The following is a 115,343-nucleotide window of genomic DNA, read 5'->3' on the forward strand; positions in this document are numbered from 1 at the left end:
CACGGCCTACAGCGAAAAAGACGAACCGGTGCCATTGGGCCTGCGCGGTCAGGCGTTGTGGCGAATCGAGCAAAGCGTTCGCGCGACCTGCCCGCAACACGTGCTGTTGCGTTTCGGCTGGCTGCTGGACGACAGTCCGGATGGCACCCTTGGCCGCTTCCTCGCCCGTGCCGAACAACCTGAAGAGTTGCTGATGGCCGACGACCGGCGCGGCAATCCGACGCCGGTCGACGATGCTGCCCGCGTGATCATTTCAGTGCTCAAGCAACTCGATTGTGCCGCGCCGCTGTGGGGCACCTACCACTACGCAGGGCATGAGGCGACCACGCCGCTGGCGCTGGGACAGGCTATTCTGACCGAAGCCCGCAGCCTGCATCCGCTGGCCATCGAATCCCCGACCGCTCAGGCTCACGCCGCGCGTCCGGATGCTGCCGAAGAACCGCAGCACGCGGTATTGGCTTGCAAAAAAATTCTGCACACCTTCGGGATCAAACCGCGCGCCTGGCGTGCGGCGCTTCCCGGTCTACTGGACAGGTTCTATCGCCATGGTTGACGGTCCCGTTTTGATCACCGGCGGTGCCGGTTTCATTGGTTCGCACCTGACAGACGCCCTGCTTGCCAAGGGCCATGCAGTGCGGATTCTCGATGACCTGTCCACCGGCAAGCGCAGCAATCTGCCGCTGGACAATCCCAAGGTCGAACTGATCGTCGGCGACGTGGCCGATGCGGCCTTGGTTGCCCAGGCGATGGCCGGATGCAGCGCCGTGGCGCACCTGGCCGCCGTGGCTTCGGTGCAGGCCTCGGTGGACGATCCCGTGCGCACGCACCAAAGCAACTTCATCGGCACGCTGAACGTCTGCGAAGCCATGCGCCAGACCGGGGTCAAACGCGTGCTGTTCGCCTCCAGCGCGGCAGTGTATGGCAACAATGGCGAAGGTGAGTCGATCGACGAAGACACGCCCAAGGCGCCGCTGACGCCGTATGCAGTGGACAAACTGGCCGGTGAGCACTACTTCGATTTCTACCGCCGCCAGCATGGGCTGGAGCCGGTGATTTTCCGCTTCTTCAACATCTTCGGTCCGCGCCAGGATCCGTCCTCGCCGTACTCCGGAGTGATCAGCATTTTCAGCGAGCGCGCACTGAAGGGCTTACCGATCACCGTGTTCGGCGATGGCGAACAGACCCGGGATTTTGTCTACGTCGAAGACCTGGTCGACCTGCTGGTGCAGGCCATCGAGAAGCCTCGGGTCGAAGTCGGTGCGGTCAACGTTGGCTGGAACCAGGCGACGACCCTCAAGCAAATGCTCGAAGCGCTGGAAGCCGTGGTCGGCAAGCTGCCACCGGTGAGCTATGGCCCGGCGCGCTCCGGTGACATTCGTCACTCCCGGGCGAACAACCGGCGTCTGTTGGAACGCTTCACCACCACAGAGCAGACACCGATGCGTGTGGGGTTGGCGCGGTTGCTGGGGCGCTGAGGTTCTCGCGGCCACAAAAAAGGCGCCCATGAAGGGCGCCTTTTTTGTGGCCGGAATTTGCATTAAAAGTCTGTGCAATTCCTGTAGCGAGGGAGTTTGTCGGAAATCCGCACCCTCCCGTTCGACTGCGTAACAGCCGCCGTCAGATTTTGAATCTGCTCACCACAAAAGCCAGGTTCACCACCACGTGAACATTCTGTCAGCGATGTCGCTTAGAACTTGTAACCCAGACCCACCATGTAGATGAACGGGTCTACATCGACGTCCACACGTGCCCGGGTACCTGGGGCAATCGAGTTGTTCTCGACAGTGGCGCGGGTATCGATGTCGATGTAGCGCACCTGGGCGTTGATCATGATGTTGTCGGTCAGCATGTAGTCAGCACCGACCTGCCACGCCAGGCCCCAGGAGTTTTCCGCCTTGAAGTTACTGAAACCGGCGGATTGCGCTTGGCTGCCAACGTGTTCGTCATAGATATAGGTGTAGTTGATGCCGCCGCCGACGTACGGCTGGAAGGCTGACTTCGGATCCAGCGGGTAGTACACCAGGCTCAAGGTCGGCGGCAGCTGCTTGAGGGTGCCGAGTTTGCCGTTGGCCGCGCTCAGAGCCGTGCCCTTGAGTTTCACGTCATGCTCGAACGGTGTGGCTGCCAGCAGCTCGATACCCAGGTGGTTGGTGAGCATGTAGGCGAAGTTCAGGCCCAATTGTGTGTCGCTGCTCATGGTCGCCTTGCCACCCAAGTCGGCGCCTGCGAGCGGGCCTTGATCAACCTTGACGCTGGAGCTGTCAGCCTCGGGGTTGACGGTGATTGCACCCGCGCGAATGAGAATATCGCCGGCCTCGAAGGCGTGGGCGAGCGGGGCTGCGAGCGCGAGGGCAACCAGCGAAGCGCTGAGCATGGACTTGTTCATGGGGGCTCCAGAGGACGTTAAAAATGTTCGATGTCCAATGGTAAGGTGCCTAACGAGTCGGTCTTTTGATGCAGCTCAAGGAAAGTGGCAAGGAAGGGATTTTGTAGCGATTTCGATAGCCCCTTCGCGAGCAGGTTCTGTGCCTGTCAGGCGATTGGGCCACGCGGGTAGCGCTTGAGCTTTTCGATCAGCTCATTGCCCGGGATCGGACGATCGAACAGGTAGCCCTGGCCGACGTCGCAGCGGTGACGGCGCAGGAACGACAACTGCTCGGCGGTTTCGATGCCTTCAGCCACGACCTTGAGTTTCAGGTTGTGCGCCATGGCGATCACCGCGGAGGTGATTTCCATGTCGTCCTGGTTGTCCGGGATTTCGTGGATGAAGCTTCGGTCGATCTTGATGATGTCGATGGGGAATTTTTTCAAGTAACTGAGCGACGAGTAACCGGTGCCGAAGTCGTCCATGGCCAGGGTCAGGCCCAGGCGCTTGAGTTGGTCGAGTTGCAAGTGGGTGTCTTCGGTGGCTTCCAGCAGCAGGCCTTCGGTCAGCTCCAGCTCCAGCAAATGAGCTGGAAGGGCTTCTTCCTTGAGGATGTTGGCAATGGAGGCCACCAGGTCCGGATCGGAAAACTGCTTGGGCGACAGGTTGATCGCCACTTGCAGGTTGCCCAGGCCGGCGGCGGTCAGCGCTTTGCTCATGCGGCAGGCCTGGCGGGCGATCCATTTGCCGATCGGAATGATCAGCCCGGTTTCTTCGGCGACGCTGATGAACTGATCCGGGCGGATCATGCCCTTTTCCGGATGGTCCCAGCGCAGCAGTGCTTCCATGCCCAGCAGGCGACCGCTGCGCAGGCACAGCTTGGGCTGATAGAACACGTCGAGCTCGTTCTGGGTCAGGGCGCGGCGCAGGTTGTTCTCGACGAACAGCTTGTAGCTGGCCTCGGCGTTCAGCGCTTCGGTGAACACTTGCACCTGGTGTTTGCCATTGGCCTTGGCCTTGTGCAGCGCCAACCCGGCGTTGCGCATCAGGGTTTGCGGATCGCGCCCGTGCAGCGGCGCGCAGGCCAGGCCCACGGAACCGGTGACACTGATCAATTGGTTGTCGACGAACATCGGTTTGTCGAGGGTCGCCAGCAACTGGTTGGCCACTTGCTGGCCTACGGTGAGGTCGCTGTTGTCCAGCAATACGGCGAACTCGTTACTGGCGAATCGCGCCAGGCTGCCGCTCGGAACCAGGCTGTTGCGCAGGCGCCGGGCGAGGCTGATCAGCAGCTTGTCGCCAGTCTGGTGGCCAAGGCTGTCATTGATCCGCTTGAAGTTATCGATGTCCACCAGCAACAGGCTGATTGGCGCATCGCTGTCCCGGGCGAAGCGTTCATCAAGGTTGCGAATGAAGGCCGGGCGGTTGCCGAGATTGGTCAGGTTATCGGTGTAGGCCAGGCGCTCGATACGTTGCTGAGCGAGCTTGGTCTGGGTGATGTCTTCGTAGATGCCGATGTAGTGGGTCAGCTCGCGGTTGTCGCCGTATACCTTGGAGATCGACAACTGACCCCAATAGGGTTCGAGGTTTTTCCGACGGCTTTTGAATTCGCCCTGCCAACTGTTGTTCTTGGCCAGCGCCGAAGGCGCGTCGAACAGCAGTTCGCTGAGGTTCTCCAGGGCTGGTAGTTCTGACAGGCGCTGACCATGCACCTCTTCGGTGGAATATTGGGTGATCGCGGTGAAGCTCGGGTTGACGTATTCCACCACGCCGTCGCAGTTGACCAGCAGAAAGGCGTTGGCACTTTGTTCGACCGCACGCTGGAACAGGTGCAGGGCGCTGGTGGCGGTCCGCCGGTTGTGGTTGCTGATGACCTGGGCAAACTGGTCCGCCAGTTCTCCGGCGAAGGCGATTTCATCCGACTGCCAGGCGCGGGTCGCACCGGTCTGCTCCAGGCACAAAACGCCGACCACCTGGCCATCGACGCGGATACTGGCGTCGAGCATTGCGTTAACGTCGCGCGGGCGCAGGCTTTCGGCCATCTCCCGGGTACGCGGGTCATGCATGGCGTTATGGGCGTCAATGGCGCGGCCGGTGTGCAAGGCGTCGAGGTAATCGGGGAAAACGCTGACGTCGATCGGCTGCGGCAGCAGGTATTGCTGATTCGCGCGGTGATAGGCCGAGATCGGCACCAGCCTTGAACCTTCGAGGTGCCACAGGCTGGCGCAGTCGATTTCGTAAATGTTGCAGGCGCTGCGGGTGATCAGCTCGGCGGCTTCCTGCAAGGAATTGTTGCTGCTGTAGCGTTGACGGGTGAGCAGCAGGATCAGGTCCTGCTGGGCACGCGCCCGGTCCAGATGCAGCAGTTGCTCCTGCTGGGCACGTTGATTGAGTTCCAGGGCGATTTGCAGACGCGAGTTCTGGGTTTCCAGATCCAGCGCCGATTGCAGCGGGTCGTCCTCGAACAGGCCGTCAATGACCAACAGGTAGCCGCGCAACAAGTGGCGATTATGTTGTTTATAGGCTTCGCCCAGTTCCAGCAGATTCAGGGAGCCCGAGGCGGTGTGCAGGGTGTAGCGGATCAGGTAATGCGGGCTTGCAGTCAGCTGCTGCTGGACTGCGTCGTGCAGTTGATAGCGCGCTTGCGGCTCCATCAGGCTGGCGTAGGGCGAGCCCACCAGAGCACACAACTCGACGGCTGGCAGACCGAACTGGCGTTCGCAATTGGGATCGAGAAACAGCAGCGCCCAGCTGGGTTCATTAAGCCGTTCGAAACGCAGCATGCCGAGCCGCGAGGGCACAGGCAACTGCGTCACTACCTCGGCCACCATACGGCTGGCGGCATCGGGTTGGCTTTTCATGGAGGGAAACTCGCTTTGAATATGCTGAACGCGCTGGGCTCTCGCCCTCTTTACTGTTGCCTGCGGCAAGGTTGCATCATTGCGACACCGACTGACAAGAGAGATGAAGGCCAAGTGCTATAAGAATATGTCGGCAGGCGACGGGATTTCTTCAGTCGCGGGCAAAAAGTAATGCTGGTCGCTGAAAAGTCGCAGTTTTGCAAGTGTTGCCAATGGCTGCGATCGGTTTCCAGGTCAGCGAATCGGGATGCCAATAGACTGCAAAAGCTTGCCCTCCCGGTCGTGGAAATTCACCTGAAGCTGCCTCGCCTCGACGACCAGGTGTGCAAAGTTATCCTGGCTGATCACGTTGCTGGTCAGTTCATGCCGATAGTCGCCGGAGGCGGTGCGGAGCAGGGGCTGATCGAGAACGAACGTGGCGGCCGTGGCATAGGGCAGCATTTTGCTGTTGCACAACGGTGACGACACAATGGTGTGTACCTCGAAGTCTGCGTCCTCGCTGTGGGTCAGCCGACTGGTGAGCGAGCCGTGGATATCGCCGGAAATGAAGAAGACATTCTTGATGCAGTGTGTGCGAATGGTTTCCAGCAACCGTAGCCGTTGTTCCGGGAAGGCCTGCCAGGCGTCATCATCCGAGCGTTTTTGGTCAGGGTAGAACATGACGCTGGTGACCACGAATTTGACCCGCGCCGGGCTGTGGATCAGCCAGTCGCACAAAACCTGTTCCTGGGCTGTGTCGAGAATGCGTCGGTCAGTGGCCGACAGATTGCGTTGGGTTCGACTGTCGGTCACAAACCATTCGATATCGCCCTCAGTAAATTGATACCAGTATTTGTCCAGTTGTTTATTTATAAGTCCATCGTAGGTGAGTGCATGAGCTGGACTATGGCTGGCCTGATACAACTCATAGGCCCTGATCGCGTTGGCATATAAGTAGTCATCTGATTTGCTCTTGTTGGCGGGCCAGTTGTCCTCTATTTCGTGGTCGTCAAGAATCATGTAAGTGGGCAGGCTGGACATTAATCTGGCGATATTTATCTGCGAAAACGCCACGCGATATTTTTTCAGGATTTCCTTGAGTTCCCGATCAGGGGCAATGATGTTCAAATCATCGACATAAATTTGGTCTCCCGTCATCACTAGCGCACTGACGGGAGGACTGGCTTGCTCCACCAAGCGTGAAATCGAAGCGAAGACTCTGTCGCCCGAGTGAGGGGCCCATGCAATGCCTGCGGTCATGCGCAAGTATCGGCAGGAGCCGACAATGTAGGCCCTTTGCAGGTCGCCCTGGCTGGAGCGGGTACGCAAGTGATAAACCTGCAGTGGCCATTGCAGCGGCAGTTCTTTCACCATGTCGACGGTGTGCGCCGGACTCATCGGGCTGAACCACCCGGCCTGATATTCATAGTCGGAGTCGGCTGACAGGTTATTCAGTACAAAGACTTCGCACATGTCGTACTCGGGGTCCAGTCTCGCAAAGTTGCCTTTTGACCAGTGATCTTCGCCTTGTCGTCTATAGCGAATGCCGGCAAATACCAAGGTGTTTTCATCGTGTTCGCCGCGCAAAAAAATACGGGCGTGATTAGTTGTGGTGTGGCCAATAATCGGGCCGACAGTTGGTTTAAGCATGTTTGATTCCATTCGGCTGCTTGTGAGTTAGTTAGACGGTTGTTTCGGATGTAATAAGTAGTCTTTCAATCAAGGCTAGTTATTTGGCCCGAAAAAATATCCGGCAGAAATGGATTCGAGTTGTGGGCGATATCAGCCACAAATGTAGGAAGACGTTTTAAGCAAGAATTTCAGGCAAAAAAAGCCCCGCCAAATTGGCGGGGTTGAGGTACGAGCGTGGCGCTCGGAAACGTGGAACGCAACTGGCCCTCCGGTGAAGGAGGGCCGGTCGGTGTTACAGGAGCATGGTGCGGATGTCGCCCAGCAGGTCGCTCAGACGCTTGGTGAAGCGTGCAGCAGCGGCGCCGTTGATCACACGGTGATCGTAGGACAGCGACAGTGGCAGCATCAGTTTCGGCTGGAAGGCTTTGCCGTCCCAGACTGGCTGGATGGTTGCCTTGGAAACACCGAGGATCGCCACTTCCGGCGCGTTGACGATCGGCGTGAAGCCGGTGCCGCCAATGTGGCCGAGGCTGGAAATGGTGAAGCAGGCGCCTTGCATCTCGTCTGACGAAAGCTTCTTGGTCCGGGCTTTTTCAGCCAGGGAAGCAGCCTCGGCGGCCAATTGCAGCAGGCTCTTCTGGTCGACGTTCTTGATGACCGGTACCAGCAGGCCATCCGGGGTATCGACGGCGAAGCCGATGTTCACGTATTTCTTGCGGATGATCGCTTTGCCGCTTGGCGCCAGCGAGCTGTTGAAGTCCGGCAGTTCCTTGAGCAGGTGCGCGCAGGTCTTGAGCAGCAACGGCAGGATAGTCAGCTTGACGCCGGCCTTCTCTGCAACGGCTTTCTGCGCAACGCGGAACGCTTCGAGTTCGGTGATATCCGCCGAATCGAATTGCGTCACGTGCGGCACGTTCAGCCAGCTGCGGTGCAGGTTGGCGGCGCCGACCTGCATCAGGCGGGTCATCGGCACTTCTTCGATTTCACCGAAGCGGCTGAAGTCCACGACCGGAATCGGCGGGATGCCCGCGCCACCGGTTGCGCCAGCAGCGGCTGGTGCTTCCTTGGCCTTCTGCATCATGGCCTTGACGTAAACCTGCACGTCTTCTTTCAGGATGCGACCGTGCGGACCGCTGGCGCCAACGGCGCTCAACTCGACGCCGAATTCGCGGGCCAGTTGACGCACGGCAGGGCCGGCGTGAACTTTCGCGCCAGGCTTGGCTGGAGCAGCGGCCGGCGCAGCAGCAGGTGCAGTGGCGGCAGGAGCAGCAGCTGGAGCCGGTGCGCTCGGGGCTGCAGCGGCAGGTGCCGGTGCAGCGGCCGGAGCGGCGCCTTTTACTTTCAGTTTCAGGATCAGGTCGCCAGTACCGACTTCGTCATCGAGCTTGATGGAAACGCTTTCCACCACGCCAGCGGCAGGCGACGGGATTTCCATGCTCGCCTTGTCCGATTCCAGGGTGATCAGCGACTGGTCGGCGGCAACGGTGTCGCCGGCCTTGACCAGGACTTCGATGATCTTGGCCTTGCCCGAAGAACCGATGTCCGGAACGTGGATGTCCTGAACGCTGTCGGCCACTGGAGCAGCCGGTGCAGCAGCGGCAGGCGCTGGAGCCGCGGCGGCAGGTGCGGCCGCTTGGGCTGGAGCAGCAGCCGGTGCAGCAGCACCCGCCACTTCCAGGTCCAGGATCAGGTCGCCGGTGCCGACTTCGTCGTTGAGCTTGACGCTGATGGCCTTGACCACGCCAGCGGCAGGCGACGGGATTTCCATGCTCGCCTTGTCGGATTCCAGGGTGATCAGCGATTGATCAGCCGCGACGGTGTCGCCAACCTTGACCTGGATCTCGATGATCTGGGCCTTGCCCGACGAACCGATGTCAGGCACGTGCACTTGCTGAACGCTGGCGGCAGCCGGCGCAGCAGCAGGGGCGGCGGCAGGTGCAGCAGCCGGTTTGGCTTCAGCCTTGGCCGCCGGCGCAGCCGCAGGGGCCGCAGCAGCGGCACCTTCGACTTCCAGTTCCAGCAGTTCGTCGCCTTCTTTCAGGCGATCGCCCAGCTTCACTTTCAGGCTCTTGATGATACCGGCCTTCGGCGCGGGCACTTCCATGCTCGCCTTGTCCGATTCCAGCGTCAGGATGCTCTGGTCGGCTTCGATACGGTCGCCGACCTTCACAAACAGTTCAATTACTTCACCTTCACCGCTGCCGATGTCAGGTACGCGAATGAGTTCGCTCACAAAATCTCTCCTCAGCAGTCCAGTGGGTTGCGTTTTTCCGGGTTGATACCGAACTTGGCGATGGCCTCGGCCACCACTTTAGGTTCGATGTCGCCACGGTCAGCCAGTGCTTCCAGGGCTGCCAACACCACGAAATGACGGTCGACTTCGAAGAAATGACGCAGTTTCTTGCGGCTGTCGCTGCGGCCGAAACCGTCGGTGCCCAGGACTTTGAATTCCTTGGACGGTACCCACTGACGGATCTGCTCGGCGAACAGTTTCATGTAGTCGGTAGACGCAATGACCGGGCCTTTACGGCCGTTCAGGCACTCTTCGACGTAGCTCAGCTTGGGCTTCTGGCCCGGGTGCAGACGGTTGGTGCGTTCAACGGCCAGGCCGTCGCGACGCAGTTCGTTGAAGCTGGTGACGCTCCACACGTCGGCGCCGACGTTGAACTCTTCACGCAGGATCTTCGCTGCTTCACGGACTTCACGCAGGATGGTGCCGGAGCCCATCAGCTGAACGTGGTGCGCCGCTTCGCGGGTGTCTTCCTCAAGCAGGTACATGCCTTTCTTGATGCCTTCTTCGGCACCGGCCGGCATGGCTGGCTGCTGGTAGGACTCGTTCATTACGGTGATGTAGTAGAAGACGTCCTGTTGCTCTTCGGTCATCTTCTTCATGCCGTCCTGAATGATCACCGCCAGCTCGTAGCCGTAGGTTGGATCGTAGGTGCGGCAGTTCGGGATGGTGGCAGCCAGCAGGTGGCTGTGACCGTCTTCGTGCTGCAGGCCTTCACCGTTCAGGGTGGTGCGGCCGGCGGTGCCGCCGATCAGGAAGCCACGGGTGCGGCTGTCGCCAGCGGCCCAGGCCAGGTCGCCGATACGCTGGAAGCCGAACATCGAGTAGAAGATGTAGAACGGCAGCATCGGCTGGTTGTGGCTGGAGTACGAAGTACCGGCAGCGATGAAGGAGCTCATGGCGCCCGCTTCGTTGATGCCTTCCTCGAGGATCTGGCCCTTCTGGTCTTCCTTGTAGAACATCACCTGGTCTTTATCGACTGGCTCGTAGAGCTGGCCGACGGAGGAGTAGATGCCCAACTGACGGAACATGCCTTCCATACCGAAGGTACGGGCTTCGTCCGGGATGATCGGCACGATGCGCGGACCGATTTCCTTGTCCTTGACCAGCTGCGCGAGGATCCGCACGAAGGCCATGGTGGTGGAGATTTCACGGTCGCCCGAGCCGTCCAGGATCGCCTTGAGGGTGTCCAGTGGCGGCGTCGGAATGTTGAAGCTCTTGGCGCGACGCTGAGGTACGAAGCCACCCAGTGCGGTACGACGCTCGCTCAGGTAACGGGCTTCGGCGCTGCCTACTTCCGGTTTGAAGAATGGCAGGTTTTCCAGTTCATCGTCCTTGACCGGGATGTCGAAGCGATCGCGGAACAACTTCAGGCTTTCGACATCGACCTTCTTGGTGTTGTGCGCAGTGTTTTTCGCTTCGCCGGCACCGGTGCCATAACCTTTGATGGTCTTGGCCAGGATGACGGTCGGTTGCTCCTTGTGGTTGACCGCTTCGTGGTACGCCGCGTAGACCTTGTACGGGTCGTGGCCGCCACGGTTGAGCTTCCAGATCTCGTCGTCGGACAGGTCTTCGACCATTGCCTTGAGTTCAGGCGTGTTGAAGAAGTGTTCGCGCACGAACGCGCCGTCTTTGGCTTTGTAGTTCTGGTACTCGCCGTCGATGACTTCGTCCATGCGGCGTTGCAGGATGCCGTCGACGTCTTTGGCCAGCAGTGGGTCCCAGAAACGGCCCCAGATGACTTTGGTCACGTTCCACTGGGCACCGCGGAACACGCCTTCGAGTTCCTGGATGATCTTGCCGTTGCCGCGAACCGGGCCGTCGAGGCGCTGCAGGTTGCAGTTGATGACGAAGATCAGGTTGTCCAGTTTCTCGCGGCCGGCCAGGGAGATGGCGCCCAGGGATTCCGGCTCGTCGCACTCGCCGTCGCCCAGGAAGCACCAGACTTTCTGTTTGCCTGGCTGGATGAAACCACGGTGTTCCAGGTACTTCATGAAGCGTGCCTGGTAGATCGCCTGGATCGGGCCCAGCCCCATGGATACGGTCGGGAACTGCCAGAAGTCAGGCATCAGCCAAGGGTGCGGGTAGGACGACAGGCCTTGACCATCGACTTCCTGACGGAAGTTGTTCATCTGGTCTTCGGTGATACGGCCTTCCATGAATGCGCGGGCGTAAACGCCTGGCGAGGTGTGGCCCTGGAAGTAGATCAGGTCGCCGCCGTGTTCGTCGCTCGGGGCCTGGAAGAAGTAGTTGAAGCCGATGTCATACAGGGTCGCACTGGAAGCGAAGCTGGAGATGTGACCGCCGAGGTCGGAATCTCTCAGGTTCGTACGCATTACCATGGCCATCGCGTTCCAGCGCACCAGCGAGCGAATGCGGCGTTCCATGAACAGGTCGCCAGGCATGCGTGCTTCGTGGGTAACGGGGATCGTGTTGCGGTAAGGCGTGGTGATGGCGTAAGGCAACTGCGAACCGCTGCGGGTCGCGAGTTCACCCATACGGGTCATCAAATAGTGAGCACGGTCTTCGCCTTCTTTGTCGAGAACCGATTCCAGGGCGTCCAGCCATTCCTGGGTTTCGACGGGATCGAGGTCTTGCATGGCTTGCTCCAGGGCGGAAAGGCTACCAGAATCGGTTGCCTGAGTTAGCGACTGGCCTTGTGGGCAGACGTTATGAATTCTTGGATTGCCGACAGGTTGTTCCGGCGGCGTGTAGTTTTACTACAAATCTTCCGGCATTTCAGCCTGTCTAATGTATATACGAGTAGTAAAACTACAGATGAGCGGCTTGTGGCCCCCGGCTGCGTTGTGAGAATAATCGTTAAGGTTGGTCTTTTTACAACTACAAAAGGTAATAGCTTGATGCTGGCTGCCAAAATTAAAGAAATTTCAGCTATTTCTAACTTTTGTTCGACAGTCCCTCAGGTAGTGGGTTTTCGAAAATCACTACATGCAGTCCGTTGTACGCCGATCAAGGATAGACCATGAGCCTCCCTTCGCTTGCCGAACTGCCCGCCATTCTCCTGCCGTTGGTCACCCGCGCCGAGCAGTCGTTCCGGGCTGCCGTCGCGGCCCTGGACGATGACCACGGGCTGCCCACCTGGACGCCGGAACGCTGGGCGCAATTTGCCCGCGTCACCGCCGCCAGCGATTTCGTGATTGAACAGTGTGTTCGTGACCCTTTGATGTTGCTGGCGTTGGTGCAGTCCGGCGAACTGGACCGCCGCTTCGCTCCCGGTGAGTTGTGCGCGCAGATTGCCGCCGCCGTGAGCGTGGCCGAGACCGATGATCAGCTTGCTCGCGCCTTGCGCCGTCAGCGTGCACGCCATCAGGTGCGGATCATCTGGCGCGACCTGACCCGTCAGGCTGACCTGGTCCAGACCTGCCGCGACCTCTCGGACATGGCCGACGCCAGTATCGATCAGGCCTATCAATGGTTGTACGTGCGGCATTGCCAGCAGTTCGGCGTGCCGACCGGCCGGCGTAGCGGCGAGCCGCAGCAGATGGTTATTCTCGGCATGGGCAAGCTCGGCGCCGTGGAGCTGAACCTGTCCTCGGACATCGATCTGATTTTTGCCTACCCCGAGGGTGGCGAAACCGTCGGTGTGAAACGCGCGCTGGATAACCAGGAGTTCTTCATTCGTCTGGGCCAGCGGCTGATCAAGGCCCTGGACCCGATGACCGTCGACGGCTTTGTATTCCGCGTCGACATGCGCTTGCGACCTTACGGTTCGTCCGGCGCTCTGGTGCTGAGCTTCAATGCGCTGGAACAGTATTACCAGGATCAGGGTCGCGACTGGGAACGCTACGCGATGATCAAGTCGCGGGTGGTGGCCGGCGATCAAGTGGCCGGGGCGCAACTGCAAGACATGCTGCGGCCGTTCGTTTACCGGCGCTACCTGGACTTCTCGGCCATCGAAGCGCTGCGCACCATGAAGCAGCTGATCCAGCAGGAAGTGCGGCGCAAGGGCATGGCCGACAACATCAAGCTCGGTTCCGGCGGCATTCGTGAAGTCGAGTTCATTGCCCAGGCGTTCCAGCTGATTCACGGCGGCCGCGATTTAAGCTTGCAGCAACGTCCGCTATTAAAGGTGCTGAGCACGCTGGAAGGTCAGGGTTACCTGCCGCCGACCGTGATCGGAGAGCTGCGTGAAGGTTATGAATTCCTGCGTTACACCGAGCACGCGATTCAGGCGATTGCTGACCGCCAGACGCAAATGTTGCCCGATGGCGAGCAGGATCAGGCGCGTATTGCCTTTATGCTGGGTTTCGCCAACTGGACGGCCTTCCACGAACAATTGATGTATTGGCGCGGCCGCGTGGCCTGGCACTTCGGGCAGGTGATCGCCGATCCCGACGAAGAGCAGGGCGCCGAAAACGAAGTGGTGGTCGGCGGTGAGTGGTTGCCGCTGTGGGAAGAGGCTCAGGACGATGAGGCCGCTTGCCGCCAACTGGAGGAAGGGGGTTTCAAGGATGCCCAAAAAGCCTTGAAAGCCCTGGCCGGCCTGCGCAGCAGCCCACAATTGAGGGCGATGCAGCGTCTGGGGCGCGAACGCCTTGATGCTTTTATTCCGCGGTTGCTGGCGCAGGCCGTGGAACATGACAATCCGGACCTGGTACTGGAGCGGGTGCTGCCGCTGGTTGAAGCGGTGGCCCGTCGTTCTGCGTACCTGGTGCTGTTGACCGAAAACCCCGGTGCGCTGCGGCGCTTGCTGACGCTGTGCGCGGCGAGCCCGTGGATCGCCGAGCAAATCACCCGTTTTCCGCTGCTGCTCGACGAACTGCTCAACGAAGGCCGCTTGTTCAAGCCGCCACTGGCGCCAGAGCTGGCGGCCGAGTTGCGCGAGCGCCTGACGCGGATTCCCGAGGACGACCTCGAACAGCAAATGGAGGCCCTGCGCCATTTCAAACTGGCGCACCGCTTGCGGGTGGCCGCCTCGGAAATCGCCGGCAGCCTGCCGCTGATGAAGGTCAGCGATTACCTGACCTGGCTCGCCGAAGCGATCCTGGAACAAGTACTGGCACTGGCCTGGCGGCAAACCGTGGCCAAGTACGGCACGCCGCTGCGCACCGATGGCACCTTGTGCGATCCCGGCTTCATCATTGTCGGTTATGGGAAAGTCGGCGGTCTGGAACTCGGGCATGGTTCGGACCTGGATCTGGTGTTCATCCACGATGGCGATCCGCAGGCTGAAACCGACGGACCCAAACCCATCGATGGCGCGCAATTTTTCACCCGTCTGGGGCAGCGGATCATTCACTTGCTGACGGCGCAGACTAACTCCGGGCAGTTGTATGAAGTGGACATGCGTCTGCGGCCGTCCGGCGCGTCGGGGTTGCTGGTGAGTTCCCTGGGGGCGTTTGCCCGTTATCAGGAAAACGAAGCCTGGACCTGGGAACACCAAGCGCTGGTGCGGGCGCGAGTGCTGGTGGGCAGCCAGGATGTCGGCCAGGCCTTCGAGAAAGTCCGCGCTGCGATATTGGGCAAGACGCGTGATTTGCCGACCCTGCGCCAGGAGGTCAGCGAGATGCGTGCAAAGATGCGCGATAACCTCGGCAGCAAGAGCACGGCGGCCGGCACCGGGGCAAATGCCTTCGAAGCCACGGCGCCGTTCGATATCAAGCAGGACGCCGGAGGTATCGTCGATATTGAATTTATGGTGCAATACGCGGCCCTTGCGTGGTCCGAAACACACCCGCCATTGCTGCGCTGGACGGACAACATTCGCATTCTGGAAGAGCTGGAGCATGAAGGGCTGATGCCCGTCGAAGATGCCGGCCTGTTGCGTGAAGTGTATAAAGCGTACCGTTCCGCCGCCCACCGGCAGGCCTTGCAGAAAGACCCCGGGGTGATTCCGGGCGACCAGTTCGCGGACGAGCGGCAGCAGGTGATGCGGATCTGGCGTGAGCTGGGGCTAAGCTGAATCGGGATATTTGATACGCCAATATCCCCTGTAGGAGCGAGCTTGCTCGCGATAGCGGAGGCACAGTCACCATTGATGTTCGGATGTGACGCCCTCATCGCGAGCAAGCTCGCTCCCACAGTAGATCTGCAGTGTCATGCGGATTGAGGTACACCAATACCCAATGTGGGAGCGAGCCTGCTCGCGATAGCGGAGTGACAGTCGACAGCAATGTTGAAGGTGATGACCCATCGCAAGCCGCCGTGCTCCTGCAGAGATTATCGAGGCGGGGAGGCGTAGGCCTCCCCGGTTCGTTTATGGAAACCACATGAAAATTCTGATCGTTGGGCCCAGTTGGGTCGGTGACATGGTGATGGCGCAGACACTGTTCCAGTGTTTGAAACAACGCCACCCGCAATGCGAAATCGACGTGCTGGCCCCCGAGTGGAGCCGGCCGATTCTTGAGCGTATGCCCGAAGTTCGCCAGGCCTTGAGCTTTCCGCTCGGTCACGGTGTCCTGGAACTGGCGACGCGTCGGCGCATCGGCAAATCCCTGGCCGGCCAGTACGACCAGGCGATCCTGTTGCCCAACTCCCTGAAGTCGGCGCTGGTGCCGTTCTTTGCCGGCATCCCGAAACGCACCGGCTGGCGTGGCGAGTTCCGCTATGGCCTGCTCAACGATGTGCGTACGCTGGATAAGGATCGTTACCCGCTGATGATCGAGCGCTTCATGGCCCTGGCTTATGAGCCAGGCGTTGAACTGCCAAAACCCTATCCGCGTCCGACGCTGCAGATCGACCCGGTCACCCGCGAGGAGGCTCTGGCCAAATTCGGCCTGAGCCTCGACCGTCCGGTGTTGGCCCTGTGCCCTGGTGCCGAGTTTGGCGAGTCCAAGCGCTGGCCGTCCGAGCATTACGCCAAGGTTGCCGAAGCGAAGATCCGCGAAGGCTGGCAAGTCTGGCTGTTCGGTTCGAAAAACGATCACGCCGTGGGCGAAGACATCCGCGCACGGCTGATTCCAGGTCTGCGTGAAGAATCGGTCAACCTCAGCGGTGGCACCTCGCTGGCCGAAGCCATCGACCTGATGTCCTGTGCAGATTCTGTGGTGTCCAACGATTCCGGCCTGATGCACGTCGCCGCCGCGCTGAACCGCCCGCTGGTCGCGGTCTACGGTTCGACGTCGCCAGGTTTCACGCCACCGTTGGCCGAGCACGTGGAAATCGTACGCCTGGGCATCGAGTGCAGCCCGTGCTTCGATCGCACCTGCCGTTTCGGTCATTACAACTGCCTGCGCCAGCTCATGCCGCAGGCCGTAAACGAAGCCTTGCAGCGGTTGCAAGGCACTGTGGTCGAGGTCAAATAGCTTGCGGGTTCTGTTGATCAAGACTTCTTCGCTGGGCGACGTCATTCACGCGTTACCGGCGTTGACCGATGCGGCGCGGGCGATTCCCGGCATCAAATTCGACTGGGTGGTGGAAGAAGGCTTTGCCGAGATCCCGACCTGGCATCCGGCGGTGGGCAAGGTGATTCCGGTGGCGATCCGTCGCTGGCGCAAAAACATCTGGCAGACCATCAAGAGCGGCGAGTGGAAGCGCTTCAAGCAAAGCGTGCGCGCCACCCAATATGATTTGGTGATCGATGCCCAGGGCTTGCTGAAAAGTGCCTGGCTGACCCATTACGTCAAGGCACCGGTGGCCGGCCTCGATAAAAGCTCCGCACGCGAGCCCATTGCTGCGCGCTTTTATGATCGACGTCTGGCCGTTGCCCGTGGGCAGCACGCGGTGGAGCGAGTGCGTCAGCTGTTCGCCATTGCGTTGGGTTATGACTTGCCCAAAGGTCTGGGCGACTACGGACTGAATATCGAACGCCTGGTGGAATTGCCACGCAAGAATCCTTACGTGGTGTTTTTGCACGGCACCACCTGGGACACCAAGCACTGGCCCGAAGCCTACTGGCGCGAGCTGACCGAACGGGTCGGCTACCTTGGCGTCGGGGTGAAGCTGCCCTGGGGCAATGCCCTGGAGAAAGCCCGGGCCGAACGTATCGCCGCGGGTTTCAAGCACGCCGAAGTGCTGCCAAAACTGAACCTGGCGGGTGTCGGCAAGGTGCTGGCCGGTGCGCAAGCCTGCGTGGCGGTCGACACCGGTCTTGGTCATCTGGCCGCCGCGCTGGATGTGCCGACGTTGTCGCTGTTCGGCCCGACCAACCCGGGCCTGACCGGCGCTTATGGCAAGGTGCAGATTCACATGGCCAGCGACTTCCCTTGTGCGCCGTGCCTGCAAAAGAAATGCACCTATCAACCGACGGCCGAAGATGCCCGTCAATTTGACCTGAAACGCGAGTGGCCCCTGTGCTTCACGCGTCTGAATCCCGAGCGTGTCGCCAGCCGACTGAGTACGTTGTTAATGGCTGAGGAGCTGCGCTGATGCAATTGGCATTTGTCCTGTACAAATATTTCCCGTTCGGCGGCTTGCAGCGCGATTTCATGCGAATCGCCCTGGAGTGCCAGAAGCGCGGTCATCGGATTCGCGTCTACACGCTGATCTGGGAGGGTGACGTGCCGCCGGGTTTCGAAGTGCTGGTGGCGCCGGTCAAGGCGTTCTTCAACCATCGACGCAATGAGAAGCTCAGCGAGTGGATGGAAGCGGACCTGGCCAAGCGTCCGGTCGACCGCCTGATCGGCTTCAACAAGATGCCGGGTCTGGACGTCTATTACGCGGCCGACGGCTGCTTCGAAGACAAGGCGCAGAACCTGCGCAACTCGCTGTATCGCCGTTGGGGCCGCTATCGCCACTTCGCCGAATACGAGCGGGCGGTGTTCGCCAGGGACGCCAAGACCGAAGTGTTGATGATTTCCGAGGTCCAGCAGCCGCTGTTCATCAAGCATTACGACACGCCGCTCAAACGTTTCCACCTGCTGCCACCGGGCATCGCCCAGGACCGTCGCCGACCGGCCGATGCCGATGAAATTCGTGCAGGGTTCCGCGCTGAATTCAATCTCAAGGATGACGACCTGCTGTTGGTGCAGATCGGCTCCGGGTTCAAGACCAAGGGCGTGGACCGCAGTCTCAAGGCGTTGGCAGCATTGCCTGCCGAGTTGAGGAAACGCACCCGGCTGTTTGTAATTGGCCAGGATGACCCCAAGTTATTCCAGATGCAGAGTGCGACATTGGGACTGGGCGACAACGTCACGTTCCTCAAGGGGCGCAGCGATATCCCGCGTTTCCTGTTGGGTGCCGATCTGTTGATCCATCCGGCGTACAACGAAAATACCGGCACCGTGCTGCTCGAAGCGCTGGTGGCTGGGTTGCCGGTGCTGGTGAGCGCGGTGTGCGGGTACGCCCATTACATTGCCGAGGCCGATGCCGGCCTGGTGCTGGACGAACCGTTCGATCAGGCACAGCTGACGCAGTACCTGACCGGCATGTTGAACGACGCTCAAGCAAGGGCGGCCTGGAGCCGCAATGGTCTGGCCTTCGCCGAAACGGCCGACCTCTACAGCATGCCGCAGCACGCGGCCGATGTGATTCTGGCGGAGCACGCTTAAATGAAGTTGATGCTGGCTGAACCGTTCAAGAGCCTCTGGGCCGGACGCGACCCGTTCGCCGAAGTCGAGGGGCTCGAGGGCGAGGTGTACCGCGAGCTGGAAGCACGCCGGACCTTACGCACGGAAGTCGATGGCAACGGATTTTTCGTGAAAATCCACCGTGGTATCGGCTGGGGCGAAATCTTCAAGAACCTGCTCACTGCCAAGCTTCCAGTATTGGGGGCCGGTCAGGAGTGGCAGGCCATTCAGCGCCTGCAGCAAGTTGGCGTGCCGACCATGACCGCCGTCGCTTATGGCGAAAAGGGCAGCAACCCGGCCGACCAACACTCGTTCATCGTCACCGAGGAGCTGGCGCCGACGGTCAGCCTGGAAGATTTCAGTATCAACTGGATCAAGCAGCCACCGGAGCCAAAGCTCAAGCGTGCGCTGATTGCCGAAGTCGCACGCATGACCGGCATGATGCACCGCGCCGGGGTCAACCACCGCGACTGCTACATCTGCCACTTCCTGCTGCACACCGACAAACCGGTGACCGCGGACGACTTCAAACTCTCGGTGATCGACCTGCACCGCGCCCAGACCCGCCCGGCGATCACTTCGCGCTGGCGCAACAAGGATCTGGCGGCCCTGTATTTTTCCGCGCTGGACATCGGCCTGACCCGCCGCGACAAGCTGCGTTTCCTCAAAGGCTATTTCCAGCAACCGCTACGCCAGATCCTGAGTGAAGAGGCCGCTTTGCTGACATGGCTCGATGGCAAGGCCAACAAGCTCTACGAGCGTAAACAGCGATACGGGGATGCGCTCTGATGTCGGGTTGGAAACTGGAGCCGGCCTACAGCGAACTGGCCGATGACTTTGGCAGCCTCGAGGCTGTGTTTGCGCTGCAAGGCGAGCGTTTGACCAGCGATCTGCTTTCGGAGGTCATCCGGGTCGAGCGCAATGGCGTCAACTATTACGTCAAGCGCTACGTGGGTGCAGGCAAAGGCTTGCGGCGTTACCTGGGCAAGCCTCGGGTGAAGATGGAGTGGCAGAACCTCAAGCGCTTCGCCAAGTGGGGCATCCCTACTGCCGAAGTGGTGGCCTGGGGGCTGGAGCGGCGCGGTGCGGCCTACGCTCGCGGCGCGATGATTACCCGGGAACTGCCGCGTACCGAAGACTTGTCGGCACTGGCCGAGCGACGCGACCCGAAATTGTCGGATCGCGCCTGGGTCGATACCGTCAGTCGTCAGCTGGCCCAATACACCCGGACCATGCACGACCACCGCTTCACCCATAACGATTTGAAGTGGCGCAACCTGCTGATCGACGATGAGGCTCGAGTGTTTTTGATCGACTGCCCCAACGGCGATTTCTGGCGCGGTTTCTGGCTCAAGTACCGCATCACCAAGGATCTGGCGTGCCTGGACAAGGTCGCCAAGTATCAATTGTCGGCGACCCAGCGCCTGCGCTTTTACCTGCAATACCGCAACCGGACCCGGCTCAACGCTGCGGACAAAAAACGAATCCGGCATGTGGTGAGATTTTTCGAGGGGCGCGAATGACTGATTTTCTGGCCGCTGAAGACCGTGCCCTGCTTGAGCGCCACGGTCTCGGTACATTCGAAGCACTCTGGGCCAGGCAACTCGATGCGGTGGACGAACCCAACACCGGTCGCGGCGGCTGGAGCAGCGTGTTTCGGCTGGATCTGGAAGGTCATGGTTTCTATCTCAAGCGCCAAAGCAACTACCTGACCCGCACGTTGCGCGCACCGTTCGGCGAGCCGAGCTTCGCTCGCGAGTTTCGCAACATCTCCCGTTACCGGAAGATGGGCATACCGGCGCTGGAAGCGGTGTTTTACGGTGAGCGCAAGGTCGATGGCGAAGTCCGCGCGATCCTGATGACCCGTGCCCTGGACGGCTGGGACGACCTCGACTCGCTGTTGCAGCGCTGGGCTGAATTGAGCCCTGAGCAGCATTCGGACATCCTCAAGGCCAGTGGTGAACTGGCCAGGCAGTTGCACGCTGCACGCCAGGTGCATGGGTGCTTTTATCCCAAGCACATTTTCATGCGCGCCACCGGCAACGGCTATCAGGCTCAATTGATCGACCTGGAAAAGACTCGACCACTGCTGTACGGGCAGCGTGACCGAATCAAGGATCTGGAACCGCTGACGCGCCGCGCCCCCGAGTGGAGCGAGTCGCACCTGCGGCAATTGCTGGCCGCCTATCTGGATCAACCGCAGGACAGCTCGTTGATCGACAGCTGGCTGCAGCGTTTGACCGCGCGGCGCAGCCAAAAGGGGCCACGCTGATGCTTTTGTCCGAACTGAAGACCACTGGCCGCAATCCGGTCTTGCCGCTGAGTGTATCGCTGGCTGACGCTGTCGGACCTGCCGATCTGCAACTGCTGAGTCTGTTGCGGGTATTGCCGGGGCAGCGTTATGTCGGTGCCGGCGTCTGGCGTGGTCGGCCGGTGTTGGCCAAATTGCTGGTCGGCAGCAAGGCTGCACGGCATTTTCAACGTGAACTGGACGGCGTGCGCCTGCTCTCTGCCCAGGGGCTGACTACGCCGCAGCTGTTGGCCGATGGCCTGAAGGAAGGTGAGGGTGGCTGGCTGCTGTTTGATTTCCTTGAGCATGCCGAAAGCCTGGGCGACACCTGGAAGCAGGTTGAGCAGCAGCCGGTACTGTCCGATGGGCAAGGCGCGGTGCTGGCCGAGGCGTTAGGCGCGATCGGCCAGATGCATCGCAAGGGCCTGTGGCAGGAAGACCTGCACCTGGACAATTTGCTGCGTCAGGGCGGCCGCCTGTACCTGATCGATGGCGCGGGCATTTGCTGCGAGACACCTGGCCAGCCGCTGTCGCGGCAGAAAGTCCTGGAAAACCTCGGGGTATTCTTCGCCCAGTTGCCGAAGTCGATTGAACCCTTCATTGAAGAGTTGCTGGTGTATTACCTGCTCAGCAACGGCGAGCACGCCCTGCCCATGGAAGCGTTGCAGAAGCAGATCGACAAGGTCCGCAGTTGGCGCCTCAAGGACTTCCTGATCAAGGTTGGCCGCGAGTGCACGCTGTTCAGCGTCCAGCGCGGGGCCTTCGGCTTGCGGGCGATTCGCCGCGAGGAAGAGCCGTCGATGGTGCAGGTGCTGGAGCAGGCCGATACCCTGCTCGATGAGGGGCATCTGTACAAGACCGGGGGCGCGGCGAGCGTCGGCAAGGTCGAGGTGGGTGGCCGCACGCTGGTGATCAAGCGCTACAACATCAAGGGCTTCGCCCACTGGCTCAAACGCTTCTGGCGCCCGAGCCGGGCCTGGCATTCATGGCGCGAAGGCAATCGCCTGGCGTTCCTCGGGATTGCCACGCCCAAGCCGCTGGCATTGCTGGAAAAGCGTTTTCTGTGGCTGCGCAGCCGGGCGTACCTGATCACCGAGTATCTGTCGGGGCCGGACATCATTGAGCGTTTTGCGCCGTATGTTGAAAGCGGTGATGCACCGGAAGCCGAGCTGGCGGCGCTGGATCATTTGTTTGCCGAGCTGATCCGCGAACGCATCAGCCATGGCGACTTCAAGGGGCATAACCTGTTCTGGCAGCAGGATCGCTGGGCGCTGATCGATCTCGATTCGATGTGCCAGCACAGCTCCCTTGGCAGTTTCGCCCCGGCGTATGCCAGGGATCGCGCGCGGTTCATGCGCAATTGGCCTGAAGGCAGCGCCCTTTATCAGGTCATCGATCAGCGCTTGCCCAAAGACATCTCCAGCGCGGCCTGAATCCTTTTCGCGAGCAGGCTCGCTCCCACAGGGATCGTTGGTGAACACATAGCCTGTGAATGCCTCGCTCCAAATGTGGGAGCGAGCCTGCTCGCGAAGAGGCCCGAGCTGCCAACCGAGAAAGCAGACAAGTTCTTGTGAACCGTCCTACGCGATCTTGGGAAGTCATGAGCTGTGGCCTGAATCTCCCCGATGCTAGTTTGCCTGACGTTCTCGGAGGGCAGGCTTTGACGATCAAAATGGCAGTTTCAGCGGGTGTTTTATCAGTGTCGCTAATGGGTTGCGGGACCACCGCCACCGTCCTACAGGATGAAGCCCAGGCCGCGCAGGGGCTGCGCCGGCAAAAGACCTATTGCCAATCCATTCCCCGGGTCTACAGCGGCCTCGCCTACGACTTCTGTGTATTGAATGCACCGCCAGACCCTACGGGTATCCTTGTGCCGCTCGTATTGGTGGACCTGGCCGTGTCTGGCGCGCTGGACACCGTTGTCTTGCCGTACACGATTTACCGGCAAAGCGTGGACGGCAATATTTCCATCTATTGGCGACCTGCGCGCGGATAAAAATGCCGCGAGGTCCCTGCTGCAGTCGCTGGCCGTTTGCGGCTAGAGGTTTGCCGCTGCTTTTAAGCTATAATCCCGCCCTTTAGCTGTCTCTCGCCCCTTGCGAGGGCACATTAATTTTTGAGGCGCTTGCGCCTGCATGCAGACTAAAGAGGCTAGACCCCTGTGGCATTGACGATTCTTGGCCTGTCCGGCGCCCTTAGCCATGATCCTTCCGCAGCCCTGTACATCGACGGCAAGCTGGTCGCGGCGGCTGAAGAGGAACGCTTCGTACGCGATAAACATGCAAAGAACCGCATGCCCTACGAATCGGCGAAGTTCTGCCTGGAACAGGCCGGCATCAAGCCGTCCGACGTTGACGTGGTAGCGATTCCATTCGCACCGATCAGCCTGTTCGGCAAGGCCCGCTGGCAGTACGCCAAGCGTTACTGGTACGCCCCGGACCGTGCACTCGACGCGATCCTGATGGGCAACCGTCGCTACAAGCGCTATCGCAACAAGATCGTCTGGTGCCTGGAACAACTGGGGTTTGATCCGAAGAAGATCAAGATCGAGCCGGTCGAACACCACCTGGCCCACGCCTCCAGCGCCTATCACTGCTCCGGTTTCAAAGAGAAAACCGCGATCCTGGGCATCGACGGCAAGGGCGAGTACGCCACGACCTTCTTCGGTTACGGCGAAAACGGCAAGATCCACAAGATCAAGGAATTCTTCGATCCGGACTCCCTCGGCGGCCTGTACGGCGCGATCACCGAGTTCCTCGGTTTCGACATGCTCGACGGTGAGTTCAAGGTCATGGGCATGGCGCCGTATGGCGATGCCAGCAAATACGATTTCTCGCGCCTGGCTTCGTTCGAAAACGGCGAGCTGGTGATCAACACCGACTACGCCAACGTCATCGGCCTGCGTCGTTACAAAGAGAAGGGCAAGGGTTACTACTTCTCGCCGAAGCTGATCGAGTGGTTGGGTCCCAAGCGCGAAGGCGACATCGCCGACGAGCCGTACATCCACTACGCTGCGAGCATTCAAGCGCTGTTCGAAAAAATTGCGCTGCAGATGATCGACTACTACCTGGGCGACGTGCTCAAGGAAACCGGCAAACTGGCCTACGCCGGTGGCTGTGCATTGAACGTCAAGCTCAACCAGAAAATCATCGCTCGCGACGACGTCAAGGAGCTGTTTGTTCAGCCTGCCTCCGGCGACGCCGGTACCGCAGTGGGCGCGGCAGCTTATGTGTCCCACGCCCGTGGCGTACCGGTCGAGAAGATGGAACACGTCTACCTCGGCCCGTCGTACAGCAATGAAGACGTGATCGCCGCGTGTGCCCGTCACGAGAACAAGCCGACGTGGCGCAAGCTCGACAACATGCCGGAGCAGATCGCCAAAATCATGGTCGATGGCAACCCGGTGGCCTGGTTCCAGGGCCGCATGGAGTTCGGTCCGCGTGCACTGGGCGGGCGTTCGATCATCGGTTGCCCGAGCATTGCGGGTGTGGCCGACCGCATCAACCACCAGATCAAGTTCCGCGAGCGCTGGAGGCCTTTCTGCCCGTCGATGCTCGACACTGTGGCCCCACAGATGATCAAGATCGATCACCCGGCTCCGTTCATGACCTTCACCTTCGAAGTGGCTGAAGAGTGGAAAACCCGCGTGCCGGAAGTCGTCCACGAAGACGGGACTTCCCGCGCCCAGGTGCTTAAGCGCGAATACAACCCGCGCTACTACGACATGATGAAAGCGCTGGAAGTGCTCACCGGCAACGGCGTGTCGCTCAACACCTCGCTCAACCGTCGCGGCGAACCGATGATCTGCTCGCCGACCGACGCATTGAACATGTTCTTCGGCTCCGATCTGCAATACCTGATCATGGAAGACATCCTGGTGGTCAAAGAGGGCGCAAACGCTTATGACTCGCTCGGCTGAACGCCATGTGCTGCAGTTCTGCCACGGCTATGACGGGCCGTTCCTGGACTGCGCACGGCAGTATGCCAGCCTGTTCGCGGGGACTGGCTATCGAGTGACCACGGTGTTTCTCACCGGGGTTGCCGATAGCGAGGTGGCCGCTGCGTGTGCTTCCGATGAAGTGTTGTTCATGGAGTACAGCTCCAAGGCCATCCGTGGCCTGAAGCTGGGCGCCATCGGCGATCTGCGCAAGATCGCCGCATCGCGCAACTTCAGTTTCTGCATCGCCCACCGCTTCAAGCCGATCTATATCGCCTTGCTCGGCACGTCGTTGCCGGTGATTGGCGTGCATCACGCTTTTGACGATTACAAGCGTGGTAGCCGCAAACTGTTCGCGCATATTTTCCGCAAGCGTCTGAGTCTGCTCGGTGTGTCCGACGCCGTGCGTGACGACATGCGCCAATGCCTGCCGAAGTGGCCGGCTTCGCGGATCCAGACCTTGTACAACCGTATCGACGTGGACGCCTTGCAGGCGGCCCAGGTGTCGGCTCGCGAGGCCCGGGAAACCCTCGGTTTGGCGGCGGATGCCTGGATCGTCGGCAACGTCGGACGCCTGCATCCGGACAAGGACCAGGCCACGCTGTTGCAGGGATTCGCGGAGTCGTTGCCGGGGTTGCCTGCCAACAGTCAGCTGGTGATTCTCGGTAAGGGGCGTCTGGAGGAAAACCTCAAGGCTCAAGCCCGGGAGCTGGGTATCGGTGACCGGGTGCTGTTTCTCGGTCAGGTGCCGGATGCGCGCAACTACTTCCGGGCCTTCGATGTGTTTGCCCTGAGCTCTGATCACGAACCGTTCGGCATGGTGTTGCTGGAGGCCATGGCCGCTGGTGTACCGTTGCTCGCCACGGCGTGCGGCGGAGCGAAAGAAGTGGTCGAAGGCGTGGGCATCCTGTTCCCGTTGGGCGATGCCGGGCGTCTGGCCCAAGGGCTGCAACATCTGGCTGGCATGGATGATCAGCAACGCCGACAGTGTGCCGAGTTAATGCTCGAGCGCTTGCGCGAACGCTTCTCCGATTGCGCGGTACGCGATGCTTTCTGGCATTTGCCGCACGTTACCGAACTGGCACAGAGGGGCTGATGCTCAACCGATTTCAAGGCTGGCGCGAGCGTGGCTGGGCGGTAGTCGACGCCTCGATTTACGCCGACACCTGGCAGCGTTATGGCGGCAGCGTCGCAACTCATCCGATGGTGGTCGAGCGGCTGGCGAAACTGGCCGAGATTCCGGTGCGTTACCTGGCCTGGGTCCAGGGTGACGAGGTCAAGGCGGCGATCCCGACCTGGGGGCGCGACCTGGCCTTGTCCAAGGACGTGCTCAAGCGTCGCGGCAAAAAAGGTCTGTTCGACCTGGGCAACGCCGAGATCATCCTGCCTGCCGCTGCCGATACCCAGGCGCCTTTGCGCCATCGCGCGCGATATCTGTCGGCGCTGAGCGAAGGTCGTTTCACTGGCATCAAGTTGCAAGCCGAACAGCTGGCCATGGCCCGCACACCCGAAGAACTGTCGAAAAAATTTCGCTATAACCAGCGCCGCGAATTGCGCTTGCTGGAAGAGGCCGGTGGTGTAGTGCGGCCGGTGTCCGAATTTTCCAGCGTCGATCTGGCGGCGATTTATTGCGACCTGTTCCAGCGCCGCTGGGGCTTCCCGGCGACGGGTGCCGAACGCATGGCCGAAGTCATCGAGTTGCTGCGCGAGTTGCTGATCGGTTCGGTGATTTTCCTCAACGATGCGCCGATTGCGATTCAACTGGTGTACCGCGTCGAAACCCCGCAGTGGATAAGCGTCGAGTACATCAACGGCGGAGTCGATCCCGAGACTCGCGAGTTCAGCCCTGGCAGTGTGCTGAGTTTTCTCAATACGCAAAGCGCCTGGGAGCATGCCCGGGCGCAGGACAAACCGTTGCGCTTTTCCTTCGGTCGCGCCGATCGTGAGTACAAGGATCGCTGGTGTAACCCCGTGCCGGTTTTCACTGTATGAGCCAAGCCATGAGCCGCAAACAGCAACTGCTCAAGCGCCACCGGCGCAATAAACGTATCGGCCTGTTGATTGCGCTGGTGCTGTTGATCGTCATGGGGGTGGCGGTGGCCTGGTGGTTGCCGCTGGTGCTGGCGGTTCTGGGCTGGATTGCCCACGAAGCCTGGTTTGCCGACCATCTGTTCTACTCAGCGAAAGACGATTACCAGTACAGCTTTCCTCCGTACACGCCACAGCCCAAGGTGCACCTGAGCGGTGAACACTTGCGGCTGGACGAAGGCGTGATGCTGGTCGACGACGCGACGCTGGTGCTGGCCCTGCGGGTGAAAAGCACCTGGCTGGGGCGTTTTCTCGATCCGGTGGTCGAGTTGGCGGGTGGCGAAAACCCTGACCGACAAACCTTCGAACGGGGCGTAAACGGCCTGCGTTACCTCAATCTCAGTGGTCAGGCTCAGGCGCTGTCCCGTGGTGACCTGCGCTTGCGCGGGCGCTTCTGTCGCGTGTTTGGTGAGCCCGTGCTGTGGGCGTTCGAGCATCCGGATTACCGGCGTCAGCGGGTGATGGTCATCGCCCCCCACGCCGATGACGCCGAGCTGGCGGCCTACGGTTTGTACAGCCAAGCCGACGAAACCTGGATCGTCACGCTGACCGCCGGTGAAATCGAAGCCGAACACTATCGGCAGATGGGCCTGAACAAGGTCGATGCGGCCCGCTTGAAAGGCCGTCTGCGCACCTGGGACAGCATTGCCGTGCCACGTTGGGCCGGTGTGCCCGAGGCTCACTGCGTACAACTGGGTTACTTCTGTCTGCAGTTGCCGAGCATGCAGGCTGCGCCTGCGGTGGCGGCGGGATCGCGGGAAGCGGATATGAGCGACATCCGTCTGTTCCGCCGGCTGAATCCTTTCGCACTGCCCGGCGATGTCGATGGCGCGCCGACCTGGAACAACCTGCTGGCGGATCTGCGCGAGCTGTTGCTGCGGGCCCGGCCTGAGGTCATCGTTCTGCCGCATCCGACCCTGGATCCGCATCCCGATCATATCTGCGCCCAGGCGGCAGTCCTCGAGGCCTTGCAAGGCCTGGACTGGCAACCGACCACGCTATTGGGTTATGCCAATCACCTGCACGACAACGACCGCTGGCCGATGGGCGATACCGGTGATGGCATCGCCTTGCCGCCTGCCTTCGATCCGGCCCGACCAATGCAGCCTTATTGCCTGCCCTTGCCGCTGGAGCAGCAGCGAGACAAGGCCATGGCATTGGGCATGATGCACGACCTGCAACCGGCGATGCCGTTCAAGCGTCGCTTGCGTCGGTTGATCCAACGGTTGTTGGCCGGCCGCTTGCCGCCCACCTATGGCCAGAACGAGTTCTTTCGCAAGGCCGTCCGGCGCCACGAGCTTTTGTGGTCGCTCAAGCACACACCAGGCAATGTTTCTCAGCGGGGAGAGTTATGAGTCAGCGGTCAAAGGTCCTGCAACTGCAGCCTGACTACAACGTCAAAGCCCATGATTTCGCCGACCTCGCGGAGCAAATCGTCAAGGCTCTGCCCAGTGAGCGCTATGAAGTGACTGCCGCGTTTTTGCGCGGCAAACCCGGGCCGGGCGAAGCGGTGAGCCGAGCCGACCGTTCGGTGTACTTCGAGTTTTCCGACAAGTCCCTCAAGGGCATGCGCCTGCGGGCCATGTGGCAGCTGTACAAGTTCTGCCGTCGGGAAAAATTCGATGTGGTGATCTGCAACCGCTTCAAGCCGGTGAACATGATGCTGGCGCTCAACCGCTGGCTGAAAGTGCCTTTGTGCATCGGCATTTCCCACGGCTTTGGCGAGTACGACCGTTTTTACCGGCGCCGCCAGACCCAGCGCCTGATCGATCGTCACTGGCGCTTCGTCGGCGTGTCGCCTGCGGTGAAACAGTATCTGCTGGACTGTGACTGCGGCTTCACCGACCAGAATACCTACGCCATCACCAATGCCATCGACATCGAGCAAGCCGAAGGCCTGCAACACAGTCGTGAAAAGGCCCGTGAAATGTTGGGCATCGATCCGTCGGTGCGGCTGATCGGTGCGTTGGGGCGACTGGTGCCGGTCAAGGGCCATATCTATTTGCTGCAGGCCTTCGCGGCACTCAAGGACAAATACCCGAATACCCAACTGGCGATCATCGGAGCCGGCCGTGAAGAGTCGCGCCTGGCGGCGGAAATCGACCGCCTCGGTCTCAGCGGTCGCGCCCATTTGCTGGGGTTCAAGGAAATTGCCCTGCAGTACATTCGCGCTTTCGATATCTGGACCATGCCTTCGCTGGCCGAAGGCCTCGGGCTGGCGCTGCTCGAAGGCATGAGCGGGCATTTGCCGGTGATTGCCTCGAACGTGCCGGCCATGTTGCCGCTCATCGAGGGGGCTGGTGGCCTGGCGATTACACCGAAGGATGTGCCGACGCTGCAGGCTGCGCTGGACACCTACCTCGGGCTGTCGGATGACGAGCTCAAGGCCAAGGGTGAGCAGGCCTTCCGTTATCTGCAGCAACACCATGACATCGAGGAGTTCCGTCGGGAATACCTCAATCTGATCGACTCCGGCCTGGAACAGGCCCGCAAGGAACAGCCATGAACGACGCGCAACCCATCGTCACGGTCATCATCGCGTCGTATAACCATGCCCCTTACATCGAGGAAAGCATTCTCAGCGTCCTCAACCAGACCTATCGGAACATCGAGTTGCTGGTGGTCGACGATGGCTCGAAAGATGACAGCGTCGAGCGGATCAAGGCACTACAGGCCATCCATGGTTTCGATTTCCGGGTGCAGGAAAACCAGGGGCTGACCAACACCCTCAATGGTGCGATTGCCCGGGCCAAGGGCAGCCTGATCGTGCCGTTCGGTTCGGATGACATCATGTTGCCGGAGCGAATCGCCACCCAGGTCGCCCATATGGACGGCAAGCCCGAGGTCGGCATCTGCGCCGGTAACATCGAGTTGATCGATGCCGACGGCAATCTCTACCCCGAGAAGCGCCAGCGCCGGGATGTACCGTTCCGTCGTCTGGACTTCGAAGACATGTTCCTGGAGCGCAAGCCCTATCCTCCGGCCCCCACCCTGATGATCCGTCGCGAAGCGCTGGAGAAGGTGGGCGGTTTCGACCCGACCATTCGCCTGGAAGACTTGCTGATTGAACTGAAGGTGACCCATGCCGGTTACTTCATCGATGGTCTGAATGTGTTGATGGCGCGTTATCGCAAGCACGCCACCAACTCCTACAAGAACCACCGCTTCATGATCGACAGCATCCTGCGCACCTACGCGCTCTTCAGCGATCACCCGCTGTATGACGAGGTGCGCTACAAATTTCTCAACTCCATGTTCCTCAAGACCGCCAACCGTGATCGCAAGCTGGCGCGGGAGCTGCTGGCGCAGATTCCTTTCAAGGCCTGGAGCAAGAAAACCTGGCGCGGGCTGGGGCGGATGTATTTCTCGCGGCTGGAGAAAGACTGAGCCATAGGCTGGACTCAAGGGGCGCGGGGTGGTGAGGGATGTTGGGTGGCGATATGCCGCGACGATTGCTCAACGTTGTTGAGCCGCCTCCTCCAAAAACTCTTTCCTCTGCTTCCTGTTCTGGCGCAACCAGTGCAGGGTTTTCTTGCCGGCATTGATACCGGGCTTTTCGATGTACAGGTAAGTCAGGCTGCTGATGATGATCAGCAGGCAACTGCACACAGCCAGCAGCGGCAGGAAGACCCAGGCTTGCCGGGCGTCAAGATGCAATAGCGGTGGCAGTCGCTGCACCAGTACCCAGAGTACGAAACCGTGCAGCAAATACGTGCTGTAGCTGATTTCCCCCAGCCAGCGAATGCTGCGTGGTCTCAGGGCGCCGAACAAGGTGTTGCCGGACGCCACGATCACAAAGAACAGTGAAAGCAGCAGCAGCGCTCCCAGGTTGAATGCCCGGTTGAACTCCGTAAAGGCGATCGCCAATGCGAGCAGGGCGATGATGCCCGCCAGGGGAGACAGGCTCCAGGCGACCCATTGTGGACGGCGAACCCAGTACGCTGCAGCGATGCCGCCGAGGAAACTGGCCAGCAAGTGCTTCTTCAGCGAGTGTTCCCAGCCGACCACCTGGTACAGGGCGTAGATGCCGATCAGGCACAGCACCGTCTGCATCCGGCCGCCGCGATAAATGAACACCATGGCGGCCAGTGGCAGGGCCAGGTAGAAAAACACCTCGTACCCCAGCGTCCAGGTGACGTTGGAGATCAGCATGCCGGTCTGGTGGTACTGGTTGACGTCTGGCCGGTCGAAGATCAGCCAGGCCAGGGTCTGGCCAATGAGCTGGGTGCCGGAGTCCTTGAGTTCCCAGTCCTGCAAATAGAACACACAGACAAACACGGTCAACATCAGCGGCAGGTAGAGCGGGTAGAGGCGAAACAGCCGGGATACCGCAAATGCCAGCCAGTCGTGTTGCCGCCCGTGGGTGAGCAAGCGATCCCAGAACAGAAAGCTGGTGATCATGAAAAAGAGGGCGACGCTGCCCTGGCCGAGCTGTGAGTAGAAGTTGCTCGGCGGAAAATCGGTCACGCCGGTTTGCAGAAAGATCCAGGTAATGATCGAGTGATGGACGAACACGCCGAAGGCCAGATACCCGCGTAAGCCGTCGATGCCGGCAAAGCGGCTTTCGCCGCGATGCTCCAGCTGTCGGGTGAGTCTCGGCACGCCGCGCAACAGTAGCGCAGCAGTCGCGATGGCGAGCAGGTAGGCCGTCATCGCGATAAGCGGGTTGGTTTCTATCATCGGTGAGCCTGGGCCGGAGGACTCCCGGCCAGCACGTGCCTGTGCAAATTATCAACGTCGGATTTCGAAGCCACCGCAGCGTATCCCTGCAGAAGCGCTTCGAAGTGATCCTCGAACAGCCAGTGCCGATCCGATGCGTAGCGCTGCATGTGGCGAAGATTGCGCCGACGCAGCGAAGGGCTCAACGATGAAGGGTAAATTCGCAGGTCGGCCAGGTCGATCAGGCCGAACTCGCCGTCTTCCAGCACCAGCACATTGCCCAGGTGCAGGGAGCGGAAGTAGACCCCTTGCCGATGCAGTTGGGCCATGAATTTGCCGAAGCGCTCCACCAGTGCCTGGCGCACCGCCGGGGCGGTGATGCCTTGCAGGATCTGGCGTAGCGTGTTGCCCGGCAAGGGAGAGTAGTGCACGGCGGTGCTGCCGTCTTCGAACCGGTAAAGGTCGAGGATGTGCGGCGTCGGGATGCCCATGCTGCGCAGTTGCACGCTGTTGACGGCAAAACGATCGGAGTAGGGCGTGAAACTGCCTGAGGTGTACCAGCGGCGACGGCGGAACAGCTTGAGAAAGCTACCATCGGTCAGGCGCAGGACTTTGGGGCCCAAACCATCTTCTTCGATGATCCGGGCATCGGCCGTCAGCTGTTGCAGGGTGCTTGGCGTCGCGGTCTTGATCGGTCTGTCCAGCAGGCGCCTGGCCCGTTGATTGATGCTCAATGCGGCAATCAGTGCCAACGGGATCCACAGCAGGAACCAGTGCTCCTTGGGGCGAGAGATAATCCCGCCACCTTCGGTCAGCCCCGCACCGATACCGAAGGCCAGCCAGGTCGAGGCAATGATAAACAGCGGTTGCACGCGATGGCGCCGGCTGCTGATGAAGCTCCACACAAGGAAGAACAGCCATGGCAGCAGACCGATAATGCCGACGTAGTAGAGCACGCCCAGGGCGAAGCTATGAGGCTCCTGAAGGGGGGAGCCGGCGCCGGGGTCCAGGCTCAGTCCAGCGTTGTAGCCGTGCCCGATCCATGGATGTTCAGCGATCTTGTCCAGGGCCATTTGCCAGAGTTCGATACGGAAGGAACTGCCTCTTTCGAAGATCTTGTCTGCAAACAACGCGAAAGTCGCCGTTTCGGCGATGAACATGGAACCAAGCATGAAGACCGACTGTCGATTCCAGCAGATGTAACTCAGCCACAGCGCGGCCAGCGTCAGTGCAACCAGCGGAGTCCTTGAGCCGGTGGCCAGGACGGCGGCGAACATGATCGCCATCGCCGGTATGCTCAACCAAAGTACCTGGTGTCGCTTGCAGGTCATGCTCAGGCTCAGCCAGTAGGTACAGAAAAAACCGAAAACGTGGGAGCTGAGCAGTGGGTTGTCGAACGCACCTACTCCGATCAGGCGCATTTCCGGTTGGTAGATCAGGCCGAACCTGTACAGGTTGTAGACAGTGGCGACCAGCGCCACGATCGCGGCGCAGAACAGCAGGGGCTGAATGATTTCGCTGCGATAGCGCACCAGCAGGTAACAGCCGACGAACAGAAACAGGGTGTGCAATGGGGGTTTGAACTCACCGAAGTCGATGTCGCCGCCCAGTCCCCAGCGCAGACTGAGCAGTGCCCACGCCACAAACAGCAGGGCGGCAATGACGATCGGTTCGCGCAGCAGTTCTTTGCTGAGCCGCGGACGCAGGCACAGCGCAATCAGCGCCGGAATGCTGAACAGGCCATAGTAAAGCTTGTGATGCACGCTGCGCCCAGGCAGGAAAAACAGCGCACAAAGCAGCAATAAATAACCGAGCGGAAGGATCCACAAGCAAATGAAATCGAAGAGTCTATTGGATGTGCTGTTCAAAGCGTTTGATTGCATGCTGAGTAACTTATTCCTGAATTGAGCGAGCGTACCAAGGCCGGGACATCTGGTGGTTATTTGACGCGCCACAATACACAGACTGTATGCGATTGCCAGAACCCTGGGGAAGCTGTGCTAAAGTCAGCGTCCTTTTTATCGACATTCGCGTGATATGACCGACTCCAGTCTCAGTGCAAGCCCATCGAGCTTGAAAATCTATTTCCGTCTGCTCGGCTATGTCCGGCCGTACATCAGCCTGTTCCTGATCAGCATCGTCGGTTTTCTGATTTTCGCTTCGACGCAGCCAATGCTGGGCTACATCCTCAAGTACTTCGTCGACGGTCTGTCCAACCCTGAAGCGGCGCTGTTTCCAAGCGTGCCCTACCTGCGGGATCTGCAACTGCTGCAGGCGGTGCCGTTGTTGATCATCCTGATCGCTGCCTGGCAGGGATTGGGGTCGTACCTGGGCAACTACTTCCTGGCCAAGGTTTCCCTGGGCCTGGTCCATGACTTGCGGGTGCAGTTGTTCAACAACCTGCTGGTGTTGCCAAACCGGTATTTCGACAAGCATAACTCGGGGCACCTGATTTCACGTATCACCTTCAACGTGACCATGGTCACGGGGGCGGCAACGGATGCGATCAAGGTCGTAATTCGTGAAGGCATGACGGTGATCTTCCTGTTTGCTTCGCTGTTGTTCATGAACTGGCGCCTGACGCTGGTCATGGTCGCCATCCTGCCGCTGATCGCCATCATGGTGCGCACCGCCAGCAAGAAATTCCGCAAGCAGAGCAAAAAAATCCAGCTGGCCATGGGAGACGTGACGCATGTGGCGTCCGAAACCATCCAGGGTTATCGCGTGGTGCGCAGCTTCGGCGGTGAAGCCTACGAAGAGAAACGCTTCTTCGACGCCAGCCAGGGCAACACTGACAAGCAATTGCGCATGACCCGCACCGGCGCCATCTACACGCCGCTGCTGCAATTGGTGATCTACACCGCCATGGCCGTGCTGATGTTCCTGGTGCTGTTCCTGCGTGGCGATGCCTCAGCCGGCGACATGGTGGCCTACATCACCCTGGCCGGCCTGCTGCCCAAGCCGATTCGCCAACTGTCCGAAGTCAGCTCGACCATCCAGAAGGGTGTGGCTGGTGCCGAAAGTATCTTTGAACAACTGGATGTCGCACCTGAAGTCGACACCGGCACCGTCGAGCGCGACGTTGTCAGCGGTCGTCTGGACGTGCGCAACCTCAGCTTTACCTACCCTGACACCGAACGCCAGGTGCTCAATGACATCAGTTTCTCGGTCGAGCCCGGACAAATGGTGGCGCTGGTGGGACGTTCGGGCAGCGGCAAGTCGACCCTGGCCAACCTGATTCCGCGTTTCTATCACCACGACAAGGGCGAAATCCTCATCGATGGCGTCGAAGTGGAGCAGTACAAGCTGTTGAACCTGCGTCGGCATATCGCCCAGGTGACCCAGCACGTGACCCTGTTCAGCGACACTGTGGCCAACAACATCGCTTATGGCGACCTGGCTGGCGCACCCCGTGAAGACATTGAAAAGGCGGCCAAGGATGCCTATGCAATGGACTTCATTGCTCAGTTGCCTGAAGGCCTGGATACCCAGGTCGGGGAAAACGGCGTGCTGCTGTCCGGTGGCCAGCGCCAGCGCCTGGCGATTGCCCGGGCGCTGTTGAAAAATGCTCCGCTGCTGATTCTCGATGAGGCGACCTCGGCACTCGATACCGAGTCCGAGCGGCATATTCAGGCCGCCCTGGATCAGGTCATGAAAGGTCGCACCACGCTGGTGATCGCTCACCGCCTGTCGACCATCGAGAAGGCCGACCTGATCCTGGTCATGGATCAGGGGAAAATCGTCGAGCGCGGCACCCATGAGCAACTGCTGGCGCAAAACGGCTACTACTCGCGCCTCAACGCGATGGGCCTCGACGCCCCGGCCGAAGACATCGCCTGACCCCGAAAGGGCGAGCCTGGCTCGCCCTTTCACATCGATATGCAAGCGATGGAAATGAGCGATGCGTGTTGTCGTCTGGCGGATCTACTGCTCAAAAAATGAGCAATAAACCCCGGCGAATCATCCGGTTGCAGCCGCCGCACAAGCCGACACCAACCCTGTGCTAATATCGCGCCCCTGTTCATTCTGTATGTGGGTTGCACCATGAAGTTGTCCATGCCGCGATTCGATCAAGCCCCTGTCTTGGTAGTCGGCGATGTCATGCTCGACCGTTACTGGCATGGTGGTACCTCACGGATTTCTCCTGAGGCGCCGGTGCCGGTGGTCAAGGTCGATCACATCGAGGACCGTCCGGGCGGCGCTGCCAACGTTGCCTTGAACATTGCCGCCCTGGGGGCCCCGGCCTCGCTGGTCGGTGTCACCGGCGACGATGAAGCCGCCAACAGCCTGGTCAACAGCCTCAAGGGCGCCGGCGTGCGGGCCATCTTCCAGCGCATTGCGCACCAGCCGACCATCGTCAAGCTGCGGGTCATGAGCCGTCACCAGCAATTGCTGCGTATCGACTTCGAAGAACCCTTCGCCACTGACGCGCTGGCGCTGGCCGTGCAGGTCGACGAGTTGCTCGAAGGCATCAAGGTGCTGGTGCTGTCCGACTACGGCAAGGGCGCGCTGAAAAACCATCAGGCGCTGATCCAGGCCGCCCGTGCCCGTGGCATTCCTGTGCTGGCCGATCCCAAGGGCAAGGATTTCTCGATCTACCGCGGTGCGAGCCTGATCACGCCGAATCTCAACGAATTCGAAACCATCGTCGGTGGTTGCGCCGATGAGCACGAGTTGGTGAGCAAGGGCGCGCAGCTGATGCACGATCTGGACCTCGGTGCCTTGCTGGTGACACGTGGCGAGCACGGCATGACCTTGTTGCGTCCGGACCACCCGGCGCTGCACTTGCCGGCCCGTGCCCGTGAAGTGTTCGATGTGACCGGTGCCGGCGACACAGTAATTTCCACTCTGGCGGCCGCGATTGCCGCTGGCGAAGAACTGCCTCACGCGGTGGCTCTGGCCAATCTGGCGGCCGGTATCGTGGTCGGCAAGCTCGGTACGGCGGCCATCAGTGCGCCGGAACTGCGTCGTGCGATCCAGCGCGAGGAGGGTTCCGAGCGCGGTGTGCTGGGGCTTGAGCAACTGTTGCTGGCGGTCGACGATGCCCGCGCGCACAACGAGCGGATCGTGTTCACCAACGGTTGCTTCGATATCCTGCACGCCGGCCATGTGACCTACCTCGAGCAGGCGCGGGCCCAGGGCGATCGTTTGATCGTTGCGGTAAACGACGATGCATCGGTCAGCCGCCTGAAAGGGCCGGGCCGTCCGATCAACAGTGTCGACCGGCGCATGGCGGTGCTGGCCGGTCTGGGGGCGGTGGACTGGGTCATCAGTTTCCCGGAAGGCACTCCGGAAAACCTGCTGAGCGCGCTCAAGCCGGATGTGCTGGTCAAGGGCGGTGACTACGGAATCGACCAGGTGGTCGGCGCGGACATCGTGAAGGCGTACGGCGGCACAGTGAAAGTGCTCGGGCTGGTGGAAAACAGCTCGACCACCGCGATTGTCGAGAAGATCCGCAAGTCGTAAGAGCTGGCGTAGCCTGCGATCTTTTCCGGTAGCCTGGGGATCGTAAAATCAAAAGATCGCAGCCTGCGGCAGCTCCTACAGGAACACGCGTTCCAACGTAGGAGCTGCCGCAGGCTGCGATCTTTTACGTTTAAGAGCTGACCTTTTTACTCGGAACGATCTTCTTCAGCAGTTGCTTGGCCTTGCCGCGCAACCGCGCCAACCCCGAATCCTTTCCCGGTGGGGTCAATCCCTGCTGTCTCACCCAGTCCTTCCAGCGAATCCGCTCATCGCGCACCAGCCAGCCGTCCTGTCGGGCAAAACTCTCGGCCAGGTACAGGCCGCGCGTGCTGGCCGGGTACAGTTGATCCTTTTTCAAGGTGTAGAGCTCAGCCAGCGGGTGGCCGTCCTGCAAGGGCATCAAGTACAGATCGGGTCGCTTGCGGTCGAGGCGGGCGACGAGTTGATCGCCTTCCAGTCTTTCATCGACATGGAACAGGCTCAGGGATTTGGCTTCCTTGGGAACGTCCAGGCGCAAGTCGTAAATCAACTGCAGTGACGCCGTTGGCAAATGCACGTAAGCCCGCGGGCGTTCTATCAGCATCAGGTTGGCGCAACGTACCGGCCGCGCCGAGCCGGACAGTGGCGACAAGCGAAACGGCAGGGCTTCACGGTAATGCAGGGCGGCAGCGTAGGGCGTCGGCAGCCAGGTGTCATTGAACCGCCCACCGAGCCAGCCTTCCGGGGTTTCCAGCAGGCATTCTTCGGCAATCTCCTGGATCGCCGTGTGCAAGGGCAGGTTCAGCTCATGGGCCGGCACGTAGCCGGAGATCAGCTTGAGCACCACATCGCCGCGGTCCTGCCGGCGTTGGCGCACCAGCACCCAATAGTCGCGATTCTGCCAATGCAGGGTCAGGCGCACCGAAACCCCGAGGTTGGCCAGCTCCAGGGCAAACCGTTCGCTGTCGCCGACCGTCACCGGACGACGACGTTGCAGGGTCTGGGCGAAGTTCAGCGGCCTGCCGACGCTCTGATAAGCCAGGCCTTCGGGGGTCGCTTCGACGAATAACGGCAGGGTCTTGAAGTTGCTCGGGTTCTTTCTGATGAGCGTACGCGACATGTCGGCTCCTGCTTAAGGCCGCGTGGGCGGCGTCAGTGGCTACGTAGGACCTGGGCAACGGTCGCGACATTGTGGGCGAGGTGCAGCGGATTGATGGTCCCGACAATAGCACTGGCAACACCCGGATGTTCAAACAACAATTCGAAACTGGCGCGCACCGGATCCACCCCCGGACTCAGGCAGACATGACCGCTGGCGAGGGCTTTCTTGATCAGAATGGCTTTGCCGTGTGCAGCAGCATAGTCAATGACGGCCTTCTCGTTTTGTTCGTTCAGATTGTAGGTGACCATCGCGCAGTCGCCTTGCTCCAGCGCCTTCAAACCGCCTTCGACAGTTTTGCCGGAAAAGCCGAAACCGCGAATCTTGCCTTCGGCCTTGAGCGCGGCGAGCGTCTCGTAGACTTCGCAGTCATTGAGGATCGCCAGATCGTTACCATCGGAGTGCACCAGCACCAGGTCGATGAAGTCCGTTTCCAGGCGTTGCAGGCTGCGTTCCACCGACATTCGTGTGTGCGCAGCGCTGAAATCGTGAAGGGACTGGCCGTCGGCGAACTCTTCGCCCACCTTGCTGACAATCACCCAGTCCTGGCGTTGACCGCGCAGCAACGGGCCCAGGCGTTCTTCGCTGCGACCATAGGCTGGTGCGGTGTCGATCAGATTGATGCCCAGGTCGCGTGTGAGCTTGAGCAACATGCGCGCTTCATCGTCATCGGGAATCCTGAAGCCGTTGGGATACTTCACCCCTTGGTCGCGGCCCAGTTTCACTGTGCCCAGGCCCAGGGGTGAAACCAGCAGGCCGGTGCTGCCCAGTGGGCGATGCAAGTCATGCAGGGTCGGTTGGCTCATGGCAGCAGTTGTTCCCAGGCCGGTACGCCCATCGGCGGCTTCGGCAGTTCCGGCAATGCTGCCGGGTGGCTTGGCTGAATGCCGTCGCGGGTCAGGCTGGCGATCACGCGGTCGGCGAAGTCTGGCGCCAGGGCGAGCTTGGTCGGCCAGCCCACCAGCAGGCGGCCTTCCTCGGCAACAAAGGCGTTGTCGGGACGCGTCAGGCCTGATTGCAGCGGTTCGGCGCGATCCACGCGCAAGGTCGCCCATTGCACCGTGCTCAGGTCGATCCATGGCAGCAATTGGCCGAGTTCTTTGTGTGCGGTGGCGATCTGCTCGGCGGGCTCACGGGCCACACCTTCAGATTCCGCGATATCGCCGCCCAGGTACCAGACCCATTGGCCATCCGCCGCCGGGTGCGTGGTCACGGTGATGCGCGGTTTGGTGCCGCCACCCAGGCAATGGGCGTAAAGCGGTTTGAGGCTCGGCCCTTTGGCGATGATCATGTGCAACGGGCGGCGCTGCATGGCGGGTTGGCTCAGGCCCAGCGCTTCAAGCAATGCCGCCGTCCCGGCACCGGCACTGAGGACGATGCGCTGGGCGCGGATTTCGCGCTCATCGACCTTCAGGCCGACCAGCACGCCACCTTCCAGCAGCGGCTCGATCTTTTGTCCGGCGAGCAAGCCATCTCCGGCCAGATCGGCCAGGCGCTGGATCAGGCTCGGCACATCGACCACCAGTTCCGCCAGGCGATAGACCTTGCCCTTGAAGCGCTTGTCCTGCAGGGCCGGCGGCAATTGCTCGCCCTTGACCTGATCGACGCGACCGCGCACGGCCTTGCTGGCAAAGAAGCTGGTGAGGTTGCCGGCGAGGGTGCCTGGGGACCAGAGGTAATGAGCTTCGGACAGCAGGCGTACGCCGGACAGGTCCAGCTCGCCGTCACCAGCCAGGGCTTCGCGCCAGCGGCGCGGCATGTCGGATATGGCTTCCGAAGCGCCGGTCAGGGCGCCGTGCAGCGCGTATTTGGCGCCGCCGTGGATGATGCCCTGGGACTTCACGCTCTGCCCGCCGCCGAGGCTGGCGCTTTCCACCAGCACGGTCGAAAACCCCTGGCGGCGCAGGCGCGCATTCAGCCAGAGGCCGGCGACACCAGCGCCGACAATCAGAACGTCGGTGGAAATAACGGATGGCATTCGGCGACCTCTGTGTTCAAGACGAGGGCGCAGTATACAGACTCGAAGATTGGAGGGGCTGACGCCAGTACTCTCGAGCCAACGAGTAACCCTGTGGGAGCGAGCTTGCTCGCGATGACGGCATGGCATTCAACATCAATGTTGATCAATGTTGACTGACCCACCGCTATCGCGAGCAAGCTCGCTCCCACAGGGGATTGCGTTTCAAATGTTAGTGACCCGCAGTTTTGGAGAAGAGCTGGATGACCACCACGCCCAGCACAATCAACGCCATCCCCAGCATCGCCGGCACGTCCAGCTTTTGCCCGTAGATAAACAGCGCCGCAATGCTGACCATCACGATCCCCATGCCGGCCCACACGGCGTACGCCACACCCACCGGAACGCTGCGCACCACCAGGGTCAACATCCAGAAGGCGATCCCGTAACCGACGATGACCAGCACCAGTGGCAGCGGGGTGCTAAGGCCCTTGACGGCTTTCATCGAAACAGTGGCAATCACTTCGGCGCAGATGGCAATGGCCAGGTAGTAGTAAGCGGTCATGGGTCAATCCTCGTGTGAAGTGTTGCTCTCTGAGGTCGGCATTCTAGTGATTCTCCAGATGCGGTAAAGTCATTACCTATCTGTTTGGAAGATGGGTTGAGCCATGAGCATGCAATGGAATCTGGAGCAGCTGCGGTTGTTTGTCAGCGTAGCGGAGCAGCGTTCGTTTTCTGCCGTGGCGCGGGATCAGCGCAAGGCGCAGTCGGCGGTCAGCAGTTCGATAGCGTTGCTGGAAGAAGATCTGGGTGTCAGCCTGTTCGACCGTAGCAGCGGGCGTCAACCGAAGCTCACTGAAGCCGGTACCGCTTTGCTGGACGAAGCGCGGGAGGTGTTGCGCCAGTGCGAACGGCTCAACGGCCGGGCGCTGGCGATGATGCGCGGGCAGGAAGCGCGATTGCGTGTGGCGCAGGATGAAGCGATGCCGTATCAGCCGATCATCGAAAGCTTCGAGGCCCTGGCGGAAAGATTCCCCAGCCTTGAAGTGCAACTGACCAGCGCCGCCCAAGGCGATGTCGCGCGCAAACTGGTGGAGCGGCGCGCCGATCTGGGGCTGCTGTTCTTTCACGATCAGATTCCCGAGGCACTTGAACGGCGGGTGCTGGGCAGCGTGGAAATGGTCACGGTGTGCGGCAAGGATCATCCGTTGGCACATAAAGGCGCAGTGGACAGCCAACAATTGGCGCAACATCGGCAGTTGCTGATGTCCACGGCGTCGAGCATTTATCCCGGCAGTGATCCCGCCAGCCCGCAAGTCTGGCGCGCCGACAGTTTCTATGTGATGGCCGAATGGCTGGTGCGTGGCCTCGGCTGGGCCTGGCTGCCACGCCACGTAGTGCAGTACCCGACTTATCAGAATCAGATGGTCGAACTGGTCAGCGAATGGACCCCGCCGGCCCTGGTGGTGGAGCTGGTATGGCGCCGGGATGAGCCGCTCGGTCCGGCCGCGCGCTGGCTCGCCGAACGTTTTGCCGTGCACTTGCAGACGATTGGCGAAAAAAGCCGATAAACTCCGCCGCCATGAATAGAACTCTCTACACCGCGCTGTTTTATCTGGGGCTGCCATTGGTAGCGATTCGGCTTTGGCTGCGCGCGCGCAAGGCGCCGGCCTATGCCAGGCGCATCGGCGAGCGTTTTTCCTTCGCGATGCCCGCGATGAAACCGGGCGGCATCTGGGTGCACGCCGTGTCGGTGGGCGAAAGCATTGCGGCCGCGCCGATGATCCGCGCCTTGCTGGCGCGTTATCCGAATCTACCGATCACCGTGACCTGCATGACGCCGACCGGGTCGGAACGCATCCTGGCACTGTTCGCCAATGAGCCGCGCATCCAGCACTGCTATCTGCCTTACGATTTGCCGTGCGCCGCCCGGCGCTTCCTCGATCGGGTCCAGCCGAAACTGGCGGTGATCATGGAAACTGAATTGTGGCCCAACCATATCCATCAATGTGCCAAACGCGGAATTCCAGTGGCCCTGGCCAATGCGCGGCTGTCCGAGCGTTCGGCCAAGGGCTATGGCCGGTTTCCCACGCTGACCCAGCCGATGCTGGCGGAGATGAGCCTGTTCGCAGTGCAGACCGAAGCCGAGGCGCAACGCTTGCGTAACCTGGGCGCCCGGACCGAAACAGTCCAGGTCACGGGCTCAATCAAGTTCGACCTGACCATCGACCCGCAACTGCTGGAGCGCGCCAGCCAATTGCGCGGGCAATGGCAGGCGCTGGAACGACCGGTGTGGATCGCAGCCAGTACCCATGACGGCGAAGACGAGGTGGTGCTGGCGGCCCATCGTCAGTTGCTGGCCACTCATCCCGATGCCTTGCTGATTCTGGTGCCGCGTCATCCGGAGCGCTTCAATTCGGTGTACGGGTTGTGCCTGCAACAAGGGTTTGCCACGGTCCGGCGTTCCAGCGGCGATGCGGTCAATGCGAATACGTCGGTGCTGCTGGGCGATACCATGGGCGAGTTGCTGTTTCTCTACGCCCTGGCGGACAGTGCATTCGTCGGCGGCAGCCTGGTGCCCAACGGCGGGCATAACCTGCTGGAGCCGGCGGCCCTCGCTAAGCCGGTATTGAGCGGGCCGCATCTTTTCAACTTCCTCGAAATCGCCGCGCAGTTGCGCAGTGCCGGGGCATTGCAAGAAGTGGAGGATGCCGAAGGGTTGGCGGTGGCGGTGCAGCGGCTGTTCGAACTGCCCCGTGATGCGCAGCGCATGGCAGAGGCCGGGTTGAGCGTGATGCGCACCAATCAGGGGGCGTTGCAGCGGTTGCTGGACGGGTTGGGGCGGTTGATCGAGCGTTAGACCGAGTTGTATTCATTCGCGAGCAGGCTCGCTCCCACACTCGAAACACTGTGGGAGTGAGCCTGCTCGCGAAGCTTTTGCTTTTACTGCTCCGGTCGCGCTTTCAACTGCTCAGCCGCAGCCTTGGCCAGATCCGGTGGCAGGAAATCCTTGTCCGGGTTGTAGTTCGGGTTGAGCCAGCGCGCCAGGGTTTGCAGATCCCCCGGATTCAACGTACCGGCCTGTTGCTTCAAGCGCAGGTTGTCGAGGATGTAGTCGTAGCGGGTGTTGTTGTAGTCGCGCACGGAGGTGTAGAGCTGACGTTGCGCATCCAGCACGTCGACGATGTTTCGCGTACCCACCTGATAGCCGATTTCGGTCGCTTCCACCGCGCTCTGGTTGGAGATGATCGATTGCTTGCGCGCCTGTACCTGCTCGACATCGGTGTTCACCGCGCGGTGCAGGTCTCGGGTGTTTTCCACGATGCTGCGACGCAGGGATTCGCGTTGCTGCTCGGTCTGGTCCAGTTGTGCATAGGACTGACGCACTTGGGAGTTGATCAGGCCACCACTGTAGATCGGGATGTTCAGTTGCAGGCCAACGGTCGTTTGCTCGACGTTGCCACCGTACGGCAGGGGCTGGTTGTTCGGGTTGCTGAAGCCCAGCGCGTCGTTGTCGCCTTTCTCGTACTTGGCGATCGCGTCAACCGTTGGCAAGTGCCCGGATCTGCGTTGCTTGAGAGTCTGCTCGGCGGCGCTGACGGCATAGTTGCTGGCCAACAGATTGAGGTTCTGCCTGCCCGCGGTTTCGACCCAGGCCTTGGCGTCGTTCGGTACTGGCGGCAGGATCGGCAAGTTATGGCTGATGCCCCAGATCGAGTTGTACTGGCGGTTGGTCAGGGTGATCAATGCTTCAAAGGCGTCGTCCACCTGGCGCTGCGCAACGATGCGGTTGGCGCGTGCGGTGTCGTAGCTGGCCTGTGAGTTCAAAACGTCGGTCTTGTCCGAGAGACCGACATCGAAACGCTCGTTGGATTGATCGAGCTGGCGTTTGAACGCCGCTTCTTCAGCCTTGGTCGAGGCCAGGTTGTCCTGGGTGCGCAGCACGTTGAAATAGCTGTCAGCGGTCTGCAGGATCAGGTTTTGCTCGGTCGCCGAGAGTTGCAGGGCAGCCTGTTCGTTGACTTCCTTGGCGGCCTGGAACTGGAACCAGCGATCAGCCCGGAACAGCGGCTGCGCCAGAGTGGCCTGGTAAGAATGAGCATCGCGGTTGGACGTGGCGGACGGCTGATCGAGATCCGTACGCACCTCGGAAATATTCGCGCCACCCGAGAGGTTCGGCAGCAGCCCGGCGCGGGCCTGGGGTACGACTTCCTTCTGCGCGCCATATTGAGCGATGGCAGCCGCCAGATCGGCGTTGTTGTTGACAGCTTCCTGATAAACGCTGACCAGGTCCGTCTTGTTCGATAAGGGCACATCTGCTGCCCAGGCCATTCCGTTGGACGCACAAGACACGGCAAGGGCCAGTGAGAGTTTGCGCAGCATAGACGATCCCTAGAATTGATATTACGAAGGTAATTTGAGCGCCAAGGCTAAGGCCCAGCCTTGACAGCGTCAATGCCGGCTCAGCGTAGCGAGTGTAGTTGTGCATTGGGGCGGCAACAATCCTGATACTGCGTGTAATAACGCCATTCATCATGGTGTTTGCCGCGGGGTTGGCGTTCTTTGCCAGTTGTGTCTAGACTGGCCGGGTTCTTGTCGGGGTGCCTTGCTATGAGGCTGAGATCGAATAATTTCGGATCCCGTTGAACCTGATCAGGTTAGCGCCTGCGTAGGGAACAAGATTTCTCGTCACCCGGCGAGTCCTCTTGTGCTTCGTCCGGGATGTTGTTCGACAATCGAACACCCCTCGAGCATTGAGCACAGCACAGCTGGTTTTCCAGCACCCGTGCGCCCATTCGTTTACAGGTTCGCTCCGACAAAAAATCCACTGCCTGGATGTGTGTCTGGAGAGCCCGTGATGACTACAAAATCAAAAATCGCCACCAACCTGAGTGACTCGGCCCAGGTCGATCAGCAATCGGTTCAGCCGTTTACCCGCTCGCAAAAAATTTATGTCCAGGGCACTCGCCCGGACATCCTCGTGCCGATGCGCGAAATCAGCCTTGACGTGACTCCGACCGATTTCGGTGGTGAGGTCAACGCGCCGGTGGTGGTGTACGACACCTCGGGCCCGTACACCGACCCCAATGTCATCATCGATGTGCGAAAAGGCCTGGCCGACGTGCGTTCGCCGTGGATCGAATCCCGTGGCGATACCGAGCGCCTGAGCGGCCTGAGCTCCAACTTCGGCCAGGAGCGCCTTGCCGATCCGGAGCTGACCAAACTGCGTTTCGCCCACGTCAACAACCCGCGCCGTGCCAAGCCGGGTGCCAACGTCAGCCAGATGCACTACGCGCGCAAAGGCATCATCACCGCCGAGATGGAATACGTCGCCATCCGCGAAAACATGAAGCTGGAAGTGGCCCGCGCCGCCGGCCTGCTGGACCAGCAACACGCCGGCCACAGCTTCGGCGCCAGCGTGCCGAAAATCATCACCCCTGAATTCGTCCGTGACGAAATCGCCCGCGGCCGCGCGATCATTCCGGCCAACATCAACCACACCGAACTGGAACCGATGATCATCGGCCGTAACTTCCTGGTGAAGATCAACGGCAACATCGGCAACAGTGCCCTGGGTTCGTCCATCGAAGAAGAAGTGGCGAAACTGACCTGGGGCATTCGCTGGGGCTCAGACACGGTCATGGACCTGTCCACCGGCAAGCACATCCACGAAACCCGCGAGTGGATCATCCGTAACTCGCCGGTGCCGATCGGTACCGTACCGATCTACCAGGCCCTGGAAAAAGTCGACGGCGTGGCCGAAGACCTGACTTGGGAGCTGTTCCGCGACACGCTGATCGAGCAGGCCGAGCAGGGCGTCGACTACTTCACCATTCACGCCGGCGTGCTGTTGCGCTACGTGCCGATGACCGCCAAGCGCGTGACCGGCATCGTCTCCCGGGGTGGTTCGATCATGGCCAAGTGGTGCCTGGCGCACCACAAAGAGAACTTCCTCTATACCCATTTCGAAGACATCTGCGAAATCATGAAGGCCTACGACGTCAGCTTCTCGCTTGGCGATGGCCTGCGTCCGGGCTCGATTGCCGACGCCAACGACGAAGCGCAGTTCGGCGAGCTGGAAACCCTCGGCGAGCTGACCAAGATTGCCTGGAAGCACGATGTGCAGTGCATGATCGAAGGCCCGGGCCACGTGCCGATGCAGTTGATCAAAGAGAACATGGACAAGCAGCTTGAGTGCTGCGACGAGGCGCCGTTCTACACCCTCGGCCCACTGACCACCGACATCGCGCCGGGCTACGACCACATCACCTCCGGCATCGGTGCGGCGATGATCGGCTGGTTCGGTTGCGCCATGCTCTGCTACGTGACGCCCAAGGAGCACCTGGGCCTGCCGAACAAGGATGACGTGAAGACCGGGATCATCACCTACAAGATCGCCGCGCACGCCGCCGATCTGGCGAAGGGGCACCCGGGGGCGCAGATCCGCGACAATGCCTTGAGCAAGGCGCGTTTCGAATTCCGTTGGGAAGACCAGTTCAACCTGGGCCTCGATCCGGACACCGCTCGCTCGTATCACGATGAAACCTTGCCGAAGGATTCGGCCAAGGTCGCGCACTTCTGCTCGATGTGCGGGCCGAAATTCTGCTCGATGAAGATCACCCAGGAAGTCCGCGAGTATGCGGCTAACCAACGGATCGAAGCGGTCGATGTGGATGTCGCCCAGGGCATGGCCGAACAGGCTGAGCGGTTCAAGAAGGAAGGCAGTCAGCTTTACCAGAAAGTTTGATCTGACCTGAGGTCGGCGGTGCTTGCACCGCCGCCATCGCGAGCAAGCTCGCTCCCACAGTGGATTTGTGAACGACACAGATCCCCTGTGGGAGCGAGCTTGCTCGCGATGACGATCGTCACAACAACAAATGTCCCTCTGAGATAACACCCTTGAGCATTCAACCCAGCACTTACTCCCCCGATATCGCAGTGCCGAGCGACAAACGTGTATTCGGCGGCCGCGACCTGTTTTCCTTGTGGTTCTCCCTCGGCATCGGCCTGATGGTGTTGCAGACCGGTGCGTTGCTCGCGCCGGGCCTGGGCCTGTCCGGTTCGTTGCTGGCGATTTTTCTCGGCACCCTGGTCGGCGTTCTGCTGCTGGCGGCGGTCGGAGTGATTGGCAGCGACACCGGCCTGTCGTCGATGGCCGCGCTCAAGCTCAGCCTCGGCGTCAAGGGCGCGAGCCTGCCAGCGGTGCTGAACCTGCTGCAACTGATCGGCTGGGGTTCGTTCGAAATCATCGTCATGCGCGATGCCGCCAGCCTGTTGGGCGCCAAAGCGTTCAGCGAAGGCAGTCTGCTGTCGAATCCATTGCTCTGGACGCTGTTCTTCGGCGCATTGGCGACCCTGTTGGCAGTCAGCGGTCCGCTGACGTTCGTCCGGCAGATCCTGCGCAAATGGGGGATCTGGCTGCTGCTGGCCGCCTGCACTTGGCTGACCTGGAACCTGTTCGCCAAGGCTGATCTGGCTGCGTTGTGGGCCCAGGCCGGTGACGGTTCGATGCCGTTCGCCGTGGGTTTCGACATCGCCATTGCCATGCCGCTCTCGTGGTTGCCGCTGATCGCCGACTACTCGCGTTTCGGCAAGCGGGCGAAAAACGTCTTCGGTGGCACCGCCATTGGTTTCTTCATCGGTAATTTCTGGCTGATGAGCCTGGGCGTGGCCTACACCCTGGCGTTCGCGCCGAGCGGTGAAGTCAATGCCTTGCTGCTGGCGCTGGCCGGTGCAGGTTTGGGGATTCCGCTGTTGCTGATTCTTCTGGATGAATCGGAAAACGCCTTTGCCGATATTCACTCGGCGGCGGTGTCCAGCGGAATTCTGTTGCGCGCGAAAGTCGAGCACTTGGCCCTGGCCATCGGTGTCATCTGCACGCTGATTGCCCTGCTGGCGCCGTTGGCCCAGTACCAGAACTTCCTGCTGCTGATCGGATCAGTGTTTGCGCCATTGTTCGGCGTGGTGCTGGTGGACCACTTCATCCTGCGCAAGCGTAGCGGCCAGGTGGCCTCGGCCGCGCTGCGCTGGCCGGCGCTGCTCGCCTGGTTGGGCGGGGTCAGCACCTATCATTTGCTGGCCAACCTGTATCCGGATGTCGGCGCCACCCTGCCGGCGCTGGTCCTGGCAGGGCTGCTGCAGTTTGTGCTGGGCCGGGCCTTCAGTTACGGCCGGGAAACAGCTCGGGCTTGATGATGCTGTTCAGGCGAGGGTAGGGGATCTTCAGTTCGACATGGCCCAGCGCGTAAGGCGCGATGCTGCTGGTTTCGTACTTGAGGATCACCCCGCCGTAGGTCAGTGCCACGTTCCTGGTTTTCTGGAACGGCCAGCTCTTCACGAACTCCGGTTCCTGATCGAGCTTGGTGCTGATCAGCCAGCTGTTGTGCGCCACCTGCGCGGCTTTCCAGAATGCGTCTTCCTGCCCTGGCACCAGCATGTCCGACAGCGTCAGCACTTTATGCTGCTGGCGCGAATAGTTGATGAAACCTCGACCTGCGGTGCCGTGGTCACCGCCGGTGTCCAGGTAGCTGGACAATTCGACGATCACCAAGCCGTCATGCTGCTCGCGTACCTTCGCCTGTAAGTAGCTGCTGTTGCGTGGGCCGGCGGTGCGCAAAAACTCTTCGCGATAGGCCGCCAGGGTCGGTGCCACCGGGGCATCGGGCGAGGTGCGGGTCATTTGCAGCAGGCGTTTTTCGATGATGCCGTCCAATTGCGGCTCGGCCGGGAAGTGCAGGGTGTCGATGTTGACCAGCGGGCAGTCCGGGTTGCTGCAACCGGGTTTGAGTTGCTCGGAGGCATCGCGGGTGGTTTCCAGCGGCGTCCGGTAGTTGGGCTGGAACAGGCTCGCGCAAGCGCCCAAGGTCAGGGCGATAGCGGCCACGGAGGCGATTTTGAAAAACGACATGTGCGTCCTTTCTGAAACAGGGGAGGGCAAAAAGTTACCGGCTTCGACTCTCAACAAAGCAGTCAGTTCGCCACTAAGCTAATTAGAGTGGGTTTCGCCCTCACCGTCTATCCCGCTGACGGGAAAGGAGCTGCATCAAACATCACGGGCGCGTTAGGATGGCGCGAAGTCGAGGCCCAGGAAAAAAAGCAGCCTCGAACAGGATTTGCAGTAACGAGGATAGTCATGAAGGATTTTGCCAACGCCATTCCGACTGCCGTTGATATCGTGCGGCGCGAAAAGTGCTACGAGGGCTTCTACAAACTCGAACGTGTGCACTTGCGTCACGAATTGTTCGCCGGGGGCATGAGCCGCGAGATCAATCGTGAAGTGTTCGTTCGCCATGACGCGGTCTGCATGCTGCCTTACGACCCGCAGCGCGATGAAGTGGTACTGATCGAGCAGTTTCGCGTCGGTGCCATGGGCAAGACCGACAACCCTTGGCTGATCGAACTGGTCGCTGGTCTGATCGACAAGGATGAAGTGCCGGAAGCAGTTGCTCACCGTGAAGCGCAGGAGGAAGCTGGGCTGGTAATCGGGGCGCTCTGGCCGATACTCAAATACTTTCCATCGCCGGGCGGCAGCAATGAGTTCGTGCATTTGTACCTGGGGCGTTGTGACGCTACCGGGGTTGGCGGCCTGCATGGGCTGGAGGAAGAGGCAGAAGACATCCGCGTCACGGTCTGGGCGTTCGAAGATGCCCTGCAAGCCGTACGCGACGGACGTATTGCCAACGCGGCGAGCATCATTGCCTTGCAATGGCTGGCTTTGAACCGCGTTGAAGTGAGGGGGTTATGGTCGTAAACAAGCTGCGCGATCGCTATCGGGTGGACCTGGTGGGGCTGCAAGCATCCTGCGAAGCGAACTACGCGCGCCTGATGCGACTGCTGCCGGACATGCGCAGCGAGCCTGCCGCGCGGCGCATCGCCGTGACCCATGGCGACCAGATGCTCGGCGTACTGGCGCTGGAAGTGCTGCTGACCTGTCCTTACACCACGACCCTGCAAGTGCGTCAGGAACACAGCCTGCCCTGGCTGCCGGTGCCGCAACTGGAAGTGCAGGTCTATCACGACGCGCGCATGGCTGAAGTGGTCAGCGCCGAACATGCGCGACGCTTTCGCGGCATCTATCCTTACCCGAACGCCTCGATGCATCAGCCGGACGAAAAGGCCCAGCTGAACATGTTTCTGGGCGAATGGCTGAGCCATTGCCTGGCGCTGGGGCATGAGTACGAAGTAGTACGGTTGTGAAGCGCAGTTGTGAACCATGTCAGGTTCACAGGTTTCCCCTTTTGATCGTCCCCCAGCATAATTGCGGCACTTACCCATCCCCGTGATCACGCCCTGGGAGAACGCCTTGCCGAGCGTATCCACATTGACCACCGCCGACCCGGCGTTGCTGGTGCAACTCTCCGACAGTCACCTGTTTGCCGAAGCGGACGGCGCGTTGCTGGGCATGAACACCCGCGACAGTCTGCAGAAGGTCATCGAACTGGTGCGCGCGCAACAGCCACGGATTGATTTGATCCTGGCCACGGGTGATCTGTCCCAGGACGGGACGCTGGAATCCTACCGGCAATTTCGCGACATGACGCGTCAGCTCGATGCGCCGGCGCGCTGGATTCCCGGCAATCACGATGAGCCGCAGTTCATGGCCGAGGCGGCGGTGCAGAGCGCCTTGCTCGAACCGGTGGTGGATATCGGCAACTGGCGGGTCACATTGCTCGATTCCGCCGTGCCGGGCTCGGTGCCGGGGTATTTGCAGGACGATCAGTTGCAGTTGCTCGCCCGTTCGTTGAGCGAAGCGCCGGATCGCCATCATCTGGTGTGCTTCCACCATCACCCGGTGTCCATCGGTTGCGCATGGATGGAGCCTATCGGCCTGCGTAATCCCGAGGCGTTTTTTGAAGTGCTGGATCGTTTTCCACAGGTGCGTGCCGTGCTGTGGGGGCATGTGCACCAGGAAATCGATCAATTACGTAACGGCGTGCGCCTGATCGCCTCGCCGTCGACCTGCATCCAGTTCGAGCCGGGCAGCGAGGATTTCAAGGTCGGGGAACAGGCGCCAGGCTATCGCTGGTTGCGGCTGCTGCCCGACGGGCGGCTGGAAACCGGTGTGGAGCGGGTCACCGGGTTTGAGTTCACGGTGGATTACGGCTCTAACGGCTACTGATGTCCCAATTCCCCCGTAGGAGCTGGCTTGCCAGCGAAGAGGGCATCACATTCAACATATATGTTATTTGACAGTCCGCCTTCGCTGGCAAGCCAGCTCCTACAGGGTGGCGTTCATTTCCATGGGGGCTGGCCCAACACCCCCCCGGGTCCCTGTAAACTCCGCCTTTTTAGCCGACGCACAGGGAGCTCAAATGTCCGGTTCGATCCTTTATATCCACGGCTTCAACAGCTCGCCGTTGTCGAAGAAGGCCTGTCAGTTGATCGAGGTGATGGAGCGTCTGGGCCTGAGCGAACAGGTGCGCGTTCCAGCGTTGCACCATCACCCGCGCCAGGCTATCGCACAACTGGAGCAGGCTATTTCCGGGCTCGGTCGGCCACTGCTGGTCGGCAGCTCGCTCGGCGGCTACTATGCCACTCACCTGGCCGAGCGCCTTGGCCTGAAAGCCCTGTTGATCAACCCTGCCGTCGGTCCACACCGGATGTTCGACGGATTTCTGGGAACGCAGAAAAACCTGTATACCGATGAGACCTGGGAAATGACCCATGACCACGTGACGGCCCTGGCCGAACTGGAGGTAGCGGCGCCCCGGGATCCACAGCGCTATCAGGTATGGCTGCAGACCGGGGACGAAACGCTGGACTATCGCCTCGCTCAGCAGTATTACCGGGCCTGTGCCTTGCGCATCCAGGCCGGCGGCGACCATGGTTACCAGGGGTTTGCCGCACAGCTTCCGGCCATGCTGAGCTTTGCCGGCATTGGCGCAGATTTGTATCAAGCGATTGATTTCACGGCATTGTGAAATCTCGCTCTTATTTTCAATGAATGACTGACGACGAGACCCCATGGCCACTCCCAGCGCTAGCTCTTATAACGCAGACGCCATCGAAGTCCTCTCGGGCCTCGACCCGGTGCGCAAACGCCCCGGCATGTACACCGACACCAGTCGGCCGAACCACCTTGCCCAGGAAGTCATCGACAACAGTGTCGACGAAGCCTTGGCCGGGCATGCCTCATCGGTACAGGTGATCCTGCATGCCGACCATTCCCTGGAAGTCAGCGATGACGGCCGTGGCATGCCGGTGGATATTCACCCTGAGGAAGGTGTTTCAGGCGTCGAGCTGATCCTCACCAAGCTTCATGCCGGGGGCAAGTTTTCCAACAAGAACTACCAGTTCTCCGGCGGCTTGCACGGGGTGGGTATTTCCGTGGTCAACGCCTTGTCCACCGAAGTGCGGGTGCGGGTAAAACGTGACGGCAACGAATACCAGATGACCTTCAAGGATGGCTACAAGGCCACCGAGCTGGAAATCATCGGCACTGTCGGCAAGCGCAACACCGGCACCAGCGTGTTCTTCGCGCCGGATCCGAAATACTTCGACTCCCCGAAATTCTCCATCAGCCGCCTCAAGCATGTGCTCAAGGCCAAGGCCGTGTTGTGCCCGGGGCTGCTGGTCAGTTTTGAAGACAAGGCCACCGGCGAGAAAGTCGAATGGCATTACGAAGACGGCCTGCGTTCCTACCTGGTGGATGCGGTCAGCGAATTCGAGCGCCTGCCGGACGAGCCGTTTTGCGGCAGCCTGGCCGGTAATAAAGAAGCGGTGGATTGGGCGCTGCTGTGGCTGCCCGAAGGTGGCGACGCGGTCCAGGAAAGCTACGTCAACCTGATCCCGACAGCCCAGGGCGGTACTCACGTCAACGGTTTGCGCCAAGGCCTGCTCGACGCCATGCGCGAGTTCTGCGAATTCCGCAGCCTGTTGCCGCGTGGTGTGAAGCTGGCGCCGGAAGACGTCTGGGAACGCATTGCCTTCGTGTTGTCGATGAAGATGCAGGAACCGCAATTCTCCGGCCAGACCAAGGAGCGCCTGTCGTCCCGTGAGGCGGCGGCGTTCGTCTCCGGTGTGGTCAAGGATGCGTTCAGCCTGTGGCTCAACGCCAACCCGGAAACCGGCATGCTGCTGGCGGAACTGGCGATCAACAACGCCGGTCGTCGCCTCAAGGCCAGCAAGAAGGTCGAGCGCAAACGCATTACCCAAGGCCCGGCGCTGCCGGGCAAACTGGCCGACTGCGCCGGCCAGGACCCGATGCGTTCCGAGCTGTTCCTGGTCGAAGGTGATTCCGCTGGCGGCTCGGCCAAGCAAGCGCGGGACAAAGAATTCCAGGCGATCCTGCCGTTGCGCGGCAAGATCCTCAACACCTGGGAAGTCGACGGCAGCGAAGTGCTGGCCAGCCAGGAAGTGCACAACATCGCGGTGGCCATCGGTGTCGATCCGGGCGCGGCCGACATGAGCCAACTGCGCTACGGCAAGATCTGCATCCTCGCCGACGCCGACTCCGACGGTCTGCACATCGCAACCTTGCTGTGCGCCTTGTTCGTCCAGCATTTCCGCCCATTGGTGGATGCCGGTCACGTCTACGTCGCCATGCCGCCGCTGTACCGCATCGACCTGGGCAAGGAAATCTACTACGCCCTCGATGAAGCCGAACGCGATGGCATCCTCGATCGTCTGGTGGCCGAGAAGAAGCGCGGCAAGCCGCAGGTCACCCGATTCAAGGGCCTGGGTGAAATGAACCCGCCGCAGCTGCGTGAGACGACCATGGACCCGAACACTCGGCGTCTGGTGCAGTTGACCCTGGAAGATTTCGAGGCGACCTCGGAAATGATGGACATGCTGCTGGCGAAGAAGCGCGCCGGCGACCGTAAGGCCTGGCTGGAGTCCAAGGGCAACCTGGCCGAGGTGCTGGGCTGATGCGTCTGGGCTTTGCCCTGGCTTGTGCGTTGCTGCTGACGTCGAACATGGTATCCGCCGAGCCGGCGCCACAGCTGCGCCTGTTGTCCGAACATGTCGTCGACGGCATGCGCGGCGGCAACCTGTCCGGGCTGGCGCAGTGCGGCAATGATCTGTGGGCGGTTTCCGACCGCGACGATAATCAGATCTACCGCCTGGATACCCGCGAATCTGCCTGGCAGGCACAAACGGTGCACATCGACGTACCGCCGGTGCCTGACAGCGGTTTGCCCTGGGGGCTGAAGTCTCGCGTCTGGGGGGCTTCGTTCGTGCGTGGCGGTGATCTGGACTTCGAGGGCATCACCTGCGACAGCGCCGGCAATCGCTACATCGTCAGCGAAGGCCATGCCGCTGTCTTGCAAGTGCCGCCAACGGGTCCCGCCGCCTGGCTGAAAATTTCGCCGATGATGGTTCGCGAGGCACGGGCCAGAGGCCTGCTGTTGCAATTCAATGCGCTGTTCGAAGGGCTGGTGATCAATCCGGCAGGGAATCAGATGTGGCTCGCCGCCGAGCGTCAAGGCCGGGGACTGCTGATGATCAAGCGCCAGCAGACGTTGTGGGATTGCGACGGTGGTTGCGTGCTGCTGAGCGAGGCGGGCATGGAAATGCAGCCCGAGCAGTTTCCCCGTGCCAAGCCTGTCCCGCGGGATTTTTCTGACCTGTCGCTGTTCAACGGCAAGCTGTTCACCCTTGAACGCAACGCCTGCCAGATCTGCCGCCGGGATCCGCAGACGGCCAAGGTCGAGCGCTGCTGGTCGTACGCCGCCGAGTTGTTGCAGGCAAACCGTCGTTATCCACAGGACTACGGGTTGGAAGAGGCGTTGATCGTGGATGCCGATGGCGCCTGGATCGGTGTCGACAATAACTTCGGCGCGCGCGCCGATGGCGAAGTCCGTCCGGTGGTCTGGCGCTTCGCTGCACCGGAAGGTGGCTGGAGTGCCAAGCCATGAGACAACAAAGCCCGGGGCAGCGCATAGGCCGGGTATTCATGGTGCTGGCCTGGTGTGCGGCGCTGTTTCTGGCCACGCGTTTTTTCGGCCAGTGGGAAGCGCGTCAGCAAAATCCGAATGTGGTGGTCAGCTCGGAGCAGGGCGAAGGTTTCATCGAGGTGAAACTGGTGAGCAATGTGCAGGGGCATTTCGTCGCCAGCGGCCAGATCAACGGCCAGCCGGTGGACTTCATGCTCGACACCGGGGCGACCGATGTGTCGGTTCCGGCGGACCTGGCCAGGCGCTTGAAGCTCGAAGAAGGATTTGGCGTGACCCTGAGCACGGCCAATGGCCTGAGCCAGGGCTATCGCACCCGTATCGAACGCCTGCAACTGGGCGACATCGTGCTGCGGGATGTACGCGCACTGGTGGCCCCGGGGCTGCATGGCGATCAGGTGTTGCTCGGCATGAGCGCACTGAACAAACTTGAATTTACCCAGCGCGGTGGCACCATGCTGCTGCGCCAGACAACGAACCGATGAGGCCCGCATGAGCGACTCCCTTGATCTCAGCCTGGACGGTGTAGAACGCCGCTCGCTGGCTGACTTCACCGAAAATGCCTACCTCAACTACTCCATGTACGTGATCATGGACCGTGCCTTGCCGCATATCGGCGACGGCCTGAAACCGGTACAGCGCCGCATTATTTATGCGATGAGCGAGTTGGGGCTGGACGCCGATTCCAAGCACAAGAAGTCGGCGCGTACCGTCGGTGACGTGCTCGGTAAGTTCCACCCTCACGGCGATTCGGCCTGCTACGAAGCCATGGTGCTGATGGCCCAGCCGTTCAGCTATCGCTACACGCTGGTCGACGGCCAGGGCAACTGGGGTGCGCCGGATGATCCCAAGTCCTTCGCCGCCATGCGTTACACCGAAGCGCGGCTGTCGCGTTATTCCGAAGTGCTGCTCAGCGAACTGGGTCAGGGCACGGCGGACTGGGGGCCGAACTTCGACGGCACGCTGGACGAGCCACTGGTCTTGCCGGCCCGCCTGCCGAACATTCTGCTCAACGGCACCACTGGCATTGCCGTGGGCATGGCCACCGACGTTCCGCCGCACAACCTGCGCGAAGTCGCCACCGCCTGCGTGCGTTTGCTCGACGAGCCCAAGGCCACGGTCGAACAGCTCTGCGAACACATCCAGGGCCCGGACTACCCGACCGAAGCGGAAATCATCACCCCGCGCGCCGACCTGCTGAAAATCTACGAAACCGGTCGTGGCTCGGTGCGTATGCGCGCCGTGTATCACATCGAAGACGGCGACATCATCGTCACCGCGCTGCCGCATCAAGTCTCGGGCGCCAAGGTGCTGGAGCAGATCGCCGCGATGATGCAGGCCAAGCCGTCCAAGGCGCCGCAAATTGCCGACCTGCGTGACGAATCCGACCACGAAAACCCGTGCCGGATCGTGATCATTCCGGGTGCCCGGAAAAACTTCGACCACGATGCCTTGATGCAGCACCTGTTCGCCAGCACCGAGCTGGAGTCGAGCTATCGGGTCAACATCAACATCATCGGCCTGGACGGTAAGCCGCAGCTGAAGAACCTGCGTGCGCTGCTGGTCGAATGGCTGGAGTTCCGGGTGCAGACCGTGCGTCGTCGCCTGCAATTCCGCCTCGACAAGGTCGAGCGTCGCCTGCACCTGTTGGACGGTTTGTTGATTGCCTACCTCAACCTGGATGAAGTGATCCACATCATCCGTACCGAGGAGCACCCGAAAGCCGCGCTGATCGAGCGCTTCGCCCTGAGCGAAATCCAGGCCGACTACATCCTCGACACCCGTCTGCGTCAGTTGGCGCGACTGGAAGAGATGAAGCTGCGTGCCGAGCAGGATGAACTGCTCAAGGAACAAGCCAAGCTGCAAGCCCTGCTGAGCAGCGAAGCCAAGTTGAAAAAACTGGTGCGCAGCGAACTGATCAAGGACGCGGAAACCTACGGTGATGACCGCCGGTCGCCTATTGTCGAACGCGCCGAGGCCAAGGCCCTGACCGAGCACGATCTGCTGCCGAACGAGAAAGTGACGGTCGTGCTGTCAGAAAAAGGTTGGATTCGCTCCGCCAAAGGCCACGAAATCGATGCCACCGGGCTTTCCTACAAGGCCGGCGACGGTTTCAAGGCGCTGGCAGCCGGGCGTTCCAACCAGTTCGCGGTGTTTATCGACTCCACCGGCCGCAGTTATTCGGTGGCCGCCCACACCTTGCCGTCGGCCCGTGGCCAGGGCGAACCGCTGACCGGTCGCCTGACGCCGCCGCCAGGGGCGAGTTTCGAATGCGTGCTGATGCCGGAAGACGATGCGCTGTACGTGATCGCTTCCGACGCCGGCTACGGATTCGTGGTCAAAGGTGAAGACCTGCAGGCCAAGAACAAGGCGGGCAAGGCCTTGTTGAGTCTGCCAAACAATGCCAAGGTCATGCTGCCGCGCCCGGTGGCTGATCGTGAGCAGAACTGGCTGGCGTCGGTGACGACCGAAGGTCGCCTGCTGATCTTCAAGATCAGCGACCTGCCACAATTAGGTAAGGGCAAAGGCAACAAGATCATCGGGATTCCTGGTGAGCGAGTGGCCAGTCGCGAAGAGTATGTGACGGACATCGCCGTATTGCCGGACGGGGCAACACTGGTGTTGCAGGCCGGGAAACGTACCCTGTCACTGAAAGCGGACGACCTCGAGCACTACAAGGGTGAACGTGGTCGTCGTGGCAACAAATTGCCGCGTGGCTTCCAAAGGGTCGATGCGCTGCTCGTCGAAAATTCGATCAATTGACCGAAGAGTGGGAGTTAGAGGCGCCGATCTACGATTTAACCCGTAGTTCGGCGCTTTGCACTGGAGTCGGAACGCATATTCACGGATGATATGGCCTTTCAAGCGCCGGCATTGCCGCGCGTTCTTCATATTTGTTGAGTATTTTTACTGTGGTCAGCCTTTTTACGATCACCTGGATGGGACGATGACTGCTCTGCGCCTTCCTTTTATTCTTATGCTCGCCGGCGTTCTTGGCCTGGCGGGTTGCAGCGTTCACCAGCCGGTGTCGTTGTATCAGCTGGACGCTGGTAGTCCGGTTCAGCCCGCACAGAACGCGGGCATGGCGGTATTGTTGGGGCCGGTCACCGTGGCCGACTACCTGCAACGCGAAACCCTGTTGCAGCGCCAGCCCGATGGCAGCCTGCAAGCCTCGACCGACGGTCGTTGGGCAGGCAGCCTTTCGTCGGATATCGATCAGCTGCTGCTGCGTCAGGTCGCAGGTCACCTGGACAGTCAGCGCGTAGTGCTGGCCCCGGCGACAGTGGGCTTCACCCCGGATGTTCAGGTGCTGCTGACTATCACGCGCCTGGATTCGGGTGCAAAACAACCGGCGATCCTCGACGCGCAATGGCGCTTGATCGACCGTCGCGGACAGGTCCGTGACAACCGCATCATCCATTTGCAGGAACAGCATGCCGGTAGTACGGCGGCTCAGGTTCAGGCCCAGGGTGTGTTGCTGCAACGTCTGGCCGAGCAATTGTCGGTGGCACTGAAGCCGCTGGCCAATCAGCCACCGATCGCCGAAGCCCCGCGCAAGCCGGCTGCCAAGGCGGCAGCACCTGCGGTAGAACAGGAAAAACAGCCGAAGATCCCGATGGCCGCGCCGGTCCGGACGGATATGGAAGTGTTCCGCTTCTGACCCTGGATGGATTTGAAACAAAGCCCGTATTGATGCGGGCTTTGTTGTTTCTGCAGGTTGGAGATCTTTATCGTCAGTTCCGGTCTCTTCGCTGGCAAGCCAGCTCCTACAGGTTTTGCGTCGTTCACAAAGTTGTGGGCTTACACTGATCCATTGTAGGAGCTGGCTTGTCGGGTCGCCGCATCGCAGCGAAAGCGTCAGAGCAGGCCACAAAAAAGCCCGCAAACGATCACTCATCTGCGGGCTCTTTTATTGCTCCTGGCGGTTACGCCCGGCGTTCATGCATCCGCGCCAATTGCCGTTCAAGCATCGACGGATACGGTTCCATCAACCGTTCCACGCAGCATGCACCTTCAGGGCTGGCAATCGGGCGGATCCGTGCACGCTGGCGGATCAGTGCATCGTCGCTGATCTTGCGCTCCACCAGCAGCAGGTTGCGGCTGTGTTGCGACAGGGCCAGGGCGTCCTGGGCGGAGTCGGTCAGCAGCAGGTCGATCTGGCTCAGGCCGAACAGTTCGTCACCGAGGGTCAAGCCCAGCTGCAATTGCAGGGTGATGCCGCTGTCCGCGACTTCGATCTGCAACTGGTGGCCCAGGGCTCGCAGCAGCTCGCCACAGCAAATGGCGTTGGTCAGGTAATCGTCGCCGCTGTCTTCGGTGTGGAACAGCATCAGCGTGCTGCCATCGTTCAAGGTCTCCACTTCGCCCTGATACAGGGAAGCGGCCTGGTCGAGGCAGTCGCGATAGCGTTCGAGCAGTTCTTCAAGGCGCGCCCGAGGCAGGCGTCGCAGTTGTTCCTGGGAGCCCAGTTGCACTGCCAGCACCGCGCTGTGTTGCGGCACGCTCGGCGTGGCCTTGCGAATCACCGGTTGCGGGTTGCTGTCCAGCGACTCGTCGCGCAGGTCGGCGAACGGGTCTTCATCGTCGTCGTCCTCGACGGTGCTGACAATCTGCCGTGGCGCCGGTTTGAGCGCCGCTACCGGGCGGCTCTCATCGAAACTCGGGTCGCGCAGGTTACGGACTTCGAAGGCCGGGTCGACCTCGTCATCGACGTCGTCGAACTCCGGTTCCGGCTCCGGCACAGGGGCGGGCTCCGGGGCGAAGTTGGCGTGCAGCTGGCGCGCCAGGTCACCGATTTCGTCCTGACGGTCGGTGGCCGGGGTGTATTCATCGATATTGCGCAGCCAAACCCGCAATTGCAGCAGCGGCGTGGAGAGATAACGCCCCATGCGCAGGCTCAGGGCCAGGGACAGGGCCAGCAGGATGGCGCTCAGAATGCCCATGCTCTGCAGGCTGATGGTCATCGGCTGTTGGAACTGGTCCATGTCCAGGCTGATGCGCAATTGCCCGGCAGTCACGTCCTGGAAGGTGATCTTGCTCTGGTACATGCCCTCGGCTTCGCCTAGCAGGCTATGCTTGGGACGCTGACCGGATTCGGCGAGGATACGGTTGTCCGGGCTGTAGATGGCCGCGTGGGCCACCAGCTTGTTCTTGGTCAGGTTATTGAGCAGCACATTGAGGCTGAGGATGTCGTTGGACACCAACAGCTCGGTGGCCGAGGTGGCCGTCTGCGTGGTCAGGCTTTCGCCCAGCGCATCCGCCTGCTCGTGCATGGCCTGCTTGAACTGCAAGCCCATCACACCGGCATAGATGACCAGGGCCAGGGCGACCAGGATCACGTTATGGCTGGCGATGCGCAATGCAATCGGTACACGGCGGTGGCGCAGTGCCCGGAAGATCAGCAGGAAGAAGTTGTCGGTTTTTACTGGCGTGGGCCGGTTCACTTGAGCTCGGCTCTTTTGTCCGTGAAGTTGACGCGCAGTATAGCGACAGGCCCTAGGTCGTCAAAGCGCTCGCGGTGCCCGATGGTCACTGAAAGTGGGTAGAATGCGGTTTTTTTCCACCTGCGGGGGTGCGCCTTGCGCGAAATCGTCCTGATAAACATCACGGGAGTCGACCGTCCGGGTCTGACTGCGGCCATTACCGGCGTTCTGGCCCAGGGTGGTGTGAACATTCTCGACATCGGTCAGGCGGTGATCCACGACACCTTGTCGTTCGGCATCCTGGTTGAAATTCCCGACACCGAACAAGGCAAGTCCGTGCTCAAGGACATCCTGTTCAAGGGGTACGAGCTCGATCAACAGGTGCGTTTCACGCCGGTGTCCGAAGAGGATTACCAGCAGTGGGTCGGCAACCAGGGTAAAAAACGCCACATCGTGACCCTGTTGACCCGCAAGGTGACAGCCGGGCAGTTGCAGGCCGTGAGTTCGATCACCGCCAAATATGGCCTGAACATCGACCACATCGATCGTCTGTCCGGGCGTATGCCGCTGGATACGCCGGCCGACAAGGGCAAGGGGTGCATCGAGTTTTCCGTGCGTGGCGAGGCGGCTGATCCGCAGGCGCTGCGTGCCGAATTCCTCAGCGTTGCCCAGGAACTGAACGTGGACATCGCCTTCCAGGAAGATTCGCTGTTCCGGCGCAACCGTCGCCTGGCGGTGTTCGATATGGACTCGACGCTGATCGAAGCCGAAGTGATCGATGAACTGGCCAAGGCGGCCGGTGTGGGTGACAAGGTTTCGCAAATCACCGAGCGGGCGATGGCCGGTGAACTGGATTTCCGTGCCAGCTTCAAGGAGCGCCTGGCCTTGCTCAAAGGTCTGGACGTCAATGTGCTGGATTCCATCGGTGCCTCGCTGCGCCTGACCGAAGGCGCTGAAACCCTGTTCGCCGAACTCAAGCGTCTGGGCTACAAGACCGCGATTCTGTCGGGCGGCTTCACCTACTTCGCCAAGCAATTGCAGGCCAAGCTGGGTATCGACTACGTGTTTGCCAACGAACTGGAAGTGGTCGACGGCAAAGTCACTGGCGTGGCGGTCGAGCCGATTGTCGATGCGCAGCGCAAGGCCGATTTGCTGAAAGAACTGGCGCACAAGGAAGGCTTGCGCCTGGAGCAAACCATTGCGGTCGGCGACGGTGCCAACGACCTGCCGATGCTGGCGATTGCCGGGTTGGGCGTGGCATTCCGCGCCAAGCCGCTGGTCAAGCAGTCGGCCAAGCAGGCGATTTCGACCCTGGGTCTGGATGGTGTGTTGTACCTGCTGGGCTTCCGTGATCGCGACGGCCAGCTCTAAAACAACAGTAGGAGCGAGCCTGCTCGCGATGGACGTTAACGATGACGCGGGCTTTCTGAATGCACGCGTCGCCTATTCACTCATCGCGAGCAGGCTCGCTCCTACAGGTTTGCGTACAAATCAGGCCTTCGGTGAGCCCATACCCTGACCCATCTGCACCGCTGTACCGGCGGTCATTTCTTCAGCCCACTTAACCTGATCCGGCCCGAACAGCACGACAGCGGTCGAGCCCAGCTTGAAGCGCCCCAGTTCTGCGCCTTTTTCCAGGTGGATCGGCGCGCGTGCGGCTTCGTCGTAACGGAAGGTTTTCAGCTCGCGCTTCGGCGGCGTCACCAGGCCGGCCCAGACGGTTTCAATCGACGCCACGATCATCGCACCCACCAGCACCACGGCCATCGGCCCGCGCTCGGTGTCGAAAATGCACGCCACGCGCTCGTTGCGGGCAAACAATTCCGGAACGTTTTCAGCAGTGGTCTGGTTGACCGAGAACAGGCGACCCGGGATGTAGACCATCTCGCGCAGGGTGCCGGCCAGTGGCATGTGCACGCGGTGATAGTCCTTCGGCGACAGGTAGATGGTCGCGAAGTCACCGCCCATGAATGGCGCAGCGATTGCCGCATCGCCACCCAGCAGTTCCAGCACGCTGAAGCTGTGGCCCTTGGCCTGGAACACCCGACCATGCTCGATCGGGCCGAGCTGGCTGATCGCGCCGTCGGCCGGGCTGAGGATCGCGCCCGGGGTTTCGTCCAACGGACGGGCACCGTCTTTCAGTGCGCGGGTGAAGAACGCGTTGAAGTGCTCGTAGGCGGTCAGGTCTTCGACCAGCGCCTGGGACATGTCCACCTGATAACGCTTGGCGAACCAGGCGGTAAAGGCGTTCTTGAACCAGCGCACGCGGCATTCGGCGATGCAGCCGGCCAGTCGCGAGAGCAAGTTGTGGGGCAGCAGGTACTGGCTGAGGATAAACAGACGCTTGTTCATTAACTGTCCTTAAAAACCTTAAATCTCTACGGGCGTGTCGGGATGGTTACCCCATTCGCCCCAGGAACCGGCGTAGCCTTTGACCCGCGGATAACCGAGAGCCTTGGCCACCAGATAGGTGAAGCCAGAACGATGGTGGGTCTGGCAGTGGGTAATCACTTCTTTGTCTTTGCTGATCCCGAGTTGTTCGAGGACCTGCTGCATGTCGGTGCGGATGCGCAACTGGCGCGCCTGATCCATGCCGGCGGTCCATTCGAAATTGACCGCGCCGGGAATGTGCCCGCCCTTGGCTGCGAGGACTTTCTCGCCGGAGTACTCCAGCGGGCCGCGAGCATCCCAGATTGCCAGGTCGGCTGCGCCGAGTCGGCTTTGCAGGTATTCACGAGTGGCGGTGGGTTCATCATGCAAGGTCAGTGTAACCGGGCCACCCACGGACGGCGGGATCTGGATCGACATGGGCAAACCCTCTGCAAGCCAGGCCGGCAGGCCGCCATTTATATAGTGGTACTTGCTGTGGCCGATGACATCCAGCAGCCAGATGAAGCGCCCGGCCCAACCGCCGCCTTCGTCGTCATACACCACGTAGACCGCGTCGGGGTTGTGTCCCAGCTCACCAAACAGCGCTTCGAGTGCTGCCTGCGGGGGCATCAGTCCCGGGGCGGGGGCCTGGCCGAGCTGCGTGCGTTTCGGTTCGACAAAGCGCGCGCCGGGAATGTGCCCTTCGGCGTAGCGGGCGGTACTGGTCAAGTCCACCAGAATCAGTTCGCGGGCGTCGAGGCGAGGGAGCAAGTCGCTCGGCTCGATCACCAGCGGCAAGCCAGAGAAGCCAGACATGTGAGGTCTCCAGAGCACAAAAGGGGGGGATTGTAGCGCAGCCTTATTGGCCACGGTGGCTAAAGCTGTGCAGGGCTTTCTCGATGCACTGCGCGGTTTTGCCGAAGGCCTGTACGGAAACTTCCGAAAACGGTCCGCCGCCCTGGTCCGCCACGACGATCATGATCACCCGGCCATTGTTGACCAGCGAGCGCAGCAGCAGATGTTCGCCGCTGAACTGTGAACGCAGGCTGTTGGGCAGCAGGGCCGAGAATTGCGCGTTGTTGACTGGCGTCAGGCGCACTTGTGCCTGCTGCGCGAGCAGGCGTTGCAACACGTTGCTCTGGCTGACCACGAAGTTCAACCCGGCCGCTTCCTTCGGCAGGCCGGCTGTCTGGTGTGCGCGCAGGTTGGCATGAGTGCGGTCGGCCATCAGGATCATCACCCGACGCATGCCGCAGGCCACCAGGGCGTCCCGGGCGGCGATGGTCAGGTGCATGGCATTGGTGAAACGACTCGGCTCGACCAGCAATTCTGCGCATTGTTTGCGCCACTTCGCCAGGTCTTCGGCGGTGGGTGCCGCTGCCGGCAGCAAGCCCGCGTGGACACGGTTCATGCCCCACGGCCAAATCAGCGATTCGGCAGGGTGCCAGAGGTCGGGCATGGCGTGTTGGCGTGCGCTGTTAGCGGCTTGCTGGTGCAGTTGCTGTTGCACCTCGTCCATCGGCATTTGCAGATAAAGGCTGGTCAGCAATTGCCAGCGCTCACTGTGCGGGCTGTCCCAGGCGTGTTGCGCCGACAGCGCCAGCCCGTTGGCCAGTAGCACTGTGTTGGCTGGCTGATTGAGCCAGCGACGCAGGGTCGGGTCGTCATCGAGACGGTTCTGCTGGCGCAGTGGATGCTCACTGTCACGGGCGATGCGCAGGACTTTCACCAGCTCTCGCTGCTCGGTGAGCAACAGGCGATAACCCTGCTGCACCCAGATCGGCAATCGCCAGACCTCCACCAGCGCCTGGGCGATGTCCAGCAGGCGTACGCCAAACAATTGCTGTTCGACTTTGCGTGCCGACTCGCCTTTATGGATGACCCGCAGCTCCCACTCTTCGAGCAGTTTTGGATGGGTCAACGCCAACGGCCACAGGGGCGAAAGAAACAACAGGCTGCCCCAGTGAATGTCCTGCCACAGGCGCGCCAGGCGACTGGCAAAAAAACCGTTGGCTTGTTGCGTGGCGTGCTGGCTGATCATCTGCAGCTGACGCAAGGCTTTGGGAATCTCGGACTGGGGTTCGGCGGGCAGGCGCGCGAGCAGCTCTTCAGTGCGCTTCAGGCCGAGGCGGTTGATTGCTATTTCAAGGTTTTCCGCAGGCTCGGTCATGCTGCCATGGGTATGCCGGTTGGCTTCGCGAATCACGCTCAAGGCCAGGGCCGGACTGCCTTGCATCAAGTCAGCGATGTCGCGCAGTGAGCTGCGATTGTCACGGATGGCCTTGCAGACCCGGTCGTGGCTGGCTTGCGGGACGGGAAGACGTACGCCATCGAGCAGCTTGACCCAGCCTTCGAGCGTCGTTGGTTTTGGTGTTGGAACGTTCGTTTCGTTAACCATGGTGGGAGGCGATCATTGTCAACATTAGCTGGGCCCGGATGGGGTCAAATCAGTTTTTCGCCTGAACTGGCTATAGTCTGGCGCAGTTTTGCCGATAAGGAGAAGAAGAGATTTTTTAACTTCCGAATATGACCTTGAACCCGACTCAGTAAGTGCTCTCCTAACCTATGGCTAAAATTATCGGCATCATCGTCGTATTCGCGAGCGTGCTCGGCGGATACGTGCTTTCCCACGGCAAGATTGCCGCCCTGATCCAGCCTTTCGAGGTGATGATCATCGGTGGCGCCGCCCTCGGCGCATTCTTGCAGGCCAACCCCGGCTACATGACGATGCACGTGCTCAAGAAGTCCCTGAGCATGTTCGGCTCGCGTTTCAATCACGGCTTCTACCTTGAAGTTCTGGGCCTGATCTACGAGATCCTCAACAAGAGCCGCCGCGAAGGCATGATGGCCATCGAAGGCGACATCGAAGATGCCGCCGCGAGCCCGATCTTCGCCAAGTACCCGACGGTCCTCAAGGACGAGCGCATGACCGCGTTTATCTGCGATTACCTGCGCATCATGTCCTCCGGCAACATGGCTCCCCACGAGCTGGAAGGCCTGTTCGACATGGAACTGTTCAGCCTCAAGGAAGACCTGGAACACCCATCCCACGCCGTAAACGGCATTGCTGACGCCATGCCCGGTTTCGGTATCGTCGCGGCGGTACTGGGTATCGTGGTGACCATGGCTTCGCTCGGTGAGGGCGATCAGAAGTCCATCGGCCTGCACGTGGGTGCGGCACTGGTCGGTACCTTCTTCGGTATTCTCGCCGCCTACGGTTTCTTCGGCCCGTTGGCCCACTCCCTGGCACACAATGCCAAGGAAGAGTTGAACGTCTACGAAGCCATCAAGGCCTCGTTGGTGGCTTCGGCTTCCGGCATGCCGCCATCGCTGGCCGTGGAGTTCGGGCGCAAGGTCCTGTACCCGGCGCACCGTCCAAGCTTCGCCGAGCTGGAACAAGCGGTTCGCGGTCGTTAAGTTATGGAAAATAACCAACCGATAATCATCAAACGCGTCAAGCGCTACGCCGGCGGGCACCACGGGGGCGCGTGGAAAATCGCCTTCGCCGACTTCGCCACAGCGATGATGGCGTTCTTCCTGGTGTTGTGGCTGCTGTCCACCGCCACGCCGGAACAGAAGATTGCTATCGCCGGTTACTTCAAGGACCCGATCGGTTTTTCCGAAAGCGGCACGCCCTACATCATCGATCTGGGCGGCACGCCGACCCTGGCGCCGGAAAACACCCTCAACCCTGAAGTGAAATCCCAGCCGCAGCCGGACAAGGTCACCATCGATACCGACCAGGTTGAAGGCATGGCCGAGCAGGTCGAAAAGGAGCGCCTCGAGCTGTTGCTGCAAGAACTGCAGAACAAGGTTGAAGAGAACCCGCAGCTGCAGAAGTTCAAGGATCAGATCCTGTTCGAAATCACGCCGGACGGCCTGCGTATCCAGATCATGGACGCAGAAAACCGTCCGATGTTCGACTCGGGGTCGGCCCGTCTGAAACCGTATTTCGAAGACATCCTGCTGGCCATGGCCGACACCATCAAGGCGGTGCCGAACAAGATCAGCATCAGCGGCCACACCGATGCCAAGCCATACACTGGTACCGGTGATTTCGGTAACTGGGAGCTTTCGGCCAACCGTGCCAACGCCGCGCGTCGTGCGCTGGTGGCGGGCAGCTATCCGGATGCGCAGGTGGCGCGGGTGGTCGGTTATGCCTCGTCGGCCCTGTTCGATCGCGAGCATCCGTTCAACCCGGTGAACCGTCGTATCGACATCGTGGTGCTGACCAAGAAAGCCCAGCGTGCGATCGAAGGTTCGCAGGGGGCGGAACCTGCTCCCGATGCGCCGCAAGGTTCGGCTGCTCCGGGAGCCGCACCGACTGCACCGGTCGACCCGAACGCATTGCCGGCGGACAAGGAACCGCTGCCGGCCCACGAACTGCGCGAGCGTCTGAACCTGTTCGACGACCCGGCACCGAAACCGGGTGAGCGTCCCAAGCAGTGACCGACAAAAAAGCCGACGCCGATGTCGGCTTTTTTGTGCTTGTAAGAATGAATTCAGATCCGCTGCATGCGAAAAAACTCAAGGAATGAGGTTTGGTCTGAGAGTTGTGTAGGACGGGTCTGAGACCCGTAAACCGGGTTTTACTTCGCGCGGGGCATCGGTACAGTTTGCCAGTCGCCGACGAATCGGTGACGGACCTTAGCCGGTCGTTTGAGAGGAATGCACGAGCGCCCGTATAATCGCGGCGCTATTTGCTGCCTGACATATGTGTCTATGGTGGCTGTGCGTGGGACACCTTCGGGTGTGCCGGGTTCCTCTGACCGGTCGGCTAACCCGCGTACAGCTGCCACCCCCATTCGATTAGCCGCGAAAAGGGTGGGAGTTTCATCTTTCAGACGGAATTCAAACCATGTCCCAATTCCACCCGCTCCAAAGCAACTTCAGCGTCGGGAGCACGCTGTACATCGACACTGAAGCTCGAGCTTCCGATCTTCTTGAAACCGCCACCCACCGAATCAAGGCCGCACGCAACCTGCTCAACAGCGTCACCTGCCTGTGCGTGAAAGATGCTGAGGGTCACGATTTGGAACATTTCGCCAATGCTGCGCACATACTGATACAGGAGGGCTGTGACGCGTTGGATGCGCTGGGTTGGAAGCTAGAAAAGACCGCACGCTGAAAATAGGAAAGCCGCAATGTTCGCGGCTTTTTGTCACACATTTGAGGCTATGCGGTCGGAAATCTGCCCTTCACTATCAGACAGATATTTACTGTCGCAAAGCATTCGAGATCGACGCCCTCTGACTGCCTCGGGATTTGCCATGGACAATCAATCACTACCACTGCTGCAACAGCGTTTCGACGCGCTGGTACATCGCGTGCCTGATGAAAGCATCGAATTCTGGTTCGCTCGCGAGTTGCAAGCCCCCTTGGGTTACGCACGCTGGGATAATTTTTTGACCGCCATCAGGCGTGCCGTAGCCTCTTGTGAAGCTACAGGTGTGGAGGTTTCCGATCATTTTCGTGACGTCACGAAAATGATCGAGGTGGGCAAAGGTGGTCAGCGTCCTGTCGAAGATTTCATGCTCACTCGTTATGCCTGTTACTTGATTGCCCAGAATGGAGACCCGCGTAAACAACAGATCGCATTTGCTCAGAGTTACTTCGCGCTCCAAACGCGCAAGCAAGAGTTGATCGAGGACCGAATGCGCTTACAAGCCCGCTTCGATGCTCGAGATCGGTTGCGTGAGTCGGAGAAAGAGCTATCGCAGAACATCTACGAGCGTGGTGTAGATGATGAAGGATTTGCCCGTATACGCTCCCGAGGAGATGCAGCATTGTTCGGCGGCAAGACCACACAGGCGATGAAGGACACGTATGGCATCGTTAAGAGCCGTCCATTGGCTGATTTTTTACCGACGCTGACTATTGCTGCCAAAAACCTGGCTAATGAGATAACTAATCACAACGTGCTACAGGTGGACTTGCAAGGCGAGCCGGCCATTGCCAAGGAGCATGTCCAGAATAATTTGAGCGTCCGAGATATGTTGGAACAGCGCGGCATCAAGCCCGAGGAGCTTCCCGCTGAAGAGGACATAAGAAAGCTTGAACGTCGCGTGAAATCCGAAGAGAAAAATCTTGCGAAACAGGCGACCAAGCTTCCTGCAGATGATTCAACCGATGGTTGAGTTTGAGTCTTACCAGACTAACTGAATTGGCAATAGTGAATCGCTTCCCTCGGGTGTCGATTGATTGGTCTGCATGACCGACAAAAAAGCCGACAGCGATGTCGGCTTTTTTGTCGGTGTTTTCTACATTAAAAGCCACGGGTGATTCGGGACTTGAGGTCGGCGTGAAAGCGATCCGCATTGGATTTGTTGACGCTGCGCACCGACTCGCTACCGGTCACCGACTCCAGCGACATCGAGCGCTTGAGTGTCGACTCGGTGCGATAAGCATCGATAAAAAACTCGATGTCCCGGTCGCTGGTCAGCTTCGGCCATTTATCGAGGTACAGCGGCAGCTCTGTCGGGCCGGTCCTGTACGAGCAGATGCGCCGATTCGTGATGGTCGCCTCGCCGATTTCGAACGGCACCCACCAGGACAGCGCGGTTTTCTCCGATACCACCGCCAGCAGGTGCGTGCATTCGCTGATGTTGCGGGTGATCACTCCGGTGATGTCATCGGTGGTCTGGGATTCGGCATCCAGTACGTCGAGGTAGGTCTTGATGTTGGCCTGGATCAGGCGCACGTTGATTTTGACCGCGTGGGCGCGATCCATGTGGCGGTAGCTGATAAACACTGGCATCAGAAATGTCCCTTGATCGCGAGTTCGCGGTAATAGGCGCCGAGCGCGGTGAGGCGGCAGCCGGTGGCGTGAATGGCGGCGTAGTACATGTGCTCGGCGTCCACCGGTTCGATGAGACTGTGGCGATTGCACTTTTGCAGCTGGGCGAAGACTTCGCCCTGTTCCGGGTTGAACTCGGGTTCGGTGGGCTCAAAGCTGGGGGCGAGGGGGTACACCGACTCGGCTTCGGCAAACCATTCGGGAAGTTTGCGCAGGATGTCCTTGGGGATCAGCGGCGACACTTCGCGCAGGGAAATGAACTGCGAGACGTTGGTCTTGAACACCGGGCGCTGTTCCCAGGCATCGAGCGCGTTGTCGACAAACGAATAAAGGCTGCCGGGGGTGATCTTGCCCAGGATGTTCGCGGCGCCACCGTGCAGGGCCTGGAGCAGCAATCCGGTGAACACGCCGTGTTGCGCGCCCTCCATCGCCGGTTCTTCCTTTTTACAGGCAGTCAGAATGGTCAGGCCTTCGCCGACCACGCTGCCTTCGCTGCGCAAGGCGCGCAGTTCGCCGGCCGAGCCGCTCTGGCAACAATCGAGAATGATCACTTTGTTTTTGATCTTCGTGGCTTTGCTCGCCCAGTTGAGGATGTCGCTGAGGCGAATCCCGTCCTTGGCGCTCTTGTAATCCTGCGGGATCAACATGCCTTCGTCGGTGTCGGTATCGAAGCTGCCGTGGCCGGCGAAATACAACAGCGCGACATTGCAGTCTCCGACAAACAGCTCGCGGATCTGGTCTTCGAGTTTTTCCCGGCTCAGGTAGTCCTCGGCGGAGGTCAGTACGATGTTCTTGAAGTTCGGATCGCCATTGGCGTCGGTCTTCAACACCGAGGCCATGGCCATGGCGTCATTGCTGCAACCGCTCAGGCGCGACACGTGGGTGTAGTCGTTGATGCCGATAAACAGTCCCTTGCGCATGGTTACACCGCCGTATGCTTGCGAATCGCATCGATGATGCTGTTGGTGTTCCACGCACATTCGGCATGTGCCGCGTCACGTACCGCCGTGGAAATCCGCTCGGCACCGAACGGCTTGATCGCAATGATCACCTTGCCCATGCGCTTGGCGATCTCGATTTCCTTGTTGATCCACTTGCTGTAGGTGGAGTACATCCCGGCCATGATCAATACCGCCGAACACGGGCGAATCTTGTTTTCGATGGCCTCCTCAAGTTGTTTGTCGGTTTTCGCGCCGACAATCGGGTTGTCCGGTGGCACCGAAAAATTCTTGTAGGTGAAACCGGGTTTGGCGTTGAGCAGGCGCACGAGATTGTCGTGGGCGTCGGAGTAGTTCCACGAGTGGCTGATGAACAGATGGTAGGTTTGCATGGGTGTCCCTCGGTGTCGCTGGAGTGCGAAGAGGGTCTGAAGCTAGGCTATTGGCTGGCGGCTACAAGGGGATGTGACTTAAAGAGAAATGCCCTACAAGCGCCGGCGCGGTGTCTTACAGAGAGGTCTGATGTTTAAGCGGGGGAAGATCCAGCCGCCGGCCGCCCCGCTGAAGGCAGGGTGGCCGGTACGTCTGTTTAGTAGCCGTTTTCCGGGAGACTGGCGATGATCGAGCGGTAGCTGTTCATCCGTTGCTGCTGCACGCGGCCGTCTTCAAGGGCCTTGAGCAGGGCGCAGCCGGGTTCGCGATCATGCTTGCAGTCGCGGAAGCGGCAGGTGCCGAGCAGGTCGTTGAACTCGATGAAACCGGCTTCGACGTCGGCACGGCTGACGTGGCCCAGGCCGAATTCGCGGATACCCGGGGAGTCGATCAACTCACCGCCGCCGGGGAAGTGGAACAACCGCGCGGTGGTGGTGGTGTGAGTGCCCTGGCCGGACAGCTCGGACAACGGACCGACGCGGGTTTCGACTTCCGGCAACAGGCTGTTGACCAGCGATGACTTGCCGACACCGGACTGACCGACGAACACGCTGATGCGTCCGTCCAGCTGCTTCTGCAACTGCTCCATACCGTTGCCGTGGTGCGCCGACACTTCCAGCACCGGATAGCCGAGGGTGCGGTACACCGCGAGCAAGGCATTCAGCGCAGGAGCGTTGTTGTCGTCGATCAGGTCGAACTTGTTCAGGAGCAACAGCGGTTTGATGCCCGCATGCTCGGCCGCGACCAGGTAGCGGTCGATCAGGTTGGCGTGGGGCTCGGGCAGCGGTGCAAACACGATGACAATCATGTCGACGTTGGCCGCAACAGGCTTGAGCTGGCCACGGCTGTCCGGGCGGCACAGTTCTGTGTTGCGCGGCAGTTGCGCCACGATCACGCCGATACCCTGGTTGCCGGCACGCCAGACCACCTGATCGCCGGTCACCAGCGCCGGCAGGTTGGCGCGCAGGTGGCAACGGAACACTTGGCCGGCCTGTTCGCCGTCGCGGGCCTCGACCTCGACCTGCACGCCGAAGTGCGCGATCACCAGGCCGTGTTGTTCCGGGCCCAGATCGCCGCCTTCAAGTGCCTCGACAGCCGAGGACTCGCGTTTGGCGGCGCGGGCGGCGCGCTCGCCCTGAATCTTTTCGATGCGCCAGTTTTGACGACGATTGAGTTGGCGTTTGGCCATGGGTGTTCCGTATCAAGAATGCAGCGATTAGGTAAAACGGCCGCGAGTTTAGCACGCCCGGCCACCGGCCTAGGCTAAACTGCGCAGCATTGCCTAGGAGCCAAACATGCAAAACCCGCAGAACCTGATCTGGATCGACCTGGAAATGACCGGTCTGAACCCGGATACCGACGTCATCATCGAAATGGCCACCATCGTCACCGACAGTGACCTGAACACCCTGGCCGAAGGCCCGGTGATCGCCATTCACCACAGCGACGAAATCCTCGCTGGCATGGACGAGTGGAACACCCGTCAGCACGGCGGTTCCGGGCTGACCCAGCGGGTTCGCGACAGTCGCATCAGCATGGCTGAAGCCGAAGCCGAAACCATCGCCTTCCTGGAGAAGTGGGTGCCGAAGGGCAAGTCGCCGATCTGCGGCAACAGCATCTGCCAGGACCGTCGCTTCCTGTATACCCACATGAAATCCCTGGAAAGCTACTTCCACTACCGCAACCTCGACGTGTCCACGCTCAAAGAGCTGGCTGCGCGCTGGGCACCGGACGTGCGCGACAGCTTCAAGAAGGGCAGCACCCACCTGGCCCTGGACGATATCCGCGAATCCATCGCCGAGTTGCAGCACTACCGCAAGCATTTCATCAAGGCCTGAGCCTGAAACCCGATCTGTAGGAGCTGGCTTGCCAGCGAAGGGGCCCTTGAGGGCGCCTTCGCCAGCAAGCCGGCTCCTACAGTGAGCTGTGCCCTCTTTTGGTGCCTGGGTGAAGTGAGTAGACTGCGCGCCTTTTTGCAAGGATCGCCACCATGCTGCTGATGCTCTACCTGATCGCCATCACCACCGAAGCCATGACCGGCGCCCTGTCTGCCGGGCGTCGTGGCATGGATTGGTTCGGTGTGGTGCTGATCGCTTGCGTCACGGCGCTGGGGGGCGGGTCGGTGCGCGACGTGCTGCTCGGGCACTACCCGCTGACCTGGGTCAAACACCCGGAATACCTGGTGCTGACGTCTGTCGCCGCGATGGTTACGGTGTTCACGGCGCGTTGGATGCGCCATCTGCGTTCACTGTTCCTGGTGCTCGATGCCATGGGCCTGGTGGCGTTCACCCTGATCGGCTGCATCACCGCCCTGGAAATGGGCCATGGCATGTTGGTGGCCTCGGTCAGCGGCGTGATCACCGGGGTTTTCGGAGGCATTCTGCGGGACATCTTCTGCAATGACATTCCGCTGATCTTCCGGCGTGAGCTCTATGCCAGCGTGTCGTTTGCGGCGGCGTGGTGCTACATGCTCTGCATCTATCTGCAATTACCCGATGAACAATCGATTCTGATCACCCTGTTCGGCGGTTTTCTGCTGCGCTTGCTGGCGATCCGTTTTCATTGGGAAATGCCCAAGTTTGTCTACAACGACGAAGCCTGACGTTCAGCGTGCTGCCGCAATGCCCACTCGACATGTTCACGTACCAGTTCCGACGGATGTTCCCGTCGCGCCTTCAGCGCTTCCAGCACCGGAATCGTTGAAGGCGCATTGCCCAATCCTACCGCCAGATTGCGCAACCAGTTTTCGTAACCGGTCCGGCGCAGCGGAGAGCCTTCGGTGCTGCTGAGAAATTTTTCTTCGTCCCACATGAACAGCTCAGCCAGCTGCGCATTGTCCAGGTTGTGTCGCGGCTTGAAGTCGCTTTCACCGGACGGACGGGCGAAGCGGTTCCACGGGCAGACAATCTGGCAATCATCGCAACCGAACACCCGATTGCCGATCAGCGGCCGCAGGTCTTCAGGGATCGCGCCTTTGAGTTCGATGGTCAGGTAGGAAATGCAGCGCCGGGCATCCAGCACATAGGGGCCGACGAAGGCATTGGTCGGGCAGATGTCGAGGCAGGCGCTGCACCGCCCGCAGTGTTCGGTGGCGTGGGGCGGGTCTACCGGCAGCGGCAAGTCAACGAACAATTCGGCGAGGAAGAAATAACTGCCTGCCTTGCGATTCAAAACCAGAGTGTTTTTGCCGATCCAGCCCAGGCCGGCCTGTTCGGCGATGGCTTTTTCCAGCACTGGTGCACTGTCGACGAATGCGCGATAGCCGAAAGGCCCGATGACCGCCTGGATCTTTTCCGCCAGTTGTTGCACGCGTTTACGGATCAACTTGTGGTAATCACGACCCAGGGCATAACGCGAGACGTAGGCTTTTTCCGGCTGGGCGAGCATTTTTGCCATGTGGGTGTCGCCCGCCAGGTAGTCCATGCGCAGAGACACCACGCGCAATGTGCCCGGCACCAGCTCTTCGGGGTGCGAGCGTTTACTGCCGTGAGCGCCCATGTAGTCCATTTCGCCGTGGTAGCCGGCGGCGAGCCAGCGCTCCAGATGCTGCTCATGCTCGGCCAGGTCGAGGCCGCTGATGCCGACTTGTTGAAAGCCCAGCTCGCGGCCCCAGTCCTTGATGGATTGGGCGAGGGCGGGCAGGTCTGTGTCAATAGCGGGAATAGCAGGCATGAGGCGAGAGAAACCGGAGCTGAGGTGCGTATAATTCTGCCAGACATCGGAGCCCGAAGACGCATGCCGCACATTAAAGATGAATTACCCGACGCGCTGTACAGCGCTGCACAAGTGCGAAGCCTCGATGCGAGCCTGATCGCGGCCGGTACACCGGGCTTCGAATTGATGCAGCGTGCAGCGCATGCGACCTGGCGGGCCGTGGTCCGCCGATGGCCGACAGCGAAAGAAATGAGCGTGCTGGCCGGTCACGGCAACAATGCCGGGGATGGGTATCTGGTGGCGGCACTGGCCAACCGTGCCGGTTGGACAGTGCGGGTGCTGGCGGTAGAGGATCCGCAGCGCTTGCAGGGTGATGCAGCGTTGGCCCATGCCGAGGCAGTGTCTGAAAAAGTGCTCATCGAGCCTTGGACCGCACAATCCGGATTGCGCGGCATTGTGCTGGATGCTTTGCTTGGTACCGGGCTGGGCGGCGATGTGCGTGAGCCGTATGCCAGCGCCATCGCCGCGATCAACTCCAGCAGGTTGCCGGTTGCGGCGGTGGATATCCCTTCAGGGCTGTACGCCGATACCGGTCGTGTGCTTGGCTGCGCGGTGTGTGCCGATCTGACGGTGACGTTCATCGGATTGAAGCTGGGGATGTTCACCGGTGATGCGGCGGATGTGGTGGGTGAGCTGGTGTTCAACGACCTGCGCGCCGATCCACAGCTGCTTGACGCGACACCGCGCAGTGCCCTGCGCCTGACGGCGGCTAACCTGCCGCGTCTGGCCTTCCGGCAACCTGCTTCCCATAAAGGCAAGTTCGGCCATGTGCTACTGATCGGCGGTGATCGCGGTTATGGCGGAGCGATCCTGCTGAGCGCGCAGGCTGCGCTGCGCAGCGGTGCGGGCATGGTGTCGGTGGCAACCCGCGGCGAACATGTGCCGGCGGCCCTGGCCAGAATCCCCGAGGCCATGGTGTTGGGCGCTTCTTCGGCCAATCAGTTGATGGAATTGCTGCAAAAAGCTTCCGTGTTGGTGGTCGGCCCGGGTCTGGGTCAGACTGCCTGGGCACGCAGCCTGTTGTCGGCCGCCGCCAACGCACCATTGCCGCAAGTCTGGGATGCCGATGCGCTGAACATGCTGGCCGAAGCCTGTGTGAGTTTGCCCAGGGATTGCGTGATCACGCCGCATCCCGGGGAGGCCGCGCGATTGCTGGGCCTGAGTACTGCCGAGGTTCAGGCTGATCGTCCTGCGGCTGCCCGTGCACTGAGCAAAAAATACACAGCAGTCGTGGTGCTCAAAGGTGCCGGCAGTTTGATCGCCAGTCCCGACGGGCGCCTGGCGCTGTGTCATCAGGGCCATCCGGCGATGGCCACCGCCGGGCTGGGCGACGTGCTGGCCGGTTTGCTCGGGGCGCTGCTGGCCCAGGGCATGGCGGCATTCGACGCGGCCTGCCTGGGAGTCTGGCTGCACGCCAATGCCGGCGAGCAACAAGGAAAAATGGGCCGTGGGCTGGCGGCCAGTGATCTGATTCCAGTCATTCGTCAGTTGTTGGAGGAGCAAGCACCGTGTCTGAAGTAACCCTGTACCTGGCTGATGAGCAGGCCATGAGCGACTTTGGCGCACGCATTGCCCGAATCACCCAAGGCCATGGCCTGATCTTCCTCGAGGGCAACCTGGGGATGGGCAAGACCACCTTGTCCCGAGGCATAATCCGCGGCCTGGGGCATGCCGGGGCAGTCAAAAGCCCGACGTTCACCTTGGTTGAACCCTATGAGATCGGCGATATTCGCGCCTTCCATTTCGACTTGTACCGTCTGGTCGACCCGGAGGAGCTTGAGTACCTCGGTATCCGCGACTACTTCGAAGACGACGCGCTGTGCCTGATCGAGTGGCCCGAAAAAGGTGCAGGCTTTTTGCCAAAGCCGGACCTGACCATTACCATTAGCCCGCAAGACAGCGGGCGTTCGCTGAACATTTTATCCCAGGGCTCGCGTGGCGAGGCCTGGTGTGCCGCTTTGGCATTGGAATCCAAATAGATGATGGGGTTAGGTATGCGCTTTCGCGCGTTGGTGGCTGCCGTAGGGGTGTTGTTTTTGGCGGTGACCGTCGACGCTGTGGCCGATACGAAGGTCAACAGTGTTCGTCTGTGGCGGGCACCGGACAACACACGACTGGTGTTTGACCTGACCGGCCCGGTGCAACACAGCGTCTTTACCCTGACGGCTCCGGATCGTCTGGTCATCGACATTAATGGCGCGACCCTCGGTGCGCCGCTCAACGTCAACACCTCGAACACTCCGATCACCGCCATGCGCTCGGCTCAGCGCACGCCGACCGACCTGCGGGTGGTCATCGACCTGAAAAGGGCGGTAACGCCGAAGAGCTTCTCCCTGGCGCCGAACGCCCAGTACGGCAACCGGTTGGTGGTCGATCTGTTCGATAACGCCGCGGATGCCGCTCCTCCTCCAGCACCAACGCCTTCGGTCGCCACAGTGCCCGCCGTGCCGGTCACGCCTGTGGAGCCTGCGATCAAGCTGCCACCAGCCCCGGCCGGCAAGCGCGATATCATTGTGGTGATCGACGCCGGTCACGGTGGCGAAGACCCGGGTGCAACGGGGTCTCGCGGTCAGCGTGAAAAAGACGTGGTACTGGCCATCGCTCGTGAATTGCAGCGGCAGGTCAACGGCATGAAAGGCTTCCGCGCCGAACTGACCCGTACCGGCGACTACTTCATTCCGTTGCGCGGCCGTACCGAAATTGCCCGCAAGAAAGGCGCCGACCTGTTCGTCTCGATCCACGCCGATGCCGCGCCTTCTGCCGCCGCTTTCGGTGCCTCGGTATTTGCCTTGTCCGATCGCGGCGCGACCTCCGAGACGGCCCGTTGGCTGGCCGACAGCGAAAACCGTTCCGACCTGATCGGTGGTGCCGGCAACGTCAGCCTCGATGACAAGGACCGCATGCTCGCCGGCGTACTGCTTGACCTGTCGATGACGGCATCCCTGACGTCAAGCCTGAACGTTGGCCAGAAGGTGCTGAGCAACATTGGCCGGGTTACGCCTCTGCACAAGCAACGGGTTGAGCAGGCCGGGTTCATGGTGCTGAAATCGCCGGATATCCCGTCGATCCTGGTGGAAACCGGGTTTATTTCCAACGCCAACGAAGCCTCGAAGCTTGCCGCGTCCAGCCACCAGCAGGCGCTGGCGCGTTCGATCAGCAGCGGCGTGCGCCAGTTCTTCCAGCAGAACCCGCCACCGGGCACTTATATTGCCTGGCTGCGCGACTCCGGCAAGATTGCCCAAGGGCCCCGTGATCATCGGGTAAGCCCGGGCGAGACGCTGGCGATGATCGCGGTGCGTTACCAGGTATCGCCGGCCACGCTGCGCAGTGCCAACAACCTGTCGAGCGATGAGCTCAAGATCGGTCAGAACCTGACCATCCCGGGGACTGAGCTGGCGGCCAAAGAATGAATCAGTCTGTGAACAACAGCGCTCGCATCGAGCTGCTCAGCCCGCGACTGGCGAACCAGATTGCTGCGGGTGAAGTGGTCGAACGCCCGGCTTCGGTAATCAAGGAACTGCTGGAAAACAGCCTTGACTCCGGTGCCAGGCGTATCGATGTCGATGTGGAGCAGGGCGGCGTCAAGCTGCTGCGGGTGCGCGACGATGGTAGCGGCATTTCCGCCGATGACCTGCCGCTGGCGCTGGCCCGTCACGCCACCAGCAAGATCCGCAACCTGGAAGACCTCGAGCAGGTCATGAGCCTGGGGTTTCGTGGTGAGGCCCTGGCATCGATCAGCTCCGTGGCGCGCCTGACCCTGACCTCGCGCACCCGCGACGCCGATCAGGCCTGGCAGGTCGAGACCGAAGGAAGGGACATGGCGCCTCGCGTGCAGCCCGCGGCCCACCCGGTGGGCACATCGGTTGAAGTGCGCGACCTGTTCTTCAATACGCCGGCGCGGCGCAAATTTCTCAAGACGGAAAAAACCGAATTCGATCACCTGCAAGAAGTGATCAGGCGCCTGGCCCTGGCGCGCTTCGATGTGGCGTTCCATCTGCGCCACAACGGCAAGACCATCCTCAGCCTGCACGAGGCCCATGATGATGCGGCCCGTGCCCGGCGCGTGGCAGCGATCTGCGGGCCGGGATTCCTGGAGCAGGCGCTGCCGATCGAGATCGAGCGCAACGGTCTGCACCTATGGGGCTGGGTCGGCCTGCCGACCTTCAACCGCAGCCAGGCCGACTTGCAGTATTTCTTCGTCAATGGCCGTGCGGTGCGCGACAAACTGGTGGCTCACGCGGTACGCCAGGCTTATCGCGACGTGCTGTTCAACGGTCGGCACCCGACCTTCGTGCTGTTTTTCGAAGTCGATCCGACCGGCGTGGACGTCAACGTGCACCCGACCAAGCACGAAGTGCGCTTTCGTGAAGGGCGCATGGTTCACGATTTCCTCTACGGCACCTTGCACCGCGCCTTGGGCGATGTGCGCCCCGACGATCATCTGGCGGCACCGGTTGCCACGGCCATCGTCCGGCCTAGCGGTCTCGAAGCCGGTGAATTCGGGCCCCAGGGTGAAATGCGCCTGGCCGCCAATGCGCTGCTGGAACAGCCTCAGGCTCAGCCGTCGTTCAGTACGCCGGCGGGTTCGGGGGCTGGCGCGGGTTATCAATACACGCCGCGTCCGCAGTCCGGAGTGCCCGTCGCCGAAGCGCAGGCCGCCTATCGCGAGTTCTTTGCGCCGCTGCCCGAGGCCAATGCCGTTGCGCTACCGGCCGGGCAGGACGACATCCCGCCGCTCGGTTATGCGCTGGCACAACTCAAGGGCATCTACATTCTTTCGGAAAACGCCCAGGGCCTGGTACTGGTGGACATGCATGCCGCCCACGAGCGGATCATGTATGAGCGTCTGAAGGTGGCGATGGCCAGCGAAGGCCTGAGCGGCCAGCCGTTGCTGGTGCCGGAGTCCCTGGCCGTCAGCCAGCGTGAAGCCGATTGCGCTGAGGAGCATGTCGCCTGGTTCCAGCGCCTGGGCTTTGAATTGCAGCGTCTGGGCCCGGAAACCCTGGCGATCCGGCAGATCCCGGCACTGCTCAAGCAGGCCGAAGCCAACCGCCTGGTCGCCGACGTGCTGGCTGATCTGATGGAGTTCGGCACCAGTGACCGCATTCAGGCGCACCTGAACGAATTGCTCGGGACCATGGCCTGCCACGGTGCGGTTCGTGCGAATCGGCGCCTGGCCCTGCCGGAAATGAACGGTCTGCTGCGTGACATGGAAAACACCGAGCGCAGCGGTCAATGCAACCATGGCCGACCGACCTGGACCCAACTGGGCCTGGACGATCTGGACAAACTGTTCTTGCGCGGTCGTTGATGAGCCAGTTCCCACCTGCGATTTTCCTGATGGGCCCGACCGCCGCCGGCAAGACCGATCTGGCCATCGAACTCACCAAGGTCCTACCGTGCGAGTTGATCAGCGTCGATTCGGCGCTGGTCTACCGTGGCATGGACATCGGCACCGCCAAGCCTTCCAAAGAGCTGCTGGCGCAATATCCGCATCGCCTGATCGATATTCTCGACCCGGCCGAGAGCTATTCGGCAGCGGATTTCCGCCGTGACGCCCTGGAAGCCATGGCGGAGATCACCGCACGCGGAAAAATTCCGCTGCTGGTGGGCGGCACCATGCTCTATTACAAGGCTTTGGTTGAAGGTCTGGCGGATATGCCGGCCGCCGATCCCGAGGTCCGCGCGCAAATCGAAGAAGAGGCTGCGCGCCTTGGCTGGCAAGCCTTGCACGAACAATTGGCGGTGATTGATCCGGAGTCCGCAGCCCGAATACATCCGAACGATCCGCAGCGTTTGAGTCGAGCGCTGGAAGTTTATCGAGTCAGCGGTCAAAGCATGACCGCCCTGCGGTTGCAGCAATCTGTGCAAAGTACTGAAGCAGCCGCTTCGGGACTGCAACAATTGCCCTATACTGTCGCGAACTTGGCCATTGCTCCGGCAAATCGCCAGGTACTGCATGAGCGAATTAAACAAAGATTCACTTTAATGTTGGAACAGGGATTCATTGACGAGGTCGTAGCCCTGCGTAATAGAGGTGACCTGCATACCGGGTTGCCGTCTATACGTGCAGTAGGCTACCGCCAAGTCTGGGACTACCTGGATGGCAAGCTGACGTCAGCCGAGATGCAGGAGCGTGGAATCATTGCCACGCGCCAATTGGCGAAACGTCAGTTCACCTGGCTGCGCAGCTGGACTGATCTGCATTGGCTGGACAGTCTGGATTGCGACAATCTGCCGCGCGCCTTGAAATACCTGGGGACCATCTCCATATTGAGCTGAGTCCTTGCAATTGCCGTCTATCCTTGGGGGTGTGACGGCCAAAGCCATCTGTTTACCTATTTTTTATATTGAATCCTTAAAGGAGTGCGGCACATGTCAAAAGGGCATTCGCTACAAGACCCTTACTTGAATACGTTACGTAAAGAGAAAGTTGGGGTGTCCATCTACCTGGTCAACGGTATCAAACTGCAAGGCACGATCGAGTCTTTCGACCAGTTCGTTATCCTGCTGAAAAACACCGTCAGCCAGATGGTCTACAAACACGCGATCTCTACAGTGGTGCCGGTTCGTCCAATTCGTCTGCCTAGCGCAACCGAATCCGAAGCCGGTGACGCTGAGCCAGGTAACGCCTGATAGGAGTCTCCTTTGTTCTTTGAGCGCCACGGTGGTGGTGAGCGAGTAATCCTCGTTCACTTGGATGGACAGGACCCTGAGGCGCGCGAAGATCCGCAGGAGTTTCAGGAACTGGCTAATTCGGCGGGTGCCGAGACCGTCGCGTTTTTTAACGTGCCGCGTCATCGGCCAACCGCCAAGACACTGATTGGCAGTGGCAAGGTCGAGGAACTGCGCGACCTGGTCAAAGCCGAGCAGGCCGATCTGGTGATTTTCAATCACATCCTCACACCCAGTCAGGAGCGTAACCTCGAACGTGTTTTCGAGTGTCGCGTGATCGACCGTACCGGTCTGATTCTCGATATTTTCGCCCAACGCGCCCGTACCCATGAAGGCAAGCTCCAGGTCGAACTGGCCCAGCTTGACCACATGAGCACCCGGCTGGTTCGTGGATGGACTCACCTTGAGCGCCAAGGTGGCGGTATCGGTATGCGTGGCCCGGGTGAAACCCAGCTGGAAACCGACCGCCGTTTGCTGCGGGTTCGCCTGCGGCAGATCAAGGGGCGGCTGGAGAAAGTACGCAGCCAGCGAGAACAGTCGCGCCGTGGCCGATCGCGTGCGGATATTCCTACCGTGTCCCTGGTGGGGTACACCAACGCCGGTAAATCCACGCTCTTCAATAACGTGACGAAATCCGACGTCTACGCAGCTGACCAATTGTTTGCCACGCTGGACCCGACTCTGCGTCGTCTGGATATAGACGATCTGGGGCCGATTGTCCTGGCGGACACTGTGGGTTTCATTCGCCACTTGCCCCACAAGCTGGTCGAAGCATTTCGGTCTACCCTCGAAGAGTCGAGTAACTCCGATCTGTTGTTGCACGTGATCGATGCGGCCGAACCGGATCGCATGTTGCAGATCGAGCAGGTAATGGTGGTGCTCGGCGAGATTGGTGCTCAGGACTTGCCGATCCTCGAGGTCTATAACAAACTCGATTTGCTTGAAGGCGTTGAGCCACAAATCCAGCGCGACGAAAACGGCAAGCCCCAACGGGTCTGGCTGTCGGCTCGTGATGGCAGTGGTCTGGAATTGCTTGAGCAAGCCATTGCCGAGTTACTGGGCAGTGATTTGTTTGTCGGTACCTTGCGCTTGCCGCAACGATTCGCTCGACTGCGTGCGCAGTTCTTCGAGCTCGGTGCGGTGCAGAAAGAAGAACACGACGAAGAAGGCATCAGTTTGCTGGCCGTTCGTTTGCCCCGGGTCGAGTTGAATCGACTGGTAAGCCGCGAGGGATTGCAGCCGATGGAGTTCATCGAGCAACACACTTTGCAATAAAAGCCTGGGAAAGCGGTTGTGCCGTGGTGACAGGCATTCTGTAGCATTGGTCGGCGCGCCGTGGGTGCGTCTTTGCTTTATCAGATGGAGAGCGCTATGGCTTGGAATGAGCCGGGTGGCAACTCGAATAATCAGGATCCTTGGGGTGGCAAGCGTCGTAACAACGGCGACCGCAAGGGGCCACCGGATCTCGACGAGGCCTTCCGAAAGCTGCAGGAAAGCCTGAACGGGTTGTTCGGTGGTGGTAAGAAACGTGGTAGCGACGACGGCGGTGGTCCGGGCAAGAGTGGCGGCTTTGGCGGCCTGCTCGGCATCGGTCTGGTCGTGCTGGCCGCCGTGTGGCTGTACAGCGCGGTCTACGTGGTCGACGAGCAGGAGCAGGCCGTGGTGCTGCGCTTCGGCAAGTACTACGAAACCGTCGGCCCGGGCCTGAACATCTATTTCCCGCCGATCGACAAGAAGTACATGGAAAACGTCACGCGTGAGCGTGCGTACACCAAGCAGGGCCAGATGCTGACTGAAGACGAAAACATCGTCGAAGTGCCGCTGACCGTGCAGTACAAGATCAGCAACCTGCAGGACTTCGTGCTGAGCGTCGATCAGCCGGAAATCAGCCTGCAGCACGCGACCGACAGCGCCTTGCGCCATGTGGTGGGTTCCACCGCGATGGACCAGGTACTGACCGAAGGTCGTGAGTTGATGGCCAGCGAGATCAAGGAGCGTCTGCAACGCTTCATGGACACCTATCGCACCGGTATCACCGTTACCCAGGTCAACGTACAGAGCGCAGCGGCACCGCGCGAAGTCCAGGAAGCCTTCGATGACGTGATCCGCGCCCGGGAAGACGAGCAGCGTTCGCGCAACCAGGCTGAAACCTATGCCAACGGCGTCGTGCCGGAAGCCCGTGGTCAGGCCCAGCGCATCCTCGAGGATGCCAATGGTTACCGTGACGAAACCGTCTCGCGCGCCAAGGGTGAGGCCGATCGCTTCACCAAGCTGGTCGCCGAGTACCGCAAGGCTCCTGAGGTCACCCGTCAGCGTCTGTACCTGGACACCATGCAGGAAGTCTTCAGCAACACCAGCAAGGTTCTCGTGACCGGCAACAAGAACGGCCAGAACAACCTGCTGTACCTGCCGCTGGACAAAATGGTCGAAAGTGGTCGCAACACCAGCGCTCCAATGAGCGGTGCGGCAGCCAACAGCAATGAAGCGAATACGCGTGCGGCAGCAGATCTGCAGCAACAGCAAGCACGTACCAGGGAGAGTCGCTGATGAGCAATAAATCGCTGATCGCCCTTATTGTCGGCGTCGTCGTGGCGATCGCTGCCTGGAACTGCTTCTACATCGTGGCTCAGACCGAGCGTGCGGTGTTGCTGCAGTTCGGTCGCGTGGTCCAGACCGATGTTCAGCCAGGCCTGCATGTGAAAGTGCCCTACGTTAACCAGGTGCGTAAATTCGACGCACGCCTGATGACGCTGGATGCACCGACACAGCGCTTCCTGACGCTGGAAAAGAAAGCCGTGATGGTCGATGCCTACGCCAAGTGGCGTGTGAAGGACGCAGAGCGTTACTACACCGCGACTTCCGGCCTAAAGCAGATCGCCGACGAGCGTCTGTCCCGGCGCCTGGAATCGGGCCTGCGTGACCAGTTCGGTAAGCGCACCCTGCACGAAGTGGTGTCGGGTGAGCGTGATGCGCTGATGGCGGATATCACGGCTTCGCTGAACAAGATGGCCGAGAAAGAGCTGGGCATCGAAGTGGTCGATGTTCGGGTCAAGACCATCGACCTGCCGAAAGAAGTGAACCGCAGTGTGTTCGAACGTATGAGCACCGAGCGTGAGCGTGAAGCTCGCGAGCACCGCGCCAAGGGTAACGAGCTGGCCGAAGGCATTCGAGCCGACGCCGATCGTCAACGCCGCGTGCTGCTGGCTGAAGCCTATCGTGAATCCGAGGAGGTTCGCGGTGACGGTGATGCCCAGGCCGCTGCGATCTATTCCAAGGCCTACGGTCAGGATCAGGAGTTCTACGCGTTCTATCGTAGCCTGCGCGCCTACCGTGAAAGCTTCGCGAACAAATCCGACGTATTGGTCCTCGACCCAAGCAGCGACTTCTTCCACTACCTGGAAAAAGCCAAGCCTTGATACGACGTTGACCTGAATCCTCCCGCCGGGCGGCTAAAACCTCTGGCGGGGTGATCCTTTGGGAAAACGTGTGTATGATGCGGCAGCCGGGAAATTCCCGGCTTTTTTGCGTCTGCATGTTTGATTGCTGTTTTTAAGCGGATGCCGGGCCGATAGGCTCGACAGTTTTTCGAGGAAAGTGGTCAGCGAAGCCGGTAGAAGGGCTTTTCGCTCCGTCGCCCATGCGCGTGGTTTGCGTATGGGCTGATCATTTTCTGCTTCACTCAAGGATCGCCGACAGGCTGGTCGCCCGGATATAGGGGAAGGCGTAATGGCAACGGTAGACCGCTGGCTTCTGCCAGATGGCATCGAAGAAGTACTGCCACCGGAAGCGGCGCGTATTGAAATCGCGCGTCGTCAGGTGTTGGATCTGTTCCAGAGCTGGGGTTACGAGTTTGTCGTGACTCCCCATATCGAGTACCTGGAATCCCTGCTGACCGGTGCAGGCCAGGACCTGGATCTGCGCACCTTCAAGGTCATCGACCCGCAATCGGGCCGGCAGATGGGTTTCCGTGCCGACATCACACCGCAAGTGGCGCGCATCGATGCGCATACCCTGCGTCGCGAAGGTCCGAGTCGACTGTGCTATGCCGGTAGCGTGCTGCATGCTCAGCCTCGTGCCCTGTCGTCCTCGCGCAGCCCGATTCAGCTGGGCGCCGAGTTGTACGGCGACGGCAGCCCAAGCAGCGACGTCGAAGTCATCAGCCTGATGCTCGCCATGCTGCAACTGGCCGATGTACCGGATGTGCACATGGATCTCGGCCATGTCGGCATCTACCGTGGCCTGGCCCGCGCTGCGGGTTTGTCCGGTGAAGTCGAGCAACAGTTGTTCGATGCTTTGCAACGCAAGGCCATCGATGAGGTCATTACCTTGACCGAGGGCTTGCCTGCCGATCTGTCGGGTATGCTGCGGGCGTTGGTCGATCTGTGTGGCGATCGAGAAGTGCTGGCTGCAGCCCGCGAGCGCCTGGCCAAGGCTCCGGCCCCTGTTCTGGCAGCTCTGGACGACTTGCTGGCGATTGCCGAGCGGCTGTCCGTGCGCTTCCCTGAGCTTCCATTGTATTTCGACCTCGGCGAGCTGCGCGGGTACCACTACCACACCGGTGTGGTGTTCGCCGTGTTCGTGCCGGGTGTTGGCCAGTCGATTGCCCAGGGCGGTCGTTACGACGACATCGGCGCCGACTTCGGTCGTGCCCGTCCGGCAACCGGTTTCTCTACCGATTTGAAAACCCTGGTGACCCTGGGGCGTGCTGAGATCGAGCTACCGTCTGGCGGTATCTGGATGCCTGACAGTACGGATGCAGCACTCTGGCAGCAGGTTTGCCAGTTGCGCGGTGAGGGTCAGCGTGTCGTTCAGGCCTTGCCTGGACAACCTTTGGCCGCCGCCCGTGAAGCGGACTGCGACCGGCAATTGATTCAGCAGAACGGGCTTTGGCAAGTTTCGCCACTGGCTTCTTGAGTTTTCCTGCCGGCCGCCGCCGGCACCAAGTTTGCGCGAATGAGGACAAGTGTTATGGGTAAGAATGTCGTAGTCCTGGGCACCCAGTGGGGTGATGAGGGCAAAGGCAAGATCGTTGATCTGCTGACCGAACATGCCGCCGCCGTAGTGCGTTACCAGGGTGGCCACAACGCTGGCCACACACTGGTGATCGACGGTGAGAAGACCGTCTTGCACCTGATCCCGTCGGGCGTACTGCGCGAAGGCGTGCAGTGCCTGATCGGCAACGGCGTGGTGGTTGCACCTGACGCCCTGCTGCGCGAGATCACCAAGCTGGAAGAAAAAGGCGTGCCGGTGCGCGAGCGCCTGCGCATCAGCCCGTCCTGCCCGCTGATCCTGTCCTTCCACGTTGCGCTGGACCAGGCCCGTGAAAAGGCCCGTGGCGAGCTGAAGATCGGTACCACCGGTCGTGGCATCGGCCCGGCCTACGAAGACAAGGTTGCACGTCGTGGCCTGCGTGTGGGCGACCTGCTCAACATGCCGCGCTTTGAAGACAAGCTGCGTGAATTGGTGGATTACCATAACTTCATGCTGGTGGGTTACTACAAAGAGCCAGCCATCGAGTTCGACAAGACCCTGGCCGAATGTAAAGAATACGCTGAGCTGCTCAAGCCGCTGATGCTGGATGTGACTGCCGAGCTGCACGACCTGCGTCGCGCCGGCAAAGACATCATGTTCGAAGGCGCTCAAGGCTCCCTGCTGGACATCGACCACGGTACCTACCCGTACGTGACCAGCTCTAACACCACCGCTGGCGGCGTTGCTACCGGTTCGGGTGTTGGCCCTATGTTCCTGGACTACATCCTGGGCATCACCAAGGCTTACACCACGCGTGTAGGTTCGGGTCCATTCCCGACGGAGCTGTTCGACGAAGTCGGTGCGCACCTGGCCAAACAAGGTCACGAGTTCGGCGCGACTACCGGCCGTGCTCGTCGTTGCGGCTGGTTCGACGCTGTTATCCTGCGCCGCGCTATCGATGTGAACAGCATCTCGGGCATCTGCCTGACCAAGCTGGACGTGCTCGACGGTCTGGAAACCATCAACATCTGCGTCGGCTACAAGGATGCGCAAGGTAAGGACGTTGCCCCGACTGATGCTGACAGCTACGTGGGCCTGCAGCCTGTGTACGAAGTAGTGCCGGGCTGGACCGAGTCGACTGTGGGTGCCAAAACCCTGGAAGAGCTGCCAGCTAACGCCCGTGCTTACATCAAGCGCGTCGAAGAGCTGATCGGCGCGCCGATCGACATTATTTCGACGGGCCCGGACCGCAACGAAACCATCGTTCTGCGTCATCCGTTTGCTTGATAAGTCATTGATGTAAAAAACAAAGGCCCCTTAATCGGGGCCTTTGTCGTATCTGTCTGCAGGACGGCATGACCTTTGCTGTGAACATTAAAAAAAGCATTGCTTCCGGCGTGCTATCAATTTAATGGCGCCAAAGCAGAGGGATTTCAGATGTCGGCCGTTCTCTCGTTGTTACAAAGCCGTTTGTTGCGGCCCGTGTTCGTTACCCTGGGTATCGCCCTATTGGTGCAGGTGCTAGTGGCTGTTGCTCTGACCCGGAGCACGGTGACTGCGCTGGAAGCCGATCTGGGCCTGCGCCTGGGCGCGGACAGTCAAAAGCTCTCTGCCGAGCTCGAGCAGGCAGGGCGCGAAGTCACGTCCAGTCTGGACAGTCTCTCTACCAGTACGCGTCAGCGCCTCACGGCCGGCTTGTCCTCGCGACTGGAGGAGGAGCAGATGCAATTGCGTTCGACCCTGGAAAAGGATCTGAAGGACTCCGCTGGCGACATGGCGCAGCTTCTGGCATCAGTCGCGCCCCGCGCCATGTGGGACAACGACGTCCCGACGCTTTCCGAATTCGCCCGCCGGGCCCAGCGCAATCCCAATGTGCTGTTCGTGGTGTATGACGACGCTACCGGCCAGCACCTGACACGCTACCTCAACCGGGAAAACCCGATCAACAAGGCGCTGCTGGAAAAAGGCCAGGGCGAGCGGGCGCTCGACAAGGTGCTGGATGCGGCGAAGAACGATCCTTCAGTCTTCTACATCGAAGCTTCGATCAATCCCAATGGCGTGGAAATCGGCAAGGTCCTGATGGGCGTCTCGACCGCTTCGGTGGAGACCGATCTCATGGCTCTGGACAAGCGCTTCTCGGCCTTGATCGCCAGCAGCGATCAACTGGTGGGCGACAGCCTCAAAGGCGCAGCCGCCGACAGCGCAACGGCCATGCGCTCGCGACTGCAGTCAGCCCAGTCCACGGCGGCTGAAATGAAAGCCAATACCACCAGTACCGTACAGGAAGCTGCTGCGACATTGCGTTGGCGCATCGGTGTGTGTCTGGCAGCGGTGGGTTTTGGTGTCCTGCTGTTGTTGGCGGTGGTGCTCGGTCGCCGAGTGGTCAATCGTCTGAAAATGCTGATCGTTGCCATGGACGACCTGGCGGCGGGGGAGGGCGATCTGACCAAGCGCGTGCAGATCAACAGCAAGGATGAAATCGGCGACATGGCGTCGGCGGTCAATCGTTTTGTGGATAAGTTGCAGCCAATCGTGCGCGAGGCGGGCGATGTGGCTCAGCGTACCGGTGTGGAAATTGGCGCCATGACCTTGCGCAACGCTGGTGCGGATGCGGCGGCTGGCATGCAGCGAGACGAGGTGGCGGAGAGTTTGCGCGCCCTGTCGCAAATGGCGGATGAGGCGCAGTCGGAAAGCCACGCCATGCAGGCGGCGCTCAAGCAAGTCGTGGACATTCGCCAGGCCACCGATGAAAACACCCGCACCTCGGCGAAAGTCGGCAGCCTGATCGAGGAGCTGGCGGGTCAGGTCAATACAGGCGCGCAAGTGATCGAGCGTCTGGCGCAGCAAAGTGAGCAGATTGAAGTGGTGCTGACGGTGATTCACGGCATCGCCGAGCAGACCAACCTGCTGGCGCTGAACGCGGCCATCGAAGCGGCGCGTGCCGGCGAGACGGGGCGCGGGTTTGCGGTGGTGGCAGATGAGGTGCGGGCGCTGGCGAGCAAGACGCAGAGCTCCACTGGCGATATTCAGGCGCACATTGTGGCGTTGCAGCAGGGTGCGCGCGAGGCGGTGGCGGCAATCGGGCAAGCCGGGCGCCAGGCCAGTGAGGGTTTGCTGGTGCTGCGTGACAGCGCGCGGTTGCAGCAGTCGGTGCAGGCGTCCGTCGAGCAGGTCCATGCGGCGATTGGCCTGGCTACCCAGGCTGCGGCGCATCAGGCGCAGGGCGCGCAGGCCGTGCGGGGGCGGGTCCAGACCATTCATGCCCAGGCCGAGAAGGCGGCGCAAGCTGTCGTGGAGACCACGGCGAGCGGCAAGGTGCTGGATGGCCTGGCGGCGCAGTTGAAGGCGAGCCTGGGGCAGTTCAGGGCTTGATGCCTTAAAGATCAAAAGATCGCAGCCTGCGGCAGCTCCTGCACGGGAATATGCGTTTCCCTGTGAGCTGCCGCAGGCTGCGATCTTTTGCTTTATCAACGACTCAAATACATTCGGGTCGTTAACAGGTAAACGGGCAGCCCCGACACCAATATCAACAACGCTGCATAAGGCGCCGCCGCCGCAAACTCCACATTCGCGGTATGTGCCCAGACTTCCGTTGCCAATGTATTCAGCCCGGTTGGGCTCAACAGCAAAGTCGCTGTCAGCTCTTTCATCGCATCCAGGAACACCAGGGCAAAAGCCGCGCCCAGCGCCGGGAAAATGATCGGCAGCGTCACTCGGCAAAACGCGCTGAACGATGATGCGCCCAGCGTGCGTGCCGCCTCTTCAAGTTGCGGCGCCGCCTTGTTCAGGGCAGTGCGGATCGGCGCCTGGGCCAGCGGCAGAAACAGCAGGGCATAGGCGATCAGCAGCAATGCCGAAGTCTGGTAAAGCATCGGCACGTAGTGCAGGGCGAAATACACCAGGGTCAGGGCAATGACCAGCCCCGGCAGTGCGTGCAGCAGAAATGGCAGGCGCTCGGCCCAGATCGCCAGTTGGCCTTTGTAGCGCACGACCAGCAGGCCAACCGGCACCGCCAGCACCAGGCACAGTGCAGCGCCACCCAGCGACAGTGCCAGGGAGGACAGCAATGCTTCGCCGATTGCCGCCACGGGAAAGGCTGCCGATGATCCCACCGCCAACCAGTAGGCCAGCATGCCCAGCGGAATCCCGCTGCCAATGATTGCCAGCAGCAGGCAATAAAGCTGTCCCACCACAGCCCAGGGGCCCAGTTGAACCTGTTCCGCGCGCCGCGCCGCACCTTGGCCGGTGCGCGCGTGTCGACCCTTGCCGCGCATGCGCAGCTCCAGCCACAACAGTGCCAGGCACAACATCAGCAGTACGGCGGAGAGCATCGCGGCGTTGGCATTGCTGAACTCCAGTTCGAACTGCTGATAGATCGCGGTGGTGAAGGTTTGCAGGCCGATGATCGACAAGGCGCCGAACTCCACCAGCATGTGCAGTGCAATCAGCAACGAACCCGCCAGCAGCGAAGGCCAGAGCAGGGGCAGGGTGACCTTGAAAAATACGCCCCAACGATTCTGCCCCAGCGTGCGCGCGGACTCTTCGAGGGACGGGTCAAGGTTGCGCAGCGTTGCCGCTACGGGCAGGAAAATCAGCGGGTATTTGGACAGGCTCATCACGAGGATAGCCCCGCCAAGTCCCTCGAAATGAGCGCTCAACGAAACCCAGGTAAAGCTGCTGACAAATGCCGGTACGGCGAACGGCAGGCAGAGGATCACGCCCCACAATCGTCGGCCCGGCAAATTACTGCGTTCCAGCAACCAGGCCAGCGACAAGCCGATTACCCCGCAAACAGCGGTGACCCCAATCATCAATGCGAGTGTGTTGCGCAGCAAGCCGAACACATAAGGTCGCCATAGCAAATGCAGTGCTTCTGCCCAGCCCGCCTGCCAGGCTTTCAGGCCGACATACAGCAGAGGCAGGAGGCTGAGCGCCACCAGCAGCAATACGGGCAATATCAGCCAGATAGACGGCCGCTTGCGCCGTGGCGCGTACGCGTGATGCGCAGACAGTGAGGCACCCATCAATTCAGGCCAACATCACGTTCCAGGTCCAGCGCTTCTTCGGCGTTGCCGAGGTCGGCAGGCGTGACTCTGGGTGCTTCCAGTTCGCTGAACGGCTTGAGCCCGCGGTCAGATTCCATGCCCTTGTGCAGCGGGTATTCGGCGGTGGTCTGGGTGATCACACGCTGGCCTTCCTCGCTGGCCATGTAGGCGAGCAATAGCTGTGCTTCTTTGGGGTGTTTGCTGGATTTGAGAACGGCAGCGCTGGACACGGTGATCAGTCCGCCGACATCGCCGCCGGTGAAGTAATGCAGTTTCGAATTGAGCTGGCCTTTTTCCCTCTGCAGGGCGAACCAGTAGTAATTGTTGACCAGCACGGTGGCGACTTCGCCATTTTCCACCGCTTTCAATGCAACCATGTTGTTGCTGTAGGTCTTGCCGAATGCACGCAGGCCGGTCAGCCACTCTTCGGCTGCGTCCATGCCGTGCACCTTGATGATCGCAACGGCCTGTTCCTGAAAGGCACCACTGGTGGGTACAAAGCCGACCTTGCCTTGCCATTTTGGATCGGAGAACTCCATCACCGAGGTCGGCAGGTCTTTTTCATCGATTAGCTTGGGGTTGAACGCAACGACGCGTACCCGGGCAGTCACGCCAATCCAGGTGCCATTGCCGGCGACGTATTCCTTGGGCAGAACGGCCAGCGTGGCGTCATTCGCCTTGGCGAGCAGGCCTTGTTCACCGAGTTTGTTCAGTGGCGGCGACTCTTCGGTGTAGATCACGTCGGCGGGAGAGCGATTGCCTTCTTCGACGATCTGGCTGGCGAGCTGGTTGCTGCTGCCTTTGCGCACACTGACGTGGATCCCGGTCTTGGCTTCGAAAGCTTTGGCAACCGCATCGCCGACTTCTTTGTGCTGGCCGTTGTAGAGGGTCAGGGCAACCGGGTCGGCGGCTTGGGTGAGGGGAGTGGCGAGCGCCAGGCCTAGCAGGGTAATGGTCAGGCCACGGCGCAGGGTATTTCGAAACATCATTCGCAGGGTTCCTCACTGTCGCATTGCAAAAACTTGCAACAATGATAAACGATATTGTTTCTCAAATGCGTTTTGTGATGTTGAAGGACGTTTGGTGCGTGCGGTAAATGGGGGGGGCTTTTGTGGCGAGGGGGCTTGCCCCCGTTCGGCTGCGAAGCAGTCGTAAAATCGGCAAATGCGGTGTGTTGAAGTATGCACTGGGGCCGCTTCGCGACCCAACGGGGGCAAGCCCCCTCGCCACATGAATGGTGGTGGTTCGAGCATTTTCAAAGGCCAGAAACGCAAAAACCCGCTTTCGCGGGTTTCTGTGAAATTCAAGGTCGTAACCTTGAATTTGAATTGGTGCCCAGAAGAAGACTCGAACTTCCACGACCTTGCGGTCACCAGCACCTGAAGCTGGCGTGTCTACCAATTTCACCATCTGGGCATTCATCTTCAGCGTTGTCACTGTTGATGTGGCGCACTATACGGAGAGCTATTTGATCTGTAAACCCCTGATTTAAAAAAAATAAACCAGCAGTCCAAAATGCAAAAACCCGCTTTCGCGGGTTTTTGTGTGAGCCTTGAAATTGAACTAATCTCAAGCTCGAAATTGGTGCCCAGAAGAAGACTCGAACTTCCACGACCTTGCGGTCACCAGCACCTGAAGCTGGCGTGTCTACCAATTTCACCATCTGGGCAGTATCGGCAACGTTGTCCGTCGTCGATGGCGCGCACTATACGGAGCGTCTTTTTAACTGTAAACCCCCGGCATCAAAAAAACCTGGAAAATTTCGCCGACGGTCTTCAAAACGGCTTTTCGGTGTCGATACAGGGCTTTAGATGGGTCGTCTTAGCCTGAAATTTCCCGTTTCATTACGCCTATGCCAAACTAACCCGCATATAGACAAGGTGAAAACTCTCTAATGGCCGATTGGCAGTCCCTCGATCCCGAGGCCGCTCGTGAAGCGGAAAAATATGAAAACCCTATTCCTAGCCGTGAACTGATCCTTCAGCATCTTGCTGATCGAGGTTCGCCTGCTAACCGCGAGCAACTGGTCGAAGAGTTTGGTCTGACCACGGAAGACCAGATCGAAGCCCTGCGCCGCCGCCTGCGCGCCATGGAGCGCGATGCTCAACTCATCTACACCCGACGCGGCACTTATGCGCCGGTGGACAAGCTCGACCTGATCCTGGGCCGGATCAGCGGTCACCGTGATGGCTTCGGCTTCCTGGTGCCGGACGACGGCAGTGACGACCTGTTCATGAGTCCGGCGCAGATGCGCCTGGTGTTCGATGGCGACCGTGCGCTGGCCCGTGTATCCGGCCTGGATCGTCGTGGTCGTCGCGAAGGCATGATCGTCGAAGTGGTTTCCCGGGCTCACGAGAGCATCGTCGGCCGCTACTTCGAAGAGGGTGGCATCGGTTTCGTGGTTGCCGACAACCCGAAAATCCAGCAGGAAGTGCTGGTCACGCCAGGTCGTAACGCCAACGCGCAGATCGGTCAGTTCGTCGAAGTGAAGATCACTCACTGGCCGACGCCACGCTTCCAGCCGCAAGGCGACGTGGTCGAAGTCGTGGGCAACTACATGGCGCCGGGCATGGAAATCGATGTTGCCCTGCGTACCTACGACATTCCTCACGTCTGGCCTGACGCCGTGCTCAAGGAAGCCGGCAAGCTCAAGCCGGAAGTCGAAGAGAAGGACAAAGAGAAGCGCATCGACCTGCGTCATCTGCCGTTCGTCACCATCGACGGCGAAGATGCCCGCGACTTCGATGATGCGGTCTACTGCGAAGCCCGTCCGGGCAAACTGCGTCTGTTCTCCGGTGGCTGGAAGCTGTACGTGGCGATTGCCGACGTATCCAGCTACGTGAAGCTCGGTTCGGCGCTGGATGCCGAAGCGCAGGTTCGCGGCAACTCGGTGTACTTTCCCGAGCGTGTGATTCCGATGCTGCCTGAGCAGCTGTCCAATGGTTTGTGCTCGCTGAACCCGCAAGTCGATCGTCTGGCCATGGTTTGCGAGATGACCATCTCCAAAACCGGCGAAATGACTGACTACTGCTTCTACGAGGCGGTGATCCACTCCCATGCCCGCCTGACCTACAACAAGGTCAGCGCGATGCTCGAAACGCCGAAAGCCACCGAAGCGCGCAAGCTGCGCGGCGAATACACCGACGTGGTGCCGCACCTCAAGCAGCTCTACTCGCTGTACAAGGTATTGCTGGCGGCTCGTCATGTGCGTGGCGCGATCGATTTCGAAACTCAGGAAACCCGGATCATCTTCGGTACCGAGCGCAAGATTGCCGAAATCCGTCCGACCGTGCGCAATGACGCTCACAAGCTGATCGAGGAATGCATGCTGGCGGCCAACGTGGCCACCGCCGAGTTCCTGAAAAAGCATGAGATCCCGGCGCTGTACCGTGTTCACGATGGTCCGCCACCAGAGCGCCTGGAAAAGCTGCGCGCCTTCCTTGGCGAGCTCGGCCTGTCCCTGCACAAAGGCAAGGATGGTCCGTCGCCGAAGGATTACCAGGCACTGCTGGCCGGTATCAAGGATCGTCCGGATTTCCACCTGATCCAGACCGTCATGCTGCGTTCGTTGAGTCAGGCCGTGTACAGCGCTGATAACCAGGGTCACTTCGGCCTGAATTACGAGGCGTACACGCACTTCACTTCGCCGATCCGCCGCTACCCGGATTTGCTCACGCACCGGGCGATTCGCAGCGTGATCCATTCGAAGCAGAACACCCCGCACGTTCGCCGTGCCGGTGCGATGACCATTCCGAAAGCACGCATCTATCCGTACGACGAAGCGGCGCTGGAGCAGCTCGGCGAGCAGTGCTCGATGAGCGAGCGCCGTGCCGACGAAGCGACCCGCGACGTCGTGAACTGGCTCAAATGCGAGTTCATGAAAGATCGCGTGGGCGAGTCGTTCCCGGGCGTGATCACCGCTGTGACCGGTTTTGGCCTGTTCGTCGAGCTGACCGATATCTACGTCGAAGGCCTGGTGCACGTTACCGCGCTGCCGGGCGATTACTACCACTTCGATCCTGTGCACCATCGCCTGGCCGGTGAGCGTACCGGTCGCAGTTTCCGCCTGGGTGACACCGTGGAAGTGCGGGTCATGCGGGTCGACCTCGACGAACGCAAGATCGACTTCGAGATGGCTGAAAAAACCATCAGTGCGCCGATCGGCCGCAAAAAACGTGGCGCCGAAGCGACAGCGCCCGCGGCTAAAGCCGAAGCAGAGGCCCCGGCGAAAACCGGTCGTCGTCCTGCCAAGGAAAAGGCTGTAGAAGCCTATCGCCCGAGCGATGCGGCGGCGAAAAACGCCGAAGTGCGCAAAAGCCGTGAAATGAAGCAGGCGTTGCTGGCTGGTGCGAAAAGCGGCGGTAAAGCGGCGTCTGGGGGAAAGACCAGTCGGTCGACGCCTGACAAGGCCGTCGGCGGCAAGCCAGCCAAACCGAGCAAACATCGTAAAGGCCCGCCAAAAGCGGGCTCGGCTCCAGCCAAGACTGGTGGGGCGCGTAAACCTAAGGCCAAGCCATGAGTCAGTTGGAAAAGATCTACGGTGTACACGCTGTAGAAGCGCTGTTGCGTCACCACCCGAAACGCGTCAAGCAGATCTGGCTGGCCGAAGGTCGCAATGACCCTCGGGTCCAGACGCTGATTGAGCTGGCGAACGAAAACCGGGTCCAGGTCGGCCAGGCCGAGCGCCGCGAAATGGACGCCTGGGTTGAAGGCGTGCACCAGGGTGTGGTCGCGGACGTGAGTCCGAGCCAGGTCTGGGGCGAGGCGATGCTCGATGAATTGCTCGATCGCACCGACGGCGCGCCGTTGTTGCTGGTGCTCGACGGCGTGACCGATCCGCACAACCTCGGTGCCTGCTTGCGTTCGGCCGATGCGGCGGGTGCGTTGGCAGTGATCGTGCCGAAGGACAAGTCGGCGACCCTGACTCCGGTTGTGCGAAAAATCGCCTGCGGCGCAGCGGAAGTGATTCCATTGGTTGCCGTGACCAATCTGGCGCGCACCCTGGAAAAACTCCAGCAGCGCGGCTTGTGGGTTGTCGGTACGGCGGGGGAGGCCGAAGTCAGTCTTTATGATCAGGACCTCACCGGCCCGACCATCCTGATCATGGGTGCCGAAGGCAAGGGCATGCGCCGCCTGACCCGCGAACATTGCGACTATCTGGTGAACCTGCCGATGGCCGGTAGTGTCAGCAGTCTCAACGTTTCCGTGGCGACGGGTGTCTGCCTGTTCGAAGCGCAGCGCCAGCGCAGTGTAAAAGCCAAGGCTGCCGCCAAGAAATCCTGACCTGCTGCAAATCCCCTGTGGGAGCGAGCTTGCTCGCGATGGCGGTGTCACATTCAGCATCAATGTTGAATGTGGTGCCCTCATCGCGAGCAAGCTCGCTCCCACAGGGGGTTGTAGTGAGGCAAAAATTGTGGTGTGAACGAGCTGTTCAATTAATCACCAATTACCTTGCGCCTCCCTCGCCCCTTCTCTACAATTGCGCCCCTTGCTGTGATGGCAGGCACCAACGTGTCTAGCGTCCGCAAGTCCATAAGTGTCATTCACTCCTTGTCTGACCGCTTTTGAGCGGCAGGCTACAACCCGTAAGGAGCATTCATGCGTCATTACGAAATCATCTTTTTGGTCCACCCGGATCAAAGCGAGCAAGTCGGCGGCATGGTTGAGCGTTACACCAAGCTGATCGAAGAAGACGGCGGCAAAATCCACCGTCTGGAAGATTGGGGCCGTCGTCAACTGGCCTACGCAATCAACAATGTTCACAAGGCTCACTACGTGATGCTGAACGTTGAGTGCACTGGCAAGGCCCTGGCCGAGCTGGAAGACAACTTCCGCTACAACGATGCAGTGATCCGTAACCTGGTCATCCGTCGCGACGAAGCCGTTACCGGCCAGTCCGAGATGCTCAAGGCTGAAGAAAACCGCAGTGAGCGCCGTGAGCGTCGCGACCGTCCTGAGCACGAAGGCGCTGAAAGCGTTGACAGTGATGACAGCGACAACAGCGATAACGCTGACGAGTAATCCACGGACCTTTTAAGGAGCCTATCAAATGGCACGTTTCTTCCGTCGTCGTAAATTCTGCCGCTTCACCGCTGAAGACGTGAAAGAGATCGATTACAAAGATCTCAACACTCTGAAAGCCTACGTATCCGAGACCGGCAAAATCGTTCCAAGCCGCATCACCGGTACCAAAGCTCGTTATCAGCGTCAGCTGGCCACCGCTATCAAGCGCGCCCGCTTCCTGGCCCTGCTGGCCTACACCGACAGCCACGGCCGCTGAGACCGGGCAGTCGACACGTAGCAAAGGATTGAATGCATGCGGGCCATAGCTGAGTTCATCATGCGCGGCCGTATGCAGGCCACTCTCGTAGTGGCTGGATGCGCGGCGATGCCGTTATTGTATTGGTTGGGTGCTGCCGCCGGATGCCTTGTGCTCCTGCGGCGCGGATTGAGGGACGCCCTGGGCGTTCTTGCTCTGGGACTGCTGCCGGCATTGGCCTGGTGGCTGTACTCCGAAGACCCACGGGCACTTCTGGTGCTGCTGGGGTCTGCGAGCCTTGCGCTGGTTTTGCGCGCAAGCGAGTCCTGGAACCGCGTGCTGCTGGTCAGCATAGCGATGGGGGTGGTGTTTTCAGTGGTGTTGGGGACAGCTTTTGCTCCCCAGATCGAGATGCTGGCGCAGGCTTTGATCAAGGTCATGCCGTCGCTACTCGGTGACGTCTACCAGAAGTTGTCGGTAGACGAACAAGCGCGTTTCGCGTCCCTGATTGCACCGGTCCTGACCGGCCTGATTGCGGCGTTGTTGCAAATCGTCAGCTTGCTGAGCCTGCTTGTCGGGCGCTACTGGCAGGCGTTGTTGTACAACCCGGGCGGTTTTGGTCGCGAGTTTCGCGCCATCCGCTTCCCGCTGTTGCCGGCGATGTTGCTGCTGGCGTGCATGCTTTTGGGGCCGAACATCGGCCCACAGATGGCCATGTTGACGCCGTTGTGCAGCGTACCGCTGGTGTTCGCCGGGCTGGCCCTGATTCACGGGCTGGTGGCGCAGAAGCGACTGGCCAGGTTCTGGTTGGTGGGGTTGTACGTGACGCTGTTGCTGTTCATGCAACTGATCTATCCGTTGCTGGTGGTCCTGGCCATCGTCGACAGCCTGATTGATTTTCGCGGTCGTTCGGCACCGAAAGATGCCGATAACGCGAACGGTGAAGGTTAAAAGTTAAGAGGATTTTCACATGCAACTGATCCTTCTGGAAAAAGTCACCAACCTGGGCAACCTGGGTGACAAAGTGAACGTTAAGGCTGGTTACGGTCGTAACTACCTGCTGCCTTACGGCAAAGCTACCGCTGCGACCCCAGCCAACCTGGCTGCGTTCGAAGAGCGTCGTGCCGAGCTGGAAAAAGCTGCAGCAGATCGTAAATCGTCGGCTGAAAGCCGCGCTGCCCAACTGGCCGAGCTGGAAGTGACCATCACTGCCACCGCTGGCGACGAAGGCAAGCTGTTCGGTTCGATCGGTACTCACGACATCGCTGACGCACTGACCGCCTCCGGCGTTGAAGTGCAGAAGAGCGAAGTTCGTCTGCCGAACGGCACTATCCGCAACGTAGGCGAATTCGACGTAGCCGTGCACCTGCACGCCGAAGTTGAAGCCACCGTACGCGTTGTCGTGGTAGCAGCTTAAGCAGCACTTGTCGGCTGGCACCCTCGGGTGCTTGCCGGTAACATCGGGCACGATCCTGTTTACAGGTCGTGCCCTTTGTCTTTTTGGTAGCTCCTGTTTTTCAACCCCTGCTTTTTCTAAACAACCAAGTGGCCATGAACGATATCTCCGCTCCTGAGCAATACGATCTGCAAACCGCCGCGCTGAAGGTGCCGCCGCATTCCATCGAGGCCGAACAGGCCGTGCTCGGTGGTCTGATGCTGGACAACAACGCCTGGGAACGTGTGCTTGATCAAGTCTCCGACGGCGATTTCTATCGACATGACCACCGTCTGATCTTCCGCGCGATCGCCAAGCTGGCCGATCAGAACATGCCGATCGACGTCGTGACCCTGTCCGAACAACTGGACAAGGAAGGTCAGACTTCACAGGTCGGCGGTCTCGGTTACCTGGGCGAACTGGCGAAAAACACCCCGTCCGTCGCTAACATCAAGGCCTATGCGCAGATCGTTCGCGAGCGGGCGACGTTGCGCCAACTGATCGGTATCAGTACCGAGATTGCCGACAGCGCGTTCAACCCTGAGGGGCGCACTGCCGCCGAGATTCTCGACGAGGCTGAGCGGCAGATCTTCCAGATCGCCGAGGCCCGACCTAAAACCGGTGGCCCGGTGGGCGTCAATGACCTGCTGACCAAGGCCATCGACCGCATCGACACCTTGTTCAACACCGACAACGCCATTACCGGGCTGTCCACGGGTTACACCGACCTCGACGAGAAAACCAGCGGCCTGCAACCGTCCGACCTGATCATCGTCGCCGGCCGTCCATCGATGGGTAAAACCACCTTTGCGATGAACCTGGTGGAAAACGCCGTGTTGCGCAGCGAAAAGGCCGTCCTGGTCTACTCCCTCGAGATGCCAGGCGAATCGCTGATCATGCGTATGCTGTCTTCCCTGGGTCGTATCGACCAGACCAAGGTCCGTTCCGGTCAGCTTGAAGACGACGACTGGCCGCGCCTGACCTCGGCGGTCAACCTGCTCAACGACCGCAAGCTGTTCATCGACGATACCGCCGGCATCAGCCCGTCGGAAATGCGCGCCCGGACCCGCCGTCTGGTGCGTGAGCACGGCGAAATCGGCTTGATCATGATCGACTACCTGCAACTGATGCAGATCCCGGGTTCCAGTGGCGATAACCGGACCAACGAGATTTCCGAGATCTCCCGGTCCCTGAAAGCCCTGGCGAAAGAATTCCAATGCCCGGTGGTGGCGCTCTCGCAGCTCAACCGTTCCCTGGAGCAACGTCCGAACAAACGCCCGGTGAACTCCGACTTGCGGGAATCCGGAGCGATCGAGCAGGACGCCGACGTGATCATGTTCGTGTATCGCGACGAGGTGTATCACCCGGAGACCGAGCACAAAGGCATCGCCGAGATCATCATCGGCAAGCAGCGGAACGGCCCGATCGGGTTTATCCGCCTGGCGTTCATCGGCAAGTACACCCGATTCGAGAACCTGGCGCCGGGTAGCTACAACTTCGATGATGACGAATGATTTGTAGCGACTGATTGGGCCTCATCGCGGGCAAGCCCGCTCCCACAGGGATTGCATTGAACCTGTGGGAGCGAGCTTGCTCGCGATGGCGTCACCGCAATTTCCGACCATAGCCGTCGGAATTGGTCAAAATTTGTGCTATATTCCGCGCCCGCGAAATTCAATGAAAGCCAACACCGGTTATCGACATGCAAGCAGCCAAGCCGTTATTTGACTATCCCAAGTACTGGGCCGAATGTTTCGGGCCAGCGCCATTCCTGCCCATGAGCAGGGAGGAGATGGATCAGCTCGGCTGGGATTCCTGCGACATCATCATCGTCACCGGTGATGCCTACGTCGATCACCCTTCGTTCGGCATGGCGATCATCGGCCGGCTGCTGGAGTCCCAGGGCTTCCGCGTCGGGATCATTGCGCAGCCGAACTGGCAGTCCAAAGACGATTTCATGAAGCTCGGCGAGCCGAACCTGTTCTTCGGTGTCGCGGCCGGCAACATGGACTCGATGATCAACCGCTACACCGCGGACAAGAAGATCCGTTCCGACGACGCCTACACCCCGGGTGGCCTGGCGGGCAAGCGTCCTGACCGCGCCAGCCTGGTTTACAGCCAGCGCTGCAAGGAAGCCTACAAGCACGTGCCGATCGTGCTCGGCGGCATCGAAGCGTCCCTGCGCCGCATCGCCCACTACGACTACTGGCAAGACCGTGTGCGCAACTCGATCCTGATCGACGCCAGCGCCGACATCCTGCTTTACGGCAACGCCGAGCGGGCCATCGTCGAGGTCGCCCAGCGTTTGTCCTATGGTCACAAGATCGAAGACATCACCGACGTGCGCGGTACCGCGTTCATCCGTCGTGACACGCCGCAAGGCTGGTACGAAGTCGATTCCACGCGCATCGACCGTCCGGGCAAGATCGACAAGATCATCAACCCGTACGTCAACACTCAGGACACCCAGGCCTGCGCCATCGAGCAGGAAAAGGGTCCGGTCGATGATCCGCAGGAAGCCAAGGTCGTACAGATCCTGGCCAGCCCGCGCATGACCCGCGACAAGACCGTGATACGTCTGCCGTCGGTGGAAAAAGTCCGCAACGATGCGGTGCTCTACGCACACGCCAACCGCGTGTTGCACCTGGAAACCAACCCGGGCAATGCCCGTGCGCTGGTGCAGAAGCATGGCGAAGTGGACGTCTGGTTCAACCCGCCACCGATTCCGATGACCACCGAAGAAATGGACTACGTGTTCGGCATGCCTTATGCGCGCATTCCGCACCCGGCGTACGGCAAGGAGAAGATCCCGGCCTACGACATGATCCGCTTCTCGGTGAACATCATGCGTGGCTGCTTCGGCGGCTGCACCTTCTGCTCGATCACCGAGCACGAAGGCCGGATCATCCAGAACCGTTCCCACGAGTCGATCATTCGCGAAATCGAAGAGATTCGTGACAAAGTCCCGGGCTTTACCGGCGTGATTTCCGACCTCGGCGGCCCGACCGCGAACATGTACCGCATTGCCTGCAAGAGCCCGGAAATCGAATCCGCGTGCCGCAAGCCATCGTGCGTGTTCCCTGGCATCTGCCCGAACCTGAACACCGACCACTCGGCGCTGATCCAGCTGTACCGCAGTGCCCGTGAATTGCCGGGTGTGAAGAAGATCCTGATCGCTTCCGGCCTGCGTTACGACCTCGCGGTCGAGTCGCCGGAGTACGTTAAAGAGCTGGTGACCCACCACGTCGGTGGTTACCTGAAGATCGCCCCGGAACACACCGAGGAAGGTCCGCTCAACCAGATGATGAAACCGGGCATCGGCAGCTATGACAAGTTCAAGCGCATGTTCGAGAAGTACTCCAAGGAAGCAGGCAAGGAGCAGTACCTGATTCCGTACTTCATCGCCGCCCACCCGGGCACCACCGATGAAGACATGATGAACCTGGCCCTGTGGCTCAAGGGCAACGGCTTCCGTGCCGACCAGGTGCAGGCGTTCTACCCGTCACCGATGGCCACCGCCACCGCGATGTACCACTCGGGCAAGAACCCGCTGCGCAAGGTTACTTACAAGTCTGACGCGGTGACTATCGTCAAGAGCGAAGAGCAGCGTCGTCTGCACAAGGCGTTCTTGCGTTATCACGACCCGAAAGGCTGGCCGATGCTGCGTGAAGCGCTGACCCGCATGGGCCGCGCCGACCTGATCGGGCCGGGCAAGAACCAGTTGATTCCATTGCACCAGCCGTCCACCGACAGCTACCAGAGCGCCCGTCGCAAGAACTCGACGCCAGCCGGCAGCCACAAGGTTGCAGGGGAAAAGACCACCAAGATCCTCACCCAGCACACCGGCCTGCCCCCCCGCGCGAGCGATGGCGGCAATCCGTGGGACAAGCGTGAACAGGCCAAGGCGGCGGCATTCGCTCGCAACCAGCAGGCGGCCAAGGAGCGCAAGGACGCGGCCAAGGGCAAGGGCCCCAAACCGACCCGCAAGCCGGTCGTGCCGCGCTAAGCCTCGCTTGAGCTGAACAGAACGCCAACCTTCGGGTTGGCGTTCTGCATTCCAGGCTGAAAGGTTTGTTGGAGCATCTGGCCCCTTCGCGAGCAAGCTCGCTCCCACAGGTTATTGGGGTTGCCCGCAGTTTTGTGTTCACAGCAACCCCCTGTGGGAGCGGGCTTGCCCGCGAAGAGGCCGGAACTGCCAACCAATTTCTGACGGATCGCCACATTTACGTGCAATCGATACAAACCATTTTCCCGCCTCGCCCGATTTTGGTGCTGTACTGCCTCAGGCAACCGAAGAAAGCGCCAGCATTGCTGGATGGCATAAGTCTTGCGCGCTTTCCCATACGCTCTAGGCTCGCAGGAGGCACGCCGTGTCGATTCATGTCGCATTGCACCACGTCACACATTACCGTTATGACCGCGCTGTCGAGCTCGGCCCGCAGATCGTTCGCCTGCGTCCCGCCGCTCACAGCCGCACGCGGATTCTGTCCTATGCGTTGAAAATCTCGCCCGAGCAGCATTTCATCAACTGGCAGCAGGACCCTCAGGGCAATTACCTGGCGCGGCTGGTGTTCCCGGAGAAGACCGAGGAATTGCGAATCGAGGTCGATCTGCTGGCAGAAATGGCGATCTTCAACCCGTTCGACTTCTTCCTCGAACCCTACGCGGAAAAAATCCCCTTCACCTATGCCGCGGATGAGCGCAAGGAGCTGGCACCGTACCTGGAAACCCTGCCCCTGACGCCGAAGTTCAAGGCCTACCTGGACGGCATCGACCGCACACCGTTGCCCGCCGTGGACTTTCTCGTCGCGCTCAACCAGCGCCTGAGCGAAGACATCGACTACCTGATCCGCATGGAGCCCGGTGTACAAACACCTGAGCACACCCTCGACCAGGCCTCCGGTTCGTGCCGCGACTCCGCCTGGTTGCTGGTGCAACTGCTGCGCAACCTGGGGCTGGCGGCGCGTTTCGTGTCGGGTTACCTGATCCAGCTGACCGCCGACGTCAAAAGCCTCGACGGTCCGTCCGGCACCGAAGTGGATTTCACCGACCTGCACGCCTGGTGCGAGGTGTACCTGCCCGGTGCCGGCTGGATCGGCCTGGATGCGACCTCCGGGCTGTTTGCCGGTGAAGGACACATTCCGTTGGCCTGTAGTCCCGATCCGTCCTCTGCAGCACCGATCAGTGGCTTGGTGGAACCCTGCGAGTGCGAATTCAGCCACGAAATGTCCGTGGAGCGGATTTGGGAAGCTCCACGGGTCACCAAGCCCTACACCGACGAACAGTGGCTGGCGATCCAGGCACTGGGCCGACAGATCGATGCCGACTTGCTGGCAGGCGATGTGCGCCTGACCATGGGCGGAGAGCCGACCTTTGTATCTATCGATGATCCGGACGGTGCCGAGTGGAATACCGCGGCACTGGGGCCGGATAAACGACGGTTGTCCGCCGAACTGTTCCAGCGCATGCGCAAGCATTACGCGCCCCAGGGGCTGGTGCATTTCGGGCAGGGCAAGTGGTACCCCGGCGAGCAACTGCCGCGCTGGTCGCTCAATTGCTACTGGCGTCGTGACGGCGTGCCGATCTGGCACAACAGCGCGCTGATCGCCGACGAGCAGGAAGATTATGGCGCCGACGGTGTGCTGGCCGGGCGTTTTTTGGCGAGTGTCGCCGAACGCCTGAAGATTCCGACACGCTTTGTGTTTGCAGCCTACGAAGACAATTTCTATTACCTCTGGCGCGAAGGAATGCTGCCGCAAAACGTCAGCGCCGAAGACTCGCGTCTGGAAGAACCGCTGGAACGGGCTCGCCTGCGCAAAGTATTCAGCCAAGGGCTGGACAAGGTCATCGGCCAGGTCCTGCCGCTGGCGCGCACCGCCAAAGGCGATCAGTGGCAGAGCGGGCGCTGGTATCTGCGCGACGATCACTGCCGCCTGGTGCCAGGGGACTCGCCGCTGGGTTATCGCTTGCCGCTGGGTTCGCAGCCTTGGGTGAAAGCGGCGGAATATCCGTTCATTCATCCGCAAGACCCGAATCAAGACTTCCCGCCGCTGCCCGACACCGCGCAACTGCAAAGCCAAAGCGAAGCTGCCGAGGTACAAGAGCGCGCACCGAAGATCGACGAATCCGCCGACTGGCTGACCCGCACCGCCTTCTGCGCCGAGGCGCGGGAAGGCCGGTTGTACCTGTTCATGCCGCCGCTGGAACGGGTCGAGGATTACCTCGAACTGGTCGCTGCCATCGAAGCCACTGCCGAAGAGCTGATGTGCCCGGTGTTGCTGGAGGGCTATGAGCCGCCAAGCGATCCACGCCTGAGCAACTTCCGAATCACCCCGGATCCGGGGGTGATCGAAGTCAACGTACAGCCGTCCGCGACCTGGGATGAGTTGGTCGAGCGCACCGAATTCCTCTACGAAGAAGCGCGGCAGACCCGGCTGACCACCGAGAAATTCATGATTGACGGTCGGCACACCGGCACGGGCGGCGGTAACCATTTCGTGCTGGGGGGTGCGACACCGGGGGACTCGCCGTTTCTGCGGCGCCCGGATCTGTTGCGCAGCCTGATCAGTTACTGGCACAACCATCCGTCGCTGTCTTACCTGTTTTCCGGATTGTTCATCGGCCCGACGTCCCAGGCGCCCCGCGTCGATGAAGCACGCAACGATGCCTTGTACGAACTGGAAATTGCTTTCGCACAAATGCCTGAAGCGGGTGAGGAATGCCCGCCATGGCTGGTGGATCGACTGCTGCGCAATCTGTTGATCGATGTGACCGGCAACACCCACCGCGCCGAGTTCTGCATCGACAAGCTCTATTCGCCGGACGGTGCCACCGGGCGCCTCGGATTGCTGGAGCTGCGTGCGTTCGAGATGCCGCCCCATGCCCGCATGAGCCTGGCGCAACAATTGTTGCTGCGGGCGCTGGTCGCGCGGTTCTGGCGCGAGCCCTATGCGCCGCCGAAACTGGCGCGCTGGGGCACGGAGCTGCACGATCGCTTCCTGTTGCCGCACTTTATCGAGCAAGACTTCGCCGATGTCATCGTTGACCTCAACGCCGCCGGTTATCCGGTGCGGGCCGAATGGTTCGCCGCGCATCTGGAGTTCCGTTTTCCCAAGGTTGGCGACTACGCCGTCAGTGGCATTGCGCTGGAGTTGCGCCAAGCGCTCGAGCCCTGGCACGTGCTGGGCGAAGAGGGCGCCATGGGCGGTACGGTGCGTTACGTGGATTCGTCGCTGGAGCGTTTGCAGGTCAAGCTCAGCGGCTTGCCACCCCAGCGTTATCTGCTGACCTGCAACGGCGTGCCGGTGCCATTGCAGCCCACCGGGCGTGTAGGCGAATTCGTCGCCGGCGTGAGATTTCGTGCCTGGCAACCGGCCAACTGCCTGCAGCCCACCATCCCGGTGCACGCGCCCCTGGTGTTCGACTTGCTCGATACCTGGATGCAGCGTTCGTTGGGCGGCTGCCAGTACCACGTCGCCCACCCGGGCGGGCGCAATTACGACAGCTTGCCGGTCAACGCCAACGAGGCCGAGAGCCGGCGGATGGCGCGTTTCTTCCGCGTCGGACACACACCAGGGAAACTTCCTGTGCCCAATCTGGACATTAACGACGAGCTGCCGATGACGCTCGATTTGCGACGTTTCTAAACCGTACGCGACGCTCGGATTTTACGTATATCCGGGCGTCACGAGCCTGCGTTAGTCTGAGCGTTCATTGCTGTCTGCCGAGCTTTCCATGCCTGACCTGCTAGACCGCTACCCGCTGACGGCGGGCACCTATCATGAACTGCTCGACGACAGTGGCGCCGTGCGCCCGCACTGGCGCCGACTGTTCGAACAGTTGCAACGCAGCACGCCGGCGCAATTGGTGCAGCGTCAGGCCCTGCTGACCCGGCAAATCCAGGAGAACGGCGTTACCTATAACGTTTATGCCGATCCCAAAGGCGCTGACCGACCATGGGAACTGGACCTGCTGCCCCATGTCATTGCCGCCGAGGAATGGGAGCACCTGGCGGCCGGCATCGGGCAACGGGCCAGGTTGCTCAATGCCGTGCTGGCTGACCTTTACGGTCCGCAACGGCTGATTGCCGAAGGTCTTTTGCCCGCCGAGCTGGTGTTCGGTCACAACAACTTCCTTTGGCCCTGTCAGGGCATCAGCCCGCCTGACGGAGCCTTTCTGCATCTGTATGCCGTGGATCTGGCGCGCACACCCGATGGCCGCTGGTGGGTGACGGCGGATCGTACCCAGGCGCCTTCGGGAGCCGGGTATGCGCTGGAAAACCGCACGATTGTGTCCCGGGCCTTTCCCGAGCTGTACCGCGATCTGAAGGTGCAGCACCTGGCCGGGTTCTTTCGCACTTTGCAGGAAACCCTGGCTCGTCAGGCCCCGAGTGACGGGGACGCGCCATTGGTCGTGCTGCTGACGCCGGGGCGTTTCAACGAAAGCTATTTCGAACATTTGTACCTCGCCCGCCAGCTCGGCTACCCACTGGTGGAGGGCGGCGACCTGACGGTGCGCGATGCGACGGTCTACTTGAAGACCCTGAGTGGTCTGTGCCGGGTGCACGTGATCATGCGTCGGCTCGACGATGATTTTTGCGACCCGCTGGAGCTGCGTACCGACTCAGCCCTCGGCGTGCCGGGCCTGCTCGAGGCCGTGCGACAGGGGCGGGTACTGGTGGCCAATGCTCTGGGCAGCGGTGTGCTGGAATCCCCCGGCCTTTTGGGTTTCCTGCCGAAGATCAATCAATTCCTGTTCGGCGAAGAACTGATCCTGCCGTCCATCGCCACCTGGTGGTGCGGCGAAGCGCCGGTATTGGCCCAGGCCCTGGACAAACTGCCGGAGCTGTTGATCAAACCGGCATTTCCGTCCCAGAGCTTTGCACCGGTATTTGGCCGGGATTTGAGTGAAAAGCAGCGCGAGGAACTCGCCGAACGCATGCAGGCACGGCCATACGCTTATGTGGCGCAAGAACTCGCGCAATTGTCCCAGGCGCCGATCTGGCAAGCCGAAGACGGTCAACTGCAACCCCGTGCCATCGGTATGCGCGTGTATGCGGTGGCCAGCCGCGAGGGTTATCGGGTGCTGCCCGGTGGCTTGACCCGGGTCGCCGCCGATGCCGATGCCGAAGTGGTGTCGATGCAGCGCGGCGGCGCCAGCAAGGACACCTGGGTGCTGGGCGATCGTGCGCCCAGCGGCGAACAATGGAAGGCCCAGCGCAACATCGGCGTGCATGACCTGGTGCGGCGCGATCCGTACCTGCCATCGCGGGTGGTGGAAAATCTGTTCTGGTTTGGTCGTTACTGCGAACGTTGCGATGACAGTGCCCGTTTGCTGCGCATCATGCTGGCGCGCTATGTCGACGGCGACGACCCGCAAGCCCTGCAGGCCGCGGTGGATCTCGGCGAACGGCTGATGCTGCTGCCCGATGAGGGCGAATTGCCGGAGCGCCTGTTGGCGGCGCTGCTGGGCGATGACTGGCCGTTCAGCCTGCGTTCCAACCTGCAACGCTTGCAGTGGGCTGCTTCACAGGTGCGCGGCAAACTCTCGCGGGAAAACTGGCAGGCACTGGTGGAGTTGCAGCGTGAAGCCATGGAGCTGGAAACCGAAGAGCCGGATTTCGGCGAGTTGCTGGATTTCCTCAACCGTCTGGTGATGTCCCTGGCGGCACTGTCCGGCTTTGCCCTGGACGACATGACCCGGGACGAAGGTTGGCGTTTCCTGATGATTGGCCGGCGGCTCGAGCGTCTGCAGTTTCTCAGCGGCAGCCTGGCGGCGTTCCTGCGGGGCGCCGGGGCTTTCGATCAGGCCGGGCTTGAGTGGTTGCTGGAACTGGGCAACAGCAGTATCACCTATCGTTCTCGATACCTGGCGGTGGCGCAGCTGATCCCGGTGCTCGACCTGTTGTTGCTCGACGAGCAGAACCCTCACGCCGTGTTGTTCCAGTTGAAACTGGTGACCCGCACCCTCAAACGGCTCAATGATGACTTTGGCGTACCGCGTGAAGCAGCGCTGCCGCAATTGGTAGAGCGCCTGACGCGATTCGATCTGGGCTGCCTGGAAAATCCGCTGTTCGGCGACGCGAGTGTTCGCGCCGCCATCGAGGGGCTGGCCACGCTGTTGCAGGAGATCGCCGACGCCAGCGGGCTAGTTTCCGATCGGCTGGCGCTGCGGCATTTCGCCCATGTCGACGATGTCAGCCAGCGCACGGTGTCCGTCTGATGAGCGCCCACTACCAGATTTTCCACGACACCCATTATCACTACGACAGCCCGGTGTCCCTGGCCCAGCAACTGGCGCATTTGTGGCCGCGGCCTTGTGCCTGGCAGCGCTGTACCGACCGGCAATTGCAGATCAGTCCGCAGCCGACCTCGCGTCGCGATGAACTGGATGTATTCGGCAATCCGCTGACCCGGCTGGCGTTCGAGCGTCCCCACGATGAGTTGCTGGTCAACGCCAGCCTCACGATCGAAGTGCTGCCCCGGCCTGTGCTGGACTTCAATCGGTCTGCAGCGTGGGAAAACACTCGAAACGCGCTGACCTACAGCGGCCAACCGCTGTCGCCGCAATTGCTCGACGCCTGTCGGTACCGGTTTGAATCGCCGTATGTGCATTTGAAGAGAAACTTCGTCGAGTTCTCGCAAAGCTGTTTTCCGCCCGGCCGACCGTTACTGCTCGGCGTGCAGGCGCTGATGGAGAAAATCTTCAGCGAGTTCACCTTCGATGCCGAGGCGACCCAGGTGGCGACGCCGCTGGTGGAGGTGCTGGAGCGCCGACGCGGGGTCTGCCAGGACTTTGCTCACCTGATGCTCGCTTGCGTGCGTTCCAGAGGATTGGCAGCGCGCTACATCAGCGGCTACCTGCTGACCCAGCCACCACCGGGGCAGCCGCGATTGATCGGTGCCGATGCGTCCCACGCCTGGGTTTCGGTGTTTTGCCCGGTGCTGGGGTGGGTGGATTTCGATCCGACCAACAATGTGCAACCGGCACTGGAGCACATCACCCTGGCCTGGGGGCGGGATTTTTCCGATGTGTCGCCATTGCGGGGGGTGATTCTGGGAGGGGGGAACCACGACCCGGAAGTTCGGGTAACGGTGATGCCACTGGATTAACGCAGGTCCCCTGTAGGAGCGAGCTTGCTCGCGAAAAACGACAGGGCACCGCGTTTCTCCCGGTTTCCCGCGTCATCGTTAACGACCATCGCGAGCAAGCTCGCTCCTACAGAGAATCCCCGGTGGGCCTGATCAGATCATCGGGCCCTGAGGGTCTCAGGCGTCGGGCGCCTGATCTTTCGGTGCTTCAACATCACTTTCTGCGGCCACTTCACCTTCTGCTTCCGGGTTCAGTGCGGCGGCTTCTTCTTCAGCTGTAGCTTTCTTGCGCTGAAGCTTTTCCTCTTTCTTCTGCTCCTTGGCCAAGTCTCTCTGACGTTTGGCGAAGGAATAATTAGGTTTGGCCATGGGCGATCCTCTGGGGTCGAAGGTGAGGTTGAGCGGCGCATATTCTGCCCTGTATCGGTGCCGAGCCGTTAGCTGGGTTTTTGCTCGGCCCATTTTGGCGCTACGCAAGGTTGCCAGGCATCCAGATCATCGAGCAGGGTTTGCGGCGATTCGCTCATTTGCAGCATGTCACGGTGCTGCCCGCGAACGAAGCCTTCGCCGACGATATGATCGAGAAAAGACGTCAATTTGCTGTAGAAACCGTTCACTTCCAGCAAACCCAGCGGTTTGCCGTGGTAGCCGAGCTGGCCCCAGGTCCAGACTTCAAACAGTTCTTCGAGGGTGCCAAGGCCACCGGGCAGTGCGATAAAGGCATCGCTGAGCTCGGCCATCCGCGCCTTGCGTGCGTGCATGCCATCGACGACCTCCAGGCGAGTCAGGCCGCTGTGGCCGATTTCCTTGTCCTTGAGGCTTTGCGGGATGATGCCGATCACTTCACCGCCAGCCGCCAGGGCCGCATCGGCAACGATGCCCATCAGGCCTACGGCGCCACCGCCATACACCAGGGTCAATTTGCGCTCGGCCAATGCCCGGCCAAGGGCAACGGCTGCTTCGCGGTAAGCCGGGTTGGTGCCGGTGCTGGCACCACAAAATACACAAACGGATGTTAAAGACATGCCTTGCTCCATGTTCGCTCAGGCTCACAGAGTAAAGGCAGGCGCATGGCACTCCAAGGGCTAGACTTGGTTTTCCGGGGTTTCGTACGTACCGCTGGCGCCGCAGGCGTAGGCGGCGAGCAAACTGCACAACAGGCTGTTGATCGACATGACAGGCGTTCCATTTGAAGGGGGACGGCCTGATGATAGGCCCGGACCAGACACCTGGCCGGTAGATATTTCGTATCGGCGTCATAGCCCAAAAGTTGTATACAATTTTTGATTCAAGTCATATGAACTTACGAAGTTTTCAGGCAGTCTTCTGTTCATTCGCGATTTCATTAACCCTGCCCTGGAGATTCACCATGTTTGCCAAACTTGTTGCGGTATCCCTGTTGACACTGGCCAGCAGCCAATTGATGGCTGCCGAGTGCAAGACCACCATTGACTCCACCGATCAAATGTCCTTCAACACAAAGGCCATTGAAATCGACAAGAGCTGCAAGACCTTCACCGTCGAGTTGACCCACTCCGGCAGCCTGCCGAAGAACGTCATGGGCCATAACCTGGTGATCAGCAAAACCGCTGACATGCAGCCGATCGCCACTGACGGCCTGGCCGCTGGCATTGACAAGAACTACCTGAAAGACGGCGACGAGCGCGTAATCGCTCACACCAAAATCATCGGTGCCGGCGAGAAAGACACGCTGACCATCGACGTATCGAAGCTGGCCGCCGGTACCGATTACGGCTTCTTCTGCTCGTTCCCGGGCCACATCTCGATGATGAAAGGCACCGTTACCCTGAAATAAGACTGACCACCGCATTATCGTTCATCGCGGGCAAGCCACGCTCCCACAGGGACACCGCCGTACCTGTGGGAGCGAGCCTGCTCGCGAAGGGGGCATCAGCGTCAATGAATGCAATGGCCAAAGAAAAGCCCGCTGAGGATCACTCCTGAGCGGGCTTTTTCATTCCATCACCAATCAAGGCGCAAGCGGCATCACCCGCTTGTGATGGGTCTTGTTGTACGTATCGACGATGATCTTGAACGCCTCTTCACGCACCGGATTGCCGTGCAGGAACGCGTCGATCTCGGTGTAGGTCACGCCGTGGGAGGCTTCGTCCGGTTTGCCGGGCGACAGGTCTTCCAGATCGGCGGTCGGGACTTTCTCCACCAACGACTCCGGCGCGCCGAAGCTGCGGGCGATGGCGCGGACCTGGTTTTTCACCAGGCCACTCAGTGGTGCCAGGTCGCAGGCGCCATCACCGAACTTGGTGAAGAAACCCATCACCGCTTCCGCCGCGTGATCGGTGCCGATCACCAGGCCATGGGCTGCGCCGGCGATGGTGTACTGGGCGACCATGCGCATGCGCGCCTTGGTGTTGCCGAGCACGAAGTCCACCGACACCGCATGTTTGCCTTCGAAGGCCGCCACTTCATTGGCCAGGGATTTGACCGCCGGACCGATGTTCACGGTGTGGCGCTCGTCCGGTTTGATGAAGTCCACCGACGCTTGGGCGTCGTGCTCATCGAACTGGGTTTCGTAGGGCAGGCGCACGGCGATGAACTTATAGGCGGCATCACCGCTGCGCTGGCGCAGTTCACGGACGGCCCGTTGGGCCAGCAGGCCGGCGGTCAGGGAGTCAACACCGCCACTGATGCCCAGTACCAGGGTCTTGAGCCCGGAGTTGACCAGGCAGTCCTGAATGAAGGTCACCCGCCGGGCGACTTCGGCCTCAAGGGCGGCTTCGTCGGCGAATGGCGGCTGGACCTTGAGCTGTTCAGCAATCTCACGCTGTACGGCTTGCATGAATTCACTCCTTGTTTGATGTACTTGAAAGGGCGGCAGGAACCTGGAAAACGTGTCGCAGGTAAGCGACGAAATTCGGGTCTTTGCAGTGTGTCTTGCCTGGCTCGTCGGAGATCTTCGCCACCGGCTGGCCGTTGCAGGCGGCCATTTTAAGCACGATGTTCATCGGTTCGACACCCGGAATATCACAGGTCAGGTTGGTGCCGATGCCGAAGCTGACATTGATCCGACCGCGCAGCGCCCGGAATATCTCCAGGGACTTGGGCAGGGTCAGGCTGTCGGAGAACGTCAGTGTCTTGCTCATCGGGTCGATGCCGAGCTTGTGATAGTGGGCGATGGCTTTTTCCGCCCACAATACCGGATCGCCTGAATCGTGGCGCAAACCGTCGAAAAGCTTGGCGAAAAACAGATCGAAATCGCCGAGGAAGGCATCAATGGTGATGCAGTCGGTCAGGGCAATCCCCAGCAGGCCACGGTATTCGCGGACCCAGCAATCGAGGGCGGCGATCTGGCTGTCGATCAGCCGTGGGCCGAGTTGCTGGTGCGCCATGATCCACTCGTGGGCCATGGTGCCCAGCGGTTTCATGTCCAGCTCCCGGGACAGGTGCACGTTGCTGGTGCCGACGAAGCGTCCGGGGAAGTCGTGCTTGAGCACATTCACCACTTCTTCCTGCACGCGATACGAGAAGCGACGGCGCGTGCCGAAATCGGCCACCTGCAATTCGGACAATTCATCGCTGCTGGCGTTGGCACTCAGCCAGTCGAACTTGCGGTAGAGCTGCTCGCGGGCCTGCTCCAGTACGATTTCGCGGTAGCGATAGCGGTTGCGCACCTCGCTGACCAGCGCCAGCAGCGGCACTTCGAACAGGATCACATGCAGCCAGGGGCCCCGCAGGCGGATAAACAGCTCACCGTTTTCGATGCCGGTGTGGATGTAGCGCAGGTTAAAGCGGAACAATCCGAGAAAGCGCAGGAAGTCCGGCTTCAGGAAGCTGATGCGCTCCAGAAAGCTCAACTGATCGGCGCTCAGGCTCAGTTCGGCCAGGCGCTCGATCTGGAAGCGGATTTCCGCCAGGTACGGGCACAAGTCCTCGCTGTTACGGCAACGAAACTCCCATTCGACTTCGACGTTCGGGTAGTTGTGCAGCACCGCCTGCATCATCGTCAGTTTGTAGAAGTCGGTGTCGAGCAGGTTCTGCACGATGCGATCGGCAAACACACTCTCGCTCATAACGGGGGGTTCTCCACATTGAATAGAGCTAGTGGCGCATAACGGTGATGGGGATTGCCAGCAATTTTTTAAACTGCACCAGATCCTTGTGGGAGCGAGCTTGCTCGCGATAGCGGACTGACAGGCAATTCAAATATTGAATTTAATGACGCCATCGCGAGCAAGCTCGCTCCCACAGGGATTGTGCAAAGGCTCAGTGTTGTGGGACATCCGGGCTATCGATCTGCTCCAGCATCCACTTTACAAAATCCCGCACTTTCGGCACTTCCGCCGAATGCTCCGGATACGCCAGGTAGTACGCGTCCGTGCTGGGCATTGCATGCTGCCAGGGAATGACCAGCTTGCCGTCAGCCAGTTCCTCCTCCACCAGAAAGCGCGGCAGCAACGCCACGCCGCAACCGACCTGGGCGGCGCGGATGCACATGTAAAAGGTTTCGAAACGCGGGCCGTGGTAGCTGTGCTCGGTGTGGTAGCCCTGATGCTCGAACCAGTCGTGCCAGGCCTGGGGGCGGGAGGCGTTTTGCAGCAGTACCAGATCGGACAGTTGCGTCGGATCGGTGAACGGTTGGGCAGGCAGGCTGCCCGGGGCGCACACAGGCACCAACTCTTCGCCGAACAGCTTCAGGCATTCGGTGCCGGGTCGCGAACCCTGGCCGAAGTAGAACGCCAGATCGCTGCGACCTTGCAACAGGTCGTCGGCCTCCTGTTCGCTGCACAGGTCCAGGTGGATCGACGGGTGCCGCAGACGCCAGCCTTTCAGGCGCGGCACCAGCCAGCGTGCGCCGAAGGTGGGAGGCGTCGAAACCCGCAGGACTTCTGTTTCGCCACCGTAGGAACGCAGGTAATGGGTCGACATCTCGACCTGCGTGAGGATTTTTCGCACCTCAACCAGATACAGATCGCCCGCCGGCGTCATCTGCAGGCGACGGCGCACCCGGCGAAACAGCAGGTGTTGCAACAGCTCTTCGAGTTGCGCAACCTGTTTGCTCACGGCGCTTTGGGTCAGGTTCAACTCTTCGGCGGCCCGGGTGAAGCTCAAGTGCCGGGTGACGGCCTCGAAGCACTGCAACGCAGCGATCGATGGCAAGTAGCGTTTATTCAGCATGGGCGGTCCTTGGTTCTT

General features: G+C 60.6%; 92 protein-coding genes, 2 tRNA genes and 1 riboswitch (1 of these 95 running past the window's edge). Of the genes, 63 read left to right on the forward strand and 31 right to left on the reverse strand.

Going from position 1 to position 115,343, the window contains the following annotated elements:
* Both ACM6IK_RS24620 and ACM6IK_RS24625 read left to right on the forward strand, forming a co-directional pair.
* Positions 1 to 553, forward strand: partial view of a sugar nucleotide-binding protein gene (locus tag ACM6IK_RS24620; protein ID WP_414876376.1) — the 3' portion only. 332 nt of this gene lie to the left of the window's left edge; only the last 553 of its 885 coding nucleotides appear in the window; the start codon falls outside the window, past its left edge; the stop codon is at positions 551 to 553.
* Positions 546 to 1,475, forward strand: coding sequence for an NAD-dependent epimerase/dehydratase family protein (locus ACM6IK_RS24625; RefSeq protein ID WP_414876377.1), 930 nt, complete (start codon positions 546 to 548; stop codon positions 1,473 to 1,475). The genes ACM6IK_RS24620 and ACM6IK_RS24625 overlap by 8 nt, the downstream gene beginning before the upstream one ends.
* A 212-nt stretch (positions 1,476 to 1,687) precedes the next feature.
* Here the strand turns inward: ACM6IK_RS24625 and ACM6IK_RS24630 are convergent, their stop codons facing one another.
* The 5 genes from ACM6IK_RS24630 to aceE all read right to left on the reverse strand — a co-directional run bounded on the left by ACM6IK_RS24630 (position 1,688) and on the right by aceE (position 11,727).
* Positions 1,688 to 2,386 (reverse strand): OmpW/AlkL family protein, encoded by a 699-nt coding sequence (locus tag ACM6IK_RS24630; protein ID WP_108218360.1) that lies wholly within the window; start codon positions 2,384 to 2,386, stop codon positions 1,688 to 1,690.
* 146 nt (positions 2,387 to 2,532) lie between these two features.
* The gene (locus tag ACM6IK_RS24635; protein WP_414876378.1) at positions 2,533 to 5,226 is read right to left on the reverse strand and encodes a putative bifunctional diguanylate cyclase/phosphodiesterase; all 2,694 of its coding nucleotides are present in this window, start codon (positions 5,224 to 5,226) and stop codon (positions 2,533 to 2,535) included.
* A gap of 234 nt (positions 5,227 to 5,460) precedes the next feature.
* The gene (locus tag ACM6IK_RS24640) at positions 5,461 to 6,855 is read right to left on the reverse strand and encodes an alkaline phosphatase D family protein (RefSeq protein ID WP_414876379.1); all 1,395 of its coding nucleotides are present in this window, start codon (positions 6,853 to 6,855) and stop codon (positions 5,461 to 5,463) included.
* Positions 6,856 to 7,129: 274 nt separating this feature from the next.
* Positions 7,130 to 9,070, reverse strand: a complete 1,941-nt coding sequence (gene aceF, locus ACM6IK_RS24645) for a dihydrolipoyllysine-residue acetyltransferase (RefSeq protein WP_414876380.1) — start codon at positions 9,068 to 9,070, stop codon at positions 7,130 to 7,132.
* An 11-nt stretch (positions 9,071 to 9,081) separates the two neighbouring features.
* On the reverse strand, positions 9,082 to 11,727 hold the full coding sequence (gene aceE, locus ACM6IK_RS24650) for a pyruvate dehydrogenase (acetyl-transferring), homodimeric type (RefSeq protein ID WP_414876381.1): 2,646 nt from the start codon (positions 11,725 to 11,727) through the stop codon (positions 9,082 to 9,084).
* Between the two features lie 383 nt (positions 11,728 to 12,110).
* Here aceE and glnE point away from each other — a divergent pair, with 383 nt between their 5' ends.
* The 15 genes from glnE (at position 12,111) to ACM6IK_RS24725 (ending at position 30,296) form a co-directional block, all read left to right on the forward strand.
* Positions 12,111 to 15,050, forward strand: a complete 2,940-nt coding sequence (gene glnE / locus ACM6IK_RS24655; protein WP_414876382.1) for a bifunctional [glutamate--ammonia ligase]-adenylyl-L-tyrosine phosphorylase/[glutamate--ammonia-ligase] adenylyltransferase — start codon at positions 12,111 to 12,113, stop codon at positions 15,048 to 15,050.
* Between the two features lie 307 nt (positions 15,051 to 15,357).
* Positions 15,358 to 16,392, forward strand: coding sequence for a lipopolysaccharide heptosyltransferase II (gene waaF, locus ACM6IK_RS24660; protein ID WP_414876383.1), 1,035 nt, complete (start codon positions 15,358 to 15,360; stop codon positions 16,390 to 16,392).
* Between the two features lies 1 nt (position 16,393).
* The gene (gene waaC, locus ACM6IK_RS24665; protein ID WP_414876384.1) at positions 16,394 to 17,455 is read left to right on the forward strand and encodes a lipopolysaccharide heptosyltransferase I; all 1,062 of its coding nucleotides are present in this window, start codon (positions 16,394 to 16,396) and stop codon (positions 17,453 to 17,455) included.
* The gene (locus ACM6IK_RS24670) at positions 17,455 to 18,576 is read left to right on the forward strand and encodes a glycosyltransferase family 4 protein (RefSeq protein ID WP_414876385.1); all 1,122 of its coding nucleotides are present in this window, start codon (positions 17,455 to 17,457) and stop codon (positions 18,574 to 18,576) included. The genes waaC and ACM6IK_RS24670 overlap by 1 nt, the downstream gene beginning before the upstream one ends.
* Entirely contained in the window at positions 18,577 to 19,383 is an 807-nt protein-coding gene (gene rfaP, locus ACM6IK_RS24675; protein ID WP_414876386.1) for a lipopolysaccharide core heptose(I) kinase RfaP, read from the forward strand.
* Entirely contained in the window at positions 19,383 to 20,117 is a 735-nt protein-coding gene (locus ACM6IK_RS24680) for a lipopolysaccharide kinase InaA family protein (protein ID WP_108218370.1), read from the forward strand. The genes rfaP and ACM6IK_RS24680 overlap by 1 nt, the downstream gene beginning before the upstream one ends.
* On the forward strand, positions 20,114 to 20,866 hold the full coding sequence (locus ACM6IK_RS24685; RefSeq protein ID WP_414876387.1) for a lipopolysaccharide kinase InaA family protein: 753 nt from the start codon (positions 20,114 to 20,116) through the stop codon (positions 20,864 to 20,866). The genes ACM6IK_RS24680 and ACM6IK_RS24685 overlap by 4 nt, the downstream gene beginning before the upstream one ends.
* Complete coding sequence (locus tag ACM6IK_RS24690) at positions 20,866 to 22,317, forward strand: lipopolysaccharide kinase InaA family protein (protein ID WP_414876388.1); 1,452 nt, start codon at positions 20,866 to 20,868, stop codon at positions 22,315 to 22,317. Before ACM6IK_RS24685 ends, ACM6IK_RS24690 begins: the two co-directional genes overlap by 1 nt.
* 227 nt (positions 22,318 to 22,544) lie before the next feature.
* Positions 22,545 to 22,880, forward strand: coding sequence for a YceK/YidQ family lipoprotein (locus ACM6IK_RS24695; RefSeq protein ID WP_414876389.1), 336 nt, complete (start codon positions 22,545 to 22,547; stop codon positions 22,878 to 22,880).
* A 165-nt stretch (positions 22,881 to 23,045) separates the two neighbouring features.
* Entirely contained in the window at positions 23,046 to 24,803 is a 1,758-nt protein-coding gene (locus ACM6IK_RS24700; protein ID WP_414876390.1) for a carbamoyltransferase, read from the forward strand.
* Positions 24,787 to 25,917 (forward strand): glycosyltransferase, encoded by a 1,131-nt coding sequence (locus ACM6IK_RS24705; RefSeq protein WP_414876391.1) that lies wholly within the window; start codon positions 24,787 to 24,789, stop codon positions 25,915 to 25,917. Before ACM6IK_RS24700 ends, ACM6IK_RS24705 begins: the two co-directional genes overlap by 17 nt.
* Entirely contained in the window at positions 25,917 to 26,813 is an 897-nt protein-coding gene (locus ACM6IK_RS24710) for an antimicrobial resistance protein Mig-14 (RefSeq protein ID WP_414876392.1), read from the forward strand. Before ACM6IK_RS24705 ends, ACM6IK_RS24710 begins: the two co-directional genes overlap by 1 nt.
* A gap of 8 nt (positions 26,814 to 26,821) precedes the next feature.
* Positions 26,822 to 28,264 (forward strand): PIG-L deacetylase family protein, encoded by a 1,443-nt coding sequence (locus tag ACM6IK_RS24715; protein ID WP_414876393.1) that lies wholly within the window; start codon positions 26,822 to 26,824, stop codon positions 28,262 to 28,264.
* Positions 28,261 to 29,415, forward strand: a complete 1,155-nt coding sequence (locus ACM6IK_RS24720) for a glycosyltransferase family 4 protein (RefSeq protein ID WP_414876394.1) — start codon at positions 28,261 to 28,263, stop codon at positions 29,413 to 29,415. Before ACM6IK_RS24715 ends, ACM6IK_RS24720 begins: the two co-directional genes overlap by 4 nt.
* Complete coding sequence (locus tag ACM6IK_RS24725) at positions 29,412 to 30,296, forward strand: glycosyltransferase (RefSeq protein WP_414876395.1); 885 nt, start codon at positions 29,412 to 29,414, stop codon at positions 30,294 to 30,296. Before ACM6IK_RS24720 ends, ACM6IK_RS24725 begins: the two co-directional genes overlap by 4 nt.
* A gap of 69 nt (positions 30,297 to 30,365) precedes the next feature.
* Here the strand turns inward: ACM6IK_RS24725 and ACM6IK_RS24730 are convergent, their stop codons facing one another.
* On the reverse strand, positions 30,366 to 31,589 hold the full coding sequence (locus tag ACM6IK_RS24730; protein ID WP_414876396.1) for an acyltransferase family protein: 1,224 nt from the start codon (positions 31,587 to 31,589) through the stop codon (positions 30,366 to 30,368).
* Positions 31,586 to 33,451, reverse strand: a complete 1,866-nt coding sequence (locus ACM6IK_RS24735) for an O-antigen ligase family protein (RefSeq protein ID WP_414876397.1) — start codon at positions 33,449 to 33,451, stop codon at positions 31,586 to 31,588. Before ACM6IK_RS24735 ends, ACM6IK_RS24730 begins: the two co-directional genes overlap by 4 nt.
* 154 nt (positions 33,452 to 33,605) lie before the next feature.
* On the opposite strand from ACM6IK_RS24735, the gene msbA reads away from it, so the two are divergent.
* A complete protein-coding gene (gene msbA, locus ACM6IK_RS24740) occupies positions 33,606 to 35,408 on the forward strand; it encodes a lipid A export permease/ATP-binding protein MsbA (protein WP_414876398.1) in 1,803 nt (600 codons plus the stop codon).
* A 204-nt stretch (positions 35,409 to 35,612) separates the two neighbouring features.
* Positions 35,613 to 37,034, forward strand: a complete 1,422-nt coding sequence (gene hldE / locus ACM6IK_RS24745; protein ID WP_414876399.1) for a bifunctional D-glycero-beta-D-manno-heptose-7-phosphate kinase/D-glycero-beta-D-manno-heptose 1-phosphate adenylyltransferase HldE — start codon at positions 35,613 to 35,615, stop codon at positions 37,032 to 37,034.
* A 130-nt stretch (positions 37,035 to 37,164) separates the two neighbouring features.
* On the opposite strand, the gene ACM6IK_RS24750 is transcribed toward hldE, so the two are convergent.
* From ACM6IK_RS24750 to ACM6IK_RS24765, 4 genes are all read right to left on the reverse strand, one after another.
* A complete protein-coding gene (locus ACM6IK_RS24750) occupies positions 37,165 to 38,133 on the reverse strand; it encodes a metal ABC transporter ATPase (protein WP_414876400.1) in 969 nt (322 codons plus the stop codon).
* Positions 38,134 to 38,165: 32 nt separating this feature from the next.
* Positions 38,166 to 38,978, reverse strand: coding sequence for an aldo/keto reductase (locus tag ACM6IK_RS24755; RefSeq protein WP_414876401.1), 813 nt, complete (start codon positions 38,976 to 38,978; stop codon positions 38,166 to 38,168).
* Positions 38,975 to 40,150, reverse strand: a complete 1,176-nt coding sequence (locus ACM6IK_RS24760; RefSeq protein ID WP_414876402.1) for an NAD(P)/FAD-dependent oxidoreductase — start codon at positions 40,148 to 40,150, stop codon at positions 38,975 to 38,977. The genes ACM6IK_RS24755 and ACM6IK_RS24760 overlap by 4 nt, the downstream gene beginning before the upstream one ends.
* A 211-nt stretch (positions 40,151 to 40,361) precedes the next feature.
* Positions 40,362 to 40,694 carry a DMT family transporter gene (locus tag ACM6IK_RS24765; protein ID WP_414876403.1) on the reverse strand — a complete coding sequence of 111 codons (333 nt, stop codon included), beginning with the start codon at positions 40,692 to 40,694 and terminating at the stop codon, positions 40,362 to 40,364.
* A 103-nt stretch (positions 40,695 to 40,797) separates the two neighbouring features.
* Between ACM6IK_RS24765 and ACM6IK_RS24770 the strand changes: the two genes are divergently transcribed.
* Both ACM6IK_RS24770 and waaA read left to right on the forward strand, forming a co-directional pair.
* On the forward strand, positions 40,798 to 41,700 hold the full coding sequence (locus tag ACM6IK_RS24770) for a LysR family transcriptional regulator (protein ID WP_414876404.1): 903 nt from the start codon (positions 40,798 to 40,800) through the stop codon (positions 41,698 to 41,700).
* 11 nt (positions 41,701 to 41,711) lie between these two features.
* Entirely contained in the window at positions 41,712 to 42,989 is a 1,278-nt protein-coding gene (gene waaA, locus ACM6IK_RS24775) for a lipid IV(A) 3-deoxy-D-manno-octulosonic acid transferase (RefSeq protein ID WP_414876405.1), read from the forward strand.
* An 83-nt stretch (positions 42,990 to 43,072) separates the two neighbouring features.
* Here the strand turns inward: waaA and ACM6IK_RS24780 are convergent, their stop codons facing one another.
* Positions 43,073 to 44,512 (reverse strand): TolC family outer membrane protein, encoded by a 1,440-nt coding sequence (locus ACM6IK_RS24780; protein WP_414876406.1) that lies wholly within the window; start codon positions 44,510 to 44,512, stop codon positions 43,073 to 43,075.
* A gap of 204 nt (positions 44,513 to 44,716) precedes the next feature.
* Positions 44,717 to 44,822, forward strand: a riboswitch (TPP riboswitch).
* Positions 44,823 to 44,987: 165 nt separating this feature from the next.
* Between ACM6IK_RS24780 and thiC the strand changes: the two genes are divergently transcribed.
* Positions 44,988 to 46,877 carry a phosphomethylpyrimidine synthase ThiC gene (gene thiC, locus ACM6IK_RS24785; RefSeq protein ID WP_414876407.1) on the forward strand — a complete coding sequence of 630 codons (1,890 nt, stop codon included), beginning with the start codon at positions 44,988 to 44,990 and terminating at the stop codon, positions 46,875 to 46,877.
* Between the two features lie 152 nt (positions 46,878 to 47,029).
* Positions 47,030 to 48,322: a putative hydroxymethylpyrimidine transporter CytX gene (gene cytX / locus ACM6IK_RS24790; protein WP_414876408.1), complete on the forward strand. Its 1,293-nt coding sequence runs from the start codon at positions 47,030 to 47,032 to the stop codon at positions 48,320 to 48,322.
* Here the strand turns inward: cytX and ACM6IK_RS24795 are convergent.
* Positions 48,291 to 49,037 (reverse strand): RsiV family protein, encoded by a 747-nt coding sequence (locus ACM6IK_RS24795; protein ID WP_414876409.1) that lies wholly within the window; start codon positions 49,035 to 49,037, stop codon positions 48,291 to 48,293. The two genes, cytX and ACM6IK_RS24795, sit on opposite strands and share 32 nt — an antisense overlap.
* A 225-nt stretch (positions 49,038 to 49,262) precedes the next feature.
* Between ACM6IK_RS24795 and ACM6IK_RS24800 the strand changes: the two genes are divergently transcribed.
* The 9 genes from ACM6IK_RS24800 (at position 49,263) to ACM6IK_RS24840 (ending at position 58,684) form a co-directional block, all read left to right on the forward strand.
* Positions 49,263 to 49,880 carry an NUDIX domain-containing protein gene (locus ACM6IK_RS24800; RefSeq protein WP_414876410.1) on the forward strand — a complete coding sequence of 206 codons (618 nt, stop codon included), beginning with the start codon at positions 49,263 to 49,265 and terminating at the stop codon, positions 49,878 to 49,880.
* Positions 49,871 to 50,326 (forward strand): DUF1249 domain-containing protein, encoded by a 456-nt coding sequence (locus tag ACM6IK_RS24805; RefSeq protein WP_414876411.1) that lies wholly within the window; start codon positions 49,871 to 49,873, stop codon positions 50,324 to 50,326. The genes ACM6IK_RS24800 and ACM6IK_RS24805 overlap by 10 nt, the downstream gene beginning before the upstream one ends.
* 106 nt (positions 50,327 to 50,432) lie before the next feature.
* Positions 50,433 to 51,248 carry a 3',5'-cyclic-AMP phosphodiesterase gene (gene cpdA / locus ACM6IK_RS24810; protein WP_414876412.1) on the forward strand — a complete coding sequence of 272 codons (816 nt, stop codon included), beginning with the start codon at positions 50,433 to 50,435 and terminating at the stop codon, positions 51,246 to 51,248.
* Positions 51,249 to 51,441: 193 nt separating this feature from the next.
* On the forward strand, positions 51,442 to 52,050 hold the full coding sequence (locus ACM6IK_RS24815) for a YqiA/YcfP family alpha/beta fold hydrolase (protein ID WP_414876413.1): 609 nt from the start codon (positions 51,442 to 51,444) through the stop codon (positions 52,048 to 52,050).
* 43 nt (positions 52,051 to 52,093) lie between these two features.
* Positions 52,094 to 53,998: a DNA topoisomerase IV subunit B gene (gene parE / locus ACM6IK_RS24820; protein ID WP_414876414.1), complete on the forward strand. Its 1,905-nt coding sequence runs from the start codon at positions 52,094 to 52,096 to the stop codon at positions 53,996 to 53,998.
* Positions 53,998 to 54,987 (forward strand): esterase-like activity of phytase family protein, encoded by a 990-nt coding sequence (locus ACM6IK_RS24825; RefSeq protein ID WP_414876415.1) that lies wholly within the window; start codon positions 53,998 to 54,000, stop codon positions 54,985 to 54,987. Before parE ends, ACM6IK_RS24825 begins: the two co-directional genes overlap by 1 nt.
* Entirely contained in the window at positions 54,984 to 55,508 is a 525-nt protein-coding gene (locus ACM6IK_RS24830) for a TIGR02281 family clan AA aspartic protease (RefSeq protein WP_414876416.1), read from the forward strand. Before ACM6IK_RS24825 ends, ACM6IK_RS24830 begins: the two co-directional genes overlap by 4 nt.
* Positions 55,509 to 55,515: 7 nt before the next feature.
* Entirely contained in the window at positions 55,516 to 57,786 is a 2,271-nt protein-coding gene (gene parC, locus ACM6IK_RS24835) for a DNA topoisomerase IV subunit A (RefSeq protein WP_414876417.1), read from the forward strand.
* Between the two features lie 184 nt (positions 57,787 to 57,970).
* Positions 57,971 to 58,684 (forward strand): membrane integrity-associated transporter subunit PqiC, encoded by a 714-nt coding sequence (locus ACM6IK_RS24840; RefSeq protein WP_223545702.1) that lies wholly within the window; start codon positions 57,971 to 57,973, stop codon positions 58,682 to 58,684.
* 265 nt (positions 58,685 to 58,949) lie between these two features.
* On the opposite strand, the gene ACM6IK_RS24845 is transcribed toward ACM6IK_RS24840, so the two are convergent.
* Positions 58,950 to 60,467 carry an AhpA/YtjB family protein gene (locus tag ACM6IK_RS24845; protein ID WP_414876418.1) on the reverse strand — a complete coding sequence of 506 codons (1,518 nt, stop codon included), beginning with the start codon at positions 60,465 to 60,467 and terminating at the stop codon, positions 58,950 to 58,952.
* A gap of 135 nt (positions 60,468 to 60,602) precedes the next feature.
* Here ACM6IK_RS24845 and serB point away from each other — a divergent pair, with 135 nt between their 5' ends.
* Positions 60,603 to 61,817 carry a phosphoserine phosphatase SerB gene (serB, locus tag ACM6IK_RS24850; RefSeq protein ID WP_414876419.1) on the forward strand — a complete coding sequence of 405 codons (1,215 nt, stop codon included), beginning with the start codon at positions 60,603 to 60,605 and terminating at the stop codon, positions 61,815 to 61,817.
* A gap of 120 nt (positions 61,818 to 61,937) precedes the next feature.
* On the opposite strand, the gene asd is transcribed toward serB, so the two are convergent.
* Genes asd through ACM6IK_RS24865 form a run of 3 tightly spaced genes read right to left on the reverse strand, consistent with a single transcriptional unit; the run spans position 61,938 to position 65,214 of the window.
* On the reverse strand, positions 61,938 to 62,798 hold the full coding sequence (gene asd / locus ACM6IK_RS24855) for an archaetidylserine decarboxylase (RefSeq protein ID WP_414876420.1): 861 nt from the start codon (positions 62,796 to 62,798) through the stop codon (positions 61,938 to 61,940).
* Positions 62,799 to 62,816: 18 nt separating this feature from the next.
* The gene (gene rhdA, locus ACM6IK_RS24860; protein WP_414876421.1) at positions 62,817 to 63,632 is read right to left on the reverse strand and encodes a thiosulfate sulfurtransferase; all 816 of its coding nucleotides are present in this window, start codon (positions 63,630 to 63,632) and stop codon (positions 62,817 to 62,819) included.
* A gap of 43 nt (positions 63,633 to 63,675) precedes the next feature.
* Positions 63,676 to 65,214, reverse strand: a complete 1,539-nt coding sequence (locus ACM6IK_RS24865) for an HDOD domain-containing protein (protein WP_414876422.1) — start codon at positions 65,212 to 65,214, stop codon at positions 63,676 to 63,678.
* Positions 65,215 to 65,381: 167 nt separating this feature from the next.
* Between ACM6IK_RS24865 and motA the strand changes: the two genes are divergently transcribed.
* From motA to dinD, 4 genes are all read left to right on the forward strand, one after another.
* A complete protein-coding gene (gene motA / locus ACM6IK_RS24870; protein WP_414876423.1) occupies positions 65,382 to 66,233 on the forward strand; it encodes a flagellar motor stator protein MotA in 852 nt (283 codons plus the stop codon).
* A gap of 3 nt (positions 66,234 to 66,236) precedes the next feature.
* Entirely contained in the window at positions 66,237 to 67,265 is a 1,029-nt protein-coding gene (gene motB / locus ACM6IK_RS24875; protein WP_414876424.1) for a flagellar motor protein MotB, read from the forward strand.
* Between the two features lie 409 nt (positions 67,266 to 67,674).
* On the forward strand, positions 67,675 to 67,944 hold the full coding sequence (locus ACM6IK_RS24880; RefSeq protein ID WP_150727892.1) for a hypothetical protein: 270 nt from the start codon (positions 67,675 to 67,677) through the stop codon (positions 67,942 to 67,944).
* 142 nt (positions 67,945 to 68,086) lie between these two features.
* Complete coding sequence (gene dinD / locus ACM6IK_RS24885; RefSeq protein WP_414876425.1) at positions 68,087 to 68,953, forward strand: DNA damage-inducible protein D; 867 nt, start codon at positions 68,087 to 68,089, stop codon at positions 68,951 to 68,953.
* A gap of 128 nt (positions 68,954 to 69,081) precedes the next feature.
* Here the strand turns inward: dinD and ACM6IK_RS24890 are convergent, their stop codons facing one another.
* The 4 genes from ACM6IK_RS24890 to rsgA all read right to left on the reverse strand — a co-directional run bounded on the left by ACM6IK_RS24890 (position 69,082) and on the right by rsgA (position 72,171).
* The gene (locus ACM6IK_RS24890; protein ID WP_414876426.1) at positions 69,082 to 69,573 is read right to left on the reverse strand and encodes a toll/interleukin-1 receptor domain-containing protein; all 492 of its coding nucleotides are present in this window, start codon (positions 69,571 to 69,573) and stop codon (positions 69,082 to 69,084) included.
* Entirely contained in the window at positions 69,573 to 70,532 is a 960-nt protein-coding gene (locus ACM6IK_RS24895; RefSeq protein WP_414876427.1) for a caspase family protein, read from the reverse strand. The genes ACM6IK_RS24890 and ACM6IK_RS24895 overlap by 1 nt, the downstream gene beginning before the upstream one ends.
* A gap of 2 nt (positions 70,533 to 70,534) precedes the next feature.
* Positions 70,535 to 70,942 carry a TIR domain-containing protein gene (locus ACM6IK_RS24900; protein ID WP_414876428.1) on the reverse strand — a complete coding sequence of 136 codons (408 nt, stop codon included), beginning with the start codon at positions 70,940 to 70,942 and terminating at the stop codon, positions 70,535 to 70,537.
* A gap of 197 nt (positions 70,943 to 71,139) precedes the next feature.
* The gene (rsgA, locus tag ACM6IK_RS24905; RefSeq protein WP_414876429.1) at positions 71,140 to 72,171 is read right to left on the reverse strand and encodes a small ribosomal subunit biogenesis GTPase RsgA; all 1,032 of its coding nucleotides are present in this window, start codon (positions 72,169 to 72,171) and stop codon (positions 71,140 to 71,142) included.
* Between the two features lie 106 nt (positions 72,172 to 72,277).
* Here rsgA and orn point away from each other — a divergent pair, with 106 nt between their 5' ends.
* Both orn and ACM6IK_RS24915 read left to right on the forward strand, forming a co-directional pair.
* Positions 72,278 to 72,820 (forward strand): oligoribonuclease, encoded by a 543-nt coding sequence (orn, locus tag ACM6IK_RS24910; RefSeq protein WP_007983969.1) that lies wholly within the window; start codon positions 72,278 to 72,280, stop codon positions 72,818 to 72,820.
* Positions 72,821 to 72,972: 152 nt separating this feature from the next.
* Positions 72,973 to 73,584 (forward strand): trimeric intracellular cation channel family protein, encoded by a 612-nt coding sequence (locus ACM6IK_RS24915; RefSeq protein ID WP_108218410.1) that lies wholly within the window; start codon positions 72,973 to 72,975, stop codon positions 73,582 to 73,584.
* Here ACM6IK_RS24915 and queG read toward each other — a convergent pair.
* Positions 73,566 to 74,654, reverse strand: coding sequence for a tRNA epoxyqueuosine(34) reductase QueG (gene queG, locus ACM6IK_RS24920; protein ID WP_414876430.1), 1,089 nt, complete (start codon positions 74,652 to 74,654; stop codon positions 73,566 to 73,568). The genes ACM6IK_RS24915 and queG overlap by 19 nt on opposite strands.
* 63 nt (positions 74,655 to 74,717) lie before the next feature.
* Between queG and ACM6IK_RS24925 the strand changes: the two genes are divergently transcribed.
* From ACM6IK_RS24925 to ACM6IK_RS24980, 12 genes are all read left to right on the forward strand, one after another.
* Complete coding sequence (locus tag ACM6IK_RS24925; protein WP_414876431.1) at positions 74,718 to 76,217, forward strand: NAD(P)H-hydrate dehydratase; 1,500 nt, start codon at positions 74,718 to 74,720, stop codon at positions 76,215 to 76,217.
* On the forward strand, positions 76,205 to 76,675 hold the full coding sequence (tsaE, locus tag ACM6IK_RS24930; protein WP_414876432.1) for a tRNA (adenosine(37)-N6)-threonylcarbamoyltransferase complex ATPase subunit type 1 TsaE: 471 nt from the start codon (positions 76,205 to 76,207) through the stop codon (positions 76,673 to 76,675). The genes ACM6IK_RS24925 and tsaE overlap by 13 nt, the downstream gene beginning before the upstream one ends.
* Complete coding sequence (locus ACM6IK_RS24935; RefSeq protein WP_414876433.1) at positions 76,676 to 78,106, forward strand: N-acetylmuramoyl-L-alanine amidase; 1,431 nt, start codon at positions 76,676 to 76,678, stop codon at positions 78,104 to 78,106.
* Positions 78,103 to 80,007, forward strand: coding sequence for a DNA mismatch repair endonuclease MutL (gene mutL / locus ACM6IK_RS24940; protein ID WP_414876434.1), 1,905 nt, complete (start codon positions 78,103 to 78,105; stop codon positions 80,005 to 80,007). The genes ACM6IK_RS24935 and mutL overlap by 4 nt, the downstream gene beginning before the upstream one ends.
* Positions 80,007 to 80,978, forward strand: a complete 972-nt coding sequence (gene miaA / locus ACM6IK_RS24945; protein ID WP_414876435.1) for a tRNA (adenosine(37)-N6)-dimethylallyltransferase MiaA — start codon at positions 80,007 to 80,009, stop codon at positions 80,976 to 80,978. The genes mutL and miaA overlap by 1 nt, the downstream gene beginning before the upstream one ends.
* 93 nt (positions 80,979 to 81,071) lie before the next feature.
* Positions 81,072 to 81,332: an RNA chaperone Hfq gene (gene hfq / locus ACM6IK_RS24950; RefSeq protein ID WP_007902656.1), complete on the forward strand. Its 261-nt coding sequence runs from the start codon at positions 81,072 to 81,074 to the stop codon at positions 81,330 to 81,332.
* Positions 81,333 to 81,344: 12 nt separating this feature from the next.
* Complete coding sequence (gene hflX / locus ACM6IK_RS24955) at positions 81,345 to 82,646, forward strand: ribosome rescue GTPase HflX (protein ID WP_008048071.1); 1,302 nt, start codon at positions 81,345 to 81,347, stop codon at positions 82,644 to 82,646.
* 96 nt (positions 82,647 to 82,742) lie between these two features.
* On the forward strand, positions 82,743 to 83,918 hold the full coding sequence (gene hflK, locus ACM6IK_RS24960; RefSeq protein ID WP_414876436.1) for an FtsH protease activity modulator HflK: 1,176 nt from the start codon (positions 82,743 to 82,745) through the stop codon (positions 83,916 to 83,918).
* Positions 83,918 to 84,787, forward strand: coding sequence for a protease modulator HflC (hflC, locus tag ACM6IK_RS24965; protein ID WP_056725458.1), 870 nt, complete (start codon positions 83,918 to 83,920; stop codon positions 84,785 to 84,787). The genes hflK and hflC overlap by 1 nt, the downstream gene beginning before the upstream one ends.
* A 310-nt stretch (positions 84,788 to 85,097) precedes the next feature.
* The gene (locus tag ACM6IK_RS24970) at positions 85,098 to 86,285 is read left to right on the forward strand and encodes an ATP phosphoribosyltransferase regulatory subunit (protein WP_414876437.1); all 1,188 of its coding nucleotides are present in this window, start codon (positions 85,098 to 85,100) and stop codon (positions 86,283 to 86,285) included.
* Between the two features lie 54 nt (positions 86,286 to 86,339).
* Positions 86,340 to 87,629, forward strand: a complete 1,290-nt coding sequence (locus ACM6IK_RS24975) for an adenylosuccinate synthase (protein WP_414876438.1) — start codon at positions 86,340 to 86,342, stop codon at positions 87,627 to 87,629.
* A 150-nt stretch (positions 87,630 to 87,779) separates the two neighbouring features.
* A complete protein-coding gene (locus tag ACM6IK_RS24980; protein WP_414876439.1) occupies positions 87,780 to 89,714 on the forward strand; it encodes a methyl-accepting chemotaxis protein in 1,935 nt (644 codons plus the stop codon).
* 95 nt (positions 89,715 to 89,809) lie between these two features.
* On the opposite strand, the gene ACM6IK_RS24985 is transcribed toward ACM6IK_RS24980, so the two are convergent.
* The 4 genes from ACM6IK_RS24985 to ACM6IK_RS25000 form a co-directional block, all read right to left on the reverse strand.
* Positions 89,810 to 91,366 (reverse strand): ABC transporter permease, encoded by a 1,557-nt coding sequence (locus tag ACM6IK_RS24985; RefSeq protein ID WP_414876440.1) that lies wholly within the window; start codon positions 91,364 to 91,366, stop codon positions 89,810 to 89,812.
* A complete protein-coding gene (locus ACM6IK_RS24990) occupies positions 91,366 to 92,376 on the reverse strand; it encodes an extracellular solute-binding protein (RefSeq protein WP_414876441.1) in 1,011 nt (336 codons plus the stop codon). The genes ACM6IK_RS24985 and ACM6IK_RS24990 overlap by 1 nt, the downstream gene beginning before the upstream one ends.
* Before the next feature lie 340 nt (positions 92,377 to 92,716).
* Positions 92,717 to 92,803, reverse strand: a tRNA-Leu gene (locus tag ACM6IK_RS24995).
* A 166-nt stretch (positions 92,804 to 92,969) separates the two neighbouring features.
* Positions 92,970 to 93,056: transfer RNA gene (locus ACM6IK_RS25000), tRNA-Leu, on the reverse strand.
* A 225-nt stretch (positions 93,057 to 93,281) separates the two neighbouring features.
* Between ACM6IK_RS25000 and rnr the strand changes: the two genes are divergently transcribed.
* From rnr to ACM6IK_RS25055, 11 genes are all read left to right on the forward strand, one after another.
* On the forward strand, positions 93,282 to 95,906 hold the full coding sequence (gene rnr / locus ACM6IK_RS25005) for a ribonuclease R (RefSeq protein ID WP_414876442.1): 2,625 nt from the start codon (positions 93,282 to 93,284) through the stop codon (positions 95,904 to 95,906).
* A complete protein-coding gene (gene rlmB / locus ACM6IK_RS25010; protein WP_007973273.1) occupies positions 95,903 to 96,670 on the forward strand; it encodes a 23S rRNA (guanosine(2251)-2'-O)-methyltransferase RlmB in 768 nt (255 codons plus the stop codon). Before rnr ends, rlmB begins: the two co-directional genes overlap by 4 nt.
* Positions 96,671 to 96,985: 315 nt before the next feature.
* Positions 96,986 to 97,408 (forward strand): 30S ribosomal protein S6, encoded by a 423-nt coding sequence (gene rpsF / locus ACM6IK_RS25015; protein ID WP_007982042.1) that lies wholly within the window; start codon positions 96,986 to 96,988, stop codon positions 97,406 to 97,408.
* A 28-nt stretch (positions 97,409 to 97,436) separates the two neighbouring features.
* On the forward strand, positions 97,437 to 97,667 hold the full coding sequence (gene rpsR, locus ACM6IK_RS25020) for a 30S ribosomal protein S18 (RefSeq protein ID WP_002551829.1): 231 nt from the start codon (positions 97,437 to 97,439) through the stop codon (positions 97,665 to 97,667).
* Positions 97,668 to 97,703: 36 nt separating this feature from the next.
* A complete protein-coding gene (locus tag ACM6IK_RS25025) occupies positions 97,704 to 98,597 on the forward strand; it encodes a hypothetical protein (protein ID WP_108218425.1) in 894 nt (297 codons plus the stop codon).
* 19 nt (positions 98,598 to 98,616) lie between these two features.
* A complete protein-coding gene (gene rplI / locus ACM6IK_RS25030; RefSeq protein WP_034149636.1) occupies positions 98,617 to 99,063 on the forward strand; it encodes a 50S ribosomal protein L9 in 447 nt (148 codons plus the stop codon).
* A gap of 134 nt (positions 99,064 to 99,197) precedes the next feature.
* Positions 99,198 to 100,595 (forward strand): replicative DNA helicase, encoded by a 1,398-nt coding sequence (dnaB, locus tag ACM6IK_RS25035; RefSeq protein WP_108218426.1) that lies wholly within the window; start codon positions 99,198 to 99,200, stop codon positions 100,593 to 100,595.
* Positions 100,596 to 100,783: 188 nt separating this feature from the next.
* Positions 100,784 to 103,087 carry a YgiQ family radical SAM protein gene (locus ACM6IK_RS25040; RefSeq protein WP_008048090.1) on the forward strand — a complete coding sequence of 768 codons (2,304 nt, stop codon included), beginning with the start codon at positions 100,784 to 100,786 and terminating at the stop codon, positions 103,085 to 103,087.
* 364 nt (positions 103,088 to 103,451) lie between these two features.
* On the forward strand, positions 103,452 to 106,727 hold the full coding sequence (locus ACM6IK_RS25045) for a DUF2126 domain-containing protein (RefSeq protein ID WP_414876443.1): 3,276 nt from the start codon (positions 103,452 to 103,454) through the stop codon (positions 106,725 to 106,727).
* An 88-nt stretch (positions 106,728 to 106,815) separates the two neighbouring features.
* Positions 106,816 to 109,302 carry a circularly permuted type 2 ATP-grasp protein gene (locus tag ACM6IK_RS25050; RefSeq protein ID WP_414876444.1) on the forward strand — a complete coding sequence of 829 codons (2,487 nt, stop codon included), beginning with the start codon at positions 106,816 to 106,818 and terminating at the stop codon, positions 109,300 to 109,302.
* Complete coding sequence (locus tag ACM6IK_RS25055) at positions 109,302 to 110,192, forward strand: transglutaminase family protein (protein ID WP_414876445.1); 891 nt, start codon at positions 109,302 to 109,304, stop codon at positions 110,190 to 110,192. Before ACM6IK_RS25050 ends, ACM6IK_RS25055 begins: the two co-directional genes overlap by 1 nt.
* A gap of 156 nt (positions 110,193 to 110,348) precedes the next feature.
* Here ACM6IK_RS25055 and ACM6IK_RS25060 read toward each other — a convergent pair whose 3' ends face one another.
* Both ACM6IK_RS25060 and ACM6IK_RS25065 read right to left on the reverse strand, forming a co-directional pair.
* Positions 110,349 to 110,540 carry a hypothetical protein gene (locus ACM6IK_RS25060; RefSeq protein WP_110660080.1) on the reverse strand — a complete coding sequence of 64 codons (192 nt, stop codon included), beginning with the start codon at positions 110,538 to 110,540 and terminating at the stop codon, positions 110,349 to 110,351.
* 68 nt (positions 110,541 to 110,608) lie between these two features.
* Positions 110,609 to 111,196: a TIGR00730 family Rossman fold protein gene (locus ACM6IK_RS25065; protein ID WP_218430969.1), complete on the reverse strand. Its 588-nt coding sequence runs from the start codon at positions 111,194 to 111,196 to the stop codon at positions 110,609 to 110,611.
* Positions 111,197 to 111,540: 344 nt separating this feature from the next.
* On the opposite strand from ACM6IK_RS25065, the gene azu reads away from it, so the two are divergent.
* Entirely contained in the window at positions 111,541 to 111,987 is a 447-nt protein-coding gene (azu, locus tag ACM6IK_RS25070; RefSeq protein ID WP_223545729.1) for an azurin, read from the forward strand.
* Positions 111,988 to 112,161: 174 nt separating this feature from the next.
* Here the strand turns inward: azu and nadE are convergent, their stop codons facing one another.
* The 3 genes from nadE to ACM6IK_RS25085 form a co-directional block, all read right to left on the reverse strand.
* Positions 112,162 to 112,989 (reverse strand): ammonia-dependent NAD(+) synthetase, encoded by an 828-nt coding sequence (nadE, locus tag ACM6IK_RS25075; RefSeq protein ID WP_414876446.1) that lies wholly within the window; start codon positions 112,987 to 112,989, stop codon positions 112,162 to 112,164.
* A gap of 4 nt (positions 112,990 to 112,993) precedes the next feature.
* Complete coding sequence (pncB, locus tag ACM6IK_RS25080; RefSeq protein WP_108218435.1) at positions 112,994 to 114,220, reverse strand: nicotinate phosphoribosyltransferase; 1,227 nt, start codon at positions 114,218 to 114,220, stop codon at positions 112,994 to 112,996.
* 193 nt (positions 114,221 to 114,413) lie between these two features.
* Positions 114,414 to 115,325 carry a LysR family transcriptional regulator gene (locus tag ACM6IK_RS25085; RefSeq protein WP_414876447.1) on the reverse strand — a complete coding sequence of 304 codons (912 nt, stop codon included), beginning with the start codon at positions 115,323 to 115,325 and terminating at the stop codon, positions 114,414 to 114,416.
* Positions 115,326 to 115,343: the final 18 nt, after the last annotated feature.

It is taken from the genome of Pseudomonas sp. IT-196MI5 (assembly GCF_949767415.1).
In the GTDB taxonomy this organism is placed as follows: Bacteria; Pseudomonadota; Gammaproteobacteria; order Pseudomonadales; family Pseudomonadaceae; genus Aquipseudomonas.

Coding starts and splice junctions, on each gene's coding strand:
- parC (WP_414876417.1), top strand. CDS start 55,516: ATGAGCGACTCCCTTGATCTCAGCCTGGACGGTGTAGAACGCCGCTCG.
- rlmB (WP_007973273.1), top strand. CDS start 95,903: ATGAGTCAGTTGGAAAAGATCTACGGTGTACACGCTGTAGAAGCGCTG.
- ACM6IK_RS24720 (WP_414876394.1), top strand. CDS start 28,261: ATGAGTCAGCGGTCAAAGGTCCTGCAACTGCAGCCTGACTACAACGTC.
- ACM6IK_RS24750 (WP_414876400.1), bottom strand. CDS start 38,133: ATGTCGCGTACGCTCATCAGAAAGAACCCGAGCAACTTCAAGACCCTG.
- ACM6IK_RS24990 (WP_414876441.1), bottom strand. CDS start 92,376: ATGATGTTTCGAAATACCCTGCGCCGTGGCCTGACCATTACCCTGCTA.
- ACM6IK_RS24840 (WP_223545702.1), top strand. CDS start 57,971: ATGACTGCTCTGCGCCTTCCTTTTATTCTTATGCTCGCCGGCGTTCTT.
- ACM6IK_RS24890 (WP_414876426.1), bottom strand. CDS start 69,573: ATGCCAGTGTTTATCAGCTACCGCCACATGGATCGCGCCCACGCGGTC.
- hldE (WP_414876399.1), top strand. CDS start 35,613: ATGAAGTTGTCCATGCCGCGATTCGATCAAGCCCCTGTCTTGGTAGTC.
- nadE (WP_414876446.1), bottom strand. CDS start 112,989: ATGCAAGCCGTACAGCGTGAGATTGCTGAACAGCTCAAGGTCCAGCCG.
- ACM6IK_RS24685 (WP_414876387.1), top strand. CDS start 20,114: ATGACTGATTTTCTGGCCGCTGAAGACCGTGCCCTGCTTGAGCGCCAC.
- ACM6IK_RS25050 (WP_414876444.1), top strand. CDS start 106,816: ATGCCTGACCTGCTAGACCGCTACCCGCTGACGGCGGGCACCTATCAT.
- ACM6IK_RS25065 (WP_218430969.1), bottom strand. CDS start 111,196: ATGTCTTTAACATCCGTTTGTGTATTTTGTGGTGCCAGCACCGGCACC.
- ACM6IK_RS24985 (WP_414876440.1), bottom strand. CDS start 91,366: ATGGGTGCCTCACTGTCTGCGCATCACGCGTACGCGCCACGGCGCAAG.
- rnr (WP_414876442.1), top strand. CDS start 93,282: ATGGCCGATTGGCAGTCCCTCGATCCCGAGGCCGCTCGTGAAGCGGAA.
- ACM6IK_RS24715 (WP_414876393.1), top strand. CDS start 26,822: ATGAGCCGCAAACAGCAACTGCTCAAGCGCCACCGGCGCAATAAACGT.
- ACM6IK_RS24800 (WP_414876410.1), top strand. CDS start 49,263: ATGAAGGATTTTGCCAACGCCATTCCGACTGCCGTTGATATCGTGCGG.
- ACM6IK_RS24635 (WP_414876378.1), bottom strand. CDS start 5,226: ATGAAAAGCCAACCCGATGCCGCCAGCCGTATGGTGGCCGAGGTAGTG.
- ACM6IK_RS24725 (WP_414876395.1), top strand. CDS start 29,412: ATGAACGACGCGCAACCCATCGTCACGGTCATCATCGCGTCGTATAAC.
- ACM6IK_RS24680 (WP_108218370.1), top strand. CDS start 19,383: ATGTCGGGTTGGAAACTGGAGCCGGCCTACAGCGAACTGGCCGATGAC.
- ACM6IK_RS24735 (WP_414876397.1), bottom strand. CDS start 33,451: ATGCAATCAAACGCTTTGAACAGCACATCCAATAGACTCTTCGATTTC.
- ACM6IK_RS24915 (WP_108218410.1), top strand. CDS start 72,973: ATGCTGCTGATGCTCTACCTGATCGCCATCACCACCGAAGCCATGACC.
- ACM6IK_RS24865 (WP_414876422.1), bottom strand. CDS start 65,214: ATGGTTAACGAAACGAACGTTCCAACACCAAAACCAACGACGCTCGAA.
- thiC (WP_414876407.1), top strand. CDS start 44,988: ATGACTACAAAATCAAAAATCGCCACCAACCTGAGTGACTCGGCCCAG.
- waaF (WP_414876383.1), top strand. CDS start 15,358: ATGAAAATTCTGATCGTTGGGCCCAGTTGGGTCGGTGACATGGTGATG.
- dinD (WP_414876425.1), top strand. CDS start 68,087: ATGGACAATCAATCACTACCACTGCTGCAACAGCGTTTCGACGCGCTG.
- ACM6IK_RS24970 (WP_414876437.1), top strand. CDS start 85,098: ATGGCAACGGTAGACCGCTGGCTTCTGCCAGATGGCATCGAAGAAGTA.
- ACM6IK_RS24625 (WP_414876377.1), top strand. CDS start 546: ATGGTTGACGGTCCCGTTTTGATCACCGGCGGTGCCGGTTTCATTGGT.
- ACM6IK_RS24815 (WP_414876413.1), top strand. CDS start 51,442: ATGTCCGGTTCGATCCTTTATATCCACGGCTTCAACAGCTCGCCGTTG.
- rhdA (WP_414876421.1), bottom strand. CDS start 63,632: ATGTCTGGCTTCTCTGGCTTGCCGCTGGTGATCGAGCCGAGCGACTTG.
- hflC (WP_056725458.1), top strand. CDS start 83,918: ATGAGCAATAAATCGCTGATCGCCCTTATTGTCGGCGTCGTCGTGGCG.
- parE (WP_414876414.1), top strand. CDS start 52,094: ATGGCCACTCCCAGCGCTAGCTCTTATAACGCAGACGCCATCGAAGTC.
- glnE (WP_414876382.1), top strand. CDS start 12,111: ATGAGCCTCCCTTCGCTTGCCGAACTGCCCGCCATTCTCCTGCCGTTG.
- ACM6IK_RS24670 (WP_414876385.1), top strand. CDS start 17,455: ATGCAATTGGCATTTGTCCTGTACAAATATTTCCCGTTCGGCGGCTTG.
- orn (WP_007983969.1), top strand. CDS start 72,278: ATGCAAAACCCGCAGAACCTGATCTGGATCGACCTGGAAATGACCGGT.
- asd (WP_414876420.1), bottom strand. CDS start 62,798: ATGAACAAGCGTCTGTTTATCCTCAGCCAGTACCTGCTGCCCCACAAC.
- rplI (WP_034149636.1), top strand. CDS start 98,617: ATGCAACTGATCCTTCTGGAAAAAGTCACCAACCTGGGCAACCTGGGT.
- dnaB (WP_108218426.1), top strand. CDS start 99,198: ATGAACGATATCTCCGCTCCTGAGCAATACGATCTGCAAACCGCCGCG.
- ACM6IK_RS25060 (WP_110660080.1), bottom strand. CDS start 110,540: ATGGCCAAACCTAATTATTCCTTCGCCAAACGTCAGAGAGACTTGGCC.
- ACM6IK_RS24630 (WP_108218360.1), bottom strand. CDS start 2,386: ATGAACAAGTCCATGCTCAGCGCTTCGCTGGTTGCCCTCGCGCTCGCA.
- msbA (WP_414876398.1), top strand. CDS start 33,606: ATGACCGACTCCAGTCTCAGTGCAAGCCCATCGAGCTTGAAAATCTAT.
- rsgA (WP_414876429.1), bottom strand. CDS start 72,171: ATGGCCAAACGCCAACTCAATCGTCGTCAAAACTGGCGCATCGAAAAG.
- ACM6IK_RS25055 (WP_414876445.1), top strand. CDS start 109,302: ATGAGCGCCCACTACCAGATTTTCCACGACACCCATTATCACTACGAC.
- ACM6IK_RS24805 (WP_414876411.1), top strand. CDS start 49,871: ATGGTCGTAAACAAGCTGCGCGATCGCTATCGGGTGGACCTGGTGGGG.
- ACM6IK_RS24980 (WP_414876439.1), top strand. CDS start 87,780: ATGTCGGCCGTTCTCTCGTTGTTACAAAGCCGTTTGTTGCGGCCCGTG.
- ACM6IK_RS24760 (WP_414876402.1), bottom strand. CDS start 40,150: ATGCCATCCGTTATTTCCACCGACGTTCTGATTGTCGGCGCTGGTGTC.
- ACM6IK_RS24765 (WP_414876403.1), bottom strand. CDS start 40,694: ATGACCGCTTACTACTACCTGGCCATTGCCATCTGCGCCGAAGTGATT.
- aceE (WP_414876381.1), bottom strand. CDS start 11,727: ATGCAAGACCTCGATCCCGTCGAAACCCAGGAATGGCTGGACGCCCTG.
- ACM6IK_RS24825 (WP_414876415.1), top strand. CDS start 53,998: ATGCGTCTGGGCTTTGCCCTGGCTTGTGCGTTGCTGCTGACGTCGAAC.
- ACM6IK_RS25085 (WP_414876447.1), bottom strand. CDS start 115,325: ATGCTGAATAAACGCTACTTGCCATCGATCGCTGCGTTGCAGTGCTTC.
- ACM6IK_RS25025 (WP_108218425.1), top strand. CDS start 97,704: ATGCGGGCCATAGCTGAGTTCATCATGCGCGGCCGTATGCAGGCCACT.
- rpsR (WP_002551829.1), top strand. CDS start 97,437: ATGGCACGTTTCTTCCGTCGTCGTAAATTCTGCCGCTTCACCGCTGAA.
- ACM6IK_RS25040 (WP_008048090.1), top strand. CDS start 100,784: ATGCAAGCAGCCAAGCCGTTATTTGACTATCCCAAGTACTGGGCCGAA.
- queG (WP_414876430.1), bottom strand. CDS start 74,654: ATGCCTGCTATTCCCGCTATTGACACAGACCTGCCCGCCCTCGCCCAA.
- rfaP (WP_414876386.1), top strand. CDS start 18,577: ATGAAGTTGATGCTGGCTGAACCGTTCAAGAGCCTCTGGGCCGGACGC.
- ACM6IK_RS24780 (WP_414876406.1), bottom strand. CDS start 44,512: ATGCTGCGCAAACTCTCACTGGCCCTTGCCGTGTCTTGTGCGTCCAAC.
- miaA (WP_414876435.1), top strand. CDS start 80,007: ATGAGCCAGTTCCCACCTGCGATTTTCCTGATGGGCCCGACCGCCGCC.
- mutL (WP_414876434.1), top strand. CDS start 78,103: ATGAATCAGTCTGTGAACAACAGCGCTCGCATCGAGCTGCTCAGCCCG.
- ACM6IK_RS24925 (WP_414876431.1), top strand. CDS start 74,718: ATGCCGCACATTAAAGATGAATTACCCGACGCGCTGTACAGCGCTGCA.
- rpsF (WP_007982042.1), top strand. CDS start 96,986: ATGCGTCATTACGAAATCATCTTTTTGGTCCACCCGGATCAAAGCGAG.
- ACM6IK_RS24690 (WP_414876388.1), top strand. CDS start 20,866: ATGCTTTTGTCCGAACTGAAGACCACTGGCCGCAATCCGGTCTTGCCG.
- ACM6IK_RS24770 (WP_414876404.1), top strand. CDS start 40,798: ATGAGCATGCAATGGAATCTGGAGCAGCTGCGGTTGTTTGTCAGCGTA.
- ACM6IK_RS24935 (WP_414876433.1), top strand. CDS start 76,676: ATGATGGGGTTAGGTATGCGCTTTCGCGCGTTGGTGGCTGCCGTAGGG.
- azu (WP_223545729.1), top strand. CDS start 111,541: ATGTTTGCCAAACTTGTTGCGGTATCCCTGTTGACACTGGCCAGCAGC.
- ACM6IK_RS24975 (WP_414876438.1), top strand. CDS start 86,340: ATGGGTAAGAATGTCGTAGTCCTGGGCACCCAGTGGGGTGATGAGGGC.
- ACM6IK_RS24640 (WP_414876379.1), bottom strand. CDS start 6,855: ATGCTTAAACCAACTGTCGGCCCGATTATTGGCCACACCACAACTAAT.
- motB (WP_414876424.1), top strand. CDS start 66,237: ATGGAAAATAACCAACCGATAATCATCAAACGCGTCAAGCGCTACGCC.
- ACM6IK_RS24755 (WP_414876401.1), bottom strand. CDS start 38,978: ATGAGCCAACCGACCCTGCATGACTTGCATCGCCCACTGGGCAGCACC.
- hfq (WP_007902656.1), top strand. CDS start 81,072: ATGTCAAAAGGGCATTCGCTACAAGACCCTTACTTGAATACGTTACGT.
- ACM6IK_RS24895 (WP_414876427.1), bottom strand. CDS start 70,532: ATGCGCAAGGGACTGTTTATCGGCATCAACGACTACACCCACGTGTCG.
- motA (WP_414876423.1), top strand. CDS start 65,382: ATGGCTAAAATTATCGGCATCATCGTCGTATTCGCGAGCGTGCTCGGC.
- ACM6IK_RS24900 (WP_414876428.1), bottom strand. CDS start 70,942: ATGCAAACCTACCATCTGTTCATCAGCCACTCGTGGAACTACTCCGAC.
- hflK (WP_414876436.1), top strand. CDS start 82,743: ATGGCTTGGAATGAGCCGGGTGGCAACTCGAATAATCAGGATCCTTGG.
- ACM6IK_RS24710 (WP_414876392.1), top strand. CDS start 25,917: ATGCTCAACCGATTTCAAGGCTGGCGCGAGCGTGGCTGGGCGGTAGTC.
- ACM6IK_RS24830 (WP_414876416.1), top strand. CDS start 54,984: ATGAGACAACAAAGCCCGGGGCAGCGCATAGGCCGGGTATTCATGGTG.
- waaA (WP_414876405.1), top strand. CDS start 41,712: ATGAATAGAACTCTCTACACCGCGCTGTTTTATCTGGGGCTGCCATTG.
- ACM6IK_RS24795 (WP_414876409.1), bottom strand. CDS start 49,037: ATGTCGTTTTTCAAAATCGCCTCCGTGGCCGCTATCGCCCTGACCTTG.
- ACM6IK_RS24705 (WP_414876391.1), top strand. CDS start 24,787: ATGACTCGCTCGGCTGAACGCCATGTGCTGCAGTTCTGCCACGGCTAT.
- pncB (WP_108218435.1), bottom strand. CDS start 114,220: ATGAGCGAGAGTGTGTTTGCCGATCGCATCGTGCAGAACCTGCTCGAC.
- ACM6IK_RS24880 (WP_150727892.1), top strand. CDS start 67,675: ATGTCCCAATTCCACCCGCTCCAAAGCAACTTCAGCGTCGGGAGCACG.
- ACM6IK_RS24730 (WP_414876396.1), bottom strand. CDS start 31,589: ATGATAGAAACCAACCCGCTTATCGCGATGACGGCCTACCTGCTCGCC.